Source organism: Curvibacter sp. Hmag1.1, assembly GCF_059769165.1.
In genome coordinates this window covers 1,445,675-1,556,715 of the sequence record NZ_JBMBGX010000002.1, presented here as the reverse complement: position 1 = coordinate 1,556,715, position 111,041 = coordinate 1,445,675, and the positions used below count along the sequence as shown (strand labels likewise).

General features: G+C 60.1%; 104 protein-coding genes, 1 tRNA gene and 2 pseudogenes (2 of these 107 running past the window's edge). 69 read left to right on the top strand and 38 right to left on the bottom strand.

The genetic code is table 11. From position 1 onward, the window contains the following. Both ACOAP0_RS07895 and ACOAP0_RS07890 read left to right on the top strand, forming a co-directional pair. On the top strand, nt 1–757 hold the 3' portion of the coding sequence (locus tag ACOAP0_RS07895) for a YheT family hydrolase (protein WP_498374900.1). It extends 227 nt beyond the left edge of the window; the window shows 757 of its 984 coding nt (coding positions 228–984); its start codon lies off the left edge, out of view; it ends in the stop codon at nt 755–757. 2 nt (nt 758–759) lie between these two features. After that, complete coding sequence (locus ACOAP0_RS07890; RefSeq protein ID WP_498374901.1) at nt 760–1,302, top strand: DUF2946 family protein; 543 nt, start codon at nt 760–762, stop codon at nt 1,300–1,302. 97 nt (nt 1,303–1,399) lie between these two features. On the opposite strand, the gene ACOAP0_RS07885 is transcribed toward ACOAP0_RS07890, so the two are convergent. Beyond that, nucleotides 1,400–1,924 carry a c-type cytochrome gene (locus ACOAP0_RS07885; RefSeq protein ID WP_498374902.1) on the bottom strand — a complete coding sequence of 175 codons (525 nt, stop codon included), beginning with the start codon at nt 1,922–1,924 and terminating at the stop codon, nt 1,400–1,402. An 88-nt stretch (nt 1,925–2,012) separates the two neighbouring features. Here ACOAP0_RS07885 and ACOAP0_RS07880 point away from each other — a divergent pair. Continuing rightward, nucleotides 2,013–2,088: transfer RNA gene (locus tag ACOAP0_RS07880), tRNA-Arg, on the top strand. Between the two features lie 52 nt (nt 2,089–2,140). On the opposite strand, the gene ACOAP0_RS07875 is transcribed toward ACOAP0_RS07880, so the two are convergent. The 3 genes from ACOAP0_RS07875 to pobA form a co-directional block, all read right to left on the bottom strand. Next, entirely contained in the window at nt 2,141–2,785 is a 645-nt protein-coding gene (locus ACOAP0_RS07875) for a glycine zipper 2TM domain-containing protein (protein ID WP_498374903.1), read from the bottom strand. 178 nt (nt 2,786–2,963) lie between these two features. Beyond that, a complete protein-coding gene (locus tag ACOAP0_RS07870; protein WP_498374904.1) occupies nt 2,964–4,202 on the bottom strand; it encodes an EAL and HDOD domain-containing protein in 1,239 nt (412 codons plus the stop codon). Nucleotides 4,203–4,293: 91 nt separating this feature from the next. After that, nucleotides 4,294–5,466 carry a 4-hydroxybenzoate 3-monooxygenase gene (gene pobA / locus ACOAP0_RS07865; RefSeq protein ID WP_498374905.1) on the bottom strand — a complete coding sequence of 391 codons (1,173 nt, stop codon included), beginning with the start codon at nt 5,464–5,466 and terminating at the stop codon, nt 4,294–4,296. Between the two features lie 129 nt (nt 5,467–5,595). Here pobA and ACOAP0_RS07860 point away from each other — a divergent pair, with 129 nt between their 5' ends. The 12 genes from ACOAP0_RS07860 to ACOAP0_RS07805 all read left to right on the top strand — a co-directional run bounded on the left by ACOAP0_RS07860 (nt 5,596) and on the right by ACOAP0_RS07805 (nt 17,795). Further along, nucleotides 5,596–6,411 (top strand): IclR family transcriptional regulator domain-containing protein, encoded by an 816-nt coding sequence (locus tag ACOAP0_RS07860; RefSeq protein ID WP_498374907.1) that lies wholly within the window; start codon nt 5,596–5,598, stop codon nt 6,409–6,411. A 131-nt stretch (nt 6,412–6,542) separates the two neighbouring features. Next, nucleotides 6,543–6,755, top strand: a complete 213-nt coding sequence (locus tag ACOAP0_RS07855) for a hypothetical protein (protein WP_087495422.1) — start codon at nt 6,543–6,545, stop codon at nt 6,753–6,755. Between the two features lie 190 nt (nt 6,756–6,945). Beyond that, nucleotides 6,946–7,581: a response regulator gene (locus ACOAP0_RS07850; RefSeq protein WP_313867899.1), complete on the top strand. Its 636-nt coding sequence runs from the start codon at nt 6,946–6,948 to the stop codon at nt 7,579–7,581. Between the two features lie 48 nt (nt 7,582–7,629). After that, nucleotides 7,630–8,877, top strand: coding sequence for a DEAD/DEAH box helicase (locus ACOAP0_RS07845; RefSeq protein WP_498374908.1), 1,248 nt, complete (start codon nt 7,630–7,632; stop codon nt 8,875–8,877). Between the two features lie 64 nt (nt 8,878–8,941). Next, nucleotides 8,942–9,442 (top strand): low molecular weight protein-tyrosine-phosphatase, encoded by a 501-nt coding sequence (locus ACOAP0_RS07840; protein WP_087495419.1) that lies wholly within the window; start codon nt 8,942–8,944, stop codon nt 9,440–9,442. A gap of 45 nt (nt 9,443–9,487) precedes the next feature. Continuing rightward, complete coding sequence (locus ACOAP0_RS07835; protein ID WP_498374909.1) at nt 9,488–9,817, top strand: ATPase with chaperone activity; 330 nt, start codon at nt 9,488–9,490, stop codon at nt 9,815–9,817. A 218-nt stretch (nt 9,818–10,035) separates the two neighbouring features. After that, nucleotides 10,036–11,040 carry an ABC transporter ATP-binding protein gene (locus ACOAP0_RS07830; RefSeq protein WP_087495417.1) on the top strand — a complete coding sequence of 335 codons (1,005 nt, stop codon included), beginning with the start codon at nt 10,036–10,038 and terminating at the stop codon, nt 11,038–11,040. Nucleotides 11,041–11,100: 60 nt separating this feature from the next. Beyond that, on the top strand, nt 11,101–12,402 hold the full coding sequence (locus ACOAP0_RS07825; protein WP_198301809.1) for an ABC transporter substrate-binding protein: 1,302 nt from the start codon (nt 11,101–11,103) through the stop codon (nt 12,400–12,402). A gap of 101 nt (nt 12,403–12,503) precedes the next feature. After that, the gene (locus ACOAP0_RS07820) at nt 12,504–13,508 is read left to right on the top strand and encodes a carbohydrate ABC transporter permease (protein ID WP_498391365.1); all 1,005 of its coding nucleotides are present in this window, start codon (nt 12,504–12,506) and stop codon (nt 13,506–13,508) included. After that, entirely contained in the window at nt 13,505–14,677 is a 1,173-nt protein-coding gene (locus tag ACOAP0_RS07815) for a carbohydrate ABC transporter permease (protein ID WP_498374910.1), read from the top strand. Before ACOAP0_RS07820 ends, ACOAP0_RS07815 begins: the two co-directional genes overlap by 4 nt. 72 nt (nt 14,678–14,749) lie before the next feature. Further along, entirely contained in the window at nt 14,750–16,402 is a 1,653-nt protein-coding gene (locus ACOAP0_RS07810) for an alpha-glucosidase family protein (protein WP_498374911.1), read from the top strand. 37 nt (nt 16,403–16,439) lie between these two features. Continuing rightward, nucleotides 16,440–17,795: an MATE family efflux transporter gene (locus tag ACOAP0_RS07805; RefSeq protein ID WP_498374912.1), complete on the top strand. Its 1,356-nt coding sequence runs from the start codon at nt 16,440–16,442 to the stop codon at nt 17,793–17,795. On the opposite strand, the gene ACOAP0_RS07800 is transcribed toward ACOAP0_RS07805, so the two are convergent. The 3 genes from ACOAP0_RS07800 to ACOAP0_RS07790 form a co-directional block, all read right to left on the bottom strand. Then, entirely contained in the window at nt 17,792–18,670 is an 879-nt protein-coding gene (locus tag ACOAP0_RS07800; protein ID WP_498374913.1) for an SMP-30/gluconolactonase/LRE family protein, read from the bottom strand. The two genes, ACOAP0_RS07805 and ACOAP0_RS07800, sit on opposite strands and share 4 nt — an antisense overlap. Next, nucleotides 18,670–19,449: an SDR family NAD(P)-dependent oxidoreductase gene (locus tag ACOAP0_RS07795; protein ID WP_498374914.1), complete on the bottom strand. Its 780-nt coding sequence runs from the start codon at nt 19,447–19,449 to the stop codon at nt 18,670–18,672. The genes ACOAP0_RS07800 and ACOAP0_RS07795 overlap by 1 nt, the downstream gene beginning before the upstream one ends. A gap of 71 nt (nt 19,450–19,520) precedes the next feature. Further along, on the bottom strand, nt 19,521–20,252 hold the full coding sequence (locus ACOAP0_RS07790; protein ID WP_498374915.1) for a FadR/GntR family transcriptional regulator: 732 nt from the start codon (nt 20,250–20,252) through the stop codon (nt 19,521–19,523). A 79-nt stretch (nt 20,253–20,331) separates the two neighbouring features. On the opposite strand from ACOAP0_RS07790, the gene ACOAP0_RS07785 reads away from it, so the two are divergent. Together ACOAP0_RS07785 and ACOAP0_RS07780 are read left to right on the top strand one after the other, a co-directional pair. Further along, complete coding sequence (locus ACOAP0_RS07785; protein WP_498374916.1) at nt 20,332–21,246, top strand: 2-dehydro-3-deoxygalactonokinase; 915 nt, start codon at nt 20,332–20,334, stop codon at nt 21,244–21,246. Continuing rightward, nucleotides 21,246–21,884, top strand: a complete 639-nt coding sequence (locus ACOAP0_RS07780; RefSeq protein WP_498374917.1) for a 2-dehydro-3-deoxy-6-phosphogalactonate aldolase — start codon at nt 21,246–21,248, stop codon at nt 21,882–21,884. Before ACOAP0_RS07785 ends, ACOAP0_RS07780 begins: the two co-directional genes overlap by 1 nt. On the opposite strand, the gene rsmI is transcribed toward ACOAP0_RS07780, so the two are convergent. Beyond that, nucleotides 21,881–22,804, bottom strand: coding sequence for a 16S rRNA (cytidine(1402)-2'-O)-methyltransferase (gene rsmI / locus ACOAP0_RS07775; RefSeq protein WP_498374918.1), 924 nt, complete (start codon nt 22,802–22,804; stop codon nt 21,881–21,883). The two genes, ACOAP0_RS07780 and rsmI, sit on opposite strands and share 4 nt — an antisense overlap. Here rsmI and ACOAP0_RS07770 point away from each other — a divergent pair, their 5' ends adjacent. Genes ACOAP0_RS07770 through ACOAP0_RS07760 form a run of 3 tightly spaced genes read left to right on the top strand, consistent with a single transcriptional unit; the run spans nt 22,805 to nt 24,475 of the window. Beyond that, nucleotides 22,805–23,191: a YraN family protein gene (locus ACOAP0_RS07770; protein ID WP_498374919.1), complete on the top strand. Its 387-nt coding sequence runs from the start codon at nt 22,805–22,807 to the stop codon at nt 23,189–23,191. 58 nt (nt 23,192–23,249) lie between these two features. Beyond that, nucleotides 23,250–23,849, top strand: a complete 600-nt coding sequence (locus tag ACOAP0_RS07765) for a phosphoheptose isomerase (RefSeq protein WP_087497288.1) — start codon at nt 23,250–23,252, stop codon at nt 23,847–23,849. Further along, nucleotides 23,846–24,475, top strand: a complete 630-nt coding sequence (locus ACOAP0_RS07760) for a BON domain-containing protein (RefSeq protein ID WP_087495405.1) — start codon at nt 23,846–23,848, stop codon at nt 24,473–24,475. The genes ACOAP0_RS07765 and ACOAP0_RS07760 overlap by 4 nt, the downstream gene beginning before the upstream one ends. A gap of 51 nt (nt 24,476–24,526) precedes the next feature. Here the strand turns inward: ACOAP0_RS07760 and ACOAP0_RS07755 are convergent, their stop codons facing one another. From ACOAP0_RS07755 to ACOAP0_RS07745, 3 genes are read right to left on the bottom strand one after another with little or no spacing between them, the layout of a single operon-like run. Further along, entirely contained in the window at nt 24,527–25,453 is a 927-nt protein-coding gene (locus ACOAP0_RS07755) for an NAD(P)-dependent oxidoreductase (protein ID WP_498374920.1), read from the bottom strand. A gap of 3 nt (nt 25,454–25,456) precedes the next feature. Then, a complete protein-coding gene (locus ACOAP0_RS07750) occupies nt 25,457–26,593 on the bottom strand; it encodes a PilT/PilU family type 4a pilus ATPase (protein WP_481874565.1) in 1,137 nt (378 codons plus the stop codon). A 20-nt stretch (nt 26,594–26,613) separates the two neighbouring features. Next, nucleotides 26,614–27,657: a type IV pilus twitching motility protein PilT gene (locus ACOAP0_RS07745; RefSeq protein ID WP_087495402.1), complete on the bottom strand. Its 1,044-nt coding sequence runs from the start codon at nt 27,655–27,657 to the stop codon at nt 26,614–26,616. A gap of 46 nt (nt 27,658–27,703) precedes the next feature. Here ACOAP0_RS07745 and ACOAP0_RS07740 point away from each other — a divergent pair, with 46 nt between their 5' ends. After that, nucleotides 27,704–28,402, top strand: a complete 699-nt coding sequence (locus tag ACOAP0_RS07740; protein ID WP_498374921.1) for a YggS family pyridoxal phosphate-dependent enzyme — start codon at nt 27,704–27,706, stop codon at nt 28,400–28,402. On the opposite strand, the gene ACOAP0_RS07735 is transcribed toward ACOAP0_RS07740, so the two are convergent. From ACOAP0_RS07735 to ACOAP0_RS07725, 3 genes are read right to left on the bottom strand one after another with little or no spacing between them, the layout of a single operon-like run. Next, nucleotides 28,399–29,526: an ABC transporter substrate-binding protein gene (locus ACOAP0_RS07735; RefSeq protein ID WP_498374922.1), complete on the bottom strand. Its 1,128-nt coding sequence runs from the start codon at nt 29,524–29,526 to the stop codon at nt 28,399–28,401. The two genes, ACOAP0_RS07740 and ACOAP0_RS07735, sit on opposite strands and share 4 nt — an antisense overlap. 42 nt (nt 29,527–29,568) lie before the next feature. Further along, nucleotides 29,569–30,039 (bottom strand): Lrp/AsnC ligand binding domain-containing protein, encoded by a 471-nt coding sequence (locus ACOAP0_RS07730; protein ID WP_087495399.1) that lies wholly within the window; start codon nt 30,037–30,039, stop codon nt 29,569–29,571. 9 nt (nt 30,040–30,048) lie between these two features. Next, complete coding sequence (locus ACOAP0_RS07725) at nt 30,049–32,013, bottom strand: methyl-accepting chemotaxis protein (RefSeq protein WP_498374923.1); 1,965 nt, start codon at nt 32,011–32,013, stop codon at nt 30,049–30,051. A gap of 415 nt (nt 32,014–32,428) precedes the next feature. Here ACOAP0_RS07725 and ACOAP0_RS07720 point away from each other — a divergent pair, with 415 nt between their 5' ends. Then, complete coding sequence (locus ACOAP0_RS07720; protein ID WP_498374924.1) at nt 32,429–35,476, top strand: L-glutamate gamma-semialdehyde dehydrogenase; 3,048 nt, start codon at nt 32,429–32,431, stop codon at nt 35,474–35,476. Between the two features lie 49 nt (nt 35,477–35,525). On the opposite strand, the gene ACOAP0_RS07715 is transcribed toward ACOAP0_RS07720, so the two are convergent. Beyond that, complete coding sequence (locus tag ACOAP0_RS07715) at nt 35,526–36,287, bottom strand: FecR family protein (protein WP_498374925.1); 762 nt, start codon at nt 36,285–36,287, stop codon at nt 35,526–35,528. Nucleotides 36,288–36,310: 23 nt separating this feature from the next. After that, nucleotides 36,311–37,630 (bottom strand): surface lipoprotein assembly modifier, encoded by a 1,320-nt coding sequence (locus ACOAP0_RS07710; RefSeq protein ID WP_498374926.1) that lies wholly within the window; start codon nt 37,628–37,630, stop codon nt 36,311–36,313. A gap of 133 nt (nt 37,631–37,763) precedes the next feature. On the opposite strand from ACOAP0_RS07710, the gene ACOAP0_RS07705 reads away from it, so the two are divergent. Continuing rightward, a complete protein-coding gene (locus tag ACOAP0_RS07705) occupies nt 37,764–38,852 on the top strand; it encodes a hypothetical protein (protein ID WP_498374927.1) in 1,089 nt (362 codons plus the stop codon). A 24-nt stretch (nt 38,853–38,876) separates the two neighbouring features. Here ACOAP0_RS07705 and ACOAP0_RS07700 read toward each other — a convergent pair whose 3' ends face one another. Next, the gene (locus tag ACOAP0_RS07700; RefSeq protein WP_498391363.1) at nt 38,877–40,634 is read right to left on the bottom strand and encodes an ATP-binding response regulator; all 1,758 of its coding nucleotides are present in this window, start codon (nt 40,632–40,634) and stop codon (nt 38,877–38,879) included. After that, the gene (locus tag ACOAP0_RS07695) at nt 40,631–43,210 is read right to left on the bottom strand and encodes an EAL domain-containing protein (protein WP_498374929.1); all 2,580 of its coding nucleotides are present in this window, start codon (nt 43,208–43,210) and stop codon (nt 40,631–40,633) included. The genes ACOAP0_RS07700 and ACOAP0_RS07695 overlap by 4 nt, the downstream gene beginning before the upstream one ends. Nucleotides 43,211–43,393: 183 nt before the next feature. Between ACOAP0_RS07695 and ACOAP0_RS07690 the strand changes: the two genes are divergently transcribed. Together ACOAP0_RS07690 and ACOAP0_RS07685 are read left to right on the top strand one after the other, a co-directional pair. After that, nucleotides 43,394–44,809: a methyl-accepting chemotaxis protein gene (locus tag ACOAP0_RS07690; RefSeq protein ID WP_481874576.1), complete on the top strand. Its 1,416-nt coding sequence runs from the start codon at nt 43,394–43,396 to the stop codon at nt 44,807–44,809. An 87-nt stretch (nt 44,810–44,896) separates the two neighbouring features. Further along, nucleotides 44,897–45,910 carry an MBL fold metallo-hydrolase gene (locus ACOAP0_RS07685; protein WP_498374930.1) on the top strand — a complete coding sequence of 338 codons (1,014 nt, stop codon included), beginning with the start codon at nt 44,897–44,899 and terminating at the stop codon, nt 45,908–45,910. 6 nt (nt 45,911–45,916) lie between these two features. Here the strand turns inward: ACOAP0_RS07685 and purT are convergent, their stop codons facing one another. Continuing rightward, complete coding sequence (gene purT / locus ACOAP0_RS07680) at nt 45,917–47,134, bottom strand: formate-dependent phosphoribosylglycinamide formyltransferase (RefSeq protein ID WP_498374931.1); 1,218 nt, start codon at nt 47,132–47,134, stop codon at nt 45,917–45,919. A gap of 199 nt (nt 47,135–47,333) precedes the next feature. On the opposite strand from purT, the gene ACOAP0_RS07675 reads away from it, so the two are divergent. After that, entirely contained in the window at nt 47,334–49,340 is a 2,007-nt protein-coding gene (locus ACOAP0_RS07675; RefSeq protein WP_498374932.1) for a methyl-accepting chemotaxis protein, read from the top strand. On the opposite strand, the gene rocF is transcribed toward ACOAP0_RS07675, so the two are convergent. Both rocF and ACOAP0_RS07665 read right to left on the bottom strand, forming a co-directional pair. Next, nucleotides 49,326–50,240: an arginase gene (rocF, locus tag ACOAP0_RS07670; RefSeq protein ID WP_481874580.1), complete on the bottom strand. Its 915-nt coding sequence runs from the start codon at nt 50,238–50,240 to the stop codon at nt 49,326–49,328. The two genes, ACOAP0_RS07675 and rocF, sit on opposite strands and share 15 nt — an antisense overlap. Continuing rightward, the gene (locus ACOAP0_RS07665) at nt 50,237–51,244 is read right to left on the bottom strand and encodes an asparaginase (RefSeq protein WP_498374933.1); all 1,008 of its coding nucleotides are present in this window, start codon (nt 51,242–51,244) and stop codon (nt 50,237–50,239) included. Before ACOAP0_RS07665 ends, rocF begins: the two co-directional genes overlap by 4 nt. Nucleotides 51,245–51,347: 103 nt before the next feature. Between ACOAP0_RS07665 and ACOAP0_RS07660 the strand changes: the two genes are divergently transcribed. Continuing rightward, nucleotides 51,348–52,202: a phytanoyl-CoA dioxygenase family protein gene (locus ACOAP0_RS07660; protein ID WP_498374934.1), complete on the top strand. Its 855-nt coding sequence runs from the start codon at nt 51,348–51,350 to the stop codon at nt 52,200–52,202. A gap of 196 nt (nt 52,203–52,398) precedes the next feature. Continuing rightward, entirely contained in the window at nt 52,399–52,809 is a 411-nt protein-coding gene (locus ACOAP0_RS07655) for a hypothetical protein (protein ID WP_087495385.1), read from the top strand. 19 nt (nt 52,810–52,828) lie between these two features. Here ACOAP0_RS07655 and ACOAP0_RS07650 read toward each other — a convergent pair whose 3' ends face one another. The 4 genes from ACOAP0_RS07650 to ACOAP0_RS07635 form a co-directional block, all read right to left on the bottom strand. Next, the gene (locus ACOAP0_RS07650) at nt 52,829–53,548 is read right to left on the bottom strand and encodes an LrgB family protein (RefSeq protein ID WP_498374935.1); all 720 of its coding nucleotides are present in this window, start codon (nt 53,546–53,548) and stop codon (nt 52,829–52,831) included. Beyond that, a complete protein-coding gene (locus tag ACOAP0_RS07645) occupies nt 53,541–53,906 on the bottom strand; it encodes a CidA/LrgA family protein (protein ID WP_498374936.1) in 366 nt (121 codons plus the stop codon). Before ACOAP0_RS07645 ends, ACOAP0_RS07650 begins: the two co-directional genes overlap by 8 nt. A gap of 5 nt (nt 53,907–53,911) precedes the next feature. Continuing rightward, the gene (locus tag ACOAP0_RS07640; protein WP_481874584.1) at nt 53,912–55,414 is read right to left on the bottom strand and encodes an FAD-linked oxidase C-terminal domain-containing protein; all 1,503 of its coding nucleotides are present in this window, start codon (nt 55,412–55,414) and stop codon (nt 53,912–53,914) included. Between the two features lie 124 nt (nt 55,415–55,538). Further along, a complete protein-coding gene (locus tag ACOAP0_RS07635; RefSeq protein ID WP_481874585.1) occupies nt 55,539–56,411 on the bottom strand; it encodes a LysR substrate-binding domain-containing protein in 873 nt (290 codons plus the stop codon). A 260-nt stretch (nt 56,412–56,671) separates the two neighbouring features. On the opposite strand from ACOAP0_RS07635, the gene ACOAP0_RS07630 reads away from it, so the two are divergent. After that, on the top strand, nt 56,672–57,154 hold the full coding sequence (locus tag ACOAP0_RS07630) for a MarR family winged helix-turn-helix transcriptional regulator (protein WP_498376079.1): 483 nt from the start codon (nt 56,672–56,674) through the stop codon (nt 57,152–57,154). Between the two features lie 8 nt (nt 57,155–57,162). On the opposite strand, the gene ACOAP0_RS07625 is transcribed toward ACOAP0_RS07630, so the two are convergent. After that, nucleotides 57,163–58,047, bottom strand: a complete 885-nt coding sequence (locus tag ACOAP0_RS07625) for an amidohydrolase family protein (RefSeq protein ID WP_498374938.1) — start codon at nt 58,045–58,047, stop codon at nt 57,163–57,165. 160 nt (nt 58,048–58,207) lie between these two features. On the opposite strand from ACOAP0_RS07625, the gene ACOAP0_RS07620 reads away from it, so the two are divergent. The 6 genes from ACOAP0_RS07620 to ACOAP0_RS07595 all read left to right on the top strand — a co-directional run bounded on the left by ACOAP0_RS07620 (nt 58,208) and on the right by ACOAP0_RS07595 (nt 65,425). Next, nucleotides 58,208–58,993, top strand: a complete 786-nt coding sequence (locus ACOAP0_RS07620; RefSeq protein WP_498374939.1) for a crotonase/enoyl-CoA hydratase family protein — start codon at nt 58,208–58,210, stop codon at nt 58,991–58,993. Between the two features lie 4 nt (nt 58,994–58,997). Further along, nucleotides 58,998–60,869 carry a feruloyl-CoA synthase gene (locus ACOAP0_RS07615; RefSeq protein WP_498374940.1) on the top strand — a complete coding sequence of 624 codons (1,872 nt, stop codon included), beginning with the start codon at nt 58,998–59,000 and terminating at the stop codon, nt 60,867–60,869. A 24-nt stretch (nt 60,870–60,893) separates the two neighbouring features. Then, nucleotides 60,894–61,679, top strand: a complete 786-nt coding sequence (locus ACOAP0_RS07610) for an SDR family NAD(P)-dependent oxidoreductase (RefSeq protein ID WP_498374941.1) — start codon at nt 60,894–60,896, stop codon at nt 61,677–61,679. A 54-nt stretch (nt 61,680–61,733) separates the two neighbouring features. Continuing rightward, nucleotides 61,734–62,720 (top strand): Bug family tripartite tricarboxylate transporter substrate binding protein, encoded by a 987-nt coding sequence (locus tag ACOAP0_RS07605; RefSeq protein WP_498374942.1) that lies wholly within the window; start codon nt 61,734–61,736, stop codon nt 62,718–62,720. A gap of 139 nt (nt 62,721–62,859) precedes the next feature. Then, nucleotides 62,860–63,699 (top strand): archaetidylserine decarboxylase, encoded by an 840-nt coding sequence (gene asd, locus ACOAP0_RS07600; RefSeq protein WP_498374943.1) that lies wholly within the window; start codon nt 62,860–62,862, stop codon nt 63,697–63,699. 61 nt (nt 63,700–63,760) lie between these two features. After that, on the top strand, nt 63,761–65,425 hold the full coding sequence (locus ACOAP0_RS07595) for a methyl-accepting chemotaxis protein (protein ID WP_313867855.1): 1,665 nt from the start codon (nt 63,761–63,763) through the stop codon (nt 65,423–65,425). Between the two features lie 63 nt (nt 65,426–65,488). Here ACOAP0_RS07595 and purU read toward each other — a convergent pair whose 3' ends face one another. From purU to ACOAP0_RS07575, 4 genes are all read right to left on the bottom strand, one after another. Next, on the bottom strand, nt 65,489–66,337 hold the full coding sequence (purU, locus tag ACOAP0_RS07590; RefSeq protein WP_481874593.1) for a formyltetrahydrofolate deformylase: 849 nt from the start codon (nt 66,335–66,337) through the stop codon (nt 65,489–65,491). Nucleotides 66,338–66,392: 55 nt separating this feature from the next. Then, entirely contained in the window at nt 66,393–66,695 is a 303-nt protein-coding gene (locus ACOAP0_RS07585; protein WP_498374945.1) for a BTH_I0359 family protein, read from the bottom strand. Between the two features lie 85 nt (nt 66,696–66,780). Further along, nucleotides 66,781–67,512, bottom strand: coding sequence for a DUF3108 domain-containing protein (locus ACOAP0_RS07580; protein ID WP_498391358.1), 732 nt, complete (start codon nt 67,510–67,512; stop codon nt 66,781–66,783). A gap of 29 nt (nt 67,513–67,541) precedes the next feature. Continuing rightward, on the bottom strand, nt 67,542–68,633 hold the full coding sequence (locus tag ACOAP0_RS07575) for a DUF3108 domain-containing protein (RefSeq protein ID WP_498391356.1): 1,092 nt from the start codon (nt 68,631–68,633) through the stop codon (nt 67,542–67,544). A 105-nt stretch (nt 68,634–68,738) separates the two neighbouring features. Here ACOAP0_RS07575 and ACOAP0_RS07570 point away from each other — a divergent pair, with 105 nt between their 5' ends. After that, nucleotides 68,739–69,812 carry a fumarylacetoacetate hydrolase family protein gene (locus ACOAP0_RS07570; RefSeq protein ID WP_498374948.1) on the top strand — a complete coding sequence of 358 codons (1,074 nt, stop codon included), beginning with the start codon at nt 68,739–68,741 and terminating at the stop codon, nt 69,810–69,812. 56 nt (nt 69,813–69,868) lie between these two features. Next, nucleotides 69,869–70,735, top strand: a complete 867-nt coding sequence (gene fghA / locus ACOAP0_RS07565; protein ID WP_498374949.1) for an S-formylglutathione hydrolase — start codon at nt 69,869–69,871, stop codon at nt 70,733–70,735. A 9-nt stretch (nt 70,736–70,744) separates the two neighbouring features. Here fghA and ACOAP0_RS07560 read toward each other — a convergent pair whose 3' ends face one another. Both ACOAP0_RS07560 and ACOAP0_RS07555 read right to left on the bottom strand, forming a co-directional pair. Continuing rightward, nucleotides 70,745–71,350, bottom strand: a complete 606-nt coding sequence (locus ACOAP0_RS07560) for a MarC family protein (RefSeq protein ID WP_498374950.1) — start codon at nt 71,348–71,350, stop codon at nt 70,745–70,747. Nucleotides 71,351–71,434: 84 nt separating this feature from the next. Next, nucleotides 71,435–71,794, bottom strand: a complete 360-nt coding sequence (locus tag ACOAP0_RS07555) for a TraR/DksA family transcriptional regulator (protein WP_498374951.1) — start codon at nt 71,792–71,794, stop codon at nt 71,435–71,437. Nucleotides 71,795–71,914: 120 nt separating this feature from the next. Between ACOAP0_RS07555 and ACOAP0_RS07550 the strand changes: the two genes are divergently transcribed. The 14 genes and pseudogenes from ACOAP0_RS07550 (at nt 71,915) to ACOAP0_RS07485 (ending at nt 84,972) form a co-directional block, all read left to right on the top strand. Continuing rightward, the gene (locus ACOAP0_RS07550) at nt 71,915–72,292 is read left to right on the top strand and encodes a DUF2946 family protein (protein WP_498374952.1); all 378 of its coding nucleotides are present in this window, start codon (nt 71,915–71,917) and stop codon (nt 72,290–72,292) included. A gap of 123 nt (nt 72,293–72,415) precedes the next feature. Further along, nucleotides 72,416–72,964 (top strand): annotated as a pseudogene (locus ACOAP0_RS07545) (YcnI family copper-binding membrane protein). An 18-nt stretch (nt 72,965–72,982) separates the two neighbouring features. Then, a pseudogene (locus ACOAP0_RS07540) lies at nt 72,983–73,477 on the top strand (copper chaperone PCu(A)C); the annotation flags it as partial. Beyond that, nucleotides 73,454–73,882 (top strand): copper uptake system-associated protein, encoded by a 429-nt coding sequence (locus ACOAP0_RS07535; protein WP_498391514.1) that lies wholly within the window; start codon nt 73,454–73,456, stop codon nt 73,880–73,882. The pseudogene ACOAP0_RS07540 and the gene ACOAP0_RS07535, both read left to right, overlap by 24 nt. A 45-nt stretch (nt 73,883–73,927) precedes the next feature. After that, the gene (locus tag ACOAP0_RS07530) at nt 73,928–74,344 is read left to right on the top strand and encodes a DUF2946 domain-containing protein (protein WP_498374954.1); all 417 of its coding nucleotides are present in this window, start codon (nt 73,928–73,930) and stop codon (nt 74,342–74,344) included. A gap of 93 nt (nt 74,345–74,437) precedes the next feature. Next, nucleotides 74,438–75,838, top strand: a complete 1,401-nt coding sequence (locus tag ACOAP0_RS07525) for a PepSY-associated TM helix domain-containing protein (RefSeq protein ID WP_498374955.1) — start codon at nt 74,438–74,440, stop codon at nt 75,836–75,838. 12 nt (nt 75,839–75,850) lie between these two features. After that, entirely contained in the window at nt 75,851–76,489 is a 639-nt protein-coding gene (locus ACOAP0_RS07520; RefSeq protein WP_498374956.1) for a Crp/Fnr family transcriptional regulator, read from the top strand. 13 nt (nt 76,490–76,502) lie between these two features. Further along, the gene (locus ACOAP0_RS07515) at nt 76,503–77,621 is read left to right on the top strand and encodes an ABC transporter substrate-binding protein (RefSeq protein ID WP_498374957.1); all 1,119 of its coding nucleotides are present in this window, start codon (nt 76,503–76,505) and stop codon (nt 77,619–77,621) included. Beyond that, nucleotides 77,597–78,667, top strand: a complete 1,071-nt coding sequence (locus ACOAP0_RS07510; RefSeq protein ID WP_498374958.1) for a FecCD family ABC transporter permease — start codon at nt 77,597–77,599, stop codon at nt 78,665–78,667. The genes ACOAP0_RS07515 and ACOAP0_RS07510 overlap by 25 nt, the downstream gene beginning before the upstream one ends. Continuing rightward, nucleotides 78,664–79,410: an ABC transporter ATP-binding protein gene (locus ACOAP0_RS07505; protein ID WP_498391355.1), complete on the top strand. Its 747-nt coding sequence runs from the start codon at nt 78,664–78,666 to the stop codon at nt 79,408–79,410. Before ACOAP0_RS07510 ends, ACOAP0_RS07505 begins: the two co-directional genes overlap by 4 nt. An 84-nt stretch (nt 79,411–79,494) precedes the next feature. Next, nucleotides 79,495–80,163 carry a PhaM family polyhydroxyalkanoate granule multifunctional regulatory protein gene (locus ACOAP0_RS07500; protein WP_498374960.1) on the top strand — a complete coding sequence of 223 codons (669 nt, stop codon included), beginning with the start codon at nt 79,495–79,497 and terminating at the stop codon, nt 80,161–80,163. 39 nt (nt 80,164–80,202) lie between these two features. Next, complete coding sequence (locus tag ACOAP0_RS07495) at nt 80,203–81,468, top strand: FIST signal transduction protein (protein ID WP_498374961.1); 1,266 nt, start codon at nt 80,203–80,205, stop codon at nt 81,466–81,468. A gap of 62 nt (nt 81,469–81,530) precedes the next feature. Further along, nucleotides 81,531–83,288, top strand: coding sequence for a methyl-accepting chemotaxis protein (locus ACOAP0_RS07490; RefSeq protein WP_498374962.1), 1,758 nt, complete (start codon nt 81,531–81,533; stop codon nt 83,286–83,288). A 103-nt stretch (nt 83,289–83,391) separates the two neighbouring features. Further along, nucleotides 83,392–84,972, top strand: coding sequence for a methyl-accepting chemotaxis protein (locus ACOAP0_RS07485; RefSeq protein ID WP_498374963.1), 1,581 nt, complete (start codon nt 83,392–83,394; stop codon nt 84,970–84,972). A gap of 122 nt (nt 84,973–85,094) precedes the next feature. Here the strand turns inward: ACOAP0_RS07485 and tgt are convergent, their stop codons facing one another. From tgt to ACOAP0_RS07465, 4 genes are all read right to left on the bottom strand, one after another. Next, a complete protein-coding gene (gene tgt, locus ACOAP0_RS07480) occupies nt 85,095–86,306 on the bottom strand; it encodes a tRNA guanosine(34) transglycosylase Tgt (protein WP_498374964.1) in 1,212 nt (403 codons plus the stop codon). Between the two features lie 30 nt (nt 86,307–86,336). Next, nucleotides 86,337–87,419 carry a tRNA preQ1(34) S-adenosylmethionine ribosyltransferase-isomerase QueA gene (gene queA / locus ACOAP0_RS07475; protein WP_498374965.1) on the bottom strand — a complete coding sequence of 361 codons (1,083 nt, stop codon included), beginning with the start codon at nt 87,417–87,419 and terminating at the stop codon, nt 86,337–86,339. Nucleotides 87,420–87,504: 85 nt separating this feature from the next. Further along, nucleotides 87,505–88,119 carry a hypothetical protein gene (locus ACOAP0_RS07470; protein WP_498391354.1) on the bottom strand — a complete coding sequence of 205 codons (615 nt, stop codon included), beginning with the start codon at nt 88,117–88,119 and terminating at the stop codon, nt 87,505–87,507. A 61-nt stretch (nt 88,120–88,180) separates the two neighbouring features. After that, on the bottom strand, nt 88,181–89,164 hold the full coding sequence (locus ACOAP0_RS07465; protein ID WP_498374967.1) for a Bug family tripartite tricarboxylate transporter substrate binding protein: 984 nt from the start codon (nt 89,162–89,164) through the stop codon (nt 88,181–88,183). Nucleotides 89,165–89,232: 68 nt separating this feature from the next. On the opposite strand from ACOAP0_RS07465, the gene recG reads away from it, so the two are divergent. From recG to ACOAP0_RS07430, 7 genes are all read left to right on the top strand, one after another. Next, the gene (gene recG, locus ACOAP0_RS07460) at nt 89,233–91,335 is read left to right on the top strand and encodes an ATP-dependent DNA helicase RecG (RefSeq protein ID WP_498374968.1); all 2,103 of its coding nucleotides are present in this window, start codon (nt 89,233–89,235) and stop codon (nt 91,333–91,335) included. Nucleotides 91,336–91,475: 140 nt separating this feature from the next. Next, entirely contained in the window at nt 91,476–92,285 is an 810-nt protein-coding gene (locus ACOAP0_RS07455; protein ID WP_498374969.1) for a substrate-binding periplasmic protein, read from the top strand. A 28-nt stretch (nt 92,286–92,313) separates the two neighbouring features. Next, entirely contained in the window at nt 92,314–93,267 is a 954-nt protein-coding gene (locus ACOAP0_RS07450; RefSeq protein ID WP_498374970.1) for a hypothetical protein, read from the top strand. A 67-nt stretch (nt 93,268–93,334) separates the two neighbouring features. Continuing rightward, entirely contained in the window at nt 93,335–94,225 is an 891-nt protein-coding gene (locus ACOAP0_RS07445) for a DMT family transporter (RefSeq protein WP_481875126.1), read from the top strand. Nucleotides 94,226–94,274: 49 nt separating this feature from the next. Continuing rightward, on the top strand, nt 94,275–95,246 hold the full coding sequence (locus ACOAP0_RS07440; RefSeq protein ID WP_498374971.1) for a LysR substrate-binding domain-containing protein: 972 nt from the start codon (nt 94,275–94,277) through the stop codon (nt 95,244–95,246). A 33-nt stretch (nt 95,247–95,279) separates the two neighbouring features. Further along, on the top strand, nt 95,280–96,176 hold the full coding sequence (ubiA, locus tag ACOAP0_RS07435; protein ID WP_498374972.1) for a 4-hydroxybenzoate octaprenyltransferase: 897 nt from the start codon (nt 95,280–95,282) through the stop codon (nt 96,174–96,176). Between the two features lie 21 nt (nt 96,177–96,197). Next, on the top strand, nt 96,198–98,078 hold the full coding sequence (locus ACOAP0_RS07430; RefSeq protein WP_498374973.1) for a putative bifunctional diguanylate cyclase/phosphodiesterase: 1,881 nt from the start codon (nt 96,198–96,200) through the stop codon (nt 98,076–98,078). Between the two features lie 63 nt (nt 98,079–98,141). On the opposite strand, the gene ACOAP0_RS07425 is transcribed toward ACOAP0_RS07430, so the two are convergent. Next, nucleotides 98,142–98,447 (bottom strand): PsiF family protein, encoded by a 306-nt coding sequence (locus ACOAP0_RS07425; protein ID WP_087495348.1) that lies wholly within the window; start codon nt 98,445–98,447, stop codon nt 98,142–98,144. Between the two features lie 143 nt (nt 98,448–98,590). Between ACOAP0_RS07425 and argS the strand changes: the two genes are divergently transcribed. The 11 genes from argS to ACOAP0_RS07370 all read left to right on the top strand — a co-directional run bounded on the left by argS (nt 98,591) and on the right by ACOAP0_RS07370 (nt 108,848). Continuing rightward, nucleotides 98,591–100,288 (top strand): arginine--tRNA ligase, encoded by a 1,698-nt coding sequence (gene argS / locus ACOAP0_RS07420; RefSeq protein WP_498374974.1) that lies wholly within the window; start codon nt 98,591–98,593, stop codon nt 100,286–100,288. Nucleotides 100,289–100,309: 21 nt separating this feature from the next. Then, complete coding sequence (locus ACOAP0_RS07415; RefSeq protein ID WP_087495346.1) at nt 100,310–100,981, top strand: SPOR domain-containing protein; 672 nt, start codon at nt 100,310–100,312, stop codon at nt 100,979–100,981. 60 nt (nt 100,982–101,041) lie between these two features. Then, a complete protein-coding gene (locus ACOAP0_RS07410) occupies nt 101,042–101,698 on the top strand; it encodes a thiol:disulfide interchange protein DsbA/DsbL (protein ID WP_087497283.1) in 657 nt (218 codons plus the stop codon). A gap of 98 nt (nt 101,699–101,796) precedes the next feature. Further along, nucleotides 101,797–102,729 carry an exopolyphosphatase gene (locus ACOAP0_RS07405; protein WP_481875133.1) on the top strand — a complete coding sequence of 311 codons (933 nt, stop codon included), beginning with the start codon at nt 101,797–101,799 and terminating at the stop codon, nt 102,727–102,729. 74 nt (nt 102,730–102,803) lie between these two features. Then, the gene (lptA, locus tag ACOAP0_RS07400) at nt 102,804–103,409 is read left to right on the top strand and encodes a lipopolysaccharide transport periplasmic protein LptA (RefSeq protein WP_481875134.1); all 606 of its coding nucleotides are present in this window, start codon (nt 102,804–102,806) and stop codon (nt 103,407–103,409) included. Continuing rightward, nucleotides 103,406–104,182, top strand: a complete 777-nt coding sequence (lptB, locus tag ACOAP0_RS07395) for an LPS export ABC transporter ATP-binding protein (RefSeq protein ID WP_498391353.1) — start codon at nt 103,406–103,408, stop codon at nt 104,180–104,182. The genes lptA and lptB overlap by 4 nt, the downstream gene beginning before the upstream one ends. Nucleotides 104,183–104,190: 8 nt before the next feature. Then, nucleotides 104,191–105,789 (top strand): RNA polymerase factor sigma-54, encoded by a 1,599-nt coding sequence (locus ACOAP0_RS07390; protein WP_498374975.1) that lies wholly within the window; start codon nt 104,191–104,193, stop codon nt 105,787–105,789. Continuing rightward, a complete protein-coding gene (locus ACOAP0_RS07385; RefSeq protein ID WP_498374976.1) occupies nt 105,786–107,060 on the top strand; it encodes a THUMP domain-containing class I SAM-dependent RNA methyltransferase in 1,275 nt (424 codons plus the stop codon). Before ACOAP0_RS07390 ends, ACOAP0_RS07385 begins: the two co-directional genes overlap by 4 nt. After that, entirely contained in the window at nt 107,053–107,469 is a 417-nt protein-coding gene (locus tag ACOAP0_RS07380) for a putative toxin-antitoxin system toxin component, PIN family (protein ID WP_498374977.1), read from the top strand. Before ACOAP0_RS07385 ends, ACOAP0_RS07380 begins: the two co-directional genes overlap by 8 nt. Before the next feature lie 237 nt (nt 107,470–107,706). Continuing rightward, nucleotides 107,707–107,898 (top strand): hypothetical protein, encoded by a 192-nt coding sequence (locus ACOAP0_RS07375; RefSeq protein WP_087495338.1) that lies wholly within the window; start codon nt 107,707–107,709, stop codon nt 107,896–107,898. An 89-nt stretch (nt 107,899–107,987) separates the two neighbouring features. After that, nucleotides 107,988–108,848 carry a hypothetical protein gene (locus tag ACOAP0_RS07370; RefSeq protein WP_498374978.1) on the top strand — a complete coding sequence of 287 codons (861 nt, stop codon included), beginning with the start codon at nt 107,988–107,990 and terminating at the stop codon, nt 108,846–108,848. Nucleotide 108,849: 1 nt separating this feature from the next. Here the strand turns inward: ACOAP0_RS07370 and ACOAP0_RS07365 are convergent, their stop codons facing one another. Further along, nucleotides 108,850–111,041: the 3' portion of a sensor histidine kinase gene (locus tag ACOAP0_RS07365; RefSeq protein WP_498374979.1), read on the bottom strand. 595 nt of this gene lie beyond the right edge of the window; 2,192 of the gene's 2,787 nt are visible here — the last part of the coding sequence; the start codon falls outside the window, past its right edge; it ends in the stop codon at nt 108,850–108,852.

The following is a 111,041-nucleotide window of genomic DNA, read 5'->3' as shown; positions in this document are numbered from 1 at the left end:
CGCCGAAGCCTTCGCTGACTTTGCACAATCGCGCGGAATGGCTTATGCAGTGCCGCATTTCAGAGGGTGCAGTGGAGAGCTGAACCGTGCGCCGCGCGCTTATCACTCTGGCGACTATGAGGAGATCGGATGGGTGCTCCAGCAGTTTCGCAGTCGACATCGCGGCCCCATCCTCGCTGTGGGTGTTTCCTTGGGTGGCAATGCCCTGTTGCGCTGGGCAGAAGAGGCGGGCGACACTGCCGCAGCAACCGCCATGGCAGTGGCTGCCGTATGTTCTCCGATCGACCTTGCGGCTGGTGGCTATGCCATCGGCAGGGGTTTCAACCGGCTGGTGTACACACGCATGTTCTTGAACACCATGGTGCCCAAAGCACTGCAGAAGCTGGCCCAGTTTCCGGGGCTGTTTGATGGAGACGCATTGAAGGCTGCGCGTGATCTCTATGAATTCGACAACATCTTCACTGCCCCACTACATGGCTTCAAAAGTACCGAGGACTATTGGGCCCGAGCATCTGCAAAGCCCCATTTGCACCAGATCCGGATACCAGCACTCGTGGTGAACGCGCGAAACGATCCGTTTGTTCCCGCTTGGAGTCTGCCTTCACAGACAGAGGTAGGGCAGCACGTGACACTCTGGCAACCGGCTCACGGTGGACATGTCGGTTTTCCGCACGGACGGGTACCGGGGCACGTGCGCACCATGCCGGAAGCCGTAGGGTCGTGGCTATCAGACTCCCTTTCAGGCGGAATGAACTAGCTATGGACGATATCGTGAAGCTGGCGATGGTCAAATGGCCGAATGTGCCGGATTGTTTTGGATGGCTGGGCTTGGACGGCCGCGGTGATTGGTACCTTCGAGACGACGCCGCACAGGCGGCCGGAGCTTTCACCAACGGGGCCCAAGGTGCCAAAGGCAGCCGCCTGCAACACGAGAAACTGATTGATTTCATCCAGCGCAACTACGCTGCAGACGTTGATGGTTGCTGGTACTTCCAGAATGGACCGCAGCGCGTATACGTCGAACTGCAACACACGCCATGGGTCTGGCGCGTCAGCTCAAGCGGCGAGGTCGCCTCCCACAGTGGCTTGCCTACTCAAGTCTCGGCCAGCTATCTGGACGAGGCGGGCCACCTCTATCTGGCAACTCCACTCGGCATGGGTCTTGTGCACACGGCTGACATGGAGCACGCTGCTGCCATGGTGGAGGCGGGCCATTGGTCCCCGGAAGATGTGAGTCAGGCGACCTTAGAAAGCCGTTTTGGCTTTCTTCGCAGTCCTTCAGCCCGGTTGAAAACAACGTAGAGCTGCTATAAAAAAAGTAGCTGCTCGCGCAAGTTCTACGGGCGCCGGGCACAAAAAAGCCGACATAAAGTCGGCTTTTTTGAAGTGTGTTGAAAGCTCACTTGGCTTCGGCAGCAGGCTTCTTGGGCTCATCGAACTTGGCACCGCCAGCGTTGGCCATGTAGACCACAGCACGGGCAACTTCGTAATCAGAAAAATCACCGCCGCCTTGTGCACCCATGGCACCCTTGCCTTTGATGGCAGAGGTATACAGCGCTTCAAAGCCGGTCTTCACGCGTGCGCCCCAAGCGGCTGTATCGCCGAATTTAGGTGCGCCTGCAGCACCAGTCGCGTGGCACGCAGCGCACTGGGCCTTGAACACTTCTTCACCGCTCTTCATTTCGCGGTTGGCATCGCGGATTTCCACCAAGCCGACTTTTTGAATGCGCTCAGCGGTCGCTTTTTCCATGTTGACCGCACCAGCCGCGGGTTTGTTGGCAGAAGTGACGTAGTACACGAGCCCGATGATCACGAAGATGGGGATCACAAAAGAGAAGAATGCCGCCAACAGCAATTGTTTGGGCGTTTTGATAGGGCCAGTGTGGTCTTCTTCGTGCCCGGTGGCTTGGCTGTTGTCGCTCATGTGTGTCCTCAAATTAATCGGGGGCTTTCAATCTGGTCGCGATTATAGCGGCCGCCCCTTTGAAAACACCTACAATCCCAGCTCTGTTGCGGCTGTAGCTCAGTGGATAGAGTATTGGCCTCCGAAGCCAAGGGTCGTGGGTTCGATCCCCGCCAGCCGCACCACATCGACATAGGGCGTCATTTGTACGCGCCCGCCCCACACTCCAACCTGCTACTACCTCCAGTGGTGGTGTCCCCAGTGCCCGTAGCCGAAATGCAGGTTTACAGGCGGAAAATAATAGGGGCGCGGGTAGTACGGCTGATAAATCACACGGGACTCAATAACCGGCGCGGGCACGTAGGTTTGCTGCACCACAGGCGCCTGTGGGGTGTATGCCGGGTTCGGGTTGTTCACACCCACCGGAGTGACTTGCAACTGCACAGTCGGGCCCGGGTCGTTGGGCATCTGCACCGAATACTGCCGGCCTGCGTACTCGTAAATCACGTTGTAGGCCACCGTCCGGTTTTCGTAGAAATTTTGTGTGTTGCAGTTGCGCACCGTCTGCATTTGGGGTGGAGGTGATCCCTCAATGCGGTCGCCAAGTACAGCACCGCCCAAGACACCGATCACCGTTGCAGCCGCATTGCCTGCGCCGCGACCCACTGCATTCCCGATGGCGCCGCCCGCAACCGCGCCCATGGCGGCACCGGCCCCTGATTTCTGGGGAATGACTTCAACCTGCTGGTCGGTACACACTTGCCGCGGAGTGGCTACTTGCTGAATGATAGGTTGGGTGGAGATCACCCGTCCGACCTCCTGTGCTCCGCTGGCTCCTGCAGCGCAGAGCAAGGACAAGGTGAAAAGTGTTTTGAATGTCATGGCATGGTGCTCAAAGTGGCGCCCATTCTGGGTCGGGGTCGTCAATCAACGACGAAGTAGATTTGCTGCCGGGTAAAGTACCTGCGCCGCAAATTAAATCCAGGGCTTAGTTCCATTAACTCCAGGCGGCACCTCGGGGTTTACCGTGGCAATGTAAAGATGCCGGTGGAGTCCACCGTCACTCTGAAAGGCTATCCGCCCACACCAGTGCTTCCATGTGCGCCATGTTGATATGCCGCAGGGAGTAGGGCAGTCGACTGAATGCCACTGAGAACGCGGCCTCATCGTCCGATTCGCAAGCACACACCAGGGCCAGCAATGCACCGAACTTCCCGTCGCCGGTCAATAGGGCGTGCGAGACCGCATCGTCCAGCGCCAGTTGCTGCACCAGATCTTCCATGGGCTGACCCAGCAGGGTATCGATTTGTGACAAAAGCCCCACCAAAAACGCAGCCCCAGCCTCTTCCGCATCCATGCTGTGCTGGGCCAGCAGTTCCATCATCCGTCCTCGAACGACAGCAGCTGTGCCTTGAATGTTGGTATGCGCATGGGAATTGGTGAGGAGCATGGCTGCCCAGCGCACCAGACGGCCATATCCCAACAGCATGATGGCCTGGCGGATAGAAGTGACCTTTTGTCGCATGCCTGAGGAGGCTGAGTTGATGATCCGCAGCAGGCTGACCCCCAAGGCAGCGTCCTTTTTGAGCACGGTTTCCACTTCATCCAGGGGCGCCTCGGCTTGCACCAGTTTGAACAATTGGATGGCACTGGCTTGGCTCGGGGACAAAACCTTGGACTGCACCGTCTCGGGAATGGAAAACCAATAGCCCTGAAATTCTTCAACACCCAACGCACGCATGGCTTCAAACTGGGCGCTGTCTTCCACTTTTTCCGCGATCAAACTGGCGGGTGTGCGTTGCCTGGCCGCGGCAACCAGCGGTTTGTATTGCTGAACATCGGTGCTCGAGGCATTGAGCTTGACGAAATCCGCCAATGCCTGCCAGGGCTTGTAAACAGGCGCGACTACACTGTGCTTGAAGGCCAGCCTGAAGCCCCTCGACTTCAATGCCACAAGTGCCGGCACCTGCGATGCGATGAAGTCTGCAGCGTGTTGGGGGGCGGGCGCTATCTCGATCACGGTTTTGGCCGGGGTCAGAAAGTCCCATTGCGGCCCCGCCAAGCCCTTGTGGACTGAATGAATAAAGATGTCGTGGTTGCTGGTGGCAAAAGGCGCTGCACTTTGGGCAACCGCATGCAGCGCCAGGGCGACATCGCTGGCCTGTGAATGCCCGGATGCCACAGCCGACCGGTTGAACAGCTCATAAGCCAATACGGAACGCTCCGCATTCACGATGGGCTGTCTAGCGATGGAAATGCGGTCCAGGACTTCGCCGGGTACCGGGCTGTGGTCAGGCATGATCTGCGTTCTCCCCCTGCATGGGGCTCAGACTAACCCAGACAACGAAAGCAGACAAGCGGCGGGGAGATTCCGCCGCGCTGCAGCCCGGTTACAAGGGCAAGCCGACGTAGTTTTCGGCCAATGCGGTCGACGCGGCTTTGGATTGGACCAGATAGGCCAGCTCCGCATCCTGAAGCTTTTGGCCGATCGCGCCGCCGTCCGGGAAGCGGTGCATCAGGCTGGTAAACCACCAAGAAAATCGCTCGCCTTTCCAGATCCGTTGCAGGCAGCGCTGCGAGTAATGGTCGATACCGGCGTTGGAGCGCTCGGCGTAATACTCGATGAATGCGCTGGATAGGTACTTCACATCAGTGGCCGCCAGATTCAGCCCCTTAGCCCCGGTGGGGGGAACAATGTGCGCCGCATCGCCGGCCAGGAACATGCGGCCGAAACGCATGGGTTCGGCGACAAAGCTCCGTAGGGGCGCAATGCTCTTTTCCAGAGAGGGGCCCGTGACCAAAGTCTCACGTGCTTCTGGGTCCAGACGTTGTCGCAGCTCGTGCCAGAAGGCTTCGTCCGACCAGTTCTCCGCCTTTTCGGTCAGGGGCACTTGCACGTAATAGCGACTGCGCGTCGCGCTGCGTTGAGAGCACAGGGCAAAGCCCCGGGTGCTGTTGGCGTAAATCAGCTCATGGTGTACCGGAGGCGTATCTGACAACACCCCCAGCCAACCGAAGGGATACACCTTTTCATATTCCGTCACCGCGCCTTCCGGCACGCTGGCGCGGCATACGCCGTGAAAGCCGTCGCATCCGGCGATGAAGTCGCAGTCCAGCGTGTGCCAGGCACCGTCTTGCTGGTAGCGTACCTGGGGGTGCTGGGTATCAAAGTCATGCACCGAAACATCACCAGCCTGGTACACCGTGGGCAGACCCGCTGCCTGCCGGGCGGCCATCAAATCCCGGGTGACTTCTGTCTGACCGTAGACCATGACTTGCTGCCCGCCTGTGAGCGAATGGAGGTCAATGCGGTGGCGCTCGCCGCCGAAGAGCAAATCAAAGCCGGTATGGGGCAGTCCTTCCTGATGCATGCGCGTGCCAACGCCAGCTTCGTCCAGCAAGTCGGTGGTGACTTGTTCCAATACCCCGGCGCGTATGCGCGAGAGCACGTAATCAGCGCTTTGACGCTCCAGAATCACGTTGGCTATGCCTGCTTTGTGCAGCAACTGACCGAGCAAAAGTCCGGATGGCCCCGCTCCAATGATGGCGACTTGAGTCCGCATGTGGTGTCCTTCAAAGAGATGGAAGTAAGCGTAGAACCCGCCGGCTCGGAAGTCACCACACAGACTTCAACTTTGTGCGATTATTGGAATTGATGTGCGAATGTCGCGCAAAAACAGAGAGCTTTCCCCATGCCAAGAACCCCCAAGACAGACCCTGCCCTATCCATCGCCAAAGCAGATCTGATCGCCGGTATGGCCAAGGGCATGGCTGTGCTGGAAAGCTTTGACACCGAGCGCCAACGACTGAATGCCACTTTGGCCGCCCAGCGTGCCGGGATTACCCGCGCAGCTGCACGCCGTCATTTGCTGACGCTGGCCTCGCTGGGGTACCTGGAGAGCGATGGCAGTTATTTCTGGTTGTCCAGCAAGGTGTTACGGTTTTCCGGCACTTATCTGTCATCCGCCCGGTTTCCCCGGGCGGTGCAACCCACGTTGAACCGTTTGGCAGCCCAGACCCAGGAATCGTTTTCCGCCGTGGTGCTGGATGGCAGCGAGGTGGTCATCGTCGCCCGCAGTGGCAATGATTGGCGCAGCTCCGCCACCGGCAAAACCCAGGTGTTGGCCTATGGCCTGCACCTGGGCGCGCGACTGCCGGCCCATGCCACTTCCACCGGGCGCGTCTTGTTGGCGGGACTCAGCTCCGCTGAATTGACCGGGTGGCTGCAGGCCTACCCCTTGCGCAGGCTCACTGCACACACCGTGACCGATGTGCCGACCTTGCTCTCACACATCGAATCGGCTCGTCAAAAAGACTACAGCCTCGCTGTGCAAGAGCACGAGTTGGGGGTGCAGGCCTTGGCAGTGCCCTTGCGCAATGCCGGTGGTCATGTCGTAGGTGCATTGAATGTTGTGGCAGCGCCGCACCGGTGGAGCACGGATGAGTTCATCGCTGCCTTGCTCCCCGTCTTGCAAGACGCTGCTCAAGAACTTCGCGCTTTGGTGTGATCCAAGCACCCAGCACCGGAAATTAGTCGGGATGAGTGCTTAAACCTGGAGATGGCGGGTAATCGTCTGCTTGTTTGAAAGTTGACAAAATACGACGAATCGTTATATTTCAAATACATTGAATTTAACGAATGAAAATCATGCCGCAATCTCGTAAACCAGTGGATCCATTTGTTTCCAGTTTTTGGCTGAATCCAAACGTTTCCTCCCGAATTCCCTCAGGTTTCAAAACTTGCTTGGAAAAACCCATCGAAATCCGCGATCCTGAGCCGGAATATGCGCTGACGGTGCCTGCTGAATTGTCCGCGTTGAACACTCCCGGCGACAAGAGCGAGTGGCATTGAGAACACTTCTCGCTCTGCGAGAGGGTCCTGAAATTCATAAATTACTTGTTTTTGAATTTGTAAACCAAAGGGGCATGCTCTAAATCAGTGTACGGAAAGCCCGAGGACTTGCATAAAATGCAATGGAAGCCCCAAAACTGAGAGATTTAAATTTCAGTGCGGGTTAGTGAACTCCAACAGCAGCCGTACCATGACCAACAGCAGCGATGTCCTGACCACTCAACAAGCCGCCCGCATTCTGGGCTTGTCCACCACCTCGGTGCAGAAGATGGTGATCAGCGGTGAGCTCGAAGCCTGGGTCACACCCGGTGGCCATCGCCGCATTTTCCGTAGCGCCATCGACAAGTTGGTGCAGTCCCGCGGCACCGCAGCGCCCAGCGAATCCGGCGCTCGTCCCATGCGAGTATTGTTGGCAGAAGACGATCCGGTTCAAGTCGCTTACTTTCAGGCATTGCTGGCCCGCGGTGGTCATGAAGTGGCCTTGACCGTAGCCAGCGACGCCTCCCAGGCGCTCATCCAACTGGAACGCCAGCGCCCCGATCTGGTGGTGACCGATTTGATGATGACGCCGTTCGACGGCTACCACCTCATCAATGCCATGGCGCAGGAGCAGGCCTATCAGTCCATCGAGGTCATTGTGCTTACCGCCTTGACCCGCAAGGAAGTGGACGAGGACGGCCGTTTGCCCAATTGGGTCACTTTGTATCAAAAGCCCTTGCAAGCAGAGCGTCTTCTGGGCTATCTGGATGCGTTGGCCACCCGTTTGAATCGCAACGGTCAATTCATCCACGCGCCTGCACAACCCAAACGCGGCCCTGCCGCTTGAACGGCTGCGGGGGCTCATGCCGCCGTGGCTGCCACTGAGTAACCCTCTATGCCGTTTTCCTCACTGGGCCTGACGCCGGCCCTCGCTGCTGCCATGGTGCAGCAACAGTTTTCCACACCCACACCGGTACAAACGGGAGCCATCCCGCCCGCCGTGGCAGGTCGTGATGTTTTGGTATGTGCCCAAACCGGGTCCGGCAAGACGGCGGCCTTCGCGCTGGCCGTGCTGCAGCGTTGGACGCCACCTGCCGCCTCCGGGGCACGTCGTCCTCAAGCACTCGTTTTGGTCCCCACTCGGGAATTGGCCGTACAAGTAGGTGGCGTGCTCAGCACTCTGGCCCGTGCGGCGGGGCTGCCTGCCAAGATCTCGGTGGTGTTCGGTGGCGTGTCCATCAACCCTCAATTGATGGCCTTGCGCGGTGGAACAGACATTGTGGTGGCCACGACGGGTCGCTTGCTTGATCTGGTGGATCACAACGCGCTGCAACTCCAGCACATCCGGTGCCTGGTGTTGGATGAAGCCGATCGCATGCTCGATCTTGGATTTGCGGAAGAGCTGGACCGCATCGATGCCTTGTTGCCCAAACAACACCAGAGCTTGCTGTTCTCGGCAACGTACAGCGCGGGGGTGCGGCAGCTTGCCGAATCCCGTTTGCGCGAGCCTTTAGAAATCACCATCAAGCAAGAAGAACAGGCCGCGCCCGACATCACCCAGCGTGCGATCACGGTGGACGCTTCACGGCGCACGCAACTGCTTCGGCACTTGGTGGTGCAAGAGGCCTGGCCCCGGGTGCTGGTCTTTGTGGCTACGAAGTACGCGGCGGAAATGGTGGCAGACAAGCTGCGCCGTGCGGGGCTGCAGGCAGAGCCATTCCATGCCCAATTGAGCCAGGGCAAGCGCACCCAAGTGCTGGCGGATTTCAAAGCCAGCGTGGTTCAGGTAGTGGTCGCAACCGATGTGGCCGCCCGGGGTGTGGATATCGCTGGCCTGCCGGTGGTGGTCAATTTTGATTTGCCGCGTTCCGCCACGGACTATGTACACCGCATCGGGCGAACCGCCCGTGCCGGGCAGGCTGGCATGGCAGTTAGCTTTGTGAGCGCTGATACAGCAGCGCACTTCGCGTTGATTGAGAAACGCAATGGCGTACAAGTGCCCCGTGAGGCTATCCGGGGCTTCGAGCCAGAACAAGTCTTGCCCGTGGTGAGCGCCGATCAGGAGGCTGGTGGCGTGAAAGGGCGTCGACCCAGCAAAAAAGACAAACTGCGTGCGGCCGGTCTGCTGCCACCCCTCGCTTGATTGTGGGTTGCTATCGAAATGGTAGCTGCTCCCGCATATTGAGCGGGCGCTAGAGGCATTTTTGATGCAAAAAACTGATTCGCCGTTCGTAATCTTGTTTGTCTGCATGGGCAACATCTGCCGCAGCCCGACTGCCCATGGCGTCATGCGCCATAAGGTGGCAGCGCGGGGCTGGAGTGAGCGTGTTCATGTGGACTCTGCCGGAACCCACAATTACCACCCCGGTGAAGCGCCAGACGCCCGTAGCCAGACACACGCCCGCCGCAGAGGCTATGACTTTGCCGACCTGCGAGCCCGGCAAATGGTGGAGCAAGACTTTGCGCGCGCTGACCTGATTCTGGTGATGGACTGGGACAACCTTGCCTTGGTGCAGGCACTTTGCCCGCCGTACGCAGGCCACAAGGTGCGCCGCCTGACCGAGTTTTGTCAACGCCATGATGCTCCGGTGGTGCCGGACCCTTACTACGGCGGTGACGCGGGATTCGAAACCGTGCTGGACCTCGTGGAGGACGCCTGTGATGGCGTGTTGCTCCATGTGGAGCGACAGGGTCAGCGCGTCTTGTAGGCGGGTTGGCGCGATGCGCAGGGGGGGGGTGAGCCACAATGGCTCATGACCGAACACGCCCCCCAAATCGATATTCCCCCTTCCTTTTTGGCGTTGTATGTGCCCAGTGGGCGCAACAAGCCCACTGCGCCTTGGGCACAGGTCCTTGTGGACTATGAGCTTTGCGAAGACATGGCCAACATGCTGGCCCCCACCGCGGCAGACCTGCAGTTCAAGCTGGGTGTGACAGAGCAAGACGTGATTGAGCGCTGTTACAGCGGATTACGTACAGAGCCTTGTGTCCTCAATGAAGCTCAATCACGCTGGGTCGTGCAACGAATGGCTGAAATTTTGTCGTGGCCGTGGCAGAATCTTGAAAACGTTGTCAAAACGTAACTCACAGGTAACTTTATTGCCAACCCGGACACGTCTCCTTAGGGTTTGCCGCCGGTGTGACGTCTTTGTACAAAATCGGTTTTGATTTTGAAAAAAAAGCGCCGGAAAATGCCTGATTCAAGGGTTTTCCCGAGGTGAATTGGGAGGTAATTTAATTACGATTCATGAAATCTTGTCGTAGCCACCAACCGGCTGCGCACCCCGTCAGGAGCATTTCTATGAGTCAGTCTGATGTCCGCTTGCGCGGAATCATCAAAAACTACGGCAAAGCCGATGTCATTCACGGCATCGACCTCGACATCGAGCCTGGCGAGTTCGCCGTGTTTGTGGGTCCGTCCGGATGCGGCAAGACCACGCTGCTGCGCATGATCGCGGGTTTGGAAGAAATTTCCGGCGGTGACCTCAACATCGGTGGCGCACGTGTCAATGATTTGGGGCCTTCTGAGCGTGGCGTGGCCATGGTGTTTCAGAGCTATGCGCTTTACCCCCATAAAACCGTGTTCGACAACATGGCCTTCGCGCTGAAGATCGCCAAAACGCCAAAAGCCGAAATCGAACGCCGCGTGCGCGAAGCGTCCGACATCCTTCAGTTGACCGAATACCTGGATCGCCTGCCCAAGGCGCTGTCCGGCGGTCAGCGCCAGCGAGTAGCCATTGGCCGTGCCATCGTGCGCGACCCCAAGGTGTTCCTGTTTGATGAGCCCTTGTCCAACCTGGACGCTGCGCTGCGCACCAAGATGCGCGTCGAGCTGGCAACCCTGCACCGTCGCCTGGGGGCCACCATGATTTACGTAACGCACGATCAGGTCGAGGCCATGACTCTGGCAGACAAGATCGTGGTGCTCAACAAGGGCCGTGTGGAACAGGTCGGCAAGCCGCTGGACCTCTACAACAAACCTGCCAGTCTGTTTGTTGCCGGCTTCATCGGATCACCGCAAATGAACTTTCTGGGTGGCGAACTTGCAGCGCGTCACAACGTGGCAACCATTGGTCTGCGTCCTGAGCACTTGAAGGTCACCGAGGGCGGTCCGATTCAGGGCACCCTGAAACATTCCGAGCAGCTCGGCAATGAAACCTTTGCCTATGTGAGCGCCGGTGCGTTTGGCGACATTACCGCCCGCATGGATGGCACGCTGGGCCTGCAGCCCGGTTCTGCCATTTCCCTGGGGTTTGCACCGGAACACCTTTACAAGTTCAACGCAGACGGCAAGCGCGTCGACTGAGGCCACCAGTTTTTTTTAACGTATCGCGGATGGGCCGCGATGCACCAAGAGGAGAAGACGATGATGAAGAAGACCATGATTGCCGGAGCATCCGCTCTGGTGTTGGGTGCAGTTGCCGCTCCGGCGATGGCTGCAGATTACAAAGGGCCGGACCTGAAGGGTGAAGTCATCACCATCACCTGCCCTTGGACCGGTGCCGAAGAAGGCATGTTCAAGAAAGTGATCGCGAACTTTGAAAAAGCCACTGGCGCTACCGTGAAGCACTCCTGCTCACAGAGCTCCGAGCAGCAGATCGTGATCGATATCAAGGCAGGTTCTCCCTCCAATATCTCGGTGTTCCCCCAGCCAGGTCTGGCCGCCAACATGGCAGCTATCGACGGCTTGAAGCCACTGGGCCCCAAGGCTCAGGAATGGGTCAAAAAGAACTACGCCGCAGGCAGCTCCTGGGCTGATCTGGGTACCTACGCCAACAAGGCCGGCAAAAAAGAGTTCTACGGCATGTTCTACAACGTGAACGTGAAGAGCTTGGTGTGGTACATCCCTGAGAACTTCAAGGAAAAAGGCTACAAAGTGCCCAAGTCTATGGAAGAACTGCAAGCGTTGACCAAGAAGATCGCAGCCGATGGCGGTAAGCCATGGTGTATCGGTCTGGGCTCTGACGCTGCAACCGGCTGGCCTGCCACCGACTGGGTGGAAGACATGATGTTGCGTACCCAGACTCCCGAGGTGTACGACCAGTGGGTCAGCAACAAGATGAAGTTCAACGACAAGCGCGTGATCGAAGCCATCGAAGCGTACGGCTGGTTCGCCAAGAACGACGCCTATGTGGACGGCGGCGCCAAGGCAGTAGCTACGGTGAGCTTCAAGGACAGCCCCAAGGGTCTGTTCGGCTCTCCACCCAAGTGCTACATGCACCGTCAAGCTTCCTTCATTCCTGCATTCTTCCCCGAAGGCAAGTCTGATGAAGCGGACTTCTTCTACTTCCCTTCTTACAGCAGCAAGAAGCTCGGCAACCCCGTTCTGGGCGGTGGCACCATCATGACCATCACCAAGGAAAGCAAGGGCGCACGTGCATTCATGGAATACCTGCAGCATCCCCAGTCCCATGAAATCTGGATGGCTGAAGGCGGCTTCCTGACACCGCACAAGGGTGTGGATCTGGCCAAGTACAAGACAGCCTCGCTGAAGAAGCAAGGCGAGATCCTGCAAAACGCCACGACTTTCCGCTTTGACGGTTCCGACCTGATGCCCGGCGCAGTCGGCGCAGGCAGCTTCTGGAAGGGCATGGTCAACTATTCCGGCGGCGCATCTGCCAAAGAAGTGGCTGACGAAATCCAGAAGAGCTGGGACGCTATCAAGTAAGTATCTCCTCTGACGTCGCTTCACAGCACGTCTTCAGGCCGGCGGCTTCGGCTGCCGGCCCTTTTGAAATCTCTTTCGCGACACGCAAAAGCATTGATCCCATGACTGATCAAGTTATTCAGACCATATCCGCTGTATTGGTCAGCATTGCGTTCTGCCTGCTGTACTTCGCCGGGTCCAACTTTGTGTTGGACAAAATTGTTCATCTGCCTATCGGTAGCAAGAACAGCCGTGACATCTTGCGCACCAACGTGCGCCCCTGGTTATTCATTGCCCCGGCCTTGTTGCTGTTGGGCACGTACCTCGTGTACCCCCTGTTTGAAACTTTTCGTTTGAGTTTCTATGACGCCACCGGCGAGCAGTTTGTCGGACCTGCCAACTTCCGTTGGGTCTTTGTCGATCAAAACTTCTTGCTGACCATCCGCAACAACTTCATGTGGCTGCTGGTGGTGCCCGCTGCCGCTACTGCGCTCGGCCTCGTGGTTGCTGTGCTGGCGGATCGTGTATGGTGGGGCGGCTTTGCCAAATCCATGGTGTTCATGCCCATGGCCATCAGCTTTGTGGGCGCCAGCGTGATCTGGAAGTTTGTGTACGACTTCCGCGGGCCCGAGTCCGATCAGATCGGTATCTTGAACGCCATCGCCATGGGCATGGGTTTCCAGCCCCAGGCATGGGTAACCATTCCCTTCTGGAATAACTTTTTCCTGATGGCCATCCTGATCTGGATCCAGACAGGTTTTGCCATGGTGATTCTTTCCGCGGCACTGCGCGGGGTGCCCAATGAAACCATTGAGGCCGCCCGTATTGATGGCGCCAGCGAACTCCAAATCTTCTTTGAGATCATGGTGCCGCAAGTTATGTCCACCATTCTGGTGGTGTGGACCACCATCACCATTACGGTGCTCAAGGTGTTCGACATTGTGATGGCCATGACCGGTGGCCAATGGGATACCAGCGTTCTGGGTAATCTGATGTATGACTGGATGTTCCGTGGTGGCGGCGACTACGGCCGCAGCTCCACACTGGCGATGGTTTTGATGTTTGCAGTGGTACCGGTGATGGCATTCAATATCCGCCGCTTCCGCACCGAGGAGGCACAGCGATGAAAAAGTATTTCTCTCTCCCTTCATTGATGGCGCAGGGCCTGCTGCTGGTCATTGTGCTGATGTGGGTCTTGCCGACCTTCGGCCTGCTGGTATCGAGCTTCCGTGAAAAGACACAGCTGGTGTCCAGCGGCTGGTGGACAGCACTCTCCACACAGACACGTGCCGACATGCGTCGTACCGCAGGAGCACAGAGTCTGGTGAAAGAGGGCGACCGCTATGTCATCAGCGGTCGCCTGTTTCCTGAGGGTGGCGGCGTCAAGATCAAAAAGTTCTCGCTGAAGTCCTCGAACCCCAACGAATTTGCGGTGGGTACGTCTGTGGAAGTGGCCGATGGACAGGTCTTTGATGAAGAAGACGGCAAGTCCGACGGCAGCTTGACCGTACAAGCCGATGGCAGCTACCGCCTGGAGCTCAGCCAGCCCTACGACAAAGACCGCGGTGTCCGCGTGTTTTACGTCGCTGAATCACCCCCGGTGTTCATGACGCAGAACTACGAAAAAGTGATTGCTGGCGAGGGCGTGGGGCAAGCGTTCCTGAATACCTTCAAGGTGACGATTCCCGCCACTTTCATCCCTATCCTGATTGCCGCGTTTGCTGCTTACGCATTCAGCTGGATGGAGTTTCCCGGTCGTAAGTTCCTGTTCATTGTGGTGGTGGGCCTGCTGGTGGTGCCTCTGCAGATGTCGCTGATTCCGCTGCTGCGTTTGTACAACCAGCTGGGCGAGGTTTTCGGCACCGAATCAAAGTCTTACTTGGGGGTGTGGATGGCGCACTCGGCTTTCGGCCTGCCGCTGGCGATCTACTTGCTGCGCAACTACATTGCCTCGTTGCCCCGCGACATTATTGAGAGTGCGCGCATGGATGGTGCCTCGCACTTTCAGATATTTACCGGTATCGTGCTGCCCTTGTCCATTCCGGCACTCGCTAGTTTTGCGATCTTCCAGTTCCTCTGGGTCTGGAATGACTTCCTTATTGCGCTGGTGTTCCTGGGCAAGGCGCCGGACCAGGTGGTGCTGACCATCAAACTCAATGATTTGCTGGGTTCACGTGGCGAGAGCTGGGAGATTCTGACGGCCAGCGCATTCGTGTCGATTGCGGTTCCGGTCGCTGTTTTCTTCTCCTTGCAGCGCTTCTTTGTGCGCGGCTTGTTGTCCGGCTCGGTCAAGTAATTCCGGAGACATCACACACTGGCGAATTTGCGCAAGCAGGTTCGCCGTTTTCATTTAAGGGAAATCTCAACTATGGCTAAGGCATCCAACAACAACTGGTGGCGCGGTGGCGTGATCTATCAGATTTACCCACGCAGCTATGCAGACAGCAACGGCGATGGCATCGGTGATCTGGAAGGCATCACGGCCAAGCTGGACTACGTGGCTGACTTGGGGGCGGACGGCATCTGGCTGTCCCCATTCTTCAAGAGCCCGATGAAGGACTTCGGCTATGACGTCAGTGACTACTGTGACGTCGATCCCATGTTCGGCACGATTGCAGACTTCAAGAAGCTGGTGGATCGCGCACATGCGCTGGGCCTCAAGGTCATGATCGACCAGGTGCTGTCCCACAGTTCCGACCAGCACCCCTGGTTTGTGGAAAGCCGCTCCAGCCTGGACAATCCCAAGGCCGATTGGTACATCTGGGCGGATGCCAAGAGTGACGGCACACCTCCCAATAACTGGCTGTCCATTTTCGGTGGCAGTGCATGGCAGTGGGATACCCGCCGGTGCCAGTACTACATGCACAACTTCCTGACCAGCCAGCCGGACCTGAACTTCCACAACCCTGAAGTGCAGGACGCTTTGTTGGCGACTGTGAAGTTCTGGTTGGAATTGGGCGTAGATGGCTATCGGCTGGATACCGCCAATTTCTACTTCCACGACGCCCAACTGCGCGACAACCCTGCACGCGGCCGTCCCGACGGCGAAGACCCTGCAGTCAATGCCGTGAACCCTTACGGCTGGCAATGGCACCAGCACGACAAAAGCCAGCCGGAGAACCTGGCTTTCCTGCGTCGTCTGCGTGCCTTACTGGACGAGTACCCCAACACCACGATGGTGGGTGAAATCGGGGACGACGATGGCTTGGCCCGTGTTGCTGAATACACCAGCGGTGGCGACAAGCTCCACATGGCCTACTGCTTTGACTTGCTCGGCACCGCTCACACGGCTGCTCACTTCCGCAGCTTTGTGAAGCGCTTTGAAGAGGTGGCGCCTGGTGGCTGGCCCTGCTGGGCACTTTCCAACCACGACGTGGTGCGCGTAGCGTCCCGTTGGGGTACCACGGCACCTACAGCATCCCCTGCGCTGTTGCGGTTGGGGGCAGCCTTGCAAATGTCCCTTCGCGGTTCGCCTTGCATTTACCAGGGCGACGAACTCGGCTTGCCGGAGGCAGACATTGCTTTCGAGGATTTGCAAGACCCGTACGGCATCACCATGTGGCCGGAGTTCAAAGGCCGTGACGGTTGCCGCACCCCCATGCCTTGGAAAGCAGGCGCATCTGACCTCGGCTTTTCGTCGACGTCTTCCAGCACCAAGCCTTGGTTGCCGGTGGCTGCAACGCACCAAGGCTTGACCGCTGATGCGCAGTTGCAGGATGCCGGTTCGTTGCTGCACTTTTACCGCCAGCTCTTGCGCTGGCGCAAGACGCGCCCCAGCCTGGTTTCCGGAACCCTGGAAGTCTTGGAGGCGCATCCGCAGGTGTTGGCCTATGTGCGTCGATTTGAGGGCGAGACAACTCTGTGTGTCTTCAACTTCAGCCCTGAGGCCGTCCAGTGGACTGTGCCGGCAGAATTTGCATCATTGAGCCTTGTGGACGGTAGTGGCCTCGCACAGGTTCATCTGCAGACCGCAGTGCTGGCACTGCCCGCATGGGGTGGTGCGTTTTTGGGTGCTGCCTGAGCAACACGCTGAACGCTAACAGGGGTACAGTGCTCCCATGAGTACTCCACCCCGGTTGCGGCTGAATACGATCGCCGGGCCTTTGCTCGGCGAATTTCTTTTAGGCATGACCGTGGCCATGGGCGGGCTGTGGCTGGCATCGCATGAGTCTGATGTGGCGGCCGGCGCCTTCGGCTTGGTCAACCAGATTCTTGAAACCCTCAATGTCGCTTTTCGCGTCCTGGCCATCGGGCTTGGGGTGATGGTCACCCAGTACCTCGGCGGGGAGCAGCAAGCCGCAGCCCGGCGCGCTGCACTGTTGGCACTGGGCGCGAGCACCTGGGTCGGCAGCATGATCGTTGTGTTGGTGGTCGCCGGCAATGACCAAGCGCTGGAGTGGCTAAATGCCCCGCAAGCGGTGGCCGCTTTGGCAGCTCCGTATTTACAGTGGTTTGCGCCTGCCTTGCTGCTGGATGCCTACAACCTGAGCATGGCCGCGGTGTTGCGCGCGCACCTGTTCGCGAAGGATTCCTTGCGCATCATGGTGGCCATGCATGCCACCCACTTGGGACTGGCATTTCTGATCATGCGGGGCTGGGGTGAGTGGGACGGTATGGGCCTGGAGGGTTATGCCATCGCCATGTTGATCAGCCGCGCATTGGGCTTGGTATTGCACTTGTGGTTTTGGCGGGTGCGCATGCAATTGATCCCCGGCTTTCGTGATTGGTGGACTTTCTCCTGGAAGGACTTGGCCCCTGTGCTGCGTGTTGGCCTACCCGGTGCGGGGGTCGAAATGACCTATCGTGCCGCCTTTATGGTGTCGGTGGCTGCTACCGCGCGTTTGGGTGTAACGGCACTGGCCACCCACTCCTATACCTTGCAGCTGCTGAAATACGTGTTGCTCACGAGCATGGCGATCGGCTGGGCATGCGAAATCATGGTCGGGCGCTTGATAGGGGCCGGCGATTTGCGTGAGGCCAATGGACTGGTACGCAAAGCCGTGCGCAATGGCTTGCTGGCATCCGGCTCGCTAGCTTTGCTGGCTGCGCTAGGCGCTCCCTGGTTGATGCGAGCTTTTACCAAGGACGCTGCGGTCATTGAAGCTGCACAGACCTTGCTTTGGATCTCGCTAGTGTTGGAGACCGGCCGCGTATTCAACCTGATTTTGAATGGTGCCCTGCGCGCCACTGGCGATGCCATCTTTCCCGCGGCGTCCAGTGTGGCGTCGCTGGTGTTGGTGCTTGGTGTGGGCTCGTTCTGGTTGGGGCGCCTGTTCGGACTGCCCGGCATCTGGCTGGCTTATGCGATTGACGAGTGGATCCGCGGGCTATTGCTGTTGGCCCGTTGGGTGTGGCGCGGCTGGCTGCCCAATGCCCGGGACAGCCGCCGACGCCTGCGAGCCGACGCCCCTTAACCGAAGGCGAGGGGCAAGACCCCGGTCGCATCGGTTTGCAAGGTGAATACGCTGCCGGAGAGCGGGTATTCGGCCAGGACCGCATCGCTCAAGCCTACACGTGCCGAGGTCACCAACATGGTCTTCAAGTCATCGCCGCCGAAGCTGATGCTGGTGATCTGTGTGGCGGGCATTGCGATGGTTTGCAGGCATTCACCTAACGGTGTGAAACGGCGTATGCAAGCGCCGCCCCAGAATGCAATCCAGACGTTACCGGCGGCATCCAGCGTCATGCCGTCCGGAGTGCCTTCCGCATCGGTGAACATGCGCCATATGGTTTTTTCGGTGACCTTGCCTTGTGCATCCATGCGATAGCGGTGCACCGTGTTCAGAAAGCTGTCGGTGTGCAGCATCCACGAGGCATCGGCTGCAATGGCGGGGCCGTTGGCAATGTAGATGTCTTGTTCCACAACCTCGCAACTGCCATCTGCATTGAGTCGCGCCAGCTGCCCTTTGCGGCGGCCGGGGTCGTCGTTGTCCATGGAGCCGGCCCAGATGCGGCCATGGGCATCCGCCTTGGCGTCGTTCAGCCGCACCGAGGGTTGACCTGCATGGGGTTGGGCTACCGGCTCCCAGCGTACCGAGGGCTCCAGCCAAAGCCGGACGATACCGCTCTGAAAGCCGGCCATGAAGCCATCGCCGTCTTTGCGGGGAATTAGCCAGCCCACGCGCTCAGGCATCTTCCAGCTCTGGCGAAGATCGGTGGAAGGCGTCCAGGCGTGGACCGCACATCCGTGAATGTCCACAAAGAAAAACCGCTTGCTGGGTGCGTACCACAGGGGACCTTCGCCCAGCAGCAAGTCTGCCGGCCAGACAGGGGTAGGGGGTGTATGCATCAGGTCCATCCCGCGTCCACCACAAAGTCTTGTGCGGTCACCATGCCGCTGTCAGCCGCCGACAAAAACAGCGCCATATTGGCGACATCCGCGCCAAGGATGCGCCCCGGCAGGCAATGGTTCTCTTTCATGGCACGTTCACCGGCTTCATCCACCCACATGGCCAGCTGCTTGTCCGTCATGATCCAGCCCGGCGTAAGCGTGTTCACGCGAATGTTGAACTCACCCAGTTCGCGCGCCAGGCTGCGGGTCAGCCCCACCGTGGCAGATTTGCAGGTGGCGTACACGGGGTAGCCTTTGCCCTTGATCTTCCAGCTGGTAGAGCCCAAGTTCACGATGGCGCCGCCGCCTGAGCGCTTCATGCCATCGACCACGGCCTGTGCAGCAAAAAAGTGGGGCCGCAAGTTGACAGAGACACGCCAGTCGAAATCGTCGGCCGTAACCTCGGAGAGCTCATGGCGCTGGTCGTTTGCCACGTTGTTCACCAGCACCGTGATATCGCCAAGGCGCGCTGCCGCCGTGGCAATGGCCGCTTTCAAAGCATCCACGTCAGCCGCATCACTCTGCAAAAACAGGGGTTCGGGCCCGAGCGCTTTGGCTGCATCAATGACTTGTTGGGCAGCCTCAGCATTGCGACCGGTAAAGGCGACCTGGGCGCCCTGCCGGGCAAAGGCAATCACGATGTCGCCGCCGATGCCGGAACTGCCGCCGGTCACGAAGACACTGCGTCCTTTCAGGCTGGGGTACTGCGCGAAGTGGGAGAGTGATTCCGGCTTCATAGGCTTCCAAAGGGTTAAAAATGCGCCATTGTAGGACTATTCATCATACAAATAAACCGCAAATGACAGCCTCATGTATCTGGCTGGATGGTGGCGCGGATCAGGCTGCGGGTATCGGACAGCATGCCTGCCATGCGGTGCAGTGCGTTTTGCGGTTCCTGCAGGCGGATGGCATCGAATACCTTCTGGTGGTCCGGCAAGGCTTGTTTGAAGTTGTCCGAGGTGCGTGCCGTCACGCCCAGCAAAGACTCCAGCGCACTGCCGATGATGGCTGCCAAAGGCATCAGCAACGGGTTGTTGGTGGCTTTGAGAACCGCGGTGTGGAACTCCAGATCGGCCTGAACCCACTGGGCGATGGTGCTAGCCGTTTCCATGGTGCGAAGCGCTTGCGCAATGGACTCCAACTGCTCCGTGCTGCGGCTGGTGGCTGCGAGCGCTGCCGCTGAGGGTTCAATGATTTCGCGCAGTTCTGTGAGGTGGCGCAAAAAATCGGCATCCACGCCGGTGGCGCAGCGCCAGGCCAGAATGTCCGGGTCCAGCAAATTCCATTGGTCTTTGGTGCGCACGCGCGTGCCGATGCGTGGCCGGGCTTCCAGCAGCCCCTTGGCTGCGAGCACCTTCACCGCCTCGCGCAATGCGGTGCGGCTGACCGCGAGCTCCTGGCACAACAATTCTTCGTTAGGCAGCACTTTGTCCGCAGGGTAATGCCCGCCGACGACACGACGCCCCAGTTCCTGAACGACTTGGCCATGGAGCTTTCGGCCGGTGTATGTGGTGTGGGGCGCTGCAAATGTCCTGTTCATGGTGGCGAGAGTATGCGCTGGAAACCCGATGAATCATCATATGTTTAAATCGGGGCACTCAACACAGGCTAAATTCCTTATGTCTTTGAAACATTCTGCGTCCATTGTCGGTGTGGATTGGGGGACCACCCACCGCCGCGCCTATGCCATCACCCCATCCGGCGAATGCCTGAGCGACATGAGCGACAGCGATGGCGCCATGGCGTGCAAAGGCCGCTTTCCGCAGGCATTGGTTGCTGCGATGGATCAACTCAACACCACGCCTTCGCTGGTGGTTGCGTCGGGCATGGTGGGCAGTGCACTGGGCTGGCACGAAGTGCCGTATGTGGATGCCTCGGTACCGCTGCATGCGCTGGCGGAACATGCTTTTCGCGTGCCGGATGCACCTGCCGCCGCGCCCGTGTTGCTCTTGCCGGGCTATTGCATCCGTAACTCGGCGGGCGTGCCGGACGTGATGCGCGGGGAGGAAACGCAGCTTCTGGGCGCGTGGGCCATGGGGCACCAATCGGGCTGGTTTGTGTTGCCCGGCACGCATAGCAAATGGGTCCTGCTGCAAGACGGCGTGGTACGCAAACTGCGCACTTACATGACGGGCGAGCTCTACGACTTGCTGCGCAAGCACGGCACGCTGGCCGCTGCAGCGGGCGGACAGGCAGAGTGGGACGACGCAGCGTTTGCAGCGGGCGTGGATGCGGCAGGTGCCCATGCGTTGAGCCATGTGTTGTTCAGTGCAAGAGCGCGGGTGGTCAGCAAAGACATGCCGGCGCAGTCCACTGCGTCGTATCTGAGCGGCGTCCTGATCGGTACCGAGCTGAAAGATGTCCTCGGCGTGGACACGGGCGAAGTCCCTACCTTCCAGCTGATCGGCTCCCCCCAGCTTGCAGACCTGTACCAAAAAGCGGCTGCACGCCTGGGCTGCCGCTTTGACATTCTGGATGCCCGCCAGGCATTCCTCGCAGCGGTGCAACACATTCATTCCCATTGGAGCGCTTGATGACTTCCGTTTTTCCCTTGTTGGCGCAAGCCCGCCAATTGCCCTTGATTGCCATCCTGCGTGGGCTCAAGCCCGAAGAGGCTCTGGATATTGGACAGGCCTTGTATGAGGCTGGGTTCCGTACTCTCGAAGTACCGCTGAATCGACCCGGTGCTATCGAATGCATAGCCGCTCTCGCAGGTGGATTGGGCGCTGACGCTCTGATTGGCGGTGGAACCATGTTGACAGTGGCCCATGTGGAAGCCGTGCATGCAGCGGGTGGCCGCTTGATGGTTTCGCCTAATTGCGAACCGGCTGTAATCCGCCGCGCAGTGGAGTTGGGCATGCTGGCAGCTCCTGGTGTGGCGACACCAACCGAAGCCTTTGCCGCATTGGCGGCCGGCGCGCATGCATTGAAGCTGTTCCCCGCAGAGTCGCTGGGGCACGGGGGCTTGAAGGCGCTCAAGTCTGTAGTACCGACCGGGACTGACCTCTGGCCGGTGGGCGGCATCACTCCCGAGAGCATAGGGCCTTGGGTCAAAGCTGGCGCTACAGGCTTCGGCATCGGCAGCCAGTTGTATGCACCGGGCGTCACTGCGGCACAAGTCCAAGATCGTGCCAGCGCCTATGTGCAGGCCTGGCAAGCCACCAAGGCCTAGTCTTCGCTGGTGGAGCCTCGCTTGAGCAGCAGGGCCCGTTCGTACAGCGCGTTGCGCGGCTCGCCGGTGATGTCTGCCGCCAGCTTCACGGCTGATTTAAGCGGCAATTGCTCCAGCAGCAAGCTCAGCACGCGGTCATCCGCCGTGCTGGCGGCCGCAGCCGCAGGGTGTATCACCAGCGCGAACTCGCCGCGCAAGCGGTTGGCATCTGCGGCCAACCATGCGCTGAACTCGCTCGCATCGACAGTGGCCACCTCTTCAAACTGCTTGGTCAGCTCACGGCCTACCGTGACTTTGCGTGCGCCCAGGGGTGCAAGCGCCTTGGCCAGTGCTTCCAGCCGGTGCGGAGCCTCGAGCAGCACCACTGCGTCGGGCAGGGCGGCAATCGCCACCACCTCGTTTGCGCGTTCGGTGGGCTTGGAAGACAGAAAGCCCCGGAAGACAAAACCGCCATGGCCTTCGCCCGCAGCGACCAGACCGGCTACTGAAATAGCCGTCACCACGCTGCTTGCTCCCGGCAGGGGAACAACGCGCAAACCTTGCGCCCGCACTTGTGCCACCAGCCGTGCGCCGGGGTCACTCACGCCGGGTGTGCCGGCGTCGCTCACATAGGCCACACGTTGGCCTTCCCGCAGGCGGGCGATCACTGTCTGCGCGGCTTCGGTTTCGTTGTGCTGGTGCACAGCCAGCAGGCCTGAGCCCGCTTTGTCGATGCCATAGGCGCGCAGCATTTGCTGTGTGTGGCGTGTGTCTTCGCAGGAGATGCAATCAACGAGTCCCAGCACGTGCAGGGCACGCAGGGTGATGTCTGCCAGATTACCGATGGGCGTGGCGACCACATAGAGGCAGCCTTGCGGATAATGCTGCTCACCGGCCGCATCCTTGGCGGCTTGGATGGCTGAAGAAAAAGACGCACTCATATGGGCTTACTTCCATCACGACCGGCCCGGGCCACCACCAAACAGGTCGGTGATGCGGCAGAAGAGCAGGCCTTGGGTTTTTTGCAAGCCAAAGGGCTGCAATTCGTTGCGCGCAATTATCGGACGCCCGGCCGGGGTGGCGGAGAAATCGACCTCATCCTTCGCGACAAGGACGGAACCCTGGTTTTTGTGGAGGTGCGCAAGCGCAATCGCACTGACCACGGCGGAGCTGCTGCCAGCATCGGGCATGTGAAGCAGCGGCGCATCATCTTCGCCGCCAGGCACTACTTGTTGGCCTTGCGCACCATGCCACCTTGCCGGTTTGACGTGGTGGTGATTGACGGTGATGCGGTGGAATGGCTGCGCGCGGCCTTTGACGCATCCTGATACAACCCTTAAGCGCGCTGTAACAAGGGCTTCTAGGGGGCACGGTATCATGCCGCCCATGCTGGAACAACGTATACAACAACACTTTATCGACAGCGCGGACCTCAAATACCAATCCGCGCAGGGCTTGAGCAAGCCCATAGCAGACGCAGTGCAAGCCATGCTGGCCTGCGTCACCAGTGGCGGCAAAGTGCTGGCCTGCGGTAACGGTGGATCGGCGGCAGACGCCCAACACTTCGCTGCAGAATTTGTGGGTAGATTCGAACGTGAACGCCCCGAGCTCGGCGCCATTGCACTGACCACAGACACCTCCATCATCACCGCGATTGCCAACGATTACGACTACAACGTGATCTTCTCCCGTCAGGTGCGCGCCTTGGGCGCGCCCGGTGATGTGCTGCTGGCCATTTCAACCAGCGGCAACTCCGCCAACGTGCTGGCAGCAATTGAGGCCGCGCACGAGCGCGAAATGGTGGTGGTCGGGCTGACCGGCAAAGGCGGCGGCAAGATGGCCCAAGTGCTTCGCGATACCGATGTGCACATTTGTGTGCCTCACGACCGCACGGCCCGTATTCAAGAAGTCCATATTTTGGCGCTGCACTGTATCTGTGACGCAGTCGACGCCCAACTCCTCGGTGAACAGGAACCCCAATCATGAAAAAAATCGTCTCCCGTATTGTTATCGGTACCTTGCTTGCATCCAGCTTGAGCGGCTGCTTCCCCCTGCTGGTGGGTGGCGCAGTAGTAGGTGGAAGCCTGGTCGCTACGGACCGCCGCACTTCCGGCAGTTTGGTGGAGGATGAAGGCATTGAATTGCGCGCCTCCAGCCGCATCCGCGAAAACCTGGGCGAGCGCGTGCACGTGAACGTGACCAGCTACAACCGCCAGGTACTGTTGACCGGCGAAGTGCCCAATCTGCAGGACAAACAGCTGGTAGAAAAAATTGTGTCCGGCGTCGACAACGTGCGCAACATCGTGAACGAGCTGGACGTGATGGGCAATTCCACCCTGACCCAGCGCTCTTCAGATTCGCTGGTGACTGGCCGTGCCAAAGCCGCCCTGGTGGATGCCAAAGACCTGTTTGCCAGTGCCTTCAAATTGACCACCGAGCGTGGTACCGTCTACGTGATGGGCCGGGTCACCGCACGCGAAGCCAAGCGCGCCACCGACATCATCAGCAACACCAGCGGCGTACAGCGTGTGGTGCGGATTCTGGAAATCATTTCCGAAGAAGAGCTGGCCCGTACCCTGCCGCAGCAACCCCCTGCCGAACAGAAGAAGTAAACAAAAAAGGCCCCTCGGGGCCTTTTTTGTTGGGGGGCAATCAACAGCCGTTTACTTGAGCCGCTTGATCAAGCTGCTGGTGTCCCAGCGGTTGCCACCCATAAGTTGCACATCGGCATAGAACTGGTCGACCAGCGCCGTCACCGGCAGGCGCGCACCGTTGCGCTTGGCTTCGTCCAGCACTAACCCCAGGTCCTTGCGCATCCAGTCCACCGCAAAGCCGAAGTCGAACTTGTCTGCCACCATGGTCTTGCCGCGGTTGTCCAGCTGCCAGCTTTGCGCAGCACCCTTGCCGATGACGTCCAGTACCTGGTTCATGTCCAGCCCGGCGCGCTGACCGAAAGCCACCGCCTCCGACAGCCCCTGCACCAGCCCGGCAATGCATATCTGGTTCACCATCTTGGCCAGTTGACCCGAGCCGCTGTCTCCCAAGAGCGTGAACGCCCGGGAAAAGGCCATGGCCACCGGTTTGACCGCTTCAAAGGCAGTGGCGTCTCCACCGCACATCACGGTGAGCATGCCGTTTTGTGCGCCCGCTTGTCCACCGGACACCGGGGCGTCAATAAACTGCAGGCCCCGTGTTTGAGCTACCGCGCTCAGCTCGCGTGCCACGTCGGCAGAAGCGGTGGTGTGGTCCACAAAAATGGCGCCGGTCTTCATGCCCGCAAAGGCACCATCTGCGCCCAAGACTACGCTGCGCAAATCCGCATCGTTGCCGACGCAGCAGAACACGATGTCCGCGTTCTGCACTGTCTCACGCGGGGTGGCTGCGTGCGAATGGGCGCCCAATTGGCTGCCGGCGCCTGCAAACTCTTCGCACCATGCTATGGATTTGGTAGCAGTCCGGTTGTAAACCGCCACTTGGTGGCCCGCGCGGGCCAAATGACCGGCCATGGGATAGCCCATGACCCCCAAGCCCAGAAAGGCAACCGAGTAAGCAGGGGAGGGTTCGTAGGTTTTGTCGTTGATGTTTGGCATGGCTTACATGATGGCGAAGTTCTCAGTGCCGGCCGACAGGTCTTGCGACTTGCCACGGTGGCTGTTGAGCTTGATTTGGAGACGCAAGTCGTTGAGCGAGTCGGCGTTGCGCAGTGCGTCTTCGTAGGTGATGGCGTGGCCCTCGTACAGATCGAAGAGGGCCTGATCGAAGGTCTGCATGCCGGCCTGGCGGCTCTTCTTCATGATCTCTTTCACTTCCGAGACTTCACCCTTGAAGATGAGGTCGGAGATCAGCGGGGAGTTGATCATCACTTCCACCGCAGCTACACGGCCCTTGCCGTCCTGTTTGGGGATCAGGCGCTGGGACACCATGGCGCGCAGGTTGAGCGACAAGTCCATCAGCAACTGGCTGCGGCGCTCTTCGGGGAAGAAGTTGATCACACGATCCAGTGCCTGGTTGGCACTGTTGGCGTGCAAGGTGGCCAGGCATAGGTGACCGGTCTCAGAAAACGCAATGGCGTGTTCCATTGTTTCGCGGTCGCGGATCTCGCCCATCAGAATGACGTCCGGCGCCTGGCGCAGGGTGTTCTTCAGAGCCGCGTCCCAGCTGTCCGTGTCCAGCCCGACTTCACGCTGGGTGATCACGCAGTTCTTGTGGGCGTGCACAAACTCCACCGGGTCTTCGATGGTGATGATGTGGCCGTAGGAGTTCTCATTGCGCCAGTCCACCATGGCAGCCAGTGTGGTGGACTTGCCTGAGCCGGTAGCGCCCACCAGAATGCACAGTCCGCGCTTGCTTTGAACAATGTCCTTGAGTATCTGGGGCACACCCAGACCGTCGATGGTGGGCAGCACTTGCGGAATCACGCGCAGCACCATCCCGACCTTGCCCTGCTGGATAAAAGCGTTGACCCGGAACCGGCCGATGGTGGCCGGCGCAATCGCGAAATTGCTCTCCTTGGTGCGCTCAAACTCGGCAATCTGCTTGTCGTTCATGATGGACCGTGCCAGCGCCATGGTGTGGGCTGAGTTCAGCGGCTGTGGCGACACCTTGGTGACCTTGCCATCTACCTTGATGGCGGGCGGAAACTCCGCGGTGATGAACAAGTCGCTGCCATTGCGGCTGACCATCAACTTGAGCAGATCGTTGATAAATTTCGTGGCTTGATCGCGTTCCATGAGAACACCTACCTTTCTGTCTAGCCTGGGAAGTTCTCAGGAATCTTGGCTTTGCTGCGTGCTTCGGCCGCGCTGATGACGTTGCGCTTGACCAGGTCCGTGAGGTTCTGGTCAAGGGTTTGCATGCCTACGCTGTTACCGGTCTGAATGGCGGAGTACATCTGCGCGACCTTGGCTTCGCGGATCAGGTTACGGATCGCGCTGGTGCCCAGCATGATCTCGTGGGCAGCCACACGGCCTTGGCCGTCTTTGGTTTTGCACAGGGTTTGCGAGATCACCGCTTGCAGCGACTCGGACAACATGGCCCGTACCATTTCTTTTTCTTCAGCCGGGAACACGTCGATGATCCGGTCAATGGTTTTGGCAGCACTGGAGGTGTGCAGGGTGCCGAACACCAAGTGGCCGGTTTCTGCGGCGGTCATGGCGAGGCGGATGGTTTCCAGGTCGCGCATTTCACCCACCAGAATCGCGTCCGGGTCTTCCCGCAGAGCGGACTTCAGGGCGGCAGCAAAGCTCAGGGTGTGGGGGCCGACCTCACGCTGGTTGACCAGGCACTTTTTGGATTCGTGCACGAATTCGATCGGGTCTTCCACCGTCAGGATGTGGCCGAACTCGGTTTCGTTCAGGTAGTTCACCATGGCCGCCAGGGTCGTGGACTTGCCGGAGCCGGTAGGGCCGGTCACCAGCACCAGACCGCGGGGCTTCAGGGCCAGGTCTGCAAAGATGCGGGGGGCGTTGAGCTGTTCCAGCGAGAGGATCTTGCTCGGAATCGTACGGAACACGGCGCCTGCGCCGCGGTTGTGGTTGAAGGCGTTGACGCGGAAGCGGGCCAGGCCATCGATCTCGAACGAGAAGTCGATTTCCAGAAACTCTTCGTACATCTTGCGCTGGGTGTCGTTCATGATGTCGTACACCATGGCGTGAACCTGCTTGTGGTCCAGGGGTTCGACGTTGATACGGCGCACATCGCCGTGCACCCGGATCATGGGCGGCAGTCCTGCCGAGAGGTGCAAGTCAGACGCTTTGTTTTTGACGCTAAATGCGAGCAGCTGGGTAATGTCCACGGAGTCCTCTCTAGGGGAATGGCAGGTTTGTTACGCTCGAGAGATTATGACGATGATTGCGGACAATCTCCACGCTGTTGCACAGCGTATTGCGCAGGCGTGCACCCAGTCCGGACGGCCGGCGGACAGCGTGCGCCTCTTGGCTGTTTCCAAGACCTTCGGGCCTGACGCGGTGCAGCAGGCTTTTGATGCCGGGCAGCGCGCCTTCGGCGAAAACTACATCCAGGAAGCGGTCGACAAGATCTCAGCGCTCAGCGCCCTGCCCATCGAATGGCATTGCATCGGGCCCATCCAGAGCAACAAGACCCGCTTGGTGGCCGAGCATTTTCAGTGGGTCCAAACGGTGGACCGGCTCAAAATTGCCCAACGCCTGAGCGACCAACGCCCGCCGCACTTGCCGCCTTTGCAGGTGTGCATCCAGGTGAATGTGGACGGCGGCCCCACCAAGTCCGGCGTGACGCCGCAAGACGCGGTGGCGCTGGCGCTGGAGGTGGCGCAGCTGCCGCGTTTGCAGCTCAGGGGCATCATGTGCATCCCGGAGCCTGCTCCTGATTTTGTAGCTGCTCGCGCAGTATTCATGAGTGCCAAGGCCGTATTTGATGCCGTAGTGGCGCAAGGGCTGCCGCTCGATACCCTGTCCATGGGCATGAGCGGTGACCTGGATGCCGCCGTGGCCGGTGGCAGCACCATGGTGAGGGTGGGCAGCGCCATTTTCGGAGCCCGCCCTACCCCGGCGTCTGCCTAGGTACGCACCCGGCCGTCGCCGGTCAGCATGGACATTTCCACAAAGGTGGAGGCGGCGTGGTCCGACTTGGAGAAGTTCACATTGAAGCCGCCGAAAGGCTGACCGTTGATGCTCTCCATGGCGGCAATCAGGGAGTCCGCTCCGCCTTTGCCGCCGCTACGACGCAGCGCCTCGGCGACCACCTTGGCGGCGATATAGCCCTCCATGCTGGAAAAGTTGGCTTGCACAGCGCCGTTGGTCTTGCGGACAGCTTCGGCGAATTCGCGTGATATCGCCTTGTTGCCCACATAGGGCGAGGGCACCACCTGGGACACCACTACGCCGGCGCCGTCCTTGCCTAGCTCGTCGGCCAGGGCTTGCGTACCTACGAAGGACACGTTGTAAAAGCCGCCGCCGTAGCCTGCTTTGCGGGCCGCACGGATGTAAGCCGCGCTGGACTTGTACGCAGTGATCTGCACCACCGCCTCAGGGGCCGCTGCATTGAGGGTCTCTACCGCCTTGGCCACGTCCACCGAATTGCGCTCTACGGTCGCCAGTGCCACCGGTTTGAGGTTCAGGGCGGTCAATGCGGCTTGCACGCCGTCCAGACCGGCTTTGCCGTAAGCGTCGTTCTGGTAGAACACCGCCACTTTGGTTATGCCCACGTTGTGCAGTTGTTTGACGATGAGAGCGGTTTCATCGTTGTACGAGGCGCGTACATGGAAGGCGTAGCGGTTGAACGGGTTGCGCAGTGCCATGGCACCGGTAAACGGGGCAATAAAGGGCACCCGGGCCTTGGTGGCCAGGGGCAGGGCCACGGCGCTGGTGGGGGTGCCCACAAAAGCGAACAAAGCGGCTATGTCTTCTTCCAGCAACTTGCGGGTGTTTTCTTCGCAACGTGCGGGCTCATAGCCATCGTCCAGCTTGCGGATCTCCACACTGCGCCCGCCGATACCGCCTTGGGCATTGAGCTGGTCAAAGTAGAGTTTGGCGCCTGCGTGGAGCTGGACGCCGAGTTGAGCGGCCGGGCCGGTGAAAGCGGCAGACTGGCCGAGCACGATCTTGTCGGACTGGGCGTGGACTGCGGGGAAGCCGGTCAGCGCGGTAGCGCCTGCGGCCAGGGTGAAATGACGTCGATTAAGCATCTGGTCATTGTCCCTGAATAGTTGTAACAGCCGTGTCGCCTGTTACAACTTGAGATGGGTTGTGTTCTTCACTTCTTCCATCACTGCGTAGGTGCGGGTTTCGCGCACACCGGGCAATTGCCAGAGCACTGTGCCGGCAAAGTGGCGGTACGCGGCCATGTCGGCCATGCGGGTCTTGAGCAGGTAGTCAAAGCCGCCAGCCACCATGTGGCACTCCATGATTTCCGAGTGCACTTGTACCGCGGCCTTGAAGGCCTCAAAGACATTGGGCGTGGTGCGGTCCAGCAACACCTCTACAAACACCATCATCCCGGCGCCCAGCTTGAGCGGGTTCAGGCGGGCTTCGTAACCGAGGATGTAGCCCTCTTTGCTGAGCTTCTGCACACGGGCCAGCACTGCGGTGGGGGAGAGGCCCACCGTTTCGGCCAGCTTCAGGTTGGCAATGCGCCCGTCTGCTTGCAAGCAGCTCAGGATGCGCAGGTCGATGCGGTCAAGTTCGATGTGGTCAATCACATCGTGAGCTTACTTCAGCTTGAAGAAGGACACCTCTTCGGCCAGGCGGGATGCTTGCTCAGACAGCGCAGATGCCGCTGCCGCAGTTTCTTCTACCAGCGCAGCGTTCTGCTGGGTGTTCTGGTCCAAGTCGTGCACGGCTGCGCCTACCTGGTTTACACCCAAAGATTGCTCCTTGGTGGCGTTCGCAATTTCGGTCATCAGGCTGTCGATGCGGGCTGCGTTCGTCACGATGTCTTCAATGGTCTTGCCCGCTTCGCCCACCACCAGGCTGCCGCGTTCCACTTGCTCGATGCTGGCGGTAATCAGGCTCTTGATTTCCTTGGCGGCTTCGGCACTGCGGCCCGCGAGCGAGCGCACTTCAGATGCGACCACCGCAAAGCCGCGGCCTTGCTCGCCTGCGCGGGCGGCTTCCACCGCTGCGTTCAGCGCCAGGATGTTGGTCTGGAAGGCAATGCCGTCAATCACGCTGATGATGTCGGCAATCTTGTTGGACGAGGTATTGATGCCCTGCATGGTGCTCACCACTTGCGAGATCACCTCGCCGCCGCGCTTGGCGGATTGGGCGTTGGAGCGCACGATTTCGGCGGCACCGTTGACCGTGTCGGAGGTGCGCTGCACGGTCTCCGAAATCTGGGTCATGGTGGCCGCCGTTTGTTCCAGCGCAGCCGCGCTGGCCTCAGTGCGGCGGGACAGGTCTTGCGAGGCGGAGGCGATCTCTTCACTGGCCGTATTCACATTTGCAGCACCGTCCAGGGTGTTGCGCACGATCACGCGCAGGCTGGCTTCCATGTCGCGCAGGGTGATCATGAGGTGCGCAGCCTCGTCCTTGCCCCAGGGCGTCGGTGCGGTGACCAGGTTGCCCTTGGTGATTTGCTCCAGGTGGCCGGTGACTTCACGCAAGCCACCCATCATCACCTTGTAGAAGGCCAGCAGCATGTAGAAGGCAATCGCCACGAAGAACACCGCAATGCTCACGCGCATGGTCAGATCGCTGCGCAGACCCACAATGCGCTCGCCCAAGCGGAGTTCGAGCTGTGCCATCATTTTTTCGTTGAGCTGGCGCTCGGCTTCCAGGGAGGCCGATCCCATCTTGAGGTAAGTATCGGCGTCGCCTTCCACTTTTACACCCACCACCTGCTTCCTGCTGGCTTCCTGAAAAGCGTCGTAGGCGTCATCATTGGCCTTCATGCCGAACTTGGCGTCCGCCTCCGGGGTGCCACCGGTGCTGCGGATGTAGGCGTTTTCGACGATGTTGTCGACAAAGCGCAGGATGCCGAAATCTTGGTTAATGCGTTCGGCGATGTACTCGGATTTCTGGCCTGCTTTGAGTGCAGACCATCCCATCACGGACAGCTCGGACACGTTCTCCATCTGCTGTGGTCCGTACAAAACGGCGTAGTTCATCAGGTGGAAGGTTTCCAGTTGCGGGTCCAGGGCCAGTTCGGAGGTGTCGGAAACATGCTCGCCCAATTTCAAGAGGCTGTCGATGTATTCATTGTGAACATCAAATGTCTCTTGCTCGTCTTTGCCCGTAGGGTTGGCAAGCAGTGCCTGATGCAGCTTCTGTGCTGTGCCTAGAGCCTCGGCGGTGTCGAGATCCTTGCCCAGTTCTTTGTCTATGGCTTGGAGTTTGCTGAAAGCCTGGGTGACCGCGGTTTGGCTGGCGCTGAGTTCGGGGGATTTGGTGATGGCGTTGAGGCGGCGGAGCTGTGCTTGGCGGATCAGCTCGTGCAGGGGTTTGACGTAGGCCACACCTTGCAGCTCGTGTTCGGTGGTCGCGACCTGCACACGGGTGTTGTTCCAGGTGTCTGCAATCAGCAGCACGATGGGAATCAGGAACATCACTGCAATCCACGCGGACTTGGCAGTGAAATTGAGCTTGCGGAATAACCGGACGCCGGGGGACAACCAGCCGTGGTAGCGAAAGAAAGAACCAAATCCGGCATCGCCGGCCAACGTCGTCTTGCTCACGAAATCCCCTTTATCAAGCGGGTTAATTTAAATGCATCATAACGGTGCGGAACCCGTTCAAACGATTTTGAAAAGGGCTTTGTCGCCTCATTCAAGCTGCCTCAAGCACTTGACTGCGATCAAACCATGTTCCATAGCGATGGCGAAATTCGTCTTCTGGATATCTCGGAGATAGCGTGACGAAATTGAATTGAAAGTCCATTCGCAAGATATCAATTTTAATGAAATTAATATAAAAACACAATATAAATGTTTATTGGCTCCAGTGATTGGTGTGAGAAGTGCGATCCGCCTAAATGGATTCCACGTTTGATAGATGAATCTACTATCTGATTGTGAAAATTTAGAGAAAAATTCAGATAGATTGTTGAAAGAATAGCGATAAATCATTTCGTTGCCCTGTGCAGGAGTCGCTATGTCCCACCCCGCCCAATCTATCGCGTTCACCCCCGTCCCGCCCCGTTTGCCCACGCCTTATCGCGCGGAAGAGCAAATCGTCTCTCACCGTTTGCAGATGTTGGAGGGCGCGCTCGACTGGGCCCACGCCGCCCGCACCGCCGAGCCTTGGGTGCAAGCTGTGCGCGACAACCCGCCCCCCTTCTGGGCGATGGAGAGCCTGCTCAAGGAATACCCTATCTCCAGCGCTGAGGGCCTGGCCCTGATGCGCCTTGCCGAAGCCCTGCTGCGTGTGCCCGATGCCGAAACCGCTATTGCGCTCACCACCGACCAACTGGGCCGCGCCGACTTTGAGGCCAGCGGCGACAAAGTGCTCTCCCGCTTGTCGAGCACCGCCATTGCCCTGTCCAAACACTTTTTGCCGGATGTGCAGAACGAGCCCGGCTTGATGGCCAAGCTCGGCGCCCGTACGGTGGTGGCCGCCACGCTGCGTGCGGTGCAGCTGCTGGGTCGCCAGTTTGTGCTCGGCCAGACCATGCCGGAGGCGATGAAAGAGGCCGATGTCTCTCGCAAAAAGGCCAATGTGCGCTTCAGCTATGACATGCTCGGCGAAGGCGCCCGCACCGACAAGGACGCGCTGCGCTACCTCAAGAGTTATGCGGACGCTATTGAATTCATAGCTGCTCGCGCAAACAAGACGGATGTTCTGGCCGAAAACGATGGTATTTCCATCAAGCTCAGCGCCCTGTACCCGCGATATGAAGATGCCCACCGCCAGGCGGTGCTGGACGCGCTGGTGCCCCGGGTCTGGACGCTGTGCGAAGCCGCCGCTGCCGCCAACATCAACCTCACCATCGACGCCGAAGAAGTGGACCGCCTGGAGCTGTCACTCGAAGTGCTGGAAGCCCTGCTGGTGAAAGTGGCCGCGCACTGCCCGCAGTGGGCCGGACTGGGGCTGGCCATGCAGGCCTACCAGACCCGTGCGCTGGAGCTGATCGAGCACGTCACCGCGCTGGCTCGCAAATACAAAATCAAGCTGATGTGCCGCCTGGTCAAGGGCGCGTATTGGGATGCCGAAGTCAAGCGCGCCCAAGAGCTGGGCCTGCCGCACTACCCTGTGTTCACCCACAAGCACCACACTGATGTTTCTTACCTGGCGTGCGCCCGTGCGCTGCTCGCGGTGCCCGATGCGATTTACCCGCAGTTTGCCGGCCACAACGCCGGCACAATCGCCGCCATTTTGCAAATGGGTGCCAAAACGGGCGCGCCCTTTGAGCTGCAGCGCCTGCACGGCATGGGCGAGGGCATTTTCCGCGAGGTGCTCAAAAACCCGCTGGTCGCCTGCCGCGTCTACGCCCCGGTGGGTGCGCACAAAGATTTGCTGGCCTACCTGGTGCGCCGCCTGCTGGAAAACGGCGCCAACTCCAGCTTCGTGCACCAGCTCGCCGACGAATCGGTGGGCATGGAAGAGCTGCTGATTTCCCCCCTGCGCCTGGAGCCGCACCCCAGCCTGCCGCTGCCGGCCGACCTGTTCGGCAAGCACCCCGGCAGCCGCGCCAACAGCACCGGCCTGGACCTGACCGTGGCGGCCATGCGCGATCCGTTGTTGGCCGCACTGCAGACCGCGCCTGTGCCGGCTGTGCCGGAGTTTGATGTCAAAAACATCCCTGGCGCTTATGCAAGCTGCGCGAGCAGCTATCAAAAATGGAGCAAAGTGCCGGTGGAAGAGCGTGCTGCCACCCTGCGCCGCGCCGCCGATGCGCTGCAAACCGCCATGCCGCAGTTCTGCGCGCTCTTGGTGAAAGAAGCCTTCAAGACCTGGGGCGACGCGGTGAGCGAAGTGCGCGAGGCGGTGGACTTCTTGCGCTACTACGCCGACGAGGCGCAACGCATCATGCAGCCCATCAGCTGCCCTGTCGTTGCCAATGCGCAAGTGGGTCATCAGTACGGCGTGACCGGCGAGACCAACACCTTGCGTCTGACCGCGCGCGGGGTGTGGGTGTGCATCAGCCCCTGGAACTTCCCACTGGCCATCTTCATGGGCCAAGTCGCCGCCGCACTGGCTACCGGCAATACCGTGCTGGCCAAGCCCGCTGAGCAAACGCCCGGTGTAGCCAAAGCTGCGGTGGATTTGATGGTGGCTGCCGGTGTGCCGGCGGATGCCCTGCAGCTCCTACACGGCGCCGGCGAGACCGTGGGTGCCGCACTGGTAGACCAGCCCGGCGTGGCTGGAGTGGTGTTCACCGGTTCCACCCAGGTGGCCAAAATCATCCAGCGCGCGCTGGCTGCCAAAGACGGCCCCATCGTGCCGCTGATTGCCGAGACCGGCGGCATCAACGCCATGCTGGTGGACAGCAGCGCCCTGCCCGAGCAGGTGGTGGACGCGGTGGTCATGAGCGCCTTCCGCTCCGCCGGCCAACGCTGCTCCGCGCTGCGCCTGCTGGTGGTGCACAGCGCGATTGCCGATGGCGTGATCGAGATGCTGCAAGGTGCAGCCCAAGAGCTGCAGGTGGGTAACCCGGCCGACCTGGCCACCGACCTCGGCCCGGTGATCGATCGTGAAGCGTTCGACAACATCCAGCGCCACATCACTCGCCTGAAAAATGAATCAAAAGTGCTTCTGGTGCACGCGGAATCTGCGCAAGCAGCTACTGAATCCATAGCAAATCTGATTGCCCCGCACGCCTTTGAAGTGGAAAGCATTGCGCAAGTGAAGGCCGAAATCTTCGGCCCTGTGCTGCAAGTGGTGCGCTGGGACGGTAACCCGGAAGACGTGATCGACCAGATCAATGCGCTGGGCTATGGCCTGACGCTGGGCATCCAGACCCGCATCGACAGCCGCGCCCAAGCGCTGGCCGCGCAGGCCCATGTGGGCAACATCTACATCAACCGCAACATGATCGGCGCGGTGGTGGGTGTGCAGCCTTTCGGCGGCGAAGGGTTGAGTGGCACCGGCCCCAAAGCCGGTGGCCCGCACTACCTGTACCGATTCTGCGCCGAGCAAACGGTGACGGTGAACACTACTGCGGCAGGAGGTAACGCGGCCCTGCTGGCGAGCTTGCACTGAGTGTGTTGCAAAGGGCTACGGACTCAGCGATTCACCGCCCAGAGACCGGTTAAAACAGGCAACCTGCAGTGACAGGAGCTGTTGTTGCGGCTGCAACCGGGTTCGGGTTGGGATTGGGATTCGTGGTAATGCACGATGGCACGATGGCCGCCTTGCCATCACTATTGACGTTGTTCCCGCCAACCGTGATGGTCTGCCGCAAATCGGGCAAGTCCAAACTCGCTTGGGGTGACGTCCTGATCGGGAGAATATCGTTGCCTTGAACCACGACAGATTGGCCTACGCCCAAGCCTACGCAGCCGGCCTTGGTGCAAACCTCGATCTCGTCGAGCTCACCGGATACGGTGACCGTTCCGTCCGGGTTGTAGACGCTGCTGAAGCCCGAACCGCGGATGCCGATGGTGGACGCAGTAGTTTGCACCTTGTAGTTGTCGCGGTTCCGCTTCCCTATCAGTCCGGTAATGGCGCGCAAGCCCCCGCGGACAAAGTTCACCAGAAAGCTGTCCTGGGAGCCGTCCTTGGCATCGTTGTAGCGCTGGATCACCAGCTGGCTGTCCGGGCTGAGCGACATGACGCCGCCATCGGTGAACTTGACTTGGGCGCGCCCCTGGGGACCTGTGTTCAGGACATCGCCGCTTTCGATGGAATCCCCTTTGCTCAAGGGCGCGTTCTTGCCGGAGCGCTGGACTTGTACTTCGCCGAAGGTGAATTGGGCGATGCCCGCAGCAGCATGTCCGGTGACAGGTACCCAGCCAAGGGCTGCCACGAAAGCCAAAGCGCCGGTAGCGCGAGTGAAGGTCAGGATGGTCATGGTGGGAGCTCCTTGCACGACGCTTAAAAATCGCGCCGCACGGCGACGGAGGCGCTGGTCTTGGCGTAAGAGTTGATGCTGATGGTCGAGTCCGTGCGAACCCACGAGACCACCGGTGTCACACGCCATTGGGGTGCAGGCACCCAAGAGAGCCCCAGGTCAAGCATGCTTTGCTTGTCGCTACGCGTTGTCTGAAACAGACTGTCGTCGCCTCCGTAGGTCCGGTCTTCCCAGCCCACACTGGCGAATCCGGAAAGGGTGGAGGTCCATGCCATTTGCGCGCCCAAGCGCAGCCCACCCAGGTTGTGGCCGAGCACATACTGGTCGCTGTCAAGTGGCCGTTCATTGCCCATGTACAGACCGCCGTAAGCCGTGACTCCGGACGGAAAGACCTGCACATACGTGCTGCCGATGACTTGGCGCTTCATGTCACGCACCGCCTGGCTGGCATAGCGCACTTCACTGAACTGCACAAAGGTGCCGAACTGACGGAAGCCATCGAGGCGGTAAATCCACTCGCCCAAAAGCCCGCCCTGTTGCCGGAACGCATTGCTGTAAAGCTCTTCATTGACAGCTTGCCAACCGAGACTGAATTCGTTCTTTTCGTGCCGGTATGCAACGCCGCCCAAAGCGGCATAACTGCGTGTGTCGAACTGATTGGCGTTGGAATCATTGGCCCGCAAATTGGCGCTGGCGCGACCGATCAAAGACCATTCGGGCGTGATCGCAAACCGGTTAGAGATGCCTGCGCGCAGATTGGCAAAGTTAGCCCTGACTTTGACGCCATCGGCGTTCAATGACACAACAGATCCGCTATAGGCAGGGACGGCAACAGAGTCATCATTGGGCGCGCCGTTGACGTTGGTATCCATGCCAATGGCACCTTCGAGGTAGGCTTTGAAGTTGCGTCGCCCCTTGGCATCCACTTTGTCGAGAGACTGAAGAAACTGGTCCATGGTGCTCGACACTTCGACCGGCGCACCGTCTTCCCGCGCACGGTTCAAAACCTCGCGGGCTTGACCGCCTTGTCCTACCGCATACAGCGCCCGTGCCAGCTCGATGCTCGCTTGTTTGTTTTGAGGTTGGGCGAGCAATACCCGCTCCAATGCAAAGATGCCCCGGCTGAATTTTTTGGTGCGATTGGCGGCAATGCCTAAAGCGAGGTCAAAGTCGGGGTCTCCCGCACGCCGTTCTTCCAGAGCCGAAAGTGCTTCAAACGCCTCAGCGGGCTTACCGGCCAGAGTGTCCGCCATGGCTTTGATGACGGCATCATCCATTTCTGCGTGTGCGGCTAAGCTGAATGGAATCAAACCCGCTACCAAGCAAATCCGCACAAATTTCATTGCGACACTCCCTGAATTAGGTACTAACCCTGCAATTTTTAAGTGGATTTTAAGTTTGGGGGTTGAAATGTGCAAAACGGCAAGGTGGCACTGTGGTTTTCTTTCCAGTTCTGCAATGGGCTATTCTCATTCCATGTCGCACCGTTTTCTTTATCTGACATGCTCGCTCTGCGCAGCGCTCTTTTTGGCGGGCTGTACGGCACTCGGCCCGGGCACCATTTCGGCTAGCCGACCGGCATACAACCAAGCGGTACAACGATCGAATGATCAAGAGCTGCTACTGAACCTGGTTCGGATTCTGTATCGGGACACCACCTACTTCACCACGGTGGAGCGCATTGCCGCCTCGTATGAGTTCAACCGGAGCGTGAGCGGCAGTTTGAATTTGCAGAGCGCGGCCGACGCAGTGACCCGTACCTTGAACATCGGTGATGCCACCGTGGCTCTGAACGAGCAGCCCACGGTGTTCTACGCGCCGGTCGAGGGGGAGAAGTTTGTGCGGCAAATGCTCACGCCCATGAATCCGGATCTGCTGCTTCTGCTGGTGAAGTCAGGCTGGTCGCTGGACCGGGTGTTTTCCTTGGGTGTGCAAGAGATGAACGGGCTGCGCAACGCGCCCTCTGCCACCGGACCCACACCTGCACTGGAGCCCATATTCAGGGATTTCAAAGAGGCGGTGCGGCTGATGCGCTTTTTGCAGGCACGCGGCTTGATTGAGTTGGGCAAACAATCCGGTGGCGAAGGCTTGGAGCTGCGCTTCAATGCCTCGGAAGAGTTCTTTCAGGAGGCCCTGCGGATCAAAAAGATACTCGGTTTGGATGTGGGGCGGAATGCCTTCGCCGTGGTCGCCGGGTCTGATGGCCAAACTCCGGGGGACCGCATTGCGATCTCAACCCGGCCCCTGATGTCCGCGCTGGGTTATTTGGCACAAGGCATCCAGGCGCCGGAGCCGGATCTGGAGGCCGGACGGGTGCAACGGACGCGCCGCAAAGACGGCCAGTCGTTTGATTGGCAGGAGCTGTTGGACGGCGTTTTTCTGGTTCGTTCGTCGGTAGAGCCCCCCCAAAACAGCAGTGTCGCCGTGCAGTATCGGGGGAGCTATTTCTATATCTCCGACTCGGATCTGGACAGCAAGTCCACCTTCGTGTTGTTGAATCAATTGATGGCCTTGAACGCTACGGCCTCTGCCGGCATGGGCATGAACTTTACGTTCGGCAAATAGCGCTGCCTCCGCGGTCGCGGTGGCTTATGGCGTTGGTTCTGAGGCAGGTGCCTTCAGGCTGCGACGCAACAGGCTGCGCAACTTGGCAGGTTGTAGCGGTTTCTTCAGCAAGACCAGGCCAGCTTGGTGCGCCTGATGTTTAACGTCTTCTTCAAGGTCCCCGGTGATCAGGCAAGCGGGTATGTCTCGCTGCAATAGATTGCGCAATGAAATGATTGCGCCGATGCCGTTCTGGTTGTGCGGCAGCCGGAAGTCGCTGATGATGAAGTCCGGTTGCTCGCCGACCAGTGCCGCGCGGTGCGCTTGTTCTGCGCTGTCGAAGAGGCTGGCCCGGCAGCCCCAGGATTGCAGCAGTCCTTGCAGGGCTTGTCCGCCCAAGATGTTGTCTTCAATCAGCCAAATGTTGGCGCCTTGAACGTCTGCAGTGGCCGACAGGTCTTCGGTGGCAGCACTGCCTGAGTTCGCAGGGCGCAAAGGGGTCGCTGTTGCGGTGACCGTGAAGCGGGTGCCACACCCCAGCTGAGACCGCAGCACCAAAGGGTGACCCAACAAGCGGCAGGACCGGTCCACCATACTGAGCCCCAAGCCCAAGCCTTTGGCGCGATCTCTTTCCGGATTCTCGACTTGGAAGAACTCTTCAAAGACCGTCTGGTGCAGGGATTGGTCAATCCCGATACCGCTGTCCCACACCTGAATGCTGGCCTGGCTGCCACCTGCGCTGGGGCGGCAAGTTACCAGCACGGTGCCGCGCGGGGTGTACTCCAGCGCATTGCTCACGAGGTTCAGCAAAATGCGTTGCAGCAACACCGGGTCGCTCATGACCCACAGGGACGTTGGACGAATGCGCAGGTGCAGTCCTTTGGACGCGGCGGTGTTGGCAAAGAGCAGACGCAATTGCTCAAAGATGTCGTTGACGTTCACCGGGCGCAAGGTGCTGCCCGAAGGGTTGGACTCCAATCGCGAGTAGTCGAACAGCACATCTAGCAACTCCTGCAAGGCGGTTGCAGATGCCGTCACTCCTTGCACCAGTGCGGCGCTCCCGTCCCGCTCCAGGGTTTCCGGGTTGCGTTCGGCGTGGATCTGGCTCAACCGGGCCACGAACATGCCCAAAGCATGGGCGGGCTGGCGCAAATCGTGGCTGGCTGCGGCCAGGAACCGGGATTTGGCTACATAAGCGGCTTCCCCCCGGTCATTGGCCACGCGTAGCTCGCGGTTGCGGGATTCGGATTCTTGAAGCGCCTGGTTTTTGGTGCTCTCAAAGATTTGGGTCAACACAAACAGAAGCAACACAAAGCCGAACAGACTGTTGCTGAAGAACAGATGGGTCAGTTCAGCGTTGTATTGCACGGGAGGGTGCACGCCCACGGACGGCATCCACCCAAATGCCGCCACGGCCGCCAGTGTCATGGTCAGCCAGAAAATGGTTTTGGCGGTAAATCCGAAGAGCAGGGTGGCAGCAATCGGCGCAAGGGCAATCCACACGATCACGGGCGATTGCACGCCCCCGGAAAAGTAGGTCACCCCTACGACGGCGGCAAAGCAAATGGCGGTTTGCGCCATTGCGAGGCGGTTGTAGTGAATCTGGGTGCGCAGTCTGGGCAGCCAGAGTTGGTTCATCATCAACAAGGCACCATTGCCCACCATCAACAGGATGCCGGGAAAGAATCCCATGAGCCAATTGAATCCGGCATATAGCAAGCTGGAAAGTGCGACGGCGGAGCCGAAATGGCTCAACAGTCTCAGCTTCTTCGGGTCCAGCGCCCCGTCCTCCGGTCGGCTCACTGTGAGGCAGGTCCCATGAATGTTGGCACATACAAGGTGCCATCCAGCACCTGGCGCAGCGCATGCCGCATGGTGCGCAATCCCGCAGATTTGGGGCAATACCCGTTAGCGCCGGCCTGAATCGCCGCGTGAAAGTCTTCGGGCTGCTCGGAGCCTGCGACGACCAACACCGGCAAGGCAGGTTGCATTTGACGGATCTGGCGTATGGTCGGAATGCCACCCAAGGGTTGCATTTCCAGGTCGATCAGCACCGCTTTGATGCGCGGGTTCGCTTCCAGCAGTTCAAGCCCATGGGCACCATCGCTGGCCTCCAGCACTTCTATACCCGCTTGAAGTTGACGCAGCGCCGCCACCATGCCTTGGCGCACGATAGGGTGGTCATCAATCACAAGCAGTTGCATGCCGTGGAGTGTAGTCGTGGGTATCCATTGCTGGCTCAATTGCGGCGTGGAAAGCAGTGTTTGCAGCGCATCTGCGGGCATGGGCCGTGAGAAAAAGTAGCCTTGGGCGAAATCGCATCCCGCTTCGATGAGCAGATCGCGTTGTTGTGAAGTTTCAACTCCTTCAGCCACCACGCGCAGGCCCAACGCATGCGCCATGACCACCATGGCTTTGCACAAAATAAATTGGGTGCCCCCCGGGTCCAAGCCCTGCACAAAAGATTTGTCGATCTTGATGTAGTCGATGTCCAGTTGTTGCAGGTAGGCCAGCGACGAATAGCCCGTGCCGAAATCGTCCAGTGCGACCTGGATGCCAGCATCCCGCCATTCGAGCAATTGCTCGGAGACCGACGCATTGGTCTCCAGCAGCAGGCCTTCGGTGATTTCAACGACCAGGCTCATGCCCGGAAGTCCCATTGCTTCCAGACGCTTCACCCACGATTTCTCTGCAGGACAGCGCCTACGGAACTGCACCGGGGAACTGTTCATGCTGATTTGGAAGTGCGGGTGCAGCGTGTCGCGCCACACCAGCAGTTGCCGCGACACCTCAGAGAAAACCCAATCTCCTATCTCGACAATCAATTCGCTGGCCTCGGCCACCGGGATGAAGTCCGCCGGACTGATCATTCCACGTTTGGGGTGGCGCCACCGCAAGAGAGCCTCCGCCTTGCGGACCTGGCCGCTGCTCAGATCCACAATCGGTTGGAAGTGCAACTCAAACTGCTGTTGTGCGAGCGCGTCGTGCAGGTCGTTGGTAATGCGGGCACGCTGTACCGCAGCCTCGTGCAAGGCGGGCGTGAAGAAGCTGAATCGGTTACGTCCTGCTCCCTTGGCTTCGTACATCGCCTGGTCCGCATTTTTATACAGTGCTTCGACCTCTGAGCCATCGTCAGGGCACAGCGTGACACCTATGCTGGCTGACACGAATACGCGCTCGCGGTGTAACTCAAACGGACTTGAGAGCGTGTGCAACAGTTTTTGCAGCAGGTGTTCCAGATGAGAGTCTGTTTCCAGCTCGGTAATCAACAGGGTGAATTCGTCACCACCCATGCGCGCCACGGTGTCGTGTTCCCGCACACACGCCCGCAGTCGCCGGGCTGCTTCCATGAGCAGCAAGTCGCCCGCGTCGTGCCCCATGGTGTCATTGACTTCCTTGAAGTGATCCAAGTCAATGAAGAGGACGGCCATCTTGCGACCATCACGCCGGTTCCGCTTGATCTCCTGCTCGATACGGTCCCGCAACATGCGGCGGTTGGGCAGTCCGGTGAGCGGATCAAAGTAGGCCTGTTGGCGTACCAGCGCTTCAGCTTGTTTGCGGGCAGAGATGTCGGTGTGGGTTCCGACCATGCGCAGAGGCCTGCCTTCGGCATCACGGCTGACGACCATGCCGCGGGTGAGAACCCATTTCCAGGTGTTGTCTTTGCACCGGACTCTGTGTTCGTTGTGATAAGTCGGCGTCAAGCCATCAAAATGCGCCTGCCTGTCATTGAGCATCTGCGGCAGATCATCGGGGTGCGTCCGGCTATCCAAGGCGTCCGGGTGCTGATGGAGCTCTTCTTCCGTGAAGCCATACATCTCAACCAGTCGCTTGGAGTAAAACTCCCGTCCTTCGGGGATATGCCAGTCCCAGATGCCGTCCCCTGTGCTCTCCATCGCCAATTTCCAGCGCTCTTCACTTTGCTGGAGCAGCGCCTCTGCTTCTTTGCGTTCCTGGATATCGACGTGGGTGCCGATCATCCGCAGCGGCTTTCCGTCTGCGCTTCGGCGTACCACCATGCCGCTGGTCAAAATCCACTTCCAAGTGCCGTCCTTGCACCGGAGCCTGAGCTCGGTGGAATAAGAGGCGGTTTTGCCTTCGAGGTACTGGTTGAAGGATCTTTCGACCCGCTCGCGGTCTTCCGGGTGGATGCGCTCCACAAAGCTCCTGTTGCGTGCCACTATCTCGCCATATTCATAGCCCAGCATTTCCTGCCATCGGCGGGAGTGGACCTGGTCGCCGGTTTCCAGGTTCCAGTCCCACGCACCGGCACCCGATCCCTCCAACGCAAGCTTCCACAGACTGGCATCGTTTTCATCAAAACGATCTTCCCCGCCTGCAGGCGCGGAGTCAGCGGAGAAGGGTTTTGGAGGGGTCACAGTCGTGTGCTGAGTGATATTTTTCACTTTACCCGAAGGTGCATCCATTGATGCACCGTGAAGTGTGAAATTTATGAGGTGCCGACATGCGAAAAGCCTTGGATTTCAGGGGCTCTTTTGAACGATAGCTTAGACAGAGTGAAATATAATTTATTTAAATTGTTAAAAATGTTAGGATGAGCCATGACCCATGCTCGAACCCGTACCAGTACTGAAGCGCTCGCCATGTTGGGGGATCGCGTTCTCCTGAGCTACATCGTCCTTTCTGCGATAGCGGCAGTAGTTTTGGGTTTTTCCTTTGTGGACAGCGGGTTGGCCATAGGCGCCACGGTTGTGCTGCTGGGGGCTGCTGTCGGCGTTTTTGCTGCCGCCCGATACACCGTGCTAAGCCGTTTTGTATTGGCTTTTGTGCTCGTTGCCTTCGTGGTTTTGCACATTCAATTGGCGCGCGGCATGGAGGAAATGCACTTCGGTGTGTTCGTGTCACTCGCGCTGTTTTTGACCTACCGGGATTGGCGTGTCATCGTGTTCGGCGCCGTATTGTTCGCCGTTCACCATGTGGTGTTTGACCGTCTGCAGGCGGCAGGTTTCGGTTTGTATTGCATCAGCGAACCTGATTTCGGGCGCATCGTGATCCATGCTGTTTACGTCATCATCCAGACGAGTGTGGAGTCGGTCATGGCGATCAACATGGCGCGTGCTGCCCGCGAGGGCGACGAGTTGCGGGTGCTCGTGGCCCAAGTCAATCGTGATGCCACCATTGACTTGAATGTCCACGACGTGAAAACCACCACCAAAGGTGGTGACATGTTGCGCGAAACCTTGGCGCGTATGGAAGCCGCAGTGGCGGCGGTGCGCAGCAACTCTGCGAGCATCGAGGTGGCTTGCTCTGAAATCGCCAGCGGTAATCAGGACCTCAGCAACCGGACAGAGCAGACGGCTGCCAATTTGCAGCGTACCTCCAGCAGCATGACCCAGCTGACCAGTGCGGTGCAACAGTCCGCAGAAAATGCGCGCGAGGCTAACCAACTGGCCATGACGGCCAGCACTACCGCCACCAAGGGGGGTGAAGTGGTGGGCCAAGTGGTGCAAACCATGCAGGGCATCAACGAAGCCAGCCGCAAGATCAGCGACATCATCAGCGTGATCGACGGCATCGCTTTCCAAACCAATATTCTTGCCTTGAATGCGGCGGTGGAAGCTGCACGTGCAGGCGAGCAAGGCCGTGGCTTTGCAGTGGTGGCAAGTGAGGTCCGGTCACTCGCTGGCCGAAGCGCAGAAGCCGCAAAGGAAATCAAGACCCTCATCAACGCCAGTGTCGAGCGTGTGGAACAAGGCAGCGCACTGGTGAACCATGCAGGGGAGACCATGACGGAAGTCGTGACCAGTATCCGCCGTGTGACCGACATCATGGGTGAAATCAGTGCCGCCAGTACCGCTCAGGCCCAAGGCGTCAGCGAGGTCAGTGAAGCGGTCACCGAGATGGACCAAGCGACACAACAGAACGCGGCGTTGGTGGAAGAGATGGCAGCGGCAGCCGGCAGCTTGCGCAGCCAGGCCCAGGAGCTGGTGCAGACGGTTTCGGTGTTTCACCAATAAGCGACAACGGATCTGAATCCGCCCTTGTGTCTCCCGGTCTTTTCCGGCTGAGGCATGATCAGCGCGTCCATCGCTTCTGGTCGCGTTATGTCCTCTGAACTCCGTCCTGCACACCGGTACGCCAACTCCGACACTGGGGTCGTGATCGGCAATTTCCCATGGTATGAGATGGTCTGGCGCTCACTCCGTGGCGATTTCAAGCCCAAGACCGAACCCGCGGACGGGTACGCCGGATTTGAAAAGGCCTGGTCGGTGCCGGTGGACCATGCGCGGCTGCTGCAGCGGCAGGACGCGCCTCGCGTGACCTGGCTGGGTCATGTAACGGTTCTGTTGCAAGTGGCCGGACTCAATGTGTTGATGGATCCGACCCTCGCCGATTTTGCCGGACCCATGGGCAAGTTTGGCGCGCGCCGCAGAGTGCGTGCTCCCATCAGCCCTGAGCAATTGCCGCCCATTGATCTGGTGCTTATTTCGCACAACCATTACGACCATTTGTGCGATGCCACTATTTCGCGCCTGTTGGCCTCGGGGCAAACGCCCGAGTTTCTGGTGCCCAAGGGCTTGAAAGCCTGGTTTGATCGCCGGGGTATTGCCAACGTAACAGAGTTGGATTGGTGGCAGTCCGTGGACATGCCCCACAAGGTCAAGCTGCACTTCACACCATCGCAGCATTGGAGCCGGCGCACACCTTGGGATACCAATGCATCGCTGTGGGGCGGATATTGCCTGGAGTGGTCACGCCCCGGGGCTCAGCCTTGGCGCTTTCTATTCCCCGGCGATACGGGCTACAGCAAGGACTTCAAAACCATACGCCAGCGCATAGGCGCCATGGACTTTGTGGCATTGCCCATAGGCGCTTATCTGCCACGAGACTTCATGAAACCGATGCACGTGAACCCGACTGATGCTGTACAGATGCTGTTGGATCTGGAAGCGCCCTTGGCCATGGGGGTGCATTGGGGCACCTTCATGCTCACTCAAGAGGCCTTCGACCAACCACCACGCGATCTGGCCGCTGCGCTGCAAGCGCAAGGGCTGGCGCAAGACCGCGTGTGGTTGTTGCGGCATGGCGAAACCCGCGCCATACCGCTGCCTGCCTGAACGGCGTTATACCGCGCGGGGCTTGACCTTGGAGGCTGCCAACTTCGCGTTGGCGCGGGCCGTGTCGGTATCAGTGGCGCGCGCCAAGGCCACGCCCATGCGTCGCTTGGTGAAGCTCTCGGGTTTGCCGAACAGGCGCAGGTCTGTGTTGGGCACACGCAGGGCCTCTTCCACACCATCAAACACTATGCCCTGTGCTTCCACGCCGCCGTAAATCACAGCGCTGGCACCCGGGTTGCGCAAAGAGGTGTCCACCGGCAAACCCAGAATGGCACGTGCGTGCAATTCAAACTCGCTTTGGTGCTGCGTGCACAAAGTCACGAGTCCGGTGTCATGCGGGCGCGGGCTCACTTCGCTGAACCACACCTGGTCGCCTTTTACAAACAATTCCACACCAAACAAGCCCTGGCCACCGAGGTTGTCGGTCACGGCTTTGGACACTTCACGCGCACGCTCCAATGCGGCAGGGTGCATCGCCATGGGTTGCCAGCTTTCCACATAGTCGCCGCTGACCTGGATGTGGCCAATAGGGTCGCAGAAACCGGTCACGATGTTTCCATCCGCACCCACGGAGCGCACGGTAAGTTGCGTGATTTCATAGTCGAAGTCGATGAAGCCTTCCACGATCACACGACCATGGCTCACCCGGCCTCCAGCCATGGCGTAGTCCCACGCTTTTTGCACGTCAGCCGGTCCGTCGATTTTGCTTTGCCCCTTGCCGGAGCTGCTCATCACCGGCTTGACGATGCAGGGGTAGCCGATGCCCGGCTTGCCATCGATACCCTCAATCGCAGCCTGGAGTTCAGCCAGCGAGTCGCAGAATTGGTAGGGGCTGGTTGGCAAGCCCAGTGTTTCCGCTGCAAGGCGGCGTATGCCTTCGCGGTCCATGGTCAGGCGCGCAGCGCGTGCTGTCGGAATCACGCGGACGGTGCCAGCGGCCTCCAGCTCTTCAAGCATGGGCGTGGCAATGGCTTCAATTTCGGGGACCACCAGCATGGGGCGCTCGGCTTCCACCAGCGCCTTGAGCTGGGCGGGGTCGCTCATGGTGATGGTGCGTGCATGGTGGGCCACCTGCTGGCCGGGTGCGTTGTCGTAGCGGTCCACGGCAATGGTCTCCACGCCCAGACGCTGCAGTGCAATCAGTACTTCTTTGCCCAGTTCTCCGCTGCCCAGCAGCATGACTTTGGTGGCATTGGGGGACAGTGGGGTTCCTAGGGTGGTCATATCAGGTGTGTGATGAGAGGGCGGGACACTATTGTCGCTTGCCACCCGTCAGGCCCTTGGACCACTCACGATGCGCGTTTGAGTGTCCACACAGCGATCATTGATTTAACCAAATGCCGGATTTAATTAATCTATTTGTGTAATTTAATTAAATAATATAAATTTGTGTTGCCTGAAGTCCCTTTGTGGAGAGGTTCTCATGAACAAAACGCCGTGGTATTCCCGTTTGGGTGTGGGTGGCAAGCTCTCCTTGAGCATCGTCGCGCTGGTTGGTGTCTTTGTGGCGGTGCTGGTCGGCAGCATCGGATACACCTTGGGGCAGGTGATCGAAAGCCGTGCCAACCGTGAGGTGGGAGACAAAACCAAACTCATCGTCGATCTGGTGGAGGCCACAGACGCTGACTTGCGTAACCGTGCGGTCGGCCTCTCCAAAACCTTCGCGGCCAAGTTGAGTGGGGGCTTTGCGCTCAGCGGCGAGACCGTCAACATCGGGGACAAACCCACACCCGTCCTGACACTCGCGGGCAAGCCGGTCAACATGGATTTCGGTCTGGTGGACCAGTTCACAGAGGCTACCGGCGCTGTAGCGACCGTCTTTGCGAGCAGTGGAGAGGACTTCGTCCGTGTGACCACCTCCCTGAAGAACGACAAAGGTGAGCGGGTGGTGGGTACGCAACTCGACCGGGCCCACCCGGGTTACAAGGCGGTCCGTGAGGGCAACAGCTTCACCGGCCTTGCAGCATTGTTCGGCCGCCAGTACATGACGCACTACGAACCCATCAAGGATGGCGCGGGCAAGGTGGTCGGCCTGGCATTTGTGGGGTTGGACTTTACGGATTACCTCAAGAGTCTCAAAGACACCATCCGGGCCATGAAGATCGGCAACTCCGGGTACTTCTATGTGCTCGATGCGCGCCCGGGCGCCAACTACGGCAACCTTATCGTGCACCCCGCATCGGAAGGCAAAAACATTCTGGACTCCAAGGATCCGGATGGACGGGAGTTCATCAAGGACATCCTTGAGCAAAAGTCCGGGACTATCCGCTACCCGTGGATCAATGCCAACATGGGCGAAACCAAAGCACGCGAAAAAGTGGTGGCCTTCACCTTCCTGAAGCCCTGGAACTGGGTTGTTGCGGGCGGTACCTATGTGGATGAATACACCAGCGAAGTCCGCTCAGTACGAAACATCTTCGCGATGTCGGGGCTGGTGGTGGTCGTCTTCACGGCCATGGTTCTGTTCTACATGGTCAAGCGCACAGTGACCCGGCCTTTGAAAGAGGTGCAAAGTGCCGCGAGCCGTATTGCCGGTGGTGACCTTACAGTGCAACTGAGCAAACGTAGCAGTGACGAAATCGGCCAAATGGTGGATGCCATCAATCAGATTGGTTCAGGACTGGCCAGCGTGGTCGAGTCCGTGCGGGAAGGCTCAGAAAGCGTGGCCAATGCCAGCTCAGAAATTGCCCAAGGTAACCAGGATCTGTCCATGCGAACCGAGCAGCAGGCGAGTGCTTTGCAGCAAACCGCCAGCAGCATGGCCACCCTGAGTGGTACGGTGAGCCACAACGTGGACAACGCGAAGCAAGCGAACCAGTTGGCCATCAGCGCGTCGGATGTGGCCATGCGCGGCGGACAAGTGATGGAGCAGGTGGTGGAGACCATGAAGGGTATCAACCAGTCTTCTGCCCGCATTGCCGACATCATCGGCGTGATCGACGGCATTGCCTTCCAGACCAACATCCTCGCGCTCAATGCGGCGGTGGAGGCAGCCCGGGCCGGCGAGCAGGGGCGTGGATTTGCCGTGGTGGCCAGCGAGGTGAGGTCATTGGCGGGCCGAAGTGCAGAGGCCGCCAAAGAAATCAAAACCCTGATCAGCGACAGCGTGGGCCGCGTGGAGCAGGGCACGCAACTGGTCAATCAAGCGGGCGAGACCATGACCGAAGTGGTGGCATCCATCCGCCGGGTGAACGACATCATGGGCGAGATCACAGCGGCCAGTTCAGAACAAAGCAACGGGGTCAGTCAGGTCAGCGAAGCGGTCAACCAGATGGACCAGACCACCCAGCAAAACGCGGCGCTGGTCGAAGAAATGGCCGCTGCTGCGAGCAGCCTGCGTACCCAGGCCGGGGAGCTGGTGAACACGGTCTCGGTGTTCCGCACCGGCAGTGGAGACGGCAGTGCGTCCCCGCGCTTACTTGCGCATTAAGGTGCTTTTGCCGAACAGTGACTCAATCAAATCTACCGCCACCTCCGCTGTGCGGTTGCGCTCATCCAGCGCGGGGTTGAGCTCAAACACATCGAGGCTGGCCATGCGACCGGTGTCGGCAATCATCTCCATGCACAGCTGAGCTTCGCGGTAGGTGGGGCCACCCCGGACGGTGGTACCCACGCCGGGGGCGATGTCGGGGTCCAGAAAGTCCACGTCAAAGCTCACATGCAAGTGGGTGTTGCTGTCGATCAAGGCCAAGGCCAACTCCATCGCGGCGCGCATGCCCATCTCATCGATGTAACGCATGTCAAAGACTTCCAGGTCCTGCTCATGCACAAAGCGCTTTTCGCCCTCGTCCACGCTGCGGATGCCGATCTGGCGCACCCACTTAGGGCTGATGGCCGGCACCTGCCCACCGATCTCAATCAGCTCTTGCGGCCCGAAGCCACACAGACAGGCCACCGGCATGCCGTGGATGTTGCCGCTGGGCGTGAGCGTGTTGGTGTTGAAGTCAGCGTGGGCGTCCAGCCACAGCACCCGCAGTTTTTTGCCGGTATCGCGGCAGTGGCGTGCCACCGCACTGATGGACCCTATGCCCAGGCAGTGATCCCCGCCCAGCACGATGGGCAGGCGGCCGTCCTGCAGCTCGGCGTACACCGCGTCATGCAGGCTGCGGTTCCAGGCAGTCACTTCCGGCAGGTGGCGATAGCCGTTTACCGGCGGTTGCCACGGGTTACTCGGGCCGCTCAGGTTGCCCTTGTCCAACACTTCCAGGCCATGGCTTTGCAGCACGCTGGTGATGTTGGCCACGCGCAGGGCTTCCGGGCCCATGCTGGCGCCACGGCTGCCCGCGCCGATGTCGGTAGGTGCGCCTATCAGGCTGATCTTGTGGTTCATGGTGTTTGTAACTGGAATACAGGAAGACGCTCGCCCACCAACAGGCCGCGCGCGTTGCGGATCTCGGCAGCACGCCAGGGCTTCAGTGCGGCGCGTTGCGCATCATCCAGCCAACCCAGTTGGTCCAGCACCTCGACGCTGGCGGCAAACAGGGCGGGTTTGTTACCGTCAATGATCTTGAGGGCAAAAGCCTCGCCACGGCTTTTGCTGCCGACCACCTGCACACCGTCGGCCCCGACCTTGCTGACCCAGTCGCCCCGGCCCACGCGCATAAAGTCCAGGTCGTTGCGGCCGGTACCGCTCACCATCTCAGGGTAGGCTGTCATGGCCTCGCTTAGGAGGGTAAAGCTGGCACCAAACTCCGGGTCTTGTGCGCCACTGGCCAAGCGTGCATAACCACGCGCCAGCTTGGAGAGGGGCATGGCGAAGTTGGGCGCCGAGCAGCCGTCGATGCCTCGCGGCATGTCTTGCACATCCATGCCCACAGCGCGTGCCACATCGCGGGCGATGGCCTGCTGTAAAGGGTGCTCAGGTGCGGTGTAGTCGTCCATCGGCAGGCCGTGCTGCACGCAATACGCCACAAAGCCCGCGTGCTTGCCGCTGCAGTTGTTGTGCGCTTCGGTGTACACCGCGCCTTCGGGCGCGCCCTTGTCAAAGTAGCTGAACTGCAGCGGCACATGGCAGCCACAGCGCAGGGTTTGGTAGGTGTGGCCGGCCTTGGTCAGCATGCTGTTGGCCGCATCCACGTGCATGGCCTCGCCGTTGTGGCTGGCGCAGAGCAACGCGTTCTCGGCCTGGCTGAAGCCGAACTGGGCAGGCCCGCCGGCTTCGACAAAAGGCAAGGCTTGCAAGGCCTTGAGCGTGGAACGGGTGAAGGTCACCAGATGCGGGTCGCCGGCAAAAGCTTTGAGGCTGCCGGCGCGGTCGGTCCCGGCGACGGCGCCGAAGTGCAAACATTCGGGCGTGCCGCCACGGGTGAGTTGGATCAGGGGTGTGAGGTTCAAGGGCATTGCTCTCCTACGCCAGAGCGTAGCCGAATTCGCTTCCACAGGCCTATACCCTGTCTATACTGAAACGCTATTGCCACTGCCAACATTTGCATAGCCCATGCTGACACCCGAACAGAAAACCCGCTACGCGCAGGACGGCTACCTCGTCCTGCCGGATTTCAAGTCTGCTGCCGAGATCGCCGCCTTGCGTGCACGTGCAGAAGCCATCGTCGAGGCCTTTGACCCTGCTGAAAGCAAAACCGTCTTCACCACCAATGAACAGGCCCGCAAGGTGGACCGCTACTTCCTGGACTCCGCCGAGCGCATCAGCTGTTTCTTTGAAGAAGAGGCGTTCGGTCCCGATGGTGAGCTGCGCCAGGCCAAAGCCCTGTCGATCAACAAAATCGGCCACGCCATGCACGACCAGGACGCGGTGTTCGAGGCTTTTTCGCATGGCCCGGCACTGGCGGAGGTCGCCGCGGATGTGGGGCTCACCCGCCCGCAGGTGTGGCAGTCCATGTACATCTTCAAGCAGCCCGGTATCGGCGGTGAAGTGGGCTGGCACCAGGACGCCACCTTCTTTGACACCACGCCCATCAGCGTGACCACCTTCTGGTTCGCACTGGAAGACGCCACGCTGTCCAATGGTTGCCTGTGGACCGAGCCCGGTGGTCACCGTGGCCCCCGTGGGGTGCTGCGCGAGCGCTTTGAGCGCCATGGCGATGTGGTCACCATGAACAAACTCGATGCCACTCCGTGGCCTGCCAGCAATGTGAATGCAATTCCACTGGAGGTGAAGGCCGGTGCGCTGGTGGTGTTTCATGGGTTGTTGCCCCATTACAGCGCGCCCAACCGCTCTGCGGTTTCGCGCCATGCTTACACCTTGCATGTGACGGATGCCGGCACCGAGTACGCCGCCACCAACTGGCTGCAACGGAATGCAAATCAGCCGGTACGCGGTTTCTTGATCTGATTGCTATGAATTAGATAGCTACTGGCGCATATGGTATGGGCGCCAGTGGCTCATTTGTTACCTGAAGTTCGGCGGGGCGTATCCAAGGCTATAGGGTGCCGGGGCCTACAAACTGTTGCATTCAGCGGGCTTTTTCGGCTTTTCAAGCCGGCAGGCTTGTGCCACAGTAGGTTCCTGAGTGTGTCAGGAGTGCGCCATGAAAGTCCTAGCCTTCGCATCCCTAAGCTGTGCCGTGCTGGCGGGGCCTGTGTGCGCGCAGGAGCTGATTTCACTCACGCGCCTGCCATCCGGTGCAGCGCCCTCCCTCAATCAGTCGGACCGCAGCCTCTTGGCCAAATCGGACTCGGACCGCAAATCTATCGAAGCATCCCTGCAAAACACCCTGGTGGCTTATGACACCCGGCACGACGGGGCCCGGAAAAAACTGGGTGTGGCACTGACTTCGTTCAGCAGCATCCCCTTGGAACTGGCCTACGACCCCAATGGCAAAAATCTGATGGCCCAATGGCGTTCGGTTTACACCACCGCAGCGGGACAGTCCTTTCAGTACCAGGCCTTCGTGGGCGAGTCCGGCACCATCAACTTCGTGATCAGCTCGAAGTTCTGATGGCGATCCGCTTCGGCGGTCAGCGGAAAAACAAGGGCATCAACAGCGACGCCAGCACCACTTGCAGGCCCAGCGCCAGCCCGGCGTAGGCGCCGGCATCCGCATTCACCTGGAGCGCGCGTGCCGCGCCTATGCCGTGTGAGGCGGTGCCCAGCGCAAAGCCGCGTGCGGCCCAGCCGCTGCCACTGTAGGGAAGGCGCAGCAGGCCAAAGATGAGCTTGCCGCTCAGTGCCCCGATCAGGCCGGTGAGCACGGCAAACACGGCTGACAGCGCAGGAATACCACCTATCTTTTCAGCGATGCCCATCGCCACGGGCGCGGTTACGGACTTGGGCGCCATGGACAACAGCACATCGCCGGGCAAACCCAGGGCCCAGCCTAGTGCCAGTGCGGATCCGCTGGCCGCCGTGCCGCCGACCAAGGCGGCCACGAGCAAACGCCCCCAACGTTTTTGCACTTCGACCCTGCGTTGCCACAGGGGCCAGCCCAAGGCAACGACTGCCGGTCCCAGCAAAAAGTGGATGAACTGCGCACCCGAGAAGTACCCCGGGTAGCTCACCCCGGTGGCCAGCAAGAGGCAGGCGAGGATGAGCACGCTCCAGAGCACCGGGTTGGCCCAGACGGCTTGGCCGGTGCGCTGGTACACAGCGTGCGCCAGCACATAGGTCACCAGGGTGGCCGTGAGGCCGAAGAGCGGCGTCGCCGACAAGTAGACCCACAGGGCCACGACGTCAGCCATGGGGAGCCTCGTCTTCCGCGTCCCGGCGGTTCAGGGCGTACAGGGTCAGTGCCGTGACGGCAAGACCTATCCAGGTGGAAAGCACCAGCACCACCAGCATGCGCCCGCCATATTGGCTGAGCAGGGCCAAGTGGGTCATGACGCCCACCCCGACCGGTATGAACAAAAGCGAGAGATGACTGAGCAAAAAGTCCGCGCACTGGCTGACGGGCTCACGCACCAGGGGCCACTGAAGGGCCGGAATCAGCAAGACCATGCCGACCACCGGGCCCGGAAACGGCAGGTGCAGACCGCGGGCCAGCAACTCACCGGCGCTTTGCAGCGCCAGGAGCCAGGCCAAGCCGCGCAAGCCTTGCATGGCGGCTAGAACCGGGGCAGGTCCGGGTGCTTGATCTTGCCGCCGCGCACCAGTTCCTTGCCGTACTCCGCACAGCGGTGCAGGGTAGGAATGACCTTGCCGGGGTTGAGCAGGCTCTTGGGGTCGAACGCCTCTTTGAGGGCGAACATCTGGGCGTTCTCCTGCGCGCTGAACTGCACGCACATGCTGTTGAGCTTTTCCACGCCCACGCCATGCTCGCCGGTCACGGTGCCGCCCATGGCGACGCTGGTTTCCAGAATTTCGGCGCCAAACAGCTCGCAGCGGTGCAACTGGTCGGGGTCGTTCGCATCAAACAAGATCAGCGGGTGCAGGTTGCCGTCGCCGGCATGGAACACGTTGGCACAGCGCAGCTGGTACTTCTTCTCCATCTCTGCAATGGCCAGCAGGATGTCGGCCAGCCGCGCGCGCGGAATGGTGCTGTCCATGCACATGTAGTCAGGGCTGATGCGGCCGCTGGCGGGGAAGGCGTTTTTGCGCCCGCTCCAGAAGCGCAGGCGTTCTGCCTCGCTGTTGCTCACCGCAATGCCGGTGGCGCCGGCGGCGCGCAGCACTTCGCTCATGCGGCCGATTTCCTCTTCCACTTCTTCGGGGGTGCCGTCGCTCTCGCACAGCAAAATCGCTTCGGCACTCAGGTCGTAGCCCGCATGCACAAAGTCTTCCACTGCGGCGGTCATGGGCTTGTCCATCATCTCCAACCCTGCGGGAATGATGCCGGCGGCGATCACCGCTGCCACCGCATCGCCCGCTTTGCGCAGGTCGTCAAAGCTGGCCATGATGCAGCGGGCCAGCTGGGGCTTGGGCACCAGTTTGACAGTAACCTCGGTGGTCACGGCCAGCATGCCCTCGCTGCCGACCACCACGCTCATCAGGTCGTAGCCGGGCGCGTCGAGCGCATCACCACCAAATTCGATGGGCGCGCCTTCCATGGTGAAGCCACGCACTTTGAGCACGTTGTGCAGCGTCAGCCCGTATTTCAGGCAGTGCACGCCGCCCGAGTTCTCGGCCACGTTGCCGCCAATCGTGCAGGCAATCTGGCTGCTGGGGTCCGGCGCGTAATACAGCCCGTAGGGTGCGGCCGCTTCGCTGATGGCCAGGTTGCGCACCCCGCACTGCACCACCGCCGTGCGGCTGCGCTTGTCCACCTTCAGGATTTTGTTGAACTTGGCCAGAGAGAGCGTGACCCCAAAAGCATGGGGCATGGCTCCACCCGACAGGCCGGTGCCCGCGCCGCGAGCCACCACCGGCACATTCAAGCCATGGCACACCCGCAGCACCGCCGCCACCTGCTCTTCGGTTTCCGGCAGGGCCACCAGCAGGGGCCGCTGGCGGTAGGCCGTCAGGCCGTCGCATTCATAGGGCGTGGTGTCTTCCGTCTGGTAGAGCAGCGCATGCTTAGGTAAATATGCCTCTAGCGCCGGCAGAATATGCGCGAGAAGCTCTCTTTTTTGTAGCATTTCCCGGGCGGTTGGATCAAGTGGGGCGTTCATGGGGGAGTCCGGTGCTTAAGGGGCAATGACGGAAAGCCCCACTCTAAAAGAAAGCGAAGCCCCGTGGTGTGAAGAAACTTGCAGCGCTGCGTGAAAAAGGGCTAGTCAAAGGCCGCTGGGGCGACTAACCCACGGCTTTTTTGAGCCATTCGGCAAAGGCCGCCACTTCCCATCGGTCCATGGCGCCTGTGCGCCAGCACAGGTAGTGCGCGTGGGGGCTGGGTGCATTGTGGGCATACAGCCGCACCAGCGAGCCGTTGTCCAGCCAGGGGGCACCCAGCTTCAGGCGGATCAGGCCCACGCCCATGCCGGCGGCGGCGCCATCGCACATGAGGCCGATGTCGTTGAACTGCGAGCCCTCTACCGGCTCCGGCCAGTCCAGCCCGTTGGCGGCAAACCAGGTGCGCCAGGGTTCCAGCGGGCTGCGCAAAAGGGGCAGGTTGGCCAGGTCTTGCGGGGTTTCGAAGGGGCCGTGCTCACGCACAAAAGCGGGTGAGGCCAAGGGCGTGATCTCGTCCTTCATGAGGCACACATGCTCCATGTCGGCATAGCGGCCTGCGCCGAAGCGCACCATCAGGTCTGCATCTTCGGCGACCACGTCCAGCAAGGGAATGGACACCTGCAGCGTCAGGTCGATCTCGGGGTAGGCGTCGGTGAACTGGCGCAGCCGCGGGATCAAAATGGAGCGCGAAAACGTGGGCGTGACCGCGAGGCGCAGCTTGCGCTTGCCAGGTGCCGCAGCGGCGCTGGGAAACTTCTGCAGGATGGTGAGCCCTTCACGCACATGGGCCAGGTATTCGCTGCCCTCGGTGGTCAGCGAAAAGTCCGCCCGGCCGAACAGCTTGGTCCCGATGATTTGCTCCAGCTGCCTCACCCGGTGACTCACGGCGCTGGGCGTGACAAAGAGTTCTTCTGCCGCCAGGGTGACAGAGCGCAGGCGCGCCAGGGCTTCAAAAGTCAACAGGCACTGAATCGGGGGGATGCGGGAGGCGCTCATGGCGGGGATGATGCCACCGATACCTTGCGCCTTTCCACCCCTTCAAAGAGCCGTATCACCGCACAGCCAGCTTGCGGCAAGGTTCACCCGTTAGGATTCAGCATCTTCCGCAATACGTCAGATGTGCCCCGGCATTCGAGGCGCTCTCTTTTTGATAGCTTTCCGCGCATATTTTGTGGGCGCTAGACCCTGATTAAGCACTCAATCCTTTGAAGAAAAACGCTACTTCTGCCCCGTCAGCCGCCGCCAAACCCCGGTCGGTGCCGGCGCGCGTGCGCAAAGTTGCTGCGCCTGAGCCTGCTCCCGTGGAGCCTGTGGACACCAGCTACTTGCGTACGCTGGTGGGCTACAACGCCCGCCGCGCGTCCCTTGCGATCATCGAGTCCTTTATGGTGCGCATGGCGCCCTATGACCTGAAGGTGGTGGACTTCTCGGTGCTCTCGCTGGTCGCGCACAACCCGGGCATCACCTCCCGCCAGCTGTGCGCGGCGCTCAACGTGCTGCCGCCCAACCTGGTGGGTTTGATCGCGACACTGGAGCGCCGGGGCCTGATTGAGCGGCTGCCCCACCCGAGTGACGGCCGGGCTATGGGCGTGCACCTCACGCCCCAAGGTCTAGAGCTGATGGTGCAGGCGGAGAAAACGGCATTCGACCTGGAGATGGATGCCACCTCCCGTTTGACGGATGCAGAGCGCAAAACCCTGATCCGTCTGCTGCAAAAGGTCTACACCCCGGCCGACTGAGCGGCGCTTTACCCGCCTGCTAACGCGGTGGGGTCCAGGCGCAGCAAGCGCACCGCGTTGTCTTTCAGGATGCCGGGCATCACTTCGGGCTTGAAGCCCGCTTCCTGAAAGTCTTTCATCCAGCGCTCCGGGGTGATGAGCGGGTAGTCCGAGCCAAACAAGACGCGGTCTTTGAGCAAGGTGTTGGCGTACTGCACCAGTTGCTTGGGAAAGTATTTGGGGCTCCAGCCCGACAGGTCGATCCAGACGTTCGGCTTGTGAGTGGCCACACTCAGGGCTTCGTCTTGCCAGGGGAAGCTGGGGTGGGCCATGACGATTTGCATGTCCGGGAAGTCGATGGCCACATCGTCTAGGTGCATGGGGTTGCTGTACTCCAGACGCAGTCCGCCGCCACAGCGCATGCCGCTGCCGATGCCACTGTGGCCGGTGTGAAAAATGGCCGGCATGCCGTATTCGGCAATCACTTCATAGATGGGCCAGGCCATCTTGTCGTAGGGGTGGTAGGCCTGCACCGTGGGGTGGAACTTGAAGCCCTTGATGCCGTGCTCTTCAATCAGCTTGCGTGCCTCGCGCGCGCCCATCTTGCCTTTGTGCGGGTCGATGCTGGCAAAGGCGGTCATCATGTCGCTATTGGCTTTGGCGGCCTCGGCAATCTCTTCGTTGGGAATGCGGCGGCGGCCCATTTTGGACTCCGCGTCCACGGTGAACATGACCAAGCCGATTTTCTGTTCCCGGTAATACGCCACGGTTTCTGCAATCGTGGGGCGGCGCCCGTTCTTGAAGTACTTGTCGGCGGCCCGGTCGTATTCCTCGCCGTAGTTGTCAAACGGATTCCAGCAACTCACTTCCGCGTGGGTGTGGATATCGATGGCGCGCAGATTTTTGTAGTCCATGGTTGTCTCCTGTGGGTTGTCTGTGGACGCACGGAGGCAGCCTCCCTCATTGCGGTCTTCCGGGGAAGAGAGTCGAGGGAAACTACCTAGAAAAAGAGTTTTCAAATGTCTTGATTTGGTTATTAACTATAACCAAAATTGCGCCATTATGAAAACATTTATGCAACACCCCGATATCCATTTCGAACGCCTCGGCGAGGAACAAGAAGTGGCGGTGATCCGCCTGACCCGCGGCGCCAAGCGCAACGCCCTGAACGACGGACTCATCCTCGCATTGCGGGATCTGTTCGAAAACATGCCCGAGGGAGTGCGCGCCGCGGTGATCGCTGGCGAGGGCCCGCATTTCTGTGCAGGTCTCGATTTGAGTGAGCTCAAAGAGCGCGATGCCGGTCAGGGCTTGCACCATTCCCGCATGTGGCACGCCGCGCTGGAGCGTGTGCAATACGGGCCCGTTCCTGTGATCGCCGCTTTACAGGGCGCCGTGGTGGGCGGAGGCTTGGAGTTGGCAAGCGCCTGCCACATTCGTGTTGCGGATGAGTCCACTTTTTATGCCTTGCCGGAAGGTTCCCGCGGCATTTTTGTGGGCGGCGGCGGTGCCGTACGTATTCCCAAATTGATCGGTGCGGCCCGTATGACCGACATGATGCTCACCGGCCGTGTGTACAACGCGCAGGATGGTGAGCGCATTGGTCTTGCGCAATACCTGGTGCCGGAGGGCGCTGCCTTCGACAAGGCGGTAGAGCTGGCGGTGCGGGTCGCGCAAAACGCACCCTTGACCAACTACGCCTTGATGCACGCTTTGCCGCGTATTGCTGAGCAGCCGGCTGACCAGGGATTCTTTACTGAAGCGATGATGGCGGCCATCGCCCAGAGCGCACCGGAAGCCAAGACACGGCTGAACGACTTTCTGGAAGGTCGCGCCGCCAAGGTGCGCAAGCAGGACTGAGGACATGAGCGACATGCAACTCCCCACCCCCCGCTACCGCGAGACCAAGTTCGGCGTCACTCGCATTACGGTGACAGACGGTGCCCCCGGCGTTCGCTATCTGCAGGCTGATCTGGCATTAGGCGCATACGCCCGCCGGATCGCTGACTACCTGGTGCATTGGGCAGATACCACGCCGGACCAGACTTTCCTGGCCCGTCGCCGGCAGTTGCCGGATGGCACGACCGGCGAATGGCTGCACATCACTTATGCCCAAACACTCGCAAGTGCCCGCAGCATCGGGCAGGCATTATTGGATCGGGGCTTGAGTGCTGAGCGTCCTGTCGTCATTCTCAGCGAAAACAGTCTGGAGCACGCCATGATGGCGCTCGGTTGTCTGTATGCCGGCGTGGCTTACTGCCCGGTGTCTCCAGCCTATGCCACCGTGAGCCAGGACTATGAAAAGCTGCGCCATGTGATGGATACCCTGACCCCAGGGCTGGTATTCGTGGCGGATGCCACTCGCTATGGTGCGGGAGTTGCCGCCACGGTCGGCCCGGATGTTGAGGTGGTAGCTGCAGCTGGGCAGTTTCAAAGTCGGGAGGCTACCTCTTACGCATCCCTGCTCGCCACACCAGCCACGCCTGCCATAGATGCGGCCATGAATGCCACCGGCCCGGGGACTATCGTCAAGTTCTTGTTCACTAGCGGTTCCACCAAGCTGCCCAAACCGGTCATCAACACGCAGCGCATGTGGTGCGCAAACCTGCAGCAGATTTCCTTGTCCTTGCCCGTGTTTGCCGAAGCACCGCCCGTGTTGGTGGACTGGCTGCCCTGGAACCACACCTTCGGGGGCAACCACAACTTCGGGCTCACGCTACAGCACGGCGGCACCCTCTACATCGACGACGGCAAGCCCACTGCAGCCCTGATCGGGGAGACGCTGCGCAACCTGCGCGAGATTGCGCCGACGGTGTACTTCAATGTGCCCACCGGCTTCGAGATGATCGCATCTGCCATGGAGTCGGATGCGGCATTGCGCACGACCTTGCTGTCCCGCCTGAAGGTGTTTTTCTATTCCGGTGCAGGTTTGTCCCAGCCCGTGTGGGACAAACTGCATGCCATTCAGGAGTCCGCCATCGGCGAGCGGATCGTAATGGCCACCGGGCTGGGAATGACCGAGTCTTCGCCCTCTGCCATGTTCGTGAACAGCCCGGATGTGGCGTCCGGGGACATCGGCGTTCCGGTGCCGGGTATGAGGCTCAAGCTGGTCGAGGTGGATGGAAAAACTGAAGTGCGCTACCGCGGGCCCAACGTGACCCCGGGCTATTGGCGTACCGAGGCTGCTACGCGGGACGCATTTGATGAGGAAGGCTATCTGTGCACTGGCGATGCGGTGAAGTGGATTTCCGAGTCTGATATCCACCGTGGACTGCGCTTTGATGGCCGGATCGCGGAGGACTTCAAGCTCTCCACGGGTACCTTCGTCAGTGTGGGCCCCATGCGCGCCAAGATCGTGGTGTCGGGTGCTCCCTACATCCAGGACGCGGTGATTACCGGACTGAACCGCAAAGAAGTCGGGGCGCTGCTGTTCTTGTCTGCGGCTTGTCGCGACGTCGCGAACCTTCCGGCGGATGCGCCTTGGGCGGATGTGGTCCAGAGTGCGCCAGTGCGCCAGCGTATAGAGGCCGTTATCGACCAGCTGGCCCGTGAGGCCACTGGCAGTGCAAGCCGCGTCGCCCGCGTACTTTTGATGGTGGAGCCACCTTCCGCCGTAAAGGGCGAGATCACCGACAAGGGCTCCCTGAACCAGCGCGCAGTGCTGAAACATCGTCACGCACTGGTCGAAGGCCTGCACGATGACACCCTCCCTTTCATCATCAAGCCCACGGTCTGAGCGCGTCGCGCCGAAGGAACACACATGAATATTCAAGGGCAAACCGCACTGGTCACCGGTGCAGCATCGGGTTTGGGGGAGGCGACTGCCCGTGAACTGGCCAAGCTGGGCGCGAAAGTCGCCGTGCTGGACATTAACGAGGCACAAGCAGAGGCCGTGGCGTCCGCGATCAGGGCAGAGTTCGGGGAAGACCGTGCCATCGGGCTGCGTTGCGACATTACGCAGACCGATAGCGTGCAAGCCGCGCTTGCCGCATCGGAGCAAGCACTGGGTGCTGCCCGCATCCTCATGAATGTAGCCGGCATCGGGAGCGCCAAGCGCGTAGTCCAACGGGATGGAAGTGCCGCACCGCTCGAAGATTTCGCACGCGTGGTCTCTATCAACCTCATTGGCGCCTACAACATCAGTCGCCTGTTCGCGGCAGCCTGCAGCAAGCTGGCGCCGCTGGACAACGGCGAGCGTGGCGTGATGATGTTCACGGCATCGGTCGCCGCGTTTGACGGACAGGTGGGCCAGCAGGCCTACAGCGCATCGAAGGGCGGTCTGGTCGGCATGACGCTGCCCATGGCGCGAGACCTCGCGCAGCACGCGATCCGGGTGTGCACGGTGGCGCCGGGCTTGTTTGCCACCCCCTTGATGAAGGAGTTGCCGGAAGCCGTGCAGCAGTCCCTCGCGGCCAGCATTCCTTTTCCGCCGCGTTTGGGTAAACCGCAAGAGTTCGCCGAGTTGGCTTGCCACATCGTGACCAATGGGCACCTCAATGGCGAGGTGATCCGGCTCGATGGCGCGCTGCGGATGGCGCCGCGATAACTCAGCAGCATTTCTTTCCCTGTGCAACCTGCCAATTAAAAATAGGAGACAACCATGTTCACTCGCAGGCAACTCATTCAGGCCTTGGGCAGCAGCGCTGCTTTGGGCGCGCTGTATCCACTCACTGCGCAAGCGCAGGTAGACCAAGTCAAGGTGTACTTCGGCTTTCCGCCGGGCAGTTCTGGCGACACCGTGGCGCGCCGGGTCGCGGAAAAGTGGGCGGGTACGCCCTTCAGTAAAAACGCAGGCATTGTTGAAAACAAGCCCGGTGCTGGCGGTCGTATTGCCCTCGAGGCCCTCAAAAGCGCGCCAGCCGATGGTTCGGTGCTGGCGCTCTCGCAGGTGTCAGCGCTTGCTAACTATCCGCACATCTTCAACAAGATGCCGTATACCGACAAGGACTTTGCCCCTGTCTCCATCGCAGCCATCATGCACCACGGCCTGGCGGTGGGCCCCATGGTGCCTGCCAATGTCCGGACAGTGAAGGATTTCCTGGCGTGGGCCAAGGCCAATCCCAAAGACGCGAGTTACGGTTCGCCCGGTGCGGGCTCCACACCGCATTTCATTGGCGCTTTGCTGGGCATCAACAGCGGGGTGGACCTCCGGCATGTGCCGTATCGCGGCTCGGTGCCCGGCGTGACCGATCTGGTGGGTGGTCAAGTGGCCGCCATGGTGACGCCGCACGGCGACTACCTGGCCAATTACAAGGCTGGCAAGTTGCGCATTCTCGCGACCTCCGGCCCCAACCGCTCGCCCTACGCGCCCGAGGTCCCTACCTTTGCCGAGCAGGGTTTCCCGGAGCTGACGACCGAAGAGTGGTTCGGTTTTTATGCGCCTGCAAATACTCCAAAGTCAGTGGTGATGGCTGCCAATACGGCGATCAACGCTGCCTTGAAAGAAAAATCGGTCATCGACAGCCTGGCGCTAGTAGGCTTGATTCCCCGCGGCTCCACACCCGAAGAACAGGCGCGCTGGCAAAAGTCAGAGTTCGATACTTGGGGGCCGCTGATCAAAAAAATCGGATTTACCGCTGATTCTTGAGACGTCAGCAAGGCTATTTGGTACTTTTTCCTCTATCGAGCGCTAAGCAGGCGCCGTCTGCTGCGCCTAGGGGGAAACGCTCTATGTAGAAAAAGAAGCGTCAGTAGAATGGCCCTCTTTTTCTCTCGGGAGCCCCTCTGTGTCCGACGCCCTTGCTGTACTCCCGCAATACCTTCTCCCCAAAAAAGCACTGACCGCCTTTGCGGGGGTGATTGCCGGTGCACGGGGGGGCAAAGCCACCACGGCACTGATCCGCTGGTTCATCGGGAAATACAAGGTAAACATGGCCGAAGCGGCCAACCCCGATCCCGCGGCCTACCCCACATTCAACGAATTCTTCACACGGGCCCTGAAACCGGGTGCCCGTCCGCTGGCCAACGTGCCTTTTGTGTGTCCTGTGGATGGCGCCATCAGCCAGTTCGGCGCGATCGACAAAGACCAAATTTTTCAAGCCAAAGGTCACCGCTACAGCAGCACCGCATTGGTCGGAGGCGATGACCAATTGGCGGCGCAGTTCGACAACGGTACTTTCGCCACCATTTATCTTAGCCCACGTGACTACCACCGCATTCACATGCCGTGTGATGGTGAGTTACGCCGCATGATCTATGTGCCGGGTGACTTGTTTTCGGTCAACCCCACGACTGCGCGTGGCGTGCCGGGCTTGTTTGCCCGCAACGAGCGGGTGGTGTGCGTGTTTGATTCACCTCATGGCGAATTTGTGCTGACCCTGGTCGGCGCCACCGTGGTGGGCAGCATGGCTACCACCTGGCACGGGGTGGTGAATCCTCCGCGCTTGCCGCAGGTGACCGAGTGGCGCTATGACGCTGGCAAGGTAGTGTTGAAACAGGGCGAAGAGATGGGCCGGTTCTTGCTTGGATCCACCGTGGTCTTGCTGTTCCGCAAGGACGCACTGCATTTCAATCCGGATTGGGCGCCGGCCAAACCTGTACAGCTGGGTGAAAGTATGGGTATTTAGGCGAGCAAAAGGGGCTGAAATTCAGTATCCTGAGTTTTTTGAAACCCCAAAGAGGGAAAGTATGAATAACGTTGCCATCGTGAACGAATCACCCGTTTCCGTCGTTGGAGAGAGTGGCGTCCCCGAGCCCGCGCCGTATCAGCGCACTCGCATCACCGCGCTGGAAAACATGACTGTGCGCTCCAGCTTGTGGCTCGCATTCGCCAGTGTGTTGTTGGGGGCGGTGGTCATTGGCGTGTTTTCCCTGTTCCAGATGGGCCGCTTGAATGCGTCGACCAAGGCCATTTATGAACAGGAATACGCAGCCGGCCAAGCTGCCGAAGAGGCGCGCGGCCTGATCTTGCGTGCCAGCCGCGCCCAGACCCAGTTGCTAACAGCCACCACAGCGGCTGAACGCAACACCTTGGGTGCCGCCATTGAAACCAGCCTGGGTGATATTGCAAAGCGCCTGGACATCATCAAGGGCTTGTCGACCTCTGAGGAAACGATTGCAACCAGCCAGGAATTGATTGAGGCCATGGGCAAGTGGGCTAAACGTCAAAGCGCCTATATCGCTCTCGTGAAGGAGCAACCGCTGGACTTGATGCAGATGAGCACCGACGTTCCTACCGAAGACGCCCGTTTGCTCAATGACACCCGCAAACTGGAAAAACTGGTCGATACCTTGGTGGAGCAGCGCGCACAGTCTGCCAAGGCCACCATTGAAAATGCCGGCCAGATCTACAAGTCCTCCCAGATGTGGGTGGTCGGCATCATGGTACTGCTGCTGATTCTGTCGCTGGTCATCAGCGCGTGGGTTACGGGGCGCCTCTCCCGCCAACTGGGCGGTGAACCGGCTTACGCCAAGTCCATTGCCAGCCGGATCGCGGATGGCGATCTGACGATGCAAATCCAGCTCGCACCCAAAGACAACGACAGCTTGCTCTATTCGCTGCGTGACATGCAGATGAAGTTGTCTGACACCATGCGTGATATTGCAGACAGCTCCAAGCAAGTGGCGAATGCCTCACGCGAGATCTCCATGGGGAATCTGGACTTGTCACAGCGCACGGAGCAACAAAGTGCATCGCTCGAAAAAACAAGCACCAATGTGGAGCAAATGGCTGCGCTTACCCGGCGCTATGCAGAAAGCGCTGCGGAGGCTGCACAACTTTCCGGCAATGCCAGCCGCTCAGCCCGTTTGGGCGGCGAAGTAGTCGCTGACGTCGTCAGCACCATGGAGAAGATCAGCAAGAGCACCCAGGCCATACACGGCAACATCAGTGTGATCGAGGGCATTGCGTTTCAGACCAATATCCTGGCGCTCAATGCAGCGGTCGAGGCCGCACACGCCGGGGAGCAGGGGCGTGGTTTCGCGGTGGTGGCGCAAGAGGTGCGCTCGCTCGCGGAACGCAGTGCCAAGGCGGCCCGTGAGATCAATGCACTGATCGAAGAGTCCACGCGCCAAGTGAAAGAAGGTGCGGAGCTGGCGAGCAAAGCCGGCCAGACCATCAGTGAAATGGCGGACACCGTTCAACAAACCAGCGCTGTGATGGAAGAAATTTCCGGTGCCTCGGCCCAGCAGAGCCACGGCATTGAAGAGATCAACCGGGCGGTCGCGCAGCTGGACGACAGCACCCAGCAGAACGCTGCACTGGTCGAAGAAGCTGCAGCCGCAGCGCAATCGCTGGATGAACAGGCGCAGTCTCTGGATCAGCTGGTCGGGCGCTTCCACTTGCGCAGTTAAGCCCACTGTTGGTATCAACAAAAACGGCGGCCTTGGGCCGCCGTTTTTGCATTCGGGGATTGCTTACCGGAAGATCACGGTCTTGTGGCCATTCAAGAGCACGCGGTGTTCGCTATGCCATTTGACGGCGCGAGCCAGCACCTGGCTTTCGGTGTCGCGGCCCAGTGTGGTCAGGTCTTCCACGGTACGGCTATGGTCCACGCGGGCAACGTCCTGCTCAATGATGGGACCCTCATCCAAGTCTGCCGTCACGTAATGGGCGGTTGCACCAATCAGCTTCACACCGCGGTCATGGGCCTGGTAGTAGGGCTTGGCGCCTTTGAAGCTGGGCAGAAAGCTGTGGTGGATGTTGATGGCGCGGCCGTTAAGTTGCCGGCACATGTTGTCGCTCAGGATTTGCATGTAGCGGGCCAAAACCACCAGTTCTGCACCTTCTGCTTCAATGATCTCGAGTTGCTTGGCTTCGGCCTGTTCTTTGGTGGCTGCAGTCACCGGAATGTGGTGGAAGGGCACGTTGTAGCTGGCGGCGAGTTGGTAAAACTCGCGGTGGTTGGACACGATGGCCCGGATGTCCAAGGGCAGCAGGCCGCTCTTCCAGCGGAACAGCAAGTCATTCAGGCAATGGCCTTCCTTGCTGACCATGATGACCGTGCGCATGGGCTGCGCCACAGTCTGCAGGTTCCACTGGAGCTTGAGAGGTTCGGCAAAAGTGCCCAGTTGGGACTTCAGCTCTGCGTGACTCAGCTGACTGCAGCTGAATTGCACCCGCATGAAAAACAGACCGGTATCGTGGTCGTTGTACTGGGCTGCTTCTTCAATGTTGCCACCGCGTTCCAGCAAAAAACCCGAAACAGCGTGGACAAGCCCCAAGCGGTCGGGGCAGGAAAACGTAAGGATGTAGGTCTGGCTCATCCCCCGATTGTCGCAGTTCCGCGCAACGGGGGCAGGCCGTGAGCCGCTTGCCCGTTCAGTGCACTTGGACAGGCGTCTGCGCGAGCTCGGCGTACTGTTCCAGCGTGTCTTCCACCTCTTCCTGGGTCGGAGTATTCACCTGCCAGGCCATGATGTGTTGCTGAAAGAGTTCGGCCCATGAGCCGTCCAGGTACACCTCTTTGTTGGAGCGTTTGTCCACGATTTCAAAACCATGGCGGGCCAGGCTGGGTATGCCCAGAGGATAGCGCTCGGTTTTTTCCGGTGCCTGATCCTCGGCTTCGCCGTTGGCGAGCATGTGCGTGACGGAGAAAGAATCGGATTCGTAGAGCGTATGCATAGGTGATTTCAGAGAGATGATCCGTAAATAGATGCCATCTGCACCGATTCAAGAGTAGCAGCAAAAATGCGTGTCTGTGCAAATCTCAACGGTTATGGCTATTTGCCCACACTAAATCCAGGTAATCACCGTTGGATTCCGTAATGCGGATGCGAACCGGCAAAAACTGCAAATTCGGTGCGTACCAGAGCTCCAGTCTTTGTTTGCGTTCTGCACTGGGTTCATGCGTGAACTTGATGGCAGATACAGGCCCGTTGGCAAGCTTGACCATTTCCGGAGCGCCCGCTTTGAACGCCCATTGCTCGGCATAGCGGTCCCCGATGGCCTGCAGGCTGATGCTTTTCCCTGCAGCACCCTGTGCGCTGTTGCCCGCCAGCAGGCTGGCCAATTGCATAAACACACTCAGCTGGTCCTGGGCACCGGCCTGTAAGGGCGCATCGGGGGTTCCCTCGCTGAAGGAAATCCGTCCGGCGCTGCGCTGAAAGCGTGCATTGATTTCAGATTGCCCCAGGCGCTTGCTGGTGAATTTGTCCGGCTCCAGGCCGCGGTCCGTCAAGGTGCCCTGGCTGGTCCACGCCTGAAGGGTGAGGCCGAATTTGCGGATCAGCAATTGCGATTGGTAGGCCTTGCCGTCGTGTGACCAGACTAACTCGGCCGTGCCGGTGTAAGCGGATGAGATCACGCCCTCTACGTCGTAGGCCATGCGGACGGGGGCCGGCGCCTTGTAGGTAATGGCGACATCCGTGGCTGCCGTTTGTGCGGCCAGCGGCGAGCAGGTAAAGGCGAAAGCCATTGCCCATGCTGCAAGTGGTTTCATCAGACCAAGGTAGCTTCTCTGTGTCATGCTTATTTGGGGATTTGGCTGTCTGTCCACACCATGTCCAGCACATTGCCATTGGGTTCGGACAGCCGGATGTGGGCAGGCAAGTAGGCCAGTTGAGGCGCGAGCCAGATCTCGGCTTTGGTGCTGTATTCGCCGGTCGCTTCACGGGTCAGTTTGATGGCCTGCATGTTGCCGCCCGGCACGGAGACACGTTCTTCGGGGGACACCACAAACATCCAGGTTTCTGCCTGTCGGGGGCCTATGGTCTGGAACGAAAGGGTGTCACCTGCGGTCAGCCGGCTGGGTTCGCCCGCCCAGAGGCTGGCCAGTTGTATGAATACGCTCAAGTAGTCCTGTGCCCCGGGAAGCAAAGGGGCCGGCGCCGAATTGGCGCTGAAAATCACCCGACCTTCATCGCGCACAAAGTGGGATGCCACCTCTGCCCTGCGAAAGCCTTTTTCACCAAAGCGCACCGGTGCCAGGCCGGCGGCTGTCAGTGCGCCTTTGCTGGTCCATTGGCGCAAGTTGATCAAAAACTTGGTCACCACCAGACTGGCTTGGTAGTTCTCGCCGTCATGCTTCCAGGTGATGGCCGCGCCCACCACATTTTGTTGACCATCGCTCATGCCGAACACGTCGTAATTCAATACCACGGGCGGGGGGAAGGCAAACCGGGGCAATCGGTCGCTGCTGGCTACCGGTTCCGCGACCGGAGGCGCCGGTTCTGCCGGTGGTGCAAGCGTCGCGCTTTCTGTGGCAGGGTGATTAACGGGCGCAGGGTCTGCCGCCGTGCCGGATGATTGCGATTCAGGCACCAATGCCGGCTGTACCGATCCGCCCTCTGCTGTCCCGTTGGGTTGCGTGGGAACGGATTTCACCGCAGGGGCGGTGGGCTCCGGTGCCGACGGAACGGGCGGCGGTTGTGGTGCCGGACTATCCTGCGGGGCCGCAATCATGCGGGTACTTAGGGGGGCTACCGTTTCACCGGCACTATTGGACTCACCTGGCCATAACCCGAGCCGAAAACCGCCGAGCAGCCACCAATGCAAGGCGAGCACAGCCGCCAGCACCGCCACAAAGCTTCGCAAGGACAGAAGGGTCAAAGATGGGCGCAAAGGAGTCCCGGATAAAGCCGCAGCCATGTTCCATAGAACGAAAAAGGTCAGTGTACGGTAGACACTTGCAACTGTCTGGCGCCCAAACCCAGCGAAAATGCCGGCATGAAACTCGCAACCTATCAGGACGGTTCCCGTGATGGCCAGCTGGTCGTCGTCTCCCGGGATCTGAGCCAGGCGCATTACGCCACCCACGTCGCCAACCGCTTGCAGCAGGTGCCGGACGACTGGAACTACCTTTCCCCCGCGCTGCAAGACATCTACCACCAGCTCAACCAAGGTAGGGCGCGACATGCATTTCCGTTTGACCCTGCGCAATGCATGGCACCTTTGCCGCGCGCCTACCAGTGGCTGGACGGCTCGGCCTACCTCAACCATGTGGAGCTGGTGCGTCAGGCACGGGGTGCGGAAATGCCCGAGAGTGCCCAGACTGATCCCTTGATGTACCAGGGTGGCAGCGACGACCTCGCCGGGCCTCATACAGAGATCGTCTGCGCCAGCGAGTCATGGGGCGTGGACTTCGAGGCTGAGTTGGCAGTGATCACGGGCGACGTACCCATGGGCTGCGCGTCGGACCGCGCGCTGGACGCTGTGCGCCTGCTGGCCTTGGTCAACGACGTGACCCTGCGTAATCTGGTGCCGGATGAACTGGCCAAGGGTTTCGGCTTTGTCCAGAGCAAACCTGCCACCGCGTTTGCGCCGGTGGTCGTCACCCCGGACGAGCTGGGTGATGCCTGGGCGCGTGGCCGGGTGCACCTGCCGGTGCAATGCGTCTGGAACGGTCGCAAGGTCGGCATGTGCGAGGCCGGAGGCGACATGCACTTCCACTTCGGTCAATTGATTGCCCATGCGGCCAAAACCCGTCGTTTGCGGGCAGGCACCATTGTCGGTTCCGGCACCGTCAGCAACAAAGGCGTGGCCCGCAAGAACCGCACGGAATGGCCCCATGGCTACAGCTGCATTGCGGAAAAGCGCGCGATGGAAACCCTGCAGGATGGCCAGCCCAGCACTGAGTACATGAAGTTCGGTGACACCATCCGCATCGAAGTCAAAGGCCGGGACGGAGGCAGCGTGTTCGGCGCTATCAATCAGGAAGTGGTGCCTCTGGACGTGCGGTCCCGCGGTACCGCGGCCCCATCCGTTACCGAGGCCGATCCGGCCCAGGACGTGACCCCTTAATTTGCCCTTGGCGCCCGTATCGATTGCGCGAGCAGCTCTACTTTTGATAGCAAATCATGTCTGATACCTCTTTTGAACTGCAAAGCGAGCACGCCTGCTTTGGTGGTGTGCAACGGTTTTACAAACACATGTCCGAAGAAATCGGCCTGCCCATGCGGTTCGGGGTATTCCTGCCGCCGCAAGCGTCCGTAGGCCCGGTGCCTGCGCTGGTGTACCTGGCCGGCCTGACCTGTACCGAAGAAACCTTTGCCTTCAAGGCGGGTGCCCAGCGCTTGGCTGCCGAGCTGGGGATGGCGCTCATCACCCCGGATACCAGTCCGCGTGGTGCGGGGCTGGTGGGCGAGGCGGACCATTGGGACTTCGGGGTGGGCGCCGGCTTTTTCCTTGACGCCACGCAAGCGCCTTGGAGCGGGCACTGGTGCATGGAAAGCTACTTGATCAAAGAGTTGCTCCCCCACATTGCGAGCGACCTGCCAGTGGATGCTGCGCGGCTGGGGCTGTTCGGCCACTCCATGGGCGGGCACGGCGCCTTGACGCTGGCCCAGCGGCACCCCGGTGTGTTTCAGACCCTGTCTGCCTTTGCCCCCATTTGTGCGCCTACCCAGTGCCCTTGGGGCAAAAAAGCGTTCACCGGCTATTTCGGTCAGGACGAGAGCCTGTGGGCGGCCCATGACGCAGTGGCCTTGATGGAGGCGCAAACCAGTGCGCCATTCCCCGGCGGCATTCTGGTGGACCAGGGGCTGGCGGACAAGTTTTTGGAGGAGCAGTTGCACCCGCACCTGCTGGAAGCGGCTTGCGCCAAGGCCGCGCAGCCGCTCACGTTACGGCGCCATGCGGGCTACGACCATGGCCACTACTTCATCAGTACCTTCATGGACGACCACCTGCGCCATCACGCGCGGGGTCTCGGGCTGATTAGTTAAGCGGCAGCGTCAGGTGGCAGCCGCCACCTGATGCACAAACGTCTTGATGCCGCGCAGCATCATCTCAATGGCCACAGACACCAGCACCAAGCCCATCAACCGCTCGGCAGCGACCACCAGACGGTCGCCGATGATGCGCTGAATCCGCTCTGCCGACACCAGCACGACGGCGCTGACCAGCATGGTGACGCACAGCGCGCCTATCCACTCCATGCGGCGGTCCGGTTGCTGAGATACCAGCAGCAGCACGGTCGCCAGCGCAGAGGGGCCCGCCACGGCTGGAATGGCCAGGGGAACAATCAGCGGTTCTGTCTTGATCTCTGTCTCTGCAGTTGCGGCCGGAGGGAACACCATGCGCAGGGCAATCAAAAACAGGATCACGCCGCCGCCGATCTGCAAGGACAGTTCGCTCAGGTTCATGACCCGCAAAAAGCTCTCGCCCACAAACATGAAGGTGAGGAGCAGCGTGAATGCGATCAGGATTTCCCGCAGGATCACCTTGGGCCGGCGCTCAGGCGCTACATGCTTGAGCGCGTTGGCAAAAATCGGGATGTTGCCGACCGGGTCGGTAATCAGGATCAGCAGGATGGTCGCAGAGGCGAAGGTGTAATTCATCATGGCGCGTAACGCCGGTGTTACCGGCGTGTTCGGGAGAGAGCGGCAGAGAATACCAGCCCGGTGACCTTGCGGGCATGGGCGTCAGGCGTCTTCCAGGGCGCTTTGGCAGTCAATGCAGCGCTCAGCGTCCGGGGTGGCGCGCAGCCGGGCTTCGGGGATGGTGGTGCCGCAGGCTACGCAATGGCCGTAGGTGCCGGTCTCCACGCGCTGCAGCGCGGCATCGATGCGACGCAGTTCGGCCGTTTCGTGCTCGTCCAGTGCCAGCTCCAAGTCGCGCTCGGTATTGGTCTGGGCGGGCGTATCTTCGTGCCCGCTGAAATGCGCTGCCGAGGCCAAAGCCCGGCTGGGTTCGCCACCGCGCAGTTGGTTCAGGCGGGCGCGCAAGGCATCGCGTTGCTGGAGCAGTTGCTTCTGGTAACTGTGAAGGTCGGGGTGTGTCATGGTGTTTCCTGTGGTTTGCACCTCTCATGCTCTACCTTCGGGATACAAAAGCTTTGATGCGGGTCAAGTTCCGGGCGATGACCGGGAACGCGTTCGCTGCCTCGTACATAATCGCCACCCATGGCCTCCCTCCAATCTCTGCGCGAAGCACGCTCCATCGTCCGTTGGATGCTGGTGTGGTTTGCTTTGTCCATCGGGGTAGCGGTGGCTGCCCCTGTGGTCAACCCGCAGGCATTGACGCTGATTTGCACGACCGCAGGCAACGTCAAATTCGTCGCCGAATCGGTCGGCGACAACGCAGACAGCGCACCCTCGGGCATGCAGACCCACGCTCTGGACTGCGTGATGTGCCTGCCGGCCGGTGCTCCGCCGGCGACATCGGCGGTACTGCATGCCGGCCCGGCAGCGCGTAGCCCGCAACCGGCCGCGCTGCCCGAGCGTGTCCCGGCCCGCTTCGCCAAAGCAGCTTCTGCCCGCGGCCCGCCTGCACAGCTCTGAGTGCCGCTGACAGCGCTTGGCGCTGACTGCCCGGTCACGTCAGTCTTTTCTTCCTTTCCAGATTTTGTATTTCTGCTTGGGTGCGCCCGTACGTGGCGGCCGGGCGATTGTTTCGAGGTTGTTATGAATCGTTTTGCTATGCAATTGGTAGCTGCTTGCGCACTTTCCATGGGCGCTAGCGCCGCTTTTTCTCATGTAACGCTGCAAGACCAGGCTGCCGCTGCCGGCGCTGGCTATCGGGGTGTACTGCGGGTGGGCCATGGTTGTGCCGGAGCGCCCACCACATCCATCACCGTCACCATGCCTGCGGGTTTTAACGGCGCGCAGCCCTTGGTGAAAGCTGGTTGGACTGTGAGCACCAAGGTCGGCAAGCTGGACCAACCCTATGAAACGCACGGGACCAAGTACACCGAAGGCGTGCAGGAAATCACCTGAACTGCCAAGGGCGCTGAGAACGCATTGCCTGACGCGTTTGCCGATGAATTCGTGTTCCGCGGCACCACGCCCAAAAAGCCCGGTACCCTGTGGTTCAAGGTCGTGCAAGGTTGCGACAAAGGCACTAACGCCTGGGTCGAGATCCCTGCTGCCGGCCAAGATGCCCACAGCCTGAAGTCCCCCGCAGCCCGTTTGGATGTGCTGGACGTCCAGGCCGCCGGCGCTCACGCCCACTGATTTTTACGAGGAGTTTTTATGACTTTTTCCCGTTGGACTTTGTCCGCCGCCTTGGCTGCCGGACTCTCTGTGATGGCTTCAGGCGCTTGGGCCCAAGCCGTGGATGTGCAAAACGCCTGGGCCCGCGCCACCGTGCAGGGCCAAAAGGCGACTGGTGCCTTCATGACACTCACTGCGCCTGCTGCATCCAAACTGGTGAGCGTGAGCTCGCCTGTGGCGGGGGTTGCCGAGGTGCACGAGATGAAGATGGAAGGCGATGTCATGAAAATGCGCGCCCTCGCTGCGGGTCTGGACTTGCCGGCGGGCAAGCCGGTGGAGCTCAAGCCAGGCGGGTACCACGTCATGCTGATGGACCTGAAGCTGCCCCTGCAGAAAGACACCACCATTCCGCTCACCCTGGTGTTCAAAGACGCGAAGGGCGTGGAGACCAAGAGAGAGCTCAAGGTACGGGTGTCTCAAGTGGCACCTGCTGGTGCGGCTGCAGGCGGAATGCATGGTGATCACGGTGCGAAGGGACATGGCGCTGCGCCTGCTCCCAAAGGCTCGGACTCCGAGCAGATCTCCGCAGTTATGAAGAAGCAATTTGATCGGCCGGACGCGCCCTTGAGTGTTGCGCCAGTGACTGTGCTGGGCAACTATGCAGTGGCTGGATGGATTCAGGGGGGCAAGGGCGGCCGTGCTTTGATGCAAAAGGACGCAAATGGCTGGTTCATCTCGGTCTGCGCAGGTGATGGATTGAAAGATGCCAAGGTTCTGCAAACCACCGGCATGCCCGCTGACCATGCTGCGAAGCTGGCCACTGCTGTGAAAGCGGCTGAAGCGAAGCTGAGCAAAGATCAATTGGCCTTGTTTGCCAGTTTTGAAGGCATGTTGAAGGTGGGGCCAGCAGGGGCATGGCGCTGCTGCGGGCCACGGTGAACACAAACACTGAGCATTTCGTAGTCACTTCCTCATGATTTGAGGATGCGCGCCCAAAGCCATATCCGCCACAACACCATCCACCGCCCTTGGGCGATGTGGCTGGTGCTGTGCGTGCTGGTACTGGGGGCGCTGGCACCTACGGTGTCACGAGCGTTGGCCTGGAATGCATCGGGGCCCATGCAGGAAATCTGTACCGCTGACGGCGGTGCAGTCTGGGTGAGTGCCTCACCCGACGCTATGAAGGATGGAGCTGCTAACGGGCAAGCTCCGCTCCCTTCTCTCGACCATTGCCCGTTTTGCCTGCAAGCTACGGACCGCAGCGCGGCCCCGCCGCCCCATCAGCCTTACCTCTTCTTGGAGATTGGCGGAAACCAGGCGCGCCCGGTCCGGCAGGCGTTTTTCTTCTTCACTGACATTCAGCGGGCGCCTCCGGCGCGTGGCCCGCCTGCACAGGCGTGAGCATGTGCTGCCTTTGACGGCAGCGTTCACCCGAGGGGCTGCTCGCGCCAACCGCGAACAGACCTGTGTTCCTGCTTTTTGGATGTCCTTCCTATGTCGTCTTCTACTTCGGCGCCTGCGCGCGTACCGTCATCGTCCCGTTTCTATGCCGCCGCATGGCGTTGGCATTTCTATTCGGGCCTGTTCGTGGTTCCGTTCCTCACCATCTTGGCTGTCACCGGCTTGGTAATGGTGTACTTCACCGGCTTTCAGAGCCGCCTCGGTAATCTGGTGTACGTACAGCCCCAAGCCACGGCGCAAGCGGTAACGGCTCAGGCCCAAGCCGTGTTCGCCCAGTTTCCGGACGCCAAGCTGCAGGAATACATCGCGCCCAAGTCAACAGATTTGGCGGCTTGGTTCATCGTGGCACGTGGCGGCACGACCGAGGCTGTTGCTGTGGACCCTTACGCCGCCAAGGTAATCAAGTCCACAGACAAAGAAAGCACAGGTTTCGCCTGGGCCCGGAAAATCCATGCCAGCTTGCTGCTGGGGGATGCCGGCAAGCGCGTGATGGAAGTCGCCGCCGGCTTGGGCATCGTGATGATCGTGACCGGCCTGTACCTGTTCTGGCCGCGTAACGGTGGCGGCTGGGCGCAGGCGCTGGTGCCTGAATGGCGGGCCACCGGGCGCCGGTGGTGGAAGTCTTTGCACACAAGTATCGGCTTCTGGATCAGCGTGGTGCTGTTCTCCTTTTTGCTGACCGGTATGTCCTGGACCGAAGTGTGGGGTGGCAAGTTTGTGCAGCCTTGGGGTACTTTCCCTGCGGCCAAGTGGGATGCGGTGCCCACCTCCGACCTCACACATGCCAGCCTGAACACCGCAGGCATTCGCGATGTGCCCTGGGGATTGGAGCAAACCCCGCTGCCCGCATCCGGCTCTGACGCAGGCGTTCTGGGCGTAGCCGCCGGGGAGCCGGTAAACCTCGACGGCGTGGCGGCTTTGGCAAACCGCTTGGGCTTTGTCGGGCAGTTCCACATCAATGTGCCGCAAGACGAGAAGGGCGTGTACACCGTCTCTGCCGACACCATGAGCGGCGATTTGACCAATCCCTTCAACGACCGCACCGTGCATGTGGACCGCTATACCGGACGGGTGCTGGCCGATGTGGCGTTTGCGGACTATTCGGTGCTTGCCAAAGGCATGGCCATCGGCATTGCACTGCACCAAGGCGATATCGGCGTGTGGAGCGCATGGGCCAACATCCTGGCCTGCCTGGCGATTGTCTTACTATGCGTGAGCGGCATCGTGATGTGGTGGATTCGCCGTCCCACGGGCAGCGGTCGCTTGGCGGCACCCGCAGTCCCTGCGCAGGCGCCTTTGTGGAAAACCGGCGCGCTGGTAATGGTGATCACCGGGCTGGCGTTCCCACTGGCCGGTGGCGTGTTGCTGGCGGTGGTGGTACTGGACTGGCTGCTGATATCCCGGGTGCCGGCACTCAAGAACGTCTTGTCTTGAAGGTGGTGCCCCGTGAATACTCAATCAAACATGTCAGGCGATGAACGGGCTGCGCTGAATCTTGGCGTCGGTTTTGCCATGTCGGTGAGTCAGATACAAAGCATCTGGCGCTTGGAGAGCGGTGCCATGCGGGTGGGGAATCTGCGTGAGGACGGCGAGGTAGAGCTCGTCAGTATCGCGCTCCCGGGTGACCTTGTGGGCGTGGAATACTGGGCCGGTGAGCAGGTCGCACTGCACGCCAGTGCCGTATTGCCTACACGCTTGGTGGCGGTGGACATGAGCAGCATGCCTATGGAGGCAGTTCTGCGTGAAGCACTGCTCACGGCGCGTCGGCGCTGCTTGGAAATTGTGTCGGTGCGCTCTGGTCCGGTGGCCGAGCGGGTTCGTTCCCTGTTGCTTTTGTTGGCAGACGCCATGGGCGCTCTGCCTGGCAAGGCGCTGCCCAGCATCAAGGAAACCGCAGAGTTGGTGGGCTCCACGCCGGAGACTGTGTCACGCGTCCTTAGCCACCTGAAGCAGCTCCAACTGCTGGTTGACCGGCGTCGTGGCAAAGGCGCATTGGATATCGATTTGCTGAGAGATGCCCGATTCGCAGAGGGCATGACTTCCAGTGGCGTTCGCCTGCAACCGAATGCCTTTCAAACTATGTAAAAGAGAAATGAATATGTTGATGAAAAATGTCTGGAAGCTGGTGATGCGACTCTCGGTCGTGTGGCTGGCTTGGTGTGCGATGGGGATTGCGTCTGCCGCAACCATTGAAGTGACAGATGCGCTGGGGCGTAAGGTCAAAGTGCACTCGCCGGTTCAACGTGTGGCGCTGAACTTTAACTTTGAAGAGTTCACCGCAGTCGCCGGCAAAGAGGGCTGGACGAAGGTGGTTGGGATATCGCGTGCACCTTGGGAAGGTTGGCGTCCGGTCATCTTCAAGCGCTACGCTGAGGTCATCCCCAATCTGCAAACTATGCCGGACATCGGTCATTCCGACGATGGTACCTTCAGTGCTGAAAAAATCATCGCCCTGAAGCCGGATGTTTTGTTCATTGCCGAGTGGACCTACAAGGCACTGGAAACAGCGCGTGGCCAGATTGAGGCTGCTGGTATTCCGATTGTGGTAATTGACTACAACGCCCAACTGCTGGACCGGCATCTCGCATCTACTCGTGCCATTGGCAAGGTCATGGGCACGGATGTCCGTGCCGAAGAGTTGGCCAAGCTGTATGAGCGCGAGTACACCAATATCCTGGCGCGTATTCCCAAAAACGCACCCCGAAAGAAGATCTACGTGGAACTGGGCCAGGCGGGCGCTGAAACCGTGGGTAATAGCTACAGCGGCACGATGTGGGGCAAGATCATCACCACCCTGGGTGCTGAGAATCTGGCCGATGGCAAATTGCCCGGTCCTTGGGGGCCGTTGAATCAGGAAGCGGTGATTGCGGCAGACCCCGATCTGATTTTCTTTGCCGGTTCTTCTTGGGTAAACAGGCCTAAAGCAGTACGCACCGGCTATGAGGCCACCACTGACATCACACGCAAAAGCCTCGAAGCCTACGCCCAGCGTTCTGGCTACAGCAGCTTGAAAGCGGTGAAGAGTGGTGAGGTCCACGCCATCGAGCACGGCCTGTGTCGCACCCTGTTTGATTTTGTGGCTATGCAGTACATGGCCAAACGCCTATACCCCGAGGCATTCAAGGATGTGGACCCTGACGCATCGTTTCGCAGCTATCACGAGAAATATTTGCCTGTGAAGTACGCCGGCGTATGGATGCTACCTCTCAAGCCCTGATGTTTTCGGGTAACGATGCGGTTGGCACGGCCTACCGGACTGCAGCCAGTCGTCGTTGGTGGGCGCTTGTTTGTGCAATGCTGTTGATGGTGGTCGGTGTTCTCTTGGACACTGCCACCGGCCCGGCCATGCTGCCGGTGAGCCTGGTGGCTCAGGCAGTTTTGGGCGCGCCGGTTGACGGCTCGGTGCAGGCCATTGTGTGGTCCATACGCTTACCGGTGGCTTTGACAGCTTTGGTCGTCGGGGCCTCTCTTGGTTTGTCAGGCGCGATCATGCAAACCATTCTGAACAATCCTTTAGCCTCCAGCTACACGCTGGGTATTTCTGCCGGAGCAGGTTTTGGTGCAGCATTGGTGATTGTGTTGGGTGCATCGCTACCTGTGCCTGAAGCGTACGCCATTCCACTGAACGCCATGCTCTTTGCCGGGCTCGCTTGTAGTGGGGTGTACCTGATCGGCGGGGCTCGTCGGGCGAGTGCCGAAGGTTTGGTGTTGGCCGGCATTGCTTTGCTGTTTTTGTTTCAGGCCATGACCTCGCTCTTGCAAATGGTGGCCTCGCCCGAGTCTTTGCAGCAGATTGTGTTCTGGCTGTTTGGCAGTTTGCAGAAGGCGGGTTGGACCAAGCTATGGATCATGCTCGCCGTGCTGTTAGCCTGTATTCCTTGGCTCATTGCTGACGTTTGGCGGCTGACCGCGCTCAAGTTGGGCGATGCACGGGCGAGTGCCTTGGGGGTGAATGTGCGGGCGCTGCGCTTGCGATCATTTGTGTTGATTTCTGCACTGACTGGCGTAGCGGTCGCATTCGTGGGCACTATAGGATTTGTTGGCCTGGTCGCACCGCATGTGGCACGCATGTTGGCTGGCGAGGACCAGCGCGGCTTTCTGCCTCTTTCGGCACTCTGTGGGGCGGTGTTGTTGTCATTGGCATCGGTGGCTAGCAAGACCATTTCCCCCGGCGCCATTTTCCCCATCGGCATCGTGACGTCACTGATTGGTGTTCCTTTCTTTATTGGGTTGGTGCTGCGCACCAGGCGGGTGTACTGGTGAGCTTGACTCTTGAGAATGTGGGCGTGCAATACGGGCGCATACAGGTCGTGAAAAACATCACACTGCAGGCGCAACGCGGCCGTGTACTGGCGCTTGTGGGGCCCAACGGAAGCGGGAAGACCAGTCTCATCAAGGCGGTCGCAGGTCTGATTCCTTACTCTGGCCGGATTGCATTTGCCGGTGAACCGGGTCGTCCAAGAGCACTGGGATACATGCCGCAAGACCAGCAAGGCCCGCTGGCGTTGTCCGTGGTGGAGGTTGTTCTGCTGGGGCGTTTAGAACGTTTGCATATGCGCGTCAGGGAGGAGGACCTGAATGCTGTCCGTGGTGTATTGCAGCGCTTGGGCATTGAACACTTGGCGGGTCGCGATGTCGGCGAGCTGAGTGGCGGTCAGCGGCAGTTGGTGTACCTGGCGCAGGCGTTGGTTTCAGAGCCGGAAGTATTGCTTTTGGATGAGCCCATCAGCGCTTTGGACATCAACCACCAATTAGAAGTTTTGGATTTGGTTGCCGCCATGACCCGGGAGCTGCATCTTTGTACGGTCATGGTGCTACACGACTTACAGGCTACCTCGCGCTACGCAGACGATGTCGCCCTGATGTGTGATGGAGCAATACTTGCAAACGGCTCCCCGGATGATGTGCTGACTCCAGAATCCATGCGCCGCGTATTTGATGTTGAGATGGAAATACTTACTACATCTGCCGGACGCCGGGTGTTGTTCCCTCTTGCGTTGGCCTGAAACCAGTGTTTTTCTGCTCCTCAGCCGCCGCAGCTTGGAGTAAGCTGTGCACAAGGCCCTTTGTGCAAGCCTCTAGGAGCATTCATGAGCGATTCAGACACCTCCGGTTTCGGCAAATTCGTTCCCGGGTTTGACTTTCTGCAGAACCTGGCCAAGGGCGCCAGCACCAGCATCCCCCAGATGCCTAACTTGGGCAACTGGGTCGCGCCCACCTTGAATGTGGAAGAGCTGGACAAGCGGATTGAAGAGCTCAAAAACGTGCACTTCTGGCTGGAGCAAAACTCCCGCGCGCTGGGTGCCACCATCCAGGCGTTGGAGGTCCAGAAAATGACGCTGGCCACCCTGAAGGGCATGAATTTCAACATCGGTGACATGGCCAACGCGCTCAAGCTCAAAGCCGCTGATTCGGTCTACAGCGGCGTGCAAAAAGCCACCGAAAAAGCCGCGGCGACTGCCAAGACCATCAGTGATGTTGCCACCGGCAAGTCAGACGACAAGGCTGCCAAAACCACGGCGCCCCCCTCGCTGGTGGATCCGTTGCAGCTCTGGGGTTCACTGACGCAGCAGTTCCAGAACATTGCTGCCAGCGCCTTGAAGGAAGCTACCAGCAAGACCGCCGCCGACATCACCAAAAACATGGCCACCGGTCTGGCCAAAGACGCCATCAAGACGGCCAAGGCTGCGACCAAAAAGGCAGTGGCCAAGCGGGCGGCGCCCCGCAAAGCGCCTGCCAAGAAATCAACCGGCCGTTAGCGCCCAACCCCTTTCCGGACGGCATTGCCGCCACCGCTCATGCGAATGTTTCCTTATGCCCATGCTACGCATCCGCAGTGGCAGATGGCTGCTGCTTTGGTGCTCGCGCAGCTGCGGGCTCAAATGGCCTTGGCTGACTATGCGGCCAACCCGACCTTGGCATTGCTGTATGTCACGGACCATTACGCCGCGCACGCCAAAGACATCCTGGAGCACCTGAGTGGCGAGCTGCCCTTGGTTACCGATTGGTCCGGCACCGTGGGGGTGGGAATTGCGAGCAACAACGTGGAGTATTTCGACGAGCCCGCCATGGCCGTGATGCTGATGGATGTGCCGTCTGACCAGTACCGGGTGTTTTCGGGGGTAGCGCCTTTGGGCCTGGGCTTTGAGGCCCATACAGCATTGGTGCATGCCGATGGCAGCACGATTGAGTTGGCAGAGCTGGTCCGCGAGATGGCCGGACGCACCAGTGCAGGCTACCTGTTCGGGGGGCTCACCAGCAGCCGCGGTGACAGCGTGCAATTCGCCGTAGCGGCTGATGGCAACCTGAGCGGGCATGGGTCCGCTAGCGGCGTGTTTTCAGGTGGCTTGAGCGGGGTTGCTTTCTCGGAAGAGGTGGCTTTGGTGTCGCGTGTCACACAAGGCTGCAGCCCGGTATCGAAGGCGCGCACGGTGACCGATGCTGACCACAACGTGGTGGTAACACTGGACGGAGAGCCTGCGCTGGACGTCATGCTGGGCGACCTCAAGATTTCGCTCGACCAGCCCCAAGAGGCTCTGGAGGTGGTTCGGGCCACCTTGGTGGCCTTGGCGGAGCCCGCGCAGGACACAACAGCCCCGGGCATGGTGCGCAACACCGGGAATCTGGGCAGCGAGGTGACGGTGCGCCACATCATCGGGCTGGACCCGGGGCGCCGCGGTATTGCCGTGGCCGAGGTAGTGGAGCCCGGTGCCCAGTTGGCCTTTTGCAAGCGCAACCGGGAGGCTGCCAGAGCCGATCTGGTGCGCATTTGTGCCGAAATCCGCGAAGAACTGGAGCCCCAGGAGCTGAGCCTTGAATTGGCGGTCGCCCTGCAGCCCGATGAGGCTCAGGCTGCCCCGCACCCCGCTCGGCGCATTGCCGGCGCGGTGTATGTGAGCTGCTCGGGCCGTGGTGGCCCTCACTTTGGCAGCGCAAGTGCCGAAATGCAGATAGTGCGCCGTGCTTTGGGCGATGTGCCGCTGGTCGGGTTTTTTGCCGCCGGGGAGATTGCGGCAGACCACGTCTATGGGTATACGGGTGTTTTAACTGTTTTTACTGAATAACATAAAAAATCATTATTCGGTTTATATTAGGCCTTTGGGGCTGGCCCGACTTGGAGACACACATGGGTAACTTGAAAATCAGCACTCGCCTGTACGCAGGCTTCACCTTACTGATTGCCGTCATGGTGGCGATCGTGTCAGTCGCGTTCATAGAAATGAACTCTTTGAGAGCGGCAGCCAACGAAATTGCAACCAACGCGCTGCCCAGCGTGCAGGAAACGAACAAGCTCAATACCCAGATCTCGGATTTCCGTATCTATGAAATGCAACATGCACTCTCTATCGAAGAAAGTGCGAAACAGGATTTGGAAAAGCGGTTGGACGCTACCCAGGAAGCGATCAAGGAAACCAAAGCGCGTTATGAGCCCTTGATCAGCAGTCCTGAGGAGCGCGCGGGATATGAGGAGTTCAACAAATACCGCAAGCTCTACCTCGACCTGCACAAGGACATCAAGGACTATTCACGTCGCAACGACGCAGCAGGCGCTGCGATGCTTCTGGAAGCCGAATCCAAGACCATGTTCGAGCGTTCCGGCGCGTCTCTGGACAAGCTGATTGAAATGAATCGCAAGGGGGCGGACAACTCAGCCGCGGCGGCGGAGCGCACTTATCAATTTGCCCGCAATGTGTTGCTGGGCTCACTGGTGGTGGCTGTGCTGTTCGCTGTGTTTGCTGCGACCTACATCACCCGCTCCATCACCAGACCTTTGGATGAAGCATTGACGGTCGCTACGAGTGTGGCAGCAGGTGATTTGACAGGCCGCATTGAAAGCCAGAGCAACGATGAGGTGGGCAAGCTCTTGCAGGCCATGCGGGGCATGCAGGAGGGCTTGGTCCGGGTCGTGTCTCAAGTGCGAAACGGGTCCGACAGTGTGTCCAACGCCAGCGCGGAAATTGCCCAGGGCAACAATGACCTGAGTGCCCGCACCGAACAGCAGGCCAGCGCCTTGGAAGAAACCGCGGCCAGCATGGAAGAGCTGAACTCCGCCGTGAAGCAAAACGCGGACAACGCCCGCCAAGCCAACCAATTGGCCATGAATGCCTCAACGGTCGCGGTGCAGGGCGGCGAGGTGGTGGGCGAAGTGGTGAACACCATGAAGGGTATCAATGACGCCAGCCGCAAGATCAGCGACATCATTAGCGTGATCGATGGCATCGCCTTCCAGACCAATATTCTGGCCCTGAATGCAGCAGTGGAAGCCGCACGTGCCGGGGAGCAGGGGCGTGGCTTTGCGGTAGTTGCTAGTGAAGTGCGTTCGTTGGCCGGCCGCAGTGCTGAGGCCGCGAAAGAAATCAAGAGCCTCATCAACGCCAGCGTGGAGCGCGTGGAGCAGGGCACCGCTCTTGTCGACAAGGCGGGTGAAACCATGACCGAGGTGGTCAGCAGCATCCGCCGCGTGACGGACATCATGGGCGAGATCAGTGCGGCCAGCAACGAGCAAAGTGCCGGTGTGGCGCAGGTGGGTGAGGCGGTCGCCTCCATGGACCAGACCACCCAGCAAAACGCTGCTCTGGTGGAAGAAATGGCCGCCGCAGCCAGCAGCCTGAAGAGCCAGGCCCAAGACCTGGTGCAAGTGGTGTCGGTCTTCAAACTCACGGCCGGTCAGGAGCCCAGCAAGGCGGCTGCACCCGTGCTGACAGCGTCGGTGCCCAAAGCCATCAGCAAGCCTGCGGCCGCCCCGGCTGCAAAGCCTGCCGCTTCATTGCCTCCCGCCAGCAAAGCGCCGGCTCCGTCCCCTGCCTCCAAGGTGGCCTCGCTTCCCAAGCCGGCACCGCGGGTAACGCCAGCAGGCGGGGACGATGACTGGGAAACCTTTTGACGCCAGACCCGGTTCAGTTCTTGTGGGTTTGGTCGAAATTACGTAAATTGATACCGTTTTTCATACAAATGCGCGTTGGAAGCGTTAGCCACCGAGGAAACACATGAACCTGAACCGTCTGGGCATTCGCGCACGCATCACCTTGGGCCTGGCCATCATTCTGGCGCTGGCCATTCTGAGCGCGGCCAACTCGCTCTACCGCAATGTGTCGGTGAAGTTTGAGTCGGGCGAAGTAGCCACCTCCTGGATTCCGGCCATTGAGAACCTCGGAAACATGAAGGGCTACGTGGCTGACCACTATTTGTTGGTCAGCGACCGGGTGGGTGGGCGTGATCTGGAAGACGCAGCTGCATTCAAAAAGCGCTTGAAAGAGAACGGCGAAGCTTTGACCAAGGCCACCGAGGTGTATGCCGCAACTTTGCTTACGTACGAGGCTGGAGACCCGCAGGCGGATGCGGAAAAAGCGCTTTTTGCGGACTACCAAGCCAAGCGCGATGCGTATTTCAAAGTGGTTAGCGTGGGGCTGGATGCGGTGGAGGGTGCTGGCGGCGCCGAAGAAATGCTGACTTTGGCGCGCAAAGACTTTGCTGAAAAAGCACCAGCGGCATTCCATCAGGCCTACACGGCGATGGAGAAAATCCTCAAGTTCAATCTGGACGGAACTGCCAACGCGGCCCTCAAGGTGAAAGACACCGTGGCATCGGCAGAGCGCGCGATGTTGGGCGCCCTGTTGGTTATTGTGGTGGTGGGCTTGGCGCTGATTTGGATTATTCCCACCAGCGTGATCCAGCCCGTGCGTCAGGCCATGGAACTGGCCGGCCGCATTGCCGATGGCGACTTGAGCGGCCAGGTGTTGGCCAAAGGTTCGGACGAGCTGGGGCGGTTGTTGAGCAGTCTGGAGCAAATGCAGTCCAAGCTGGCTCATGTGGTGTCCCGCGTTCGGGAAGGCTCCGAATCCGTAGCCACCGCCAGCGCCGAAATCGCCCAAGGCAACAACGACCTCTCCGCCCGCACCGAACAACAAGCCAGCGCTCTCGAAGAAACCGCTGCAAGCATGGAAGAACTCGGCTCCACCGTCAAACAAAACGCCGACTCCGCCCGTCAGGCCAATCAGCTGGCCATGAATGCCTCCACCGTGGCTATTCAAGGTGGAGAAGTCGTCGGCCAGGTCGTAGAGACCATGAAAGGCATCAACGAATCCAGCCGCAAGATCGCAGACATCATCAGCGTCATTGACGGCATTGCCTTCCAGACCAACATCCTTGCTTTGAATGCAGCGGTAGAAGCAGCACGTGCTGGAGAACAAGGCCGGGGCTTTGCAGTCGTCGCTTCTGAAGTCCGCTCATTGGCAGGACGCTCTGCCGAAGCCGCCAAAGAAATCAAAACCCTGATCAACGCCAGCGTAGAGCGGGTAGAGCAGGGCAGCAGCCTGGTAGATAAAGCCGGTGAAACCATGACCGAAGTGGTGAGCAGCATCCGCCGGGTGACGGACATCATGGGAGAAATCAGCGCAGCCAGCTCAGAACAGAGTGCCGGTGTCTCTCAAGTTGGAGAAGCGGTGACCCAGATGGACCAGGCTACGCAACAGAACGCCGCCTTGGTGGAAGAGATGGCAGCTGCTGCCAGCAGCCTGAAGAGTCAGGCCAATGACTTGGTGCAGGTGGTGGCAACCTTCAAGCTGTGAGCAGAATCAGCTCTAATCGGGGTCTGGCGCCCGTGCAGTATGCGCGAATAGCTATGAAATAAATAGCAAAAAAACGGGGCCTGATGGCCCCGTTTTCTTTTCTGCAAGCGTTCGGGCGCTACTTACACCCCGCGTGCCCGGTCTGCGTGGAACTGCTGCACGAATGCGCCAAAGCGGCCTGCGTCCAGCGCATCGCGCACTTCTTGCATCAGGTTCAGGTAGTAGTGCAGGTTGTGTACGCTGGCCAGCATGGGGCCCAGCATTTCGCCGCAGCGGTCCAGGTGGTGCAGGTAGGCACGGCTGAAGCCATCGCGTCCGCCGTTGGCCCAGCTCACACCACTCGAGCCCGCGCAGGCGTAGCAGGTGCAAGTCACGTCCAGGGGCTGCTCGTCGCTCTTGTGGCGGGCGTTGCGGATTTTCAGGTCGCCATAGCGGCTGAACAGGGTGCCGTTGCGCGCGTTGCGAGTGGGCATCACGCAGTCAAACATGTCGATGCCGTTTTGCACGCCGGCAATCAGGTCTTCCGGCGTGCCCACGCCCATCAGGTAGTGGGGCTTGTGCTTGGGCAACTTGGGACCGATGTGCTTCAGGACGCGCATCATGTCTTCCTTGGGTTCGCCCACCGACAAGCCACCCACGGCGATGCCGGGGAAGTCCAGTGCTTCAAGACCTGCCAGCGATTCGTCACGCAGGTGCTCAAACATGCCACCCTGCACGATGCCGAAGAGCGCGTTGGGGTTGTTCAGGCGGGCGAACTCGTCCTGGCAACGCTTGGCCCAGCGAAGGCTGAGTTCCATGGAGCTGCGGGCTTCGCGTTCGGTGGTGATCTGGCCTTTGGTTTTGGGCTCCACCGACAAATAGGGCGTGCACTCGTCGAACTGCATCACGATGTCGGAGTTCAGCGTGGTCTGGATCTGCATGCTGATCTCGGGCGTCAGGAACAGCTTGTCGCCGTTCACAGGAGAAGCGAACTTCACGCCTTCTTCGGAAATCTTGCGCATTTCGCCCAGGCTCCAGACTTGGAAGCCGCCGGAGTCGGTGAGGATGGGCTTGTCCCATTTCTCGAACTGGTGCAGGCCGCCGAACTTTTGCACCACGTCCAGGCCGGGGCGCATCCACAGGTGGAAGGTGTTGCCCAGAATGATCTGGGCATTCATGTCGTGCAGGCTGCGCGGCATCACGCCCTTGACGGTGCCATAGGTGCCCACGGGCATGAAGATGGGGGTTTCGACCACGCCGTGGTTCAGCGTGAGGCGCCCGCGTCGGGCGTGGCTGCCCAGGTAGCTGCCATCGGCACTGGCGGGGTCGTTGTTCAGGAGGTCAAATTTCAGCATGGGGGTACCCGTGTCAGTGATCAGTGGAGTTCAAGTGCGGCGAGTCAGCAGCATGGAGTCGCCATAGCTGAAGAAGCGGTAGCCGCGGGCGATGGCGTCGCGGTACAGGCCCATCACGTGGCCGTAACCCGTGAAGGCGCTCACCAGCATCATGAGGCTGCTCTTGGGCAGGTGGAAGTTGGTGACCAGCACATCGACCAACTTGAAGTCAAAACCGGGCGTGATGAAGATGTTGGTGTCGCCACTGGCAATGCCGGTTTTGGCCCAGCTCTCCAGGGTGCGCACACTGGTGGTGCCCACCGCGACGATGCGCCCGCCCCGTGCCTTGCAAGCAGCAATGGCTTCTTGAGTCTCCAGCGGCACGTTGTACCACTCGCTGTGCATCTGGTGCTCGGCGATGTTCTCGGTCTTGACCGGCTGAAAAGTGCCTGCGCCCACGTGCAGCGTTACGTGTGCGCGCTGTACGCCGATGGCATCGAGCTGCGCGAACACAGCTTCGTCAAAATGCAAGGCGGCTGTGGGCGCGGCCACAGCACCAGGGTTCTTGGCAAACACGGTCTGGTAGCGCTGCACATCCTCCGGTGAGTCGCTGTGGGTGATGTAGGGCGGCAGGGGCACATGGCCGTGGCGCTCCATCAGGGTGTAGGGGTCGTCGCCGCGGTCGTTGCTGAGCACAAAGCGGTAAATCGGCCCATCCACATTCGGCCAGCGGCCCAACAGGGTGGCGCAGAGGCCGTCTTCGTGGCCGGGGGCACAGGTCATCTTGATGGTGGCGCCTACCTCGGGCTTTTTGCTGACCCGCATGTGGGCTGCCACCTGGTTGCCGCCCAGCACGCGCTCAATCAGCAGTTCCACCTTGCCGCCGGTGGTTTTTTCGCCGAAGAGGCGGGCGTTGATGACCTTGGTGTCGTTGAACACCAGCAAGTCACCTGCACGCAGCAGGCCGGGAAGGTCTTTGAAGATGCGGTCTACGGACACTTCGCCCGTGCCGTCCAGCAATCGGGACGCACTGCGTTCTGCGGCGGGGTGTTGGGCAATCAGGGCTTCGGGAAGCTCAAAATCGAAATCGCTGAGGGTGAAGACGCGTTGCGCGTCAGGGGAAGGCAAAGACATGGTGCTTGAGGGCCGGACAGGCCCGTTCCAAGGTTGAAAGGCCGCTATTTTCCCATAGCGGTGCTTTTGCAGAATGCCAAGCGATTCAAACCATCAGCTGTTGATAGCGGGCCAAAGCGTCAGAGGTGAGCTGCACATAGGCGTTGGTGTTGTTGGCAATGTGCGCTTGCATCCAACGCGCGCCTGCCTGCGGTTCGCTCACCCAGATTTTGTCCTTGCCAAAGCCCGCGCGGAGGCTGGCCAGGGGGGTGCGGATCGATACGACGTCGGAAGGGCCCCACAGATACGCCGGCGATGCCTCTCCGGTCCAGGGGTATCCGTTGGCTTCGGCATAGACGTGGTTATGTTCAAAAGTGAAGTCCACCAGCTCCACCGGAGCCGCGTCATCCGACTCGATCCAGCAGTGGTAGGCACCGCCCAGCGGGTGGCTGAATGCCTGCTCATCGGCCATCACAATAATCTGGTCATTGCCCGCATCTATAGCCGCCAAGCCCGCAACCGGGCGGTAGTTGCGGTCAAGCGCGATGCTTGCGACATTCGAGCCCACCACTGCAAACGCGTGGCACAGGGAGTGGAAATTGTGGGGAAACCAGTGGCACAGGCAATTGCGGACACTCAGGGCAATCGCAGACCGCATGCGCAGCGTGAGCGGCGAGGTTTCTGACGGGCACGCTTCGAGTTCGGAGTAAGCCATTTCCATGCCTTGATATCGGCAGGAAATGGCAAACCTGAAGCCATTGCGTTCTGCGGCTTCTTCCGGACTATTCCACCTTGGCGCCCGATGCCTGAACGATGCCTTTCCACTTGGCGTAGTCTGCTTTCAGCAGGTTGCCGAATTGCTCTGGCTTCATGGCCTGAGGCTCCGCCCCTTGGGCGTGGATGGCTTCTTTGAATTCAGGCTTGGCCAGCAGCTCGTTGACCTTGCTGTTCATCAGCGTGACCACATTGGCAGGTGTGCCGGCGGGCATGAAGAGGCCGTACCAGGTGCTCACATCAAAGTCCTTGTAGCCGGACTCGGCTACGGTGGGCACATCAGGCAGCGAGGTGCTGCGGGCCGCAGACGTCACCGCCAAGGCACGCAATTTGCCCGCTTTGATCTGGGCAATCGCGGAAGGCACAGAGGACACCAACAAATCCACATTACCGGCCAGTGCATCCATCAGTGCGGGGTTGGATCCTTTGTAGGGGATGTGGCGGATGTCGACCTTGGCGGCCTTTTCGAACAGGTTGCCCGCGAGGTGAATGGTGGTGCCGTTGCCGGGCGAGCCGTAGGTGATGGTGTCGGGTGCTGCTTTGGCGGCTGCAACCACATCGGCCAGTGTCTTGAACCTGGAGTTGGCGGCGGTGGCGATCACCACCGGGGTGTAGGCCACGTGGGCCACGGGTACCAGGTCTTTGGTCGGATCCCAGGGCAGGTTGCCGTACAGCCAAGGGGCCACGACCAGGTTGTCTTTCTGGCCCATGACCATGTCATACCCTGTGGGTGCCGCCTTGATGGCTTCGGCAATGCCGATAGTGCCGCCGGCACCAGCCTTGTTGTCGGGCACTACGGTCCATTGGAAGTTTTCGGTCAGCTTGCTTGCGACCAGGCGGGAGAGGATGTCGGTGCCGCCTCCGGGCGGGAAGGGGATGACCAGCCGGATAGGCTTGGACGGGTAGGCGGCTGTTTGGGCGTAGCTGGGGGCGCTGACAGCGCCGCCTAGCAGGGTGGCCACGACGGCCAGCGGTGCAATCCATTTTTTCATGGGGTCTCCTTAGGGGTGGGCCCGCGCGTGCAGGCAAACACCCCAGTGTAGTGCGGCACAATGCGCCCATGTCTGACGCCAAGCCCAAAACCGAGTCGCAAAAAGCCCTCGAAAAGCTGGGCCTGCGCCGGGACATCGACCTGGCTTTGCACTTGCCGCTGCGCTACGAGGATGAAACCCGCATCGTCAAACTCATTGACGTGCGCGACAGCACCCCCGTCCAGATTGAAGCCACGGTCACCCACCAGGAAGTGAGCTACCGGCCGCGCCGGCAACTCATCGTGACCGTGGATGACGGCACCGACACCTGCACCCTGCGTTTCTTCAGTTTCTATGGCTCGCAGCAAAAGGCGCTCGCGGTGGGCAACAAGGTGCGGGTGCGTGGTGAAGTCAAAGGCGGTTTTCTGGGGCGCACCATGCTGCACCCCACATTCAAAGCCGCCGGGGGGGATCTGCCGACCGCACTCACACCGGTGTACCCCACGGTGGCGGGCCTGCCCCAGGCCTACCTGCGCAAGGCGGTGCTCTCCGGACTGGCGCGCGCAGATTTGAGCGACACCTTTGCCCCCGGTGATTTGGAGTGGTTGCAGCATCGTCAGCACCAAAACGGCCAGCAGGCCTTGTGGACACTGCGCGACGCGCTACAGTTTTTGCACCACCCCACGCCGGATGTGTCGCTCGACACCTTGATGGATCACAGTCACCCCGCTTGGCAACGCCTCAAGGCTGAGGAGCTGTTGGCCCAACAAATCAGTCAATTGCAAAGCCGGCGTGAACGCGCCAGCCTCAAGGCTCCGCAGCTCCAGGCTGTGGAAGGCGGCACTTTGCATGCACGGCTGCTGGCAGCGCTGCCTTTTGGCCTGACGAATGCGCAGCAACGCGTGGGTGAAGAGATTGCCAAGGACATGGCGCGCCGCATCCCCATGCACCGTTTGCTGCAGGGCGATGTGGGTGCCGGCAAGACCGTGGTGGCAGCGTTGTCTGCCGCTATTTGCATGGATGCCGGCTGGCAGTGCGCGCTGATGGCGCCCACCGAAATCTTGGCCGAGCAGCACTTTCGCAAGCTGCTGGGCTGGCTGGAGCCCTTGGGCATCACCACCGCCTGGCTTACCGGTACCCAAAAGGCCAAGGAGCGGCGGGCCATGCTGGCCCTGATCGAGAGTGGAGAAGCGCAGCTGGTGGTGGGCACTCACGCCATCATCCAGGACAAGGTGAAGTTCAAGAACCTGGCCCTGGCCATCATCGATGAGCAGCACCGCTTCGGCGTGGCGCAACGCCTGGCCCTGCGCAACAAATTGCACCACGAGGATATGGAGCCCCATCTACTCATGATGACGGCCACCCCGATTCCAAGAACATTGGCGATGAGCTACTACGCGGACCTCGACGTATCCACCCTGGACGAGCTGCCTCCCGGGCGCACACCCATCGTCACCAAAGTGGTCAACGACGCGCGGCGTGACGAGGTGATTGAGCGCATCCGCGCCCAGATCAGCCAAGGCCGGCAGGTCTATTGGGTCTGCCCGCTGATTGAAGAGAGTGAAGCTTTGGACCTGAGCAATGCCACCCAGACCCACGCGGACTTGGCAGAAGCTTTGCAGGGCGCTACCCGTTCAGATGGTCAGCCGGTGCTGATCGGGCTGCTGCACTCGCGCATGCATGTGGATGACAAAAAGGCCGTCATGGGCGCCTTCACCGCGGGGCTGATGTCAGTGCTGGTAAGCACGACGGTCATTGAAGTGGGTGTGGATGTGCCCAATGCCTCGCTGATGGTGATTGAACATGCCGAGCGTTTCGGCCTCAGCCAGCTGCACCAGTTGCGCGGGCGGGTAGGGCGGGGCGCTGCGGCATCGGCTTGTGTGCTGCTGTATTCCACCGGCGACGCCCCACGATTGGGCGAAGCGGCTCGGGAGCGGCTGAAGGCCATGGCCGAGACCAATGACGGGTTTGAGATTGCCCGGCGTGACTTGGAGATCCGCGGTCCCGGTGAATTTTTGGGCGCCCGGCAGAGCGGCGAGGCCATGCTGCGCTTTGCGGACCTGGCTACCGACACCGAGCTGCTGGACTGGGCCAAAGCCGAAGCGCCCATGCTGCTCGATACCTACCCGCACTTGGCGGCCAAGCATGTGGCCCGCTGGTTGGGGGGGAAAGCAGAATTTCTCAAGGCCTGAATGAAATCTGGCCTTGGCGCATGGTGTGCGTGCGCGAGTAGCTATGAAATTTGTAGCATATATGCGCAGAACAGCGTATTGACACGGTGCATCCAACCATGGAACCATGCGGGTCTGGCCATGAAGGGAAAGCGGGAGGCATGAGCTACTGGACTACATGGCGCCCTGCATGGGTGCTGCTGATGTGCTGGGCGTTGCATTCGGGCGCCATGGCGGCAGCGTGCAGCAAGTCCGTGCGTTGGTATGACGATGGCGCCTATTCGTTCCGGGGTACCGACGGGCAACCGACCGGACTCTATGTGGAGCTGGTGCGTGAGGCCTTGCGCCGCATGGATTGTTCAGCGCAGTGGCAGGAAATGCCCTGGGCACGCGGCCTGGTGGAGCTGGAGGCAGGCAAGTTGGACATCCTGCCCGGCGCCCGCAAAACCCCGGAGCGCGAGAAGTTTGCGTATTTCTCCAGACCGGTCAATCGCTCGCCGAATGTGCTGTTCATGAGCAAGGCGGCGGGTCAGCGCTTTGCCTTCACCCGCCTGGCGGACATGGTGGGTACGGACTTCAAGCTGGGCGTCCAGCTTGGCGTGGCGTATGGCGCCGAATACGATGAACTCATCAAGAACCCGGAGTTCATGGCCCGCACGCAGCCCCTGACCTCCCGCCGCAGTGCCTGGGGCCTGCTGCAAATGGGGCGTCTGGACGGACTGATTTCTGACGAGGTCAGTGCCTGGGTGGAGTTGCAGAGCTTGGGGCTGAGCAATGCCGTGGTCCGGACGCGCGTGGTGACTTCGGATGACCCCGGACTGCTCGCCTTAAGCCGCCTGAGCAACACGCCGGATTTCGTGGCGGCGCTGGACCGTGCGCTACTGGCCATGATGAACGACGGTAGCTACAAGCGCATCCGGGAGCGGTTTGTGCCCTGTGTGACATCCGCGGAAACCGTGTCCTGCCGTTGAGCCGCCGCAGTCCGATTAACATCGCCGGATGAGTGGACAAATGGATTGGATCTGGTGGAGCCTGGGCGCAATTTTTGTGCTGTCGGTATCCGCCTACCTGTATGCGGAGTTGCAGGCATTCTGGCTACGCACTACGGTTGCCAAAATCCCCGGCGGTCAGCGATTTGAAGCACATGGATTCAGCGTCGACATGCTCAAGGGCGCCGGCAAGGTGCGCGTCAAGGCCCGCAAGGCCCATTACAGCCAGAAAGCCAACGACAAGCAGCTTGCCATGGAAAAGTCCGGAGCGCTGGACGTGACCTTTGACGCCTTGGGTTTGCGCATTGAGCTATCGCGCATGGTGCGCACCATCAACAACCCCAAACCCGGGCAGGACCCGACGTTACCCACCGGCTGGCATAGCATGGCCTTTCAGGCCACCGAAGAAGACGCGGTATTGCGTCTGGACCATGTGCCCACCAAGGTGGCAGATCAGTTCATCGGCTTTGCCAAGCAGATCCAGGTTTGGGTTGAGCGCCAGGAACACCAACGCAAGGCGCGTTTGGAAGTCGAAGAAGCTGCCAAGCGTGAGGCCGAAGAGGTGGCAGCAATGCGCGCCGCCGCCAAAGCCAAAGGCAAGGCCGTGGCCATTCCGCCTGAGGAACAGATCGCTCAGTGGCGCAGGGTGGCAGGCTTTACGGGTACCAACACGGAGACCGGGTTGGACGGCAAGGGCGGCATTGAATGGTTCATTGATCTGGATGCCACCGGGCGCATCACCCTGCATTCGGGCAAGCAAACGGCCCACACCACTTTGAAGGGCGCCACCATCACCTCGCTGGGTGGTGAGCTGGAAATCAATGTCCTGGATGCGGAAGGCAATCCGGACCCACACTCCTTCCGCGTGCTCAAGAACATGCCGCCGGATGTTCGGCGTGCATGGAAAGAGCGTCTGGAAATGCTGCGCGACAGTTTCAAAAGGCCCAACGCCATCACAACCTGAGCGCGTCATTCCGCCTCGCTATAGTGGAGCGCTTTTTCAGCGGCGTCCGCACAGGTTTCCCTCATTTATGGTTTCTCGTTTTCTTATGCGCTGGCACGCGCTGTCCGGCAACACCCGCGGCGTGATGCTGGTCGTATTGGCCATGTTCTGCTGGTCAGTCCTGGACGCATGCAACAAGCAGTTGATGGGGCAGGGCATCCTGCCCAAACAGGTGTTGTTTTTGCAAGCCACCGTGGTGCTGGCCATGTTGGTGCCGGTGTGGATCGCTACCCGTGGGCGGGTGGTGCGCACCCGTCAGCCCTGGCTTCACATGCTGCGGGCCTGCTTCATCGTGACCTCGGCCTGGTGCGCGGCGTATGCGGTGTCGCATCTGCCGCTCGCGGAAGCCAGCGCGTTTTTGATGACGGGCTCGCTGTTCATGTTGCCCTTGGGAGTGTTTTTTCTGGGAGAGAAGCCGCACTGGTTGCGGTGGACCGGGGTTGCGGTTGGTTTTGGCGGGGTGCTGGTGATTTTGCAACCCGGGGCAGAGGCCTTCCGTCCCGCGGCCCTGGTGGCCTTGTTCGGCGCCTTGATGGAGTCCATGCTGGGCATCGTGCTTAAAAAGTACTCCGGCACCGAGCATCCGATTGCCGTCCTCACCTGGAGCCAAGTCGCATGCTGGCTGACCTTCGGCCTGTTCACCGGGTTTGAGTTGCCTGCGGTGGCCAGCAATTTGTGGCCTCTGCTCCCTTTGGTGGGCTTTGCTGCAGCGGGCATTTACCTGGGCTATTTTTTTGCCTACCGGGCAGGCGACGCCTCGGCGGTAGAGGCGGGCAGCTTCTCTCTCTTGCTCTTCAGCCCGGCGCTGGGTGCGGTGTTCTTCAGTGAAGCTCCGGATGCCGCTTTCTGGGGCGGGGCGGGTTTGCTGGTGTGCGGTATTGCCCTGGTCATTATCGAACCCAAAGGACACGCTCATTGATTCAGACTATCGACCGTGGCATCATGGTTGACCCGGAGGGAATGCTGTTATGACGCTCACAGAACTCAAGTACATCGTCGCCGTCGCCCGCGAGCGCCATTTCGGCAAGGCGGCGGACGCCTGTTTTGTCTCGCAACCTACGCTGTCGGTGGCGGTTAAAAAACTCGAAGAAGAGTTGGACGTAAAGCTCTTCGAGCGCAGCGCGAACGAAGTGACCGTGACTCCCCTGGGCGAGGAAATCGTGCGTCAAGCCCAAAGCGTGCTGGAGCAGGCGGCCAATATCAAGGACATCGCCAAGCGTGGCAAAGACCCGCTGGCCGGGCCATTGAAGCTGGGTGTGATCTACACCATTGCCCCCTATTTGCTGCCGGCCCTGGTGCGCCAGGTGATCACCAAAAGCCCGCAGATGCCGCTGGTGCTGCAGGAGAACTTCACCGTCAAGCTGCTGGAGATGCTGCGTACCGGCGAGATCGATTGCGCCATTCTGGCCGAGCCTTTTCCCGACACCGGTCTGGCCCTGGCGCCACTGTATGACGAGCCCTTTTTTGCCGCGGTGCCCTCCAGCCACGCATTGGCGCAGCAAGCCTCGGTGACCGCCGAACAACTCAAGAGCGAGACCATGCTGCTGCTGGGCAACGGCCATTGCTTCCGTGACCACGTTCTCGAAGTCTGCCCCGAGTTCGCCCGCTTCTCCAGCGATGCCGAAGGCATTCGCAAGAGCTTCGAAGGCTCGTCGCTCGAGACCATCAAGCACATGGTGGCGGCCGGCATGGGCATTACCTTGGTTCCACGGTTGAGCGTTCCCAAAGAGGCACTGGAGCCCAAAAAGCGGGGTGCCGAAGAAAGCTTTGTGAAATACCTGCCGGTGCTGGACACGCGATCCGATGGCAGCAGCCTGCCGCCTCCCACACGCCGTGTGGTGCTGGCTTGGCGCCGCAGTTTTACCCGCTATGAGGCGATTGCCGCGTTGCGCAATGCCATTTACAGCTGTGAATTGCCGGGTGTGGGTCGACTCTCCTGATTTTGAGTAAAAAGTGCTGCTGGCGCCCGTGGAATGTGCGCAAGCAGCTATGAAATTGATAGTAATCTTGTGCAAGACAAACTCCGCCTCTACCTTGATCTGATCCGCTGGAACCGGCCTGCCGGCTGGTTGCTGTTGCTCTGGCCCACGCTGTCGGCCCTCTGGCTGGCGGCTGGTGGCTTTCCCGGTTGGCACCTCATCACCGTGTTCACCTTGGGCACCATCCTCATGCGCAGCGCGGGCTGTTGTGTGAATGACGTGGCAGACCGCGAATTCGACAAGCACGTCAAACGCACGGCACAGCGCCCCGTCACCAGTGGCCGGATTTCCAGCCGCGAGGCCTTGGCTGTGGGTGCGGTGCTGGCGTTGGCGGCGTTTGGACTGGTGCTCACGACCAATGCGGTCACGATTGCGTCGTCCTTCGCAGCGCTGGCGGTGGCCCTGGTCTACCCCTATGCCAAGCGCCACGTGTCCATGCCGCAAGCGGTGTTGGGGGTGGCTTTCAGCTTCGGTATTCCCATGGCCTATGCGGCAGTGCGGGCAGATGTGCCATGGCAGGCCTGGGCTTTGCTGGTCGGCAACCTGTTTTGGGTGCTGGCCTATGACACCGAATACGCGATGGTCGATCGTGATGATGACTTGCGCATCGGCATCAAGACATCCGCCATCACCTTGGGGCGCTGGGATGTCGTGGCCGTGTTGGCCTTTTACGGGGTGTATCTGCTGATCTGGACTTGGCTGGTTTTGCCCGGCTTGCGGGAGGCTTGGGGCTGGTGGCTGGGCGTGGCAGCCGCCATCGTCCAGGTGGTGTGGCACGGCACCCTGATCAAAGACCGCTCGCGCGAGGGTTGTTTCAAGGCCTTCCGCCTCAACCACTGGGTGGGGTTTGCCGTCTTTGCAGGCATCGTCATTTCCAGCACACTGGCCTAGTCTTTCTTTTTAACCCACCCCATGAACACCCCCGTACCGCCGCAAGACTCCGCTGTACGGGGTGCGCGGCTGCCTTTCCGGGCGCGCCGTATGCGCCAGCTGGCCTGGTCGGTGATGGGGGCTTTTGGGTTAATCGGGGTCAGTTATCTGCTGCAGCAAAACTGGTGGGTGGCGGGCCTCCTGCTCACAGGAACTGCTGCGACAGCCTACAGCCTGCACGCTCAAGCGGAGTACGAGAGCGACCGCGGATTTGTGATCATCCTGTGGATCATCTGGGCGACGGTGTCCGGCCTGATGTGGATCAGCAATGGTCTCCAAGACGTCGCCCTGTTGGCCTACCCCATTATTCTGGTTGTCGCGGGCCTGTTGCTTGGGGGCAGGCATTTCATTTATTACCTGGCCGCCATGCTGCTCTTCAGCGCGTTTCTGCAGTACGCCACCTCGGTGTTGCTTTGGCGAAGCGATGTCATGAATAGCACCAAGCTGGAGCTGTTGCGTGACGTGTGGGTGGTGCTGCTAGCCAGCGCCTTTGCGGTGTGGATTACCGTGTCTGATTGGCGGAAGTTGCTCGGGGAGTTGCACATTCGCATAGACGAATACCGTCAATCTCAGGCACATCTCACCTACCTCTCCCAGCATGATGCATTGACAGAGCTCCCCAACCGCAGCCTCGGACGGCAGCTGATGGAGGCAGCCATCGTTCGTGCGCAAACATCCGGTAGCCATGTGGCCCTGATGTTTGTGGATCTGGATAACTTCAAGTTCATCAATGATTCGGTGGGCCACGCAGCAGGCGACGAGTTTCTGCAACAGATCGCCTCGCGCTTGCGGTCTGCAGTGCGTGAAACGGACGTTGTGATGCGACAGAGTGGCGACGAGTTTCTGGTCGGCTTGCTCGACGTGCCGGATATTCAGGCTGCCAGCAAGGCGGCGAACGAGGTGCTGGAGCACCTCGGGGGTGTTTATCGCGTCCAGGGCTCCGAGTTGTCGAGTTCATGTTCCATCGGATTGGCCGTGTACCCCCGGGACGGGCACGATTTCGACACCTTGTTGCGTCATGCGGACCTGGCCATGTACCAGGCTAAGCAGGCGGGCCGCAATACCTTCCGTTTCTTTGATGTGATGATGCAGGACGACTTGAGCGCAAACCCGCGACTCGTGGCGGAACTGCAGACGGCCTTGGTGCGAGGTGAGTTTGTATTGCACTACCAACCAGTGGTCGATATGCAGGATCACCGGTTGTTGGGCGCTGAGGCGCTGATACGCTGGCAGCATCCGGTGCGGGGCTTGTTGGGGCCGGTGGAGTTCATTCCCGCGGCAGAGCGATCCGGCTTGATCGTGGATATCGGGCACTGGGTGCTGGAAGAGGCCTGCCGGCAGGCCGTGAAATGGCAGCGGCCGGGTCAGCCTCTGGTGGTTGCGGTGAACATTTCACCGGTGCAATTGCACCGGGGGGACCTGGAGAGTGCCGTACGCATGGCACTGGCAAACTCCGACCTGCCCGGCGCTTGCCTGGAGCTCGAGATCACCGAATCGGTACTGATGGGAGATGCGACTACGCTTGCCGACACCATCCGCCACCTGAAGGCGCTCGGCGTGTCCATTGCCGTTGATGACTTCGGAACGGGCTATTCCAACCTGGGCTATTTGCAGCGATTTGCTGCCGACAAAATCAAGATTGATCAGTCTTTCGTCCGCGCCATGTTGGCGGAGCCTGAGCAGCAAGCCATCGTGACTGCCATCATCCAGATGGGCAAGAGTCTCAAGTTGCTACCCCATGCCGAGGGCGTGGAGAGCGACGATGCCCGCGCCTTGCTGTTGGAGATGGGTTGCCGCACCGGGCAGGGCTACTGGTTCGCACGGCCTTTGGCAGCAGACATGTTTGCCACCAGCTTTCTTTAGGCCAAAGCCAACAAAAAAACCCGGCCAGTGGCCGGGTCCTTGGGGGCCCTTCGCGAAGTTGAATTACTTGGCGCTCAGGCACTCTTTCATGAAGGCTTTGCGCTCGTCGCCTTTTTTGTCTTTGGCGTCGGCGTTGCAGGTCTTCATTTTGTTTTGCTGCGCAGTCTTGCCGTCTTCGGCTGCTGCGGGCTTGGCGCTCAGGCATTCCTTCATGAAGGCTTTGCGCTCATCGCCCTTTTTGTCTTTGGCATCAGCATTGCAAGTCTTCATTTTGCTCTGCTGAGCGGTGGGTGCCTTGTCATCTGCAGCGTGCGCGCCGCCAACTGCCAGAGCCAAACCCAAAGCCATGAGAGAGATCAGTTGCTTCATTTGTAGTCCCGTGTGAAAAGTTGGCAGCGACCTGCCGTTGCAGAAATCCCGGAAAGGGAACCTCAGCATACAACGGCCCGATGACGGTCTGCGATGACAAAGTCACAGAAACAGCGGTTTTCCGTGGCCCGTAAAATCCACGGATGCTTACTGTCAAACACGAACTTCTGCAGGCGCTGGCCGCCTGCCTGGAAAACCTCTCACCCGGCGCCGGCCCCAAGGCCGCCTTTGAGTCGCCCAAAGTTGCCGCCCATGGCGACTTCGCAACGACCGCTGCCATGCAGCTGGCCAAGCCGCTGAAAATGAACCCTCGCCAGCTCGCAGAAACTCTGCGCGGCGAATTGCTGGCCACTCCGGTATACCAACGGTGGGTCCAGGACATCGAGATTGCCGGCCCCGGCTTCATCAACATACGCCTCAAACCTGCTGCCAAGCAGGAGGTAGTGCGCGAGGTGCTGGGCCAAGGAGCACGATTCGGATACCAGCCCGAGAGCGGCAAGCCGGTGTTGGTGGAGTTTGTGTCTGCCAACCCGACCGGCCCCTTGCACGTGGGCCATGGCCGCCAGGCCGCGCTGGGCGATGCCATTTGTAACCTGTTTGCCACCCAAGGTTACAAGGTACACCGTGAGTTCTACTACAACGACGCGGGTGTACAGATCGACACGCTGACCAAAAGCACCCAGTTGCGTGCCAAAGGCTTCAAGCCCGGAGACAGTTGCTGGCCGACCGACCCGGATAACCCGGAAAGCAAAGCCTTCTACAACGGCGACTACATCGCCGACATTGCCGAAGCCTTCAAGGCCAAGGCCTCCATCAAGGCCGATGACCGTGAGTTCACCGCCAATGGCGATGTGGATGACTACGACAACATCCGCCAATTCGCCGTGGCCTACCTGCGCAATGAGCAGGACAAGGACCTGCAGGCCTTCAATCTGCACTTTGACCAGTACTACCTGGAATCCAGTCTGTACACCAGTGGTCGTGTAGATGCCGCCGTGAACAAGCTGGTGGGCAACGGCAAGACTTATGAGCAAGACGGCGCGCTCTGGCTCAAGAGCACCGACTATGGCGACGACAAAGACCGCGTCATGCGCAAGAAAGACGGTAGCTACACCTACTTTGTGCCGGACGTGGCGTACCACATCGCCAAGTGGGAGCGCGGTTTTGCCAAGGTCGTCAACATCCAGGGCACCGACCACCATGGCACCATTGCACGCGTGCGTGCCGGCTTGCAAGCAGCCGATGTGGGCATTCCCCAAGGCTATCCCGACTACGTGCTGCACACCATGGTGCGTGTGGTGCGCGGTGGTGAAGAGGTCAAGATCAGCAAGCGCGCGGGCAGCTATGTGACCTTGCGCGACCTGATTGAGTGGACCAGCAAGGACGCCGTACGCTTCTTCCTGCTGAGCCGCAAGCCGGACACTGAGTACACCTTCGATGTGGACCTGGCCGTGCAGAAGAACAACGACAACCCCGTCTATTACGTGCAGTACGCGCACGCGCGCATCTGTTCGGTGCTGGCGAGCTGGGGTGGCGATGTGGCTGCACTCAAGGGCGTGGACCTCTCGGCCTTGGAAAGTTCGCAAGCACAGGCCTTGATGCTGCTGTTGGCCAAGTTCCCCGAAATGCTGACCGCTGCAACGGAAGGCGAGGCTCCGCACGACGTGACCTTCTACTTGCGCGAGCTGGCCGCCAGCTACCACAGCTACTACGATGCCGAGCGCATCCTGGTGGATGATGAGGCGGTCAAGTTGGCCCGCTTGGCCTTGGTCGCCGCGACTGCGCAAGTGCTGCACAATGGTTTGGCCGTGCTGGGCGTGAGTGCCCCGCAAAAGATGTAATTCCTTCAAAGAAAGCAAGGCATGAAGAACGAGCGTGGCGGGACCCTGGTCGGGTTCATCGTGGGCGTGGTGGTGGGATTGGGCGCCGCTCTGGCGGTGGCGGTGTACGTCACCAAGGTCCCGGTGCCTTTCATGAACAAGAGCCAAAGCCGCAGTGCGGACCAGGATGCGGCTGAAGCCCAGAAGAACAAAAATTGGGATCCCAACGCGCCCATGTATGGCAAGAATCCCGCGCCGGCAGTGCCTGTGGCTACCGTGCCCGGCACGCCTGCTTCGGGCGCTAAAGCCGCGGGCAAGGTGGTAGAGGCCAAGCCTGATGCCAAGGCCGATCCGAAAGCGGACGCCAAGGCAGACCCCAAAGCTGCAGCGAAGCCGGATGCAAAGGCCGACGCCAAGGCATCGGCCGACCCACTGGGTGACTTGGCCAAGGCCAAAGCAGGTACGGTGGATGGCGATGTGTTTACCTACTGGGTGCAGGTTGGGTCTTTCCGCTCTGCAGAAGATGCAGAAAGCCAGCGCGCCAAATTGTCACTGAGTGGCATCGAGACCAAGATCTCGGAGCGGGAGCTTTCCGGCAAACAGGTCTTCCGCGTACGCGTAGGCCCCTTCGACAAGAAGGATGACGCGGACAAAGCCAAGGAAAAAATGGACAAGGCCGGCTTGGAAACGGCGCTGGTTCGCGTTCAACGCTGAGTCTGTCCCGGAACTTTCGGCGGTGGGTCCACTCACACCGCCTCTATGGAGTCTTTTGAAATGAAACGTCGCGCATTCACTCACGTGGCCACGGGTGCCGCTCTGGTCGCTTCCACAGCCTGGTCTCCCTTGGTTCAGGCCCAAGCCAAGAAGCCCCAAGCGGGAACCGATTACTTGCCGCTGGATCCCCGCGCACCGACCGAAGCCCCCGCTGGCAAGATCGAAGTGGTCGAGTTCTTCTGGTACAACTGCCCGCACTGCAATGCGTTTGAGCCCCTGTTGCAGGGCTGGATCAAAACCCTGCCGAAAGACGTGTCCTTCCGTCGCGCGCCGGTTGCATTCCAGGAAAGCTTCGTACCTCAGCAGCGCCTGTACTACACCTTGGAAGCCATGGGCTTGGTGGAGAAGTTGCACGCCAAAGTGTTCAACGCCATTCACAACGAAAAACAAAACCTTGCCCGACCTGAAGCCATCCTGGAATGGGTGGCTCAGCAAGGCGTGGACAAGGACAAGTTCGTGGCGCAGTACAACTCCTTTACGGTAGCCACCAAGGCAGGTAAAGCAGCCCAGTTGCAGAACGCTTACAAGGTGGAAGGCGTGCCAGCTTTGGGTATTGCCGGTCGTTTTTACACCGATGGTTCTCTCGCCGGCAACATGCCTCGCGCATTGCAAGTGGTGGAGTCCCTGGTCGCTGACGTTCGCGCCGGCCGCGGTTGATGCGACCGTGGCGGTCCGGCTTTGTGCCTGACCGCCGCACACCGCCAAAGGCGGGGCTAGAATGAATTTCCTTATCTTTGCGTCAAGGGGTTCGTTCTATGTCGAGTCAGAAATTCCGTCTGGTTACCCGTAGCGATTTCGATGGACTGGTATGCGCCGTCCTGCTCAACGAGCTGGACTTGATAGACGACATCAAGTTCGTTCACCCCAAAGACATGCAAGATGGCAAGGTGGAGGTGTCCAACCGCGACATCACCACCAACCTGCCTTATGTGCCGGGTGTGCACCTGGCGTTTGACCACCACGAATCCGAGACTATTCGGAACACCGGCGAACGCTCAAACCACATCATCCTGCCGCATGCGGACTCTGCTGCCCGCGTGGTGTACGACCACTACGGCGGTGCAAGCCGCTTTCCCGCGCGCTTTCACGACATGATGGAAGCGGTAGACAAGGGCGACTCCGCGCGTTTCAGCCATGACGAGATCATGAATCCTAGCGGTTGGGTGCTCCTGAACTATCTGATGGATTCGCGCACGGGCTTGGGTCGCTTCCGCGAGTTCCGCGTCAGCAACTACCAGCTGATGATGGATTTGATTCAGTACTGCCGTAACCACGGCATCGACGAAATTCTGCAGTTACCGGACGTGGTGGAGCGCGTGGAGCTGTATTTCGAACATGCCGGAAAGGCCAAGGAGCAGCTTTTGCGCTGTTCCACAGTGCATGGCAACCTTCTGGTGCTGGACTTGCGCAATGAAGAAACCATCTACGCCGTGAACCGTTTCATGGTTTATGCATTGTTCCCGCAGACCAATATTTCCATCCACGTGCTCTGGGGTTTGCAAAAGCAAAACACCGTGTTTGCCACCGGCAAGTCCATCACCAACCGCAGTTCCAACACCCATATCGGGGAGCTCATGCTGAGTTACGGCGGAGGCGGCCATGCCAATGCGGGAACCTGCCAGGTCGACAACGCGCAGGCCGCAGATGTGCTTCAAGCACTGATCAGCAAAATTAACGCCGACGGTTGAGCGCACCAAGGGCAGGAAGCCTGAAGCGCTCGGTACAATGCAACGAGCGCTCTTCGAGCAAGTTTCGTGCCCTTATGAAAAAAATCCTGTTCTCCCTGTCAGTACTGCTGGCCCTGTGCGGTGTGGCGGAGGGTATTCGGGCCGAAAAGGCTGATCGCAACAAACCGATGAACGTGGAGTCGGACGCGTTGCGGTACGACGACCTCAAGCAGGTCAGTGTGTTTTCCGGCAACGTGGTGCTCACCAAGGGCTCCATCCTGATCCGTGGCGCGCAAATCGAGGTGCGCCAGGACCCTGAGGGCTATCAATATGGTCTGGTGACCGGCGCTCCCGGCAAGCAGGCCTTCTTCCGCCAGAAGCGTGATGGACTGGATGAGTTCATCGAAGGCGAGGGGGACACCATTGAGTACGACGGCAAGGCCGATACCGTGCGCTTCATCAAAAAAGCCCAGATGCGCCGTTTGCGGGGTGCGACGGTGGCCGACGAGGTGACCGGTGCGGTCATCGTGTACGAGAACCTGACCGATCGTTTTACCGTAGATGGCACCCCCAAGACAGCTGCTGCACCCGCAGGCCGTGTGCGTGCCATGCTGACCCCCAAGGCCGATCCGGTCACGACGCCACCCGCTGCAGGTGCGGTGCTCAAGCCCACGACCCAGATTGAGAAAGCTGTTCCGTGAACGCAGCAGTACCCGATACCCCGGACAGCGCTACCGGGCGGCTTGAGGCCCGCCACCTTCAGAAGTTTTACGGCAAGCGGCAGGTCGTCAAAGATGTTTCTCTGGCCGTGCGCACCGGTGAAGTAGTGGGCTTGCTGGGCCCCAACGGTGCCGGCAAAACGACCTCGTTTTACATGATTGTGGGTCTGCTGCGCGCCAGCGCAGGCGACATCACCATCGACGGCCAGAGCATCGAGCACATGCCGATCTACCGGCGCGCCCGCTTGGGGCTCGGCTACCTGCCGCAGGAAGCCTCCATCTTCCGCAAGCTCAATGTGGAAGACAACGTACGTGCAGTGCTGGAACTGCAGCGTGATGATGCCGGTGCGCCTTTGAAGCCGGCTGAGATCGAGCACCGGCTTACCGATTTGCTGCAAGAGCTCCGTGTGGAGCATTTGCGGGAGTCTCCATCGCTTGCCCTCTCCGGTGGCGAGCGCCGTCGGGTGGAAATAGCCCGCGCGCTGGCGACAAGGCCGCGCTTTATCCTGCTCGATGAGCCTTTTGCAGGTATCGACCCGATTGCGGTGATCGAGATCCAACGCATCATCAACTTCCTGAAGGCGCGTGGGATTGGCGTGCTCATCACCGACCATAACGTGCGCGAAACGCTGGGTATTTGCGACCACGCCTACATCATCAGTGACGGGCATGTGCTGGCCGAAGGCACTCCGGCCGATATCGTGAACAACGCCGATGTCCGCCGTGTCTACCTCGGCGAAAACTTCAAGATGTAAGCGGATCGATGAAACAAGGTCTTTCGCTTCGCGTCTCGCAGCATCTGGCGCTCACCCCGCAGCTGCAACAATCTATCCGCTTGCTGCAACTCTCCACGCTGGAGCTCAGCCAGGAGGTGGAGCAGATGCTGGACGAAAACCCCTTCCTGGAGCTCACCGAAGAGCGTGCTGAGCGGGAAGACTTTGGCCTGGATGCGGTAGATGCACCGGTGAGTGATGGAGACCGTCTATCAGAAGAAGGTGACTTTGCTCCTAATTCGATAGCTGACTACGCAAGCAGTACAAGCGCTAGCAGCTCGAATGAGGATGAAACGACTCCGCTGTCCGGCAGCGATGAACCCGACTGGGAGGGCGACGGCACCACAGAGATGACCCCCGACGACGGCGAGTGGGGTGTGGATGCCAAAGCCAAAACCAACAACCTGGACGACGACGAGCAGAAGGATGCGACCGAACTGGCACGTTCGGGCGAGTCTTTGCAGACCTTTCTGCACCGCCAAGCCGCCGGTTTGCGCTTGAGCGCCGAAGATGCCGCGGCCTTGCGGTTCCTGATCGAGTCCCTCAACGACGACGGCTACCTGGAAGACCCGCTGGCCGAGCTAGCCCAGAGTCTGCACCCTGCCGACGAAGAGCAGCTCCACGAACTGGTGCACCACTTCACTGTGGCATTGGGCCTGCTTCACAGCCTGGAACCGATCGGCGTCGGTGCGCGTGACTTGGGTGAATGTTTGCGCTTGCAGCTGCGGGCATTGCTGACCACCGCAGATGAAGATGGCGAATTGGATCGCACTGAGGTACTGCAGGTGGCTTTGGCCATTTGCAAGCAACCCATGGAACTGCTGGCCCGTCGCGACATCAAGCGCCTCGTGCAAGCAGGTGTGGGTAGCGATGCTCTGGTGCGCGAGGCTATTGCGCTCATAGCCCGTCTGGAGCCCAAGCCCGGCCGCCGCTTCATTGATGTGGAGCGCAATATCGTCGTACCTGATGTGCTGGTGGTGCCCATCGGCAAAGTGGGCGGAATGCCCAAATTCCGGGTGCAACTGAATCCGGATGTGATGCCGCGCCTCAAGGTGCACGACATTTACGCCAATGTGCTGCGCAACCACAAAGCCAGCTCCAGCCACGCCGGTCTGCAGCAGCGCCTGCAGGAGGCGCGCTGGTTTATCAAGAACATCCAACAGCGCTTTGACACCATCCTGCGCGTGAGCACAGCGATTGTGGAGCGTCAGAAAAACTTCTTCACCCATGGCGAACTGGCCATGCGCCCGCTGGTGCTGCGCGAAATTGCAGACGAACTGGGCTTGCATGAATCCACCATCAGCCGGGTGACCACTGCCAAGTACATGGCGACGCCCTTCGGCACGTTTGAGTTGAAATATTTCTTCGGGTCCGGCCTAGGCACTGAGTCCGGCGGCAACGCCTCCAGCACGGCGGTGCGGGCGCTGATCAAGCAGTTCATCGCCTCCGAGAGCCCGAAAAAGCCCTTGAGCGACAACCAGATTTCCGACATGCTCAAAGAGCAGGGCATTGAATGCGCCCGGCGCACCGTGGCCAAATACCGCGAGGGCCTGAAGATTGCCCCCGCCTCACTCCGCAAAGCGCTATGAACCAATTGACTCTCTTTCTCCCCTGCGCCGCCGGCGTGGAGGAATATCTGGCGCCGGAGATTTTGCAGATCACCGGCTTACCACCCGGCTGCATCACCAAGCAGCGCGGGGGCGTGGCCGTGCGTACCGGATTTGAGCATGCGATGCTGCTCAACCTGTACAGCCGGTTGGCCCAGCGGGTGTTGGTGCTAGTGTCGTACACCGAATACCGCAGCGAGCAGGACCTGTACCGCGCCGCCATGCAAGTGGCGTGGGAGCGCTGGTTCACTCCGCGCGAAAGTATCAAGGTGGAAGTCACTGCCCAGCACAGCCCGCTCACCTCGCTGAACTTTGCGGCGCTCAAAGTGAAGGACGCCGTGTGCGACCGCTTCCGCGAAGTGGCGGGCGGTGTGCGGCCGGACGTGAATACCCAATGGCCCGATGTGCGCATTTACGCACACCTGACCACCGATGCCTGCTCGCTCTACATCGACACTTCCGGCGAACCGTTGTTCAAGCGGGGCTGGCGTGAGGACAAGGGCGATGCGCCACTCAAAGAAACCCTGGCGGCCGCCATGATCGCTGCCAGCGGCTGGGCATCGGGTGACGACGATTTGCTGCCCTTGTACGACCCTTGCTGCGGCAGCGGCACCGTTGTCATTGAGGCTGCGCAGATTGCCTGCAACATCGCAGCCGGTTCGCTGCGCCGGTTTGCGTTTGAGAAGTACAAGCCCTTCCGCTCCGAGGAATGGGCTGCTATGAAAAAAGAAGCTGCTGACGCTGTTGTGAAGCCGGAGCCAGGCCAGAAAGCCTTGATTTACGGCAGTGATGTGTCCTTCCGGATGGTCGACTTTGCTGAACGGAATGCGCAGCGCGCCGGGGTGGCCGATGTGATCGAATTCCGCGGCGGTGATGCTTTGCAGCGTATGCCCCCGATTGATGTGAGCGAGACCGGTGGTGGCGTGATGGTCATCAACCCGCCGTACGGCGAGCGTATCGGCATCGGCGGCGTGGCGGGTGAGGGCGAAGGTGCCCGTTTCGGCGCTCGCGAGCTGGCAGAGGCGGACGACGGCGTGGACTTCTTCAACCAGCTGGCCAGCCACTGGAAGAAGAACTACAGCGGATGGACCGCCTGGATGCTCACTCCCGACCTCAAGCTGCCCAGCAAAATGCGCCTCAAAGAGTCCCGCCGAGTGCCCATGTGGAACGGCCCGCTGGAGTGCCGTCTGTTCAAATTCGACATGGTGAAGGGCCGACTGGCCAAACCTGCTGCTCCCGAGGCGCATGACTGAGCCGGTGCCCGGCATCGTGCTGGACACCAACATCGTGCTCGATTTGTTGGTGTTCAAAGACCCCCTGACCTTGCCGCTGTGCGAAGCCTTGGAGACGGGGCAGTTGCGCTGGCTGTCGACGGGCGCCATGCGTGAAGAGTTGGATCGGGTGCTGGCCTACCCCCAGATTGCCAAGCGTCTTGCGTTTTACGGCCTGGACCCGCAGGATGTGCTGGCGGCGCGTGATGCCTGGGTGCTTACCGTGGACCCCGCCCCCAAAGCACCTGTCACCTGCAAAGATCCGGACGACCAGCGCTTTATCGACCTGGCCGTGGCCCACCGGTGCCTGGTGCTGAGCAAGGACCATGCGGTACTTTCCATGGCAAAACGCCTTCTGGCGCTCGGTGCGTCTGCGCGGGCAGCTATTTGATTTATAGCATTTGATATCGGACGTAGCGGTGGCTCATGGCCATGACGACTGCGCCATATGCCCCCAATCGGTGGGGGATATCACCCGGTTTTCGGATGTCTCCCAAGCGTGATTTCCTAAGTGCTTGATTTTCATGGGAAATTTTCCCGCAAAAACTGGCATGTTTCGCGCTATCTCCAGAAGCGCTGCTGACCATGGGGGTCGGCGGCACAACCCTCTCCTGGAAAGGAAATCATCATGCGTACATCTTTCATGCTTCGTTCCGTACTGGTTGCCGCAGCCTTCGGCAGCCTGTCTTTGCTCCCCAATGTGGCTGCTGCCCGCGAAGGTGCCCAAAGTGTTGGCAAGGGCATCAAGTGCTATACCGCCGCGGTGCAACAGGCTGATGGCACCGTCAAATACCAGCGCGTTTGCTACAAGGGCGTTTGATGCTTTGCAGGTGGAGCGGCGCTCTGGCGCTGTTTCCTCTGTGCGCGCTCGTCGCGGGCCATGGGGCCCCGGCGTGCGCGCAGTCGTTGGTGTCGAGCCAGCTGCAAATTGACACGGGCATAGGGCACGAGGCGCAGAGTGCTCCGGTCTTCCAGCTCACCCCGGAAAGCACCATCGTGTACCTCGACGACCTCAAGCACCTGAGCGGTGAACACGTGCGGACCAGCGTGCAGGCCTCCGCCGAATGGGCTTGGGACAAAGGCTTTACCGTATCTCTCTCCGGTGATGCCACCCTCAAAAAGTCACCAGCCAAACCCGATCTCGATTATCAGACTGTCTCCGTGCAGCCCTCATTGATGCATCCCTTGTGGGGTGGCAGTGGCGGCGTGGGTGTAAATCTCCAGACCTTTGATGTAGGCGGCGCGCATTTTCGTGACAGTACCGGCCTGATCCTGAACTGGACCCGTGCGGACGCCGAGTCCATGTGGAGTGTGGTGGCAGAAATCTCCGAATACCGCCATGGCGCAGATCTGCGGGATATGGATGCCACCTCCCGCTCCCTGTTGCTTCTGCGCCAGTACACCGATCCTTGCAAAGCTATTTCAGGTTTGGACTTTTCGGCCATCGTGGGCCGGGAGGAGAACCGCTGGGGCTATGCAGATCTCTCGAATCGCAGTGCGCTGCTCAGCGCGACTGTGCATTGGTCCATGTGGGGTGGTGATTGGTCTTTCGGCCGCAGCTACCGGCGGGCCGTGTTTGACGAAAGCGCCTTTGAGGATGATCCCGTCCGGATGGACGCTACCCATATGACCGACCTCTCAGCCCAATGGCCGTTGACCTCCAAGGTATCGCTGCGCGTTGAAATGAACGATTCGGTCAGCCGTTCCACGACCCGGCTCTACGACAACAACTTCCGCCAGTTCAGTGTGACCTTGAGAACGCAGATCTAGCCTAGCTGGGAGCCACCTGCGGCAAGGCAATCCGGATATGGGTTCCACTTCCCTCTTCACTTTCAATGCCTATGTGGCCGCCCAGCACATTGCTGACGAGGTTGTAGACGATGTACATCCCCAAGCCACTGCCACCGCGCCCTAGTTTGGTGGTGTAGAAAGGCTCGAAGATATGGGGCAGGCTGGACGCAGGAATCCCACGTCCGTTGTCGGCGTAATGCAGCATCACCATGACTCCCTCCAGACGCGCCTCGATGGAGATACGCCCGCTGTCCATGCCGTCGAATCCGTGATGGACGGAGTTGCTCAGCAGGTTGGTCAGCACCTGCTCTAAGGGGCCCGGGTAGCTGTCGAGCTCCAGATCCCCGGCGATCTCCAGCTGAACCTCATGATCCGGGGTCTTGAACATCGGCTTGGCGGTGTGCAGTACTTCCTCCACCACGGCCAGCAGCTGGAACCTGCGGCGCCTGCTGCTGGTCTGGTCGACGGCCACTTCTTTGAAGTCATTGATCAATTTGGCAGCCCGGCTTGCATTCCGTTCAATCAACTGGCTGGCCTCTTCAATGCGCTGCGCGCCTTTCTCGACATCCGAACGCCGCGCCGTGCCCGAAAGCAGCTTCTGCCCGAAAGACGCCGCCTCCTCGGTGAGTGTGGAGGCGACCGCCATCACGTTACCGATCGGGGTGTTGAGCTCGTGGGCCACCCCCGCGACGAGACTGCCCAGTGCGGCCAATTTCTCGCTTTGCACCAATTGGCCCATGGCACGTTGCAGTTCCTGATTGCGGGCCTCCACCCGGGCTTCGAGTTCGCGGTTCAAGTCCTGCAGATTGGTCTGGATCCGCTTGAGCTGGGTGACATCAATCAGGGTCTCAATGGCACCGCTGATCTTGCCGTCGGCATCCCTGAGGGGGGCCGCACAATACCGGCCCCACATGCCTTTGGTACCGTCGTGGTTGCTGAAATAGTCCTCTCCTTCCAAAGCACCAGGCAGGTCTGTGCTCTGGCGTAGCTTGGTCGGGTAATGGCGCGCCAGTGTTTCTGCATCAGCGCCATCCACCAGCAGGTTGACCAGTGTGGGGCGTGCGGTTTTGTAAATGCCGCGCCAGCTGTTGGTGGTGCCGACCACCTCACTGGCAGACACGCCCGTCAAGCGGGTCATTTGCGGATTCCAGAACGTGACCCGGTGTTCTGCATCAATTGCAAACACAGCGATCGGCAGGTTCTCATAGATCTGCCGGATGCGATGTTCGAGCTCACGGGCCCGTTGCTCTGCCAGTTTGCGATCACTGATGTCCCGGACGGTAGACACTGTGCGAACGCGGTTCCCCATTTCCATGCGCACCATCGAAATTTCGGACCAGAACTGGCTGCCATCTTTGCGCCGTTGGTGCCACTCAAAAACTTGCTGCCCGGTCTGCAAAACGCGGGCAAAGCGCTCCTGAACCGCCTCTTCGGTGAACTCACCCCCGATGGCCGTCAATTCATGGGGCTGCAGAAGACGGGCTTCTGCCGGCGTGTAGCCGAACAAGGCTTCGAAGCGTGGGTTGATATCCACCACCCGGCCACTGGCGACATCCCGCACGATCATGGCGTCCGGGCTGTGGTCGAACAGTTCGCGGTACTTCTTTTCGCTGGCACGAATGGCCCGTATGGCCGCTCTGCGGCTGTACATTCCGTAGATCAACAAACCGATGATGACCAGCAAACTGCTGAATAGTGCCAGCAGCCATGCACGGTGAGGGCGCAGGTCATCCCATGGGTCAGCGGGCCGGTTGAGCAGGACCGCATTGGCCGGCAGCAGATCCAGGGGAATGCCCCAGCGCTCCATTTGTTGGAAGTCGAAAGTGGCCTTGCCGGGAACAGACGACATGGGCAAGGGCACGGTGATACTGCCGGTCATCAGCTGCTGGGCCAGGCGACCTGTGGCTTGACCTTGTTCTAGGCCCGAAACAAGATAGCCGCCGAGAATGCCCGGACGCATGGCCACATCCCGGGTCACGGCTACCGGCGCGTTCGACGCTTGGGCCCACAAATCCGCAGCCTCCTCGTGAGAGAAGTGCGTGCCTCTGGCGTCTTTGTTGAACGGCAGTGCAAATACCAAATCGTTCGCCGTCAACAGGCCGAGCTTTGCTTGGATGGCTTCTGCATTCAGACCGGTCAAAAACTCCACTTGCAAGCCGGCAAGTGGCCGGA

What these genes read in the sequence shown, in the direction of transcription:
- ACOAP0_RS07890 (WP_498374901.1), top strand. Translation starts at nt 760, where the DNA reads ATGGACGATATCGTGAAGCTGGCGATGGTCAAATGGCCGAATGTGCCG.
- ACOAP0_RS07885 (WP_498374902.1), bottom strand. Translation starts at nt 1,924, where the DNA reads ATGAGCGACAACAGCCAAGCCACCGGGCACGAAGAAGACCACACTGGC.
- ACOAP0_RS07875 (WP_498374903.1), bottom strand. Translation starts at nt 2,785, where the DNA reads ATGACATTCAAAACACTTTTCACCTTGTCCTTGCTCTGCGCTGCAGGA.
- ACOAP0_RS07870 (WP_498374904.1), bottom strand. Translation starts at nt 4,202, where the DNA reads ATGCCTGACCACAGCCCGGTACCCGGCGAAGTCCTGGACCGCATTTCC.
- pobA (WP_498374905.1), bottom strand. Translation starts at nt 5,466, where the DNA reads ATGCGGACTCAAGTCGCCATCATTGGAGCGGGGCCATCCGGACTTTTG.
- ACOAP0_RS07860 (WP_498374907.1), top strand. Translation starts at nt 5,596, where the DNA reads ATGCCAAGAACCCCCAAGACAGACCCTGCCCTATCCATCGCCAAAGCA.
- ACOAP0_RS07855 (WP_087495422.1), top strand. Translation starts at nt 6,543, where the DNA reads ATGAAAATCATGCCGCAATCTCGTAAACCAGTGGATCCATTTGTTTCC.
- ACOAP0_RS07850 (WP_313867899.1), top strand. Translation starts at nt 6,946, where the DNA reads ATGACCAACAGCAGCGATGTCCTGACCACTCAACAAGCCGCCCGCATT.
- ACOAP0_RS07845 (WP_498374908.1), top strand. Translation starts at nt 7,630, where the DNA reads ATGCCGTTTTCCTCACTGGGCCTGACGCCGGCCCTCGCTGCTGCCATG.
- ACOAP0_RS07840 (WP_087495419.1), top strand. Translation starts at nt 8,942, where the DNA reads ATGCAAAAAACTGATTCGCCGTTCGTAATCTTGTTTGTCTGCATGGGC.
- ACOAP0_RS07835 (WP_498374909.1), top strand. Translation starts at nt 9,488, where the DNA reads ATGACCGAACACGCCCCCCAAATCGATATTCCCCCTTCCTTTTTGGCG.
- ACOAP0_RS07830 (WP_087495417.1), top strand. Translation starts at nt 10,036, where the DNA reads ATGAGTCAGTCTGATGTCCGCTTGCGCGGAATCATCAAAAACTACGGC.
- ACOAP0_RS07825 (WP_198301809.1), top strand. Translation starts at nt 11,101, where the DNA reads ATGATGAAGAAGACCATGATTGCCGGAGCATCCGCTCTGGTGTTGGGT.
- ACOAP0_RS07820 (WP_498391365.1), top strand. Translation starts at nt 12,504, where the DNA reads ATGACTGATCAAGTTATTCAGACCATATCCGCTGTATTGGTCAGCATT.
- ACOAP0_RS07815 (WP_498374910.1), top strand. Translation starts at nt 13,505, where the DNA reads ATGAAAAAGTATTTCTCTCTCCCTTCATTGATGGCGCAGGGCCTGCTG.
- ACOAP0_RS07810 (WP_498374911.1), top strand. Translation starts at nt 14,750, where the DNA reads ATGGCTAAGGCATCCAACAACAACTGGTGGCGCGGTGGCGTGATCTAT.
- ACOAP0_RS07805 (WP_498374912.1), top strand. Translation starts at nt 16,440, where the DNA reads ATGAGTACTCCACCCCGGTTGCGGCTGAATACGATCGCCGGGCCTTTG.
- ACOAP0_RS07800 (WP_498374913.1), bottom strand. Translation starts at nt 18,670, where the DNA reads ATGCATACACCCCCTACCCCTGTCTGGCCGGCAGACTTGCTGCTGGGC.
- ACOAP0_RS07795 (WP_498374914.1), bottom strand. Translation starts at nt 19,449, where the DNA reads ATGAAGCCGGAATCACTCTCCCACTTCGCGCAGTACCCCAGCCTGAAA.
- ACOAP0_RS07790 (WP_498374915.1), bottom strand. Translation starts at nt 20,252, where the DNA reads ATGAACAGGACATTTGCAGCGCCCCACACCACATACACCGGCCGAAAG.
- ACOAP0_RS07785 (WP_498374916.1), top strand. Translation starts at nt 20,332, where the DNA reads ATGTCTTTGAAACATTCTGCGTCCATTGTCGGTGTGGATTGGGGGACC.
- ACOAP0_RS07780 (WP_498374917.1), top strand. Translation starts at nt 21,246, where the DNA reads ATGACTTCCGTTTTTCCCTTGTTGGCGCAAGCCCGCCAATTGCCCTTG.
- rsmI (WP_498374918.1), bottom strand. Translation starts at nt 22,804, where the DNA reads ATGAGTGCGTCTTTTTCTTCAGCCATCCAAGCCGCCAAGGATGCGGCC.
- ACOAP0_RS07770 (WP_498374919.1), top strand. Translation starts at nt 22,805, where the DNA reads ATGGGCTTACTTCCATCACGACCGGCCCGGGCCACCACCAAACAGGTC.
- ACOAP0_RS07765 (WP_087497288.1), top strand. Translation starts at nt 23,250, where the DNA reads ATGCTGGAACAACGTATACAACAACACTTTATCGACAGCGCGGACCTC.
- ACOAP0_RS07760 (WP_087495405.1), top strand. Translation starts at nt 23,846, where the DNA reads ATGAAAAAAATCGTCTCCCGTATTGTTATCGGTACCTTGCTTGCATCC.
- ACOAP0_RS07755 (WP_498374920.1), bottom strand. Translation starts at nt 25,453, where the DNA reads ATGCCAAACATCAACGACAAAACCTACGAACCCTCCCCTGCTTACTCG.
- ACOAP0_RS07750 (WP_481874565.1), bottom strand. Translation starts at nt 26,593, where the DNA reads ATGGAACGCGATCAAGCCACGAAATTTATCAACGATCTGCTCAAGTTG.
- ACOAP0_RS07740 (WP_498374921.1), top strand. Translation starts at nt 27,704, where the DNA reads ATGACGATGATTGCGGACAATCTCCACGCTGTTGCACAGCGTATTGCG.
- ACOAP0_RS07735 (WP_498374922.1), bottom strand. Translation starts at nt 29,526, where the DNA reads ATGCTTAATCGACGTCATTTCACCCTGGCCGCAGGCGCTACCGCGCTG.
- ACOAP0_RS07720 (WP_498374924.1), top strand. Translation starts at nt 32,429, where the DNA reads ATGTCCCACCCCGCCCAATCTATCGCGTTCACCCCCGTCCCGCCCCGT.
- ACOAP0_RS07715 (WP_498374925.1), bottom strand. Translation starts at nt 36,287, where the DNA reads ATGACCATCCTGACCTTCACTCGCGCTACCGGCGCTTTGGCTTTCGTG.
- ACOAP0_RS07710 (WP_498374926.1), bottom strand. Translation starts at nt 37,630, where the DNA reads ATGAAATTTGTGCGGATTTGCTTGGTAGCGGGTTTGATTCCATTCAGC.
- ACOAP0_RS07705 (WP_498374927.1), top strand. Translation starts at nt 37,764, where the DNA reads ATGTCGCACCGTTTTCTTTATCTGACATGCTCGCTCTGCGCAGCGCTC.
- ACOAP0_RS07690 (WP_481874576.1), top strand. Translation starts at nt 43,394, where the DNA reads ATGACCCATGCTCGAACCCGTACCAGTACTGAAGCGCTCGCCATGTTG.
- ACOAP0_RS07685 (WP_498374930.1), top strand. Translation starts at nt 44,897, where the DNA reads ATGTCCTCTGAACTCCGTCCTGCACACCGGTACGCCAACTCCGACACT.
- purT (WP_498374931.1), bottom strand. Translation starts at nt 47,134, where the DNA reads ATGACCACCCTAGGAACCCCACTGTCCCCCAATGCCACCAAAGTCATG.
- ACOAP0_RS07675 (WP_498374932.1), top strand. Translation starts at nt 47,334, where the DNA reads ATGAACAAAACGCCGTGGTATTCCCGTTTGGGTGTGGGTGGCAAGCTC.
- rocF (WP_481874580.1), bottom strand. Translation starts at nt 50,240, where the DNA reads ATGAACCACAAGATCAGCCTGATAGGCGCACCTACCGACATCGGCGCG.
- ACOAP0_RS07660 (WP_498374934.1), top strand. Translation starts at nt 51,348, where the DNA reads ATGCTGACACCCGAACAGAAAACCCGCTACGCGCAGGACGGCTACCTC.
- ACOAP0_RS07655 (WP_087495385.1), top strand. Translation starts at nt 52,399, where the DNA reads ATGAAAGTCCTAGCCTTCGCATCCCTAAGCTGTGCCGTGCTGGCGGGG.
- ACOAP0_RS07650 (WP_498374935.1), bottom strand. Translation starts at nt 53,548, where the DNA reads ATGGCTGACGTCGTGGCCCTGTGGGTCTACTTGTCGGCGACGCCGCTC.
- ACOAP0_RS07645 (WP_498374936.1), bottom strand. Translation starts at nt 53,906, where the DNA reads ATGCAAGGCTTGCGCGGCTTGGCCTGGCTCCTGGCGCTGCAAAGCGCC.
- ACOAP0_RS07640 (WP_481874584.1), bottom strand. Translation starts at nt 55,414, where the DNA reads ATGAACGCCCCACTTGATCCAACCGCCCGGGAAATGCTACAAAAAAGA.
- ACOAP0_RS07635 (WP_481874585.1), bottom strand. Translation starts at nt 56,411, where the DNA reads ATGAGCGCCTCCCGCATCCCCCCGATTCAGTGCCTGTTGACTTTTGAA.
- ACOAP0_RS07625 (WP_498374938.1), bottom strand. Translation starts at nt 58,047, where the DNA reads ATGGACTACAAAAATCTGCGCGCCATCGATATCCACACCCACGCGGAA.
- ACOAP0_RS07620 (WP_498374939.1), top strand. Translation starts at nt 58,208, where the DNA reads ATGCAACACCCCGATATCCATTTCGAACGCCTCGGCGAGGAACAAGAA.
- ACOAP0_RS07615 (WP_498374940.1), top strand. Translation starts at nt 58,998, where the DNA reads ATGAGCGACATGCAACTCCCCACCCCCCGCTACCGCGAGACCAAGTTC.
- ACOAP0_RS07610 (WP_498374941.1), top strand. Translation starts at nt 60,894, where the DNA reads ATGAATATTCAAGGGCAAACCGCACTGGTCACCGGTGCAGCATCGGGT.
- ACOAP0_RS07605 (WP_498374942.1), top strand. Translation starts at nt 61,734, where the DNA reads ATGTTCACTCGCAGGCAACTCATTCAGGCCTTGGGCAGCAGCGCTGCT.
- ACOAP0_RS07595 (WP_313867855.1), top strand. Translation starts at nt 63,761, where the DNA reads ATGAATAACGTTGCCATCGTGAACGAATCACCCGTTTCCGTCGTTGGA.
- purU (WP_481874593.1), bottom strand. Translation starts at nt 66,337, where the DNA reads ATGAGCCAGACCTACATCCTTACGTTTTCCTGCCCCGACCGCTTGGGG.
- ACOAP0_RS07585 (WP_498374945.1), bottom strand. Translation starts at nt 66,695, where the DNA reads ATGCATACGCTCTACGAATCCGATTCTTTCTCCGTCACGCACATGCTC.
- ACOAP0_RS07580 (WP_498391358.1), bottom strand. Translation starts at nt 67,512, where the DNA reads ATGAAACCACTTGCAGCATGGGCAATGGCTTTCGCCTTTACCTGCTCG.
- ACOAP0_RS07570 (WP_498374948.1), top strand. Translation starts at nt 68,739, where the DNA reads ATGAAACTCGCAACCTATCAGGACGGTTCCCGTGATGGCCAGCTGGTC.
- fghA (WP_498374949.1), top strand. Translation starts at nt 69,869, where the DNA reads ATGTCTGATACCTCTTTTGAACTGCAAAGCGAGCACGCCTGCTTTGGT.
- ACOAP0_RS07560 (WP_498374950.1), bottom strand. Translation starts at nt 71,350, where the DNA reads ATGAATTACACCTTCGCCTCTGCGACCATCCTGCTGATCCTGATTACC.
- ACOAP0_RS07555 (WP_498374951.1), bottom strand. Translation starts at nt 71,794, where the DNA reads ATGACACACCCCGACCTTCACAGTTACCAGAAGCAACTGCTCCAGCAA.
- ACOAP0_RS07550 (WP_498374952.1), top strand. Translation starts at nt 71,915, where the DNA reads ATGGCCTCCCTCCAATCTCTGCGCGAAGCACGCTCCATCGTCCGTTGG.
- ACOAP0_RS07535 (WP_498391514.1), top strand. Translation starts at nt 73,454, where the DNA reads ATGCATGGTGATCACGGTGCGAAGGGACATGGCGCTGCGCCTGCTCCC.
- ACOAP0_RS07530 (WP_498374954.1), top strand. Translation starts at nt 73,928, where the DNA reads ATGCGCGCCCAAAGCCATATCCGCCACAACACCATCCACCGCCCTTGG.
- ACOAP0_RS07525 (WP_498374955.1), top strand. Translation starts at nt 74,438, where the DNA reads ATGTCGTCTTCTACTTCGGCGCCTGCGCGCGTACCGTCATCGTCCCGT.
- ACOAP0_RS07515 (WP_498374957.1), top strand. Translation starts at nt 76,503, where the DNA reads ATGTTGATGAAAAATGTCTGGAAGCTGGTGATGCGACTCTCGGTCGTG.
- ACOAP0_RS07510 (WP_498374958.1), top strand. Translation starts at nt 77,597, where the DNA reads ATGGATGCTACCTCTCAAGCCCTGATGTTTTCGGGTAACGATGCGGTT.
- ACOAP0_RS07500 (WP_498374960.1), top strand. Translation starts at nt 79,495, where the DNA reads ATGAGCGATTCAGACACCTCCGGTTTCGGCAAATTCGTTCCCGGGTTT.
- ACOAP0_RS07495 (WP_498374961.1), top strand. Translation starts at nt 80,203, where the DNA reads ATGCGAATGTTTCCTTATGCCCATGCTACGCATCCGCAGTGGCAGATG.
- ACOAP0_RS07490 (WP_498374962.1), top strand. Translation starts at nt 81,531, where the DNA reads ATGGGTAACTTGAAAATCAGCACTCGCCTGTACGCAGGCTTCACCTTA.
- ACOAP0_RS07485 (WP_498374963.1), top strand. Translation starts at nt 83,392, where the DNA reads ATGAACCTGAACCGTCTGGGCATTCGCGCACGCATCACCTTGGGCCTG.
- tgt (WP_498374964.1), bottom strand. Translation starts at nt 86,306, where the DNA reads ATGCTGAAATTTGACCTCCTGAACAACGACCCCGCCAGTGCCGATGGC.
- queA (WP_498374965.1), bottom strand. Translation starts at nt 87,419, where the DNA reads ATGTCTTTGCCTTCCCCTGACGCGCAACGCGTCTTCACCCTCAGCGAT.
- ACOAP0_RS07470 (WP_498391354.1), bottom strand. Translation starts at nt 88,119, where the DNA reads ATGGAAATGGCTTACTCCGAACTCGAAGCGTGCCCGTCAGAAACCTCG.
- ACOAP0_RS07465 (WP_498374967.1), bottom strand. Translation starts at nt 89,164, where the DNA reads ATGAAAAAATGGATTGCACCGCTGGCCGTCGTGGCCACCCTGCTAGGC.
- recG (WP_498374968.1), top strand. Translation starts at nt 89,233, where the DNA reads ATGTCTGACGCCAAGCCCAAAACCGAGTCGCAAAAAGCCCTCGAAAAG.
- ACOAP0_RS07455 (WP_498374969.1), top strand. Translation starts at nt 91,476, where the DNA reads ATGAGCTACTGGACTACATGGCGCCCTGCATGGGTGCTGCTGATGTGC.
- ACOAP0_RS07450 (WP_498374970.1), top strand. Translation starts at nt 92,314, where the DNA reads ATGAGTGGACAAATGGATTGGATCTGGTGGAGCCTGGGCGCAATTTTT.
- ACOAP0_RS07445 (WP_481875126.1), top strand. Translation starts at nt 93,335, where the DNA reads ATGGTTTCTCGTTTTCTTATGCGCTGGCACGCGCTGTCCGGCAACACC.
- ACOAP0_RS07440 (WP_498374971.1), top strand. Translation starts at nt 94,275, where the DNA reads ATGACGCTCACAGAACTCAAGTACATCGTCGCCGTCGCCCGCGAGCGC.
- ubiA (WP_498374972.1), top strand. Translation starts at nt 95,280, where the DNA reads ATGTGCGCAAGCAGCTATGAAATTGATAGTAATCTTGTGCAAGACAAA.
- ACOAP0_RS07430 (WP_498374973.1), top strand. Translation starts at nt 96,198, where the DNA reads ATGAACACCCCCGTACCGCCGCAAGACTCCGCTGTACGGGGTGCGCGG.
- ACOAP0_RS07425 (WP_087495348.1), bottom strand. Translation starts at nt 98,447, where the DNA reads ATGAAGCAACTGATCTCTCTCATGGCTTTGGGTTTGGCTCTGGCAGTT.
- argS (WP_498374974.1), top strand. Translation starts at nt 98,591, where the DNA reads ATGCTTACTGTCAAACACGAACTTCTGCAGGCGCTGGCCGCCTGCCTG.
- ACOAP0_RS07415 (WP_087495346.1), top strand. Translation starts at nt 100,310, where the DNA reads ATGAAGAACGAGCGTGGCGGGACCCTGGTCGGGTTCATCGTGGGCGTG.
- ACOAP0_RS07410 (WP_087497283.1), top strand. Translation starts at nt 101,042, where the DNA reads ATGAAACGTCGCGCATTCACTCACGTGGCCACGGGTGCCGCTCTGGTC.
- ACOAP0_RS07405 (WP_481875133.1), top strand. Translation starts at nt 101,797, where the DNA reads ATGTCGAGTCAGAAATTCCGTCTGGTTACCCGTAGCGATTTCGATGGA.
- lptA (WP_481875134.1), top strand. Translation starts at nt 102,804, where the DNA reads ATGAAAAAAATCCTGTTCTCCCTGTCAGTACTGCTGGCCCTGTGCGGT.
- ACOAP0_RS07390 (WP_498374975.1), top strand. Translation starts at nt 104,191, where the DNA reads ATGAAACAAGGTCTTTCGCTTCGCGTCTCGCAGCATCTGGCGCTCACC.
- ACOAP0_RS07385 (WP_498374976.1), top strand. Translation starts at nt 105,786, where the DNA reads ATGAACCAATTGACTCTCTTTCTCCCCTGCGCCGCCGGCGTGGAGGAA.
- ACOAP0_RS07380 (WP_498374977.1), top strand. Translation starts at nt 107,053, where the DNA reads ATGACTGAGCCGGTGCCCGGCATCGTGCTGGACACCAACATCGTGCTC.
- ACOAP0_RS07375 (WP_087495338.1), top strand. Translation starts at nt 107,707, where the DNA reads ATGCGTACATCTTTCATGCTTCGTTCCGTACTGGTTGCCGCAGCCTTC.